At 72.0% G+C, this 106,619-nt stretch carries 126 protein-coding genes and 2 pseudogenes (1 of these 128 running past the window's edge); 87 read left to right on the forward strand and 41 right to left on the reverse strand.

The features are described from left to right. The coding region (locus ACIRJT_RS33535; protein WP_403916847.1) for a hypothetical protein at window positions 1-198 on the reverse strand (198 nt) is incomplete at its 3' end. Between ACIRJT_RS33535 and ACIRJT_RS33540 the strand changes: the two genes are divergently transcribed. Further along, window positions 197-1,495: a DUF6986 family protein gene (locus ACIRJT_RS33540; protein WP_403916849.1), complete on the forward strand. Its 1,299-nt coding sequence runs from the start codon at window positions 197-199 to the stop codon at window positions 1,493-1,495. The two genes, ACIRJT_RS33535 and ACIRJT_RS33540, sit on opposite strands and share 2 nt — an antisense overlap. Window positions 1,496-1,623: 128 nt before the next feature. Here the strand turns inward: ACIRJT_RS33540 and ACIRJT_RS33545 are convergent, their stop codons facing one another. Next, complete coding sequence (locus ACIRJT_RS33545; RefSeq protein ID WP_403916852.1) at window positions 1,624-2,172, reverse strand: CGNR zinc finger domain-containing protein; 549 nt, start codon at window positions 2,170-2,172, stop codon at window positions 1,624-1,626. Window positions 2,173-2,272: 100 nt separating this feature from the next. On the opposite strand from ACIRJT_RS33545, the gene ACIRJT_RS33550 reads away from it, so the two are divergent. Continuing rightward, window positions 2,273-3,106 (forward strand): alpha/beta fold hydrolase, encoded by an 834-nt coding sequence (locus ACIRJT_RS33550; protein ID WP_403916854.1) that lies wholly within the window; start codon window positions 2,273-2,275, stop codon window positions 3,104-3,106. Window positions 3,107-3,201: 95 nt separating this feature from the next. Here the strand turns inward: ACIRJT_RS33550 and ACIRJT_RS33555 are convergent, their stop codons facing one another. After that, complete coding sequence (locus ACIRJT_RS33555; protein ID WP_403916855.1) at window positions 3,202-4,230, reverse strand: LacI family DNA-binding transcriptional regulator; 1,029 nt, start codon at window positions 4,228-4,230, stop codon at window positions 3,202-3,204. A 207-nt stretch (window positions 4,231-4,437) separates the two neighbouring features. Between ACIRJT_RS33555 and ACIRJT_RS33560 the strand changes: the two genes are divergently transcribed. Continuing rightward, entirely contained in the window at window positions 4,438-5,385 is a 948-nt protein-coding gene (locus tag ACIRJT_RS33560) for an ROK family protein (protein ID WP_403916857.1), read from the forward strand. A gap of 218 nt (window positions 5,386-5,603) precedes the next feature. Continuing rightward, the gene (locus ACIRJT_RS33565) at window positions 5,604-6,641 is read left to right on the forward strand and encodes an NUDIX domain-containing protein (RefSeq protein ID WP_403916860.1); all 1,038 of its coding nucleotides are present in this window, start codon (window positions 5,604-5,606) and stop codon (window positions 6,639-6,641) included. Between the two features lie 43 nt (window positions 6,642-6,684). On the opposite strand, the gene ACIRJT_RS33570 is transcribed toward ACIRJT_RS33565, so the two are convergent. Then, window positions 6,685-7,371, reverse strand: coding sequence for an MBL fold metallo-hydrolase (locus ACIRJT_RS33570; RefSeq protein ID WP_403916863.1), 687 nt, complete (start codon window positions 7,369-7,371; stop codon window positions 6,685-6,687). Between the two features lie 111 nt (window positions 7,372-7,482). Then, complete coding sequence (locus ACIRJT_RS33575) at window positions 7,483-8,847, reverse strand: dipeptidase (RefSeq protein WP_097968096.1); 1,365 nt, start codon at window positions 8,845-8,847, stop codon at window positions 7,483-7,485. 195 nt (window positions 8,848-9,042) lie between these two features. Between ACIRJT_RS33575 and ACIRJT_RS33580 the strand changes: the two genes are divergently transcribed. Continuing rightward, window positions 9,043-10,257, forward strand: coding sequence for a geranylgeranyl reductase family protein (locus ACIRJT_RS33580; protein WP_403916866.1), 1,215 nt, complete (start codon window positions 9,043-9,045; stop codon window positions 10,255-10,257). A gap of 55 nt (window positions 10,258-10,312) precedes the next feature. On the opposite strand, the gene ACIRJT_RS33585 is transcribed toward ACIRJT_RS33580, so the two are convergent. After that, window positions 10,313-10,768, reverse strand: a complete 456-nt coding sequence (locus ACIRJT_RS33585; protein WP_403916868.1) for a nitroreductase family deazaflavin-dependent oxidoreductase — start codon at window positions 10,766-10,768, stop codon at window positions 10,313-10,315. A gap of 147 nt (window positions 10,769-10,915) precedes the next feature. Between ACIRJT_RS33585 and ACIRJT_RS33590 the strand changes: the two genes are divergently transcribed. The 3 genes and pseudogenes from ACIRJT_RS33590 to ACIRJT_RS33600 all read left to right on the forward strand — a co-directional run. After that, a complete protein-coding gene (locus tag ACIRJT_RS33590) occupies window positions 10,916-11,617 on the forward strand; it encodes a TetR/AcrR family transcriptional regulator (RefSeq protein WP_403916871.1) in 702 nt (233 codons plus the stop codon). A gap of 212 nt (window positions 11,618-11,829) precedes the next feature. Next, entirely contained in the window at window positions 11,830-13,020 is a 1,191-nt protein-coding gene (locus ACIRJT_RS33595; protein WP_403916874.1) for a sensor histidine kinase, read from the forward strand. Next, window positions 13,017-13,673: pseudogene (locus ACIRJT_RS33600) on the forward strand (response regulator); the annotation flags it as partial. The gene ACIRJT_RS33595 and the pseudogene ACIRJT_RS33600, both read left to right, overlap by 4 nt. A gap of 69 nt (window positions 13,674-13,742) precedes the next feature. On the opposite strand, the gene ACIRJT_RS33605 reads toward ACIRJT_RS33600, so the two are convergent. From ACIRJT_RS33605 to ACIRJT_RS33615, 3 genes are all read right to left on the reverse strand, one after another. After that, complete coding sequence (locus ACIRJT_RS33605) at window positions 13,743-14,510, reverse strand: maleylpyruvate isomerase family mycothiol-dependent enzyme (protein ID WP_403916876.1); 768 nt, start codon at window positions 14,508-14,510, stop codon at window positions 13,743-13,745. A 41-nt stretch (window positions 14,511-14,551) separates the two neighbouring features. Beyond that, entirely contained in the window at window positions 14,552-14,917 is a 366-nt protein-coding gene (locus ACIRJT_RS33610) for an SCO4225 family membrane protein (protein ID WP_403916879.1), read from the reverse strand. Window positions 14,918-15,031: 114 nt separating this feature from the next. Further along, complete coding sequence (locus ACIRJT_RS33615; RefSeq protein WP_403916881.1) at window positions 15,032-16,162, reverse strand: MFS transporter; 1,131 nt, start codon at window positions 16,160-16,162, stop codon at window positions 15,032-15,034. Between the two features lie 239 nt (window positions 16,163-16,401). Here ACIRJT_RS33615 and ACIRJT_RS33620 point away from each other — a divergent pair, with 239 nt between their 5' ends. Both ACIRJT_RS33620 and ACIRJT_RS33625 read left to right on the forward strand, forming a co-directional pair. Further along, entirely contained in the window at window positions 16,402-17,616 is a 1,215-nt protein-coding gene (locus tag ACIRJT_RS33620; RefSeq protein WP_403916883.1) for an ROK family protein, read from the forward strand. Between the two features lie 29 nt (window positions 17,617-17,645). Continuing rightward, window positions 17,646-17,798: a hypothetical protein gene (locus ACIRJT_RS33625; protein ID WP_403916885.1), complete on the forward strand. Its 153-nt coding sequence runs from the start codon at window positions 17,646-17,648 to the stop codon at window positions 17,796-17,798. Window positions 17,799-17,875: 77 nt separating this feature from the next. Here the strand turns inward: ACIRJT_RS33625 and ACIRJT_RS33630 are convergent, their stop codons facing one another. Together ACIRJT_RS33630 and ACIRJT_RS33635 are read right to left on the reverse strand one after the other, a co-directional pair. Continuing rightward, entirely contained in the window at window positions 17,876-18,394 is a 519-nt protein-coding gene (locus ACIRJT_RS33630) for an ATP-binding protein (protein ID WP_403916888.1), read from the reverse strand. Window positions 18,395-18,651: 257 nt separating this feature from the next. Then, window positions 18,652-18,969 carry a hypothetical protein gene (locus ACIRJT_RS33635; RefSeq protein WP_403916891.1) on the reverse strand — a complete coding sequence of 106 codons (318 nt, stop codon included), beginning with the start codon at window positions 18,967-18,969 and terminating at the stop codon, window positions 18,652-18,654. 235 nt (window positions 18,970-19,204) lie between these two features. Between ACIRJT_RS33635 and ACIRJT_RS33640 the strand changes: the two genes are divergently transcribed. Continuing rightward, window positions 19,205-20,338: a PLP-dependent cysteine synthase family protein gene (locus ACIRJT_RS33640; RefSeq protein WP_403916894.1), complete on the forward strand. Its 1,134-nt coding sequence runs from the start codon at window positions 19,205-19,207 to the stop codon at window positions 20,336-20,338. A gap of 21 nt (window positions 20,339-20,359) precedes the next feature. Here ACIRJT_RS33640 and ACIRJT_RS33645 read toward each other — a convergent pair whose 3' ends face one another. The 5 genes from ACIRJT_RS33645 to ACIRJT_RS33665 all read right to left on the reverse strand — a co-directional run bounded on the left by ACIRJT_RS33645 (window position 20,360) and on the right by ACIRJT_RS33665 (window position 26,116). After that, window positions 20,360-20,839, reverse strand: coding sequence for an SRPBCC family protein (locus ACIRJT_RS33645; protein WP_403916896.1), 480 nt, complete (start codon window positions 20,837-20,839; stop codon window positions 20,360-20,362). A gap of 61 nt (window positions 20,840-20,900) precedes the next feature. Continuing rightward, a complete protein-coding gene (locus ACIRJT_RS33650) occupies window positions 20,901-22,466 on the reverse strand; it encodes an SDR family oxidoreductase (RefSeq protein WP_403916899.1) in 1,566 nt (521 codons plus the stop codon). Window positions 22,467-22,568: 102 nt separating this feature from the next. Next, on the reverse strand, window positions 22,569-24,599 hold the full coding sequence (locus ACIRJT_RS33655) for a hypothetical protein (RefSeq protein WP_403916902.1): 2,031 nt from the start codon (window positions 24,597-24,599) through the stop codon (window positions 22,569-22,571). 151 nt (window positions 24,600-24,750) lie between these two features. Next, window positions 24,751-25,197: an SRPBCC family protein gene (locus ACIRJT_RS33660; protein WP_403916905.1), complete on the reverse strand. Its 447-nt coding sequence runs from the start codon at window positions 25,195-25,197 to the stop codon at window positions 24,751-24,753. A 61-nt stretch (window positions 25,198-25,258) separates the two neighbouring features. After that, window positions 25,259-26,116: a DeoR/GlpR family DNA-binding transcription regulator gene (locus ACIRJT_RS33665; RefSeq protein ID WP_403916908.1), complete on the reverse strand. Its 858-nt coding sequence runs from the start codon at window positions 26,114-26,116 to the stop codon at window positions 25,259-25,261. A 264-nt stretch (window positions 26,117-26,380) separates the two neighbouring features. Here ACIRJT_RS33665 and ACIRJT_RS33670 point away from each other — a divergent pair, with 264 nt between their 5' ends. Beyond that, window positions 26,381-28,819 (forward strand): hypothetical protein, encoded by a 2,439-nt coding sequence (locus ACIRJT_RS33670; protein ID WP_403916911.1) that lies wholly within the window; start codon window positions 26,381-26,383, stop codon window positions 28,817-28,819. Here the strand turns inward: ACIRJT_RS33670 and ACIRJT_RS33675 are convergent. From ACIRJT_RS33675 to ACIRJT_RS33710, 8 genes are all read right to left on the reverse strand, one after another. Next, window positions 28,786-31,218, reverse strand: coding sequence for a right-handed parallel beta-helix repeat-containing protein (locus tag ACIRJT_RS33675; protein ID WP_403916914.1), 2,433 nt, complete (start codon window positions 31,216-31,218; stop codon window positions 28,786-28,788). The genes ACIRJT_RS33670 and ACIRJT_RS33675 overlap by 34 nt on opposite strands. 167 nt (window positions 31,219-31,385) lie before the next feature. Further along, complete coding sequence (locus ACIRJT_RS33680; protein ID WP_403916916.1) at window positions 31,386-31,991, reverse strand: hypothetical protein; 606 nt, start codon at window positions 31,989-31,991, stop codon at window positions 31,386-31,388. A gap of 52 nt (window positions 31,992-32,043) precedes the next feature. Continuing rightward, window positions 32,044-32,871: an MOSC domain-containing protein gene (locus tag ACIRJT_RS33685; RefSeq protein WP_403916919.1), complete on the reverse strand. Its 828-nt coding sequence runs from the start codon at window positions 32,869-32,871 to the stop codon at window positions 32,044-32,046. Between the two features lie 129 nt (window positions 32,872-33,000). Continuing rightward, window positions 33,001-33,483: a DUF6643 family protein gene (locus ACIRJT_RS33690; RefSeq protein WP_403916922.1), complete on the reverse strand. Its 483-nt coding sequence runs from the start codon at window positions 33,481-33,483 to the stop codon at window positions 33,001-33,003. 339 nt (window positions 33,484-33,822) lie between these two features. Continuing rightward, on the reverse strand, window positions 33,823-35,088 hold the full coding sequence (locus tag ACIRJT_RS33695) for an MFS transporter (protein WP_403916924.1): 1,266 nt from the start codon (window positions 35,086-35,088) through the stop codon (window positions 33,823-33,825). A 107-nt stretch (window positions 35,089-35,195) separates the two neighbouring features. Beyond that, window positions 35,196-35,711, reverse strand: coding sequence for a hypothetical protein (locus tag ACIRJT_RS33700; RefSeq protein ID WP_403916927.1), 516 nt, complete (start codon window positions 35,709-35,711; stop codon window positions 35,196-35,198). A 51-nt stretch (window positions 35,712-35,762) separates the two neighbouring features. Continuing rightward, on the reverse strand, window positions 35,763-37,004 hold the full coding sequence (locus ACIRJT_RS33705; protein WP_403916929.1) for a hypothetical protein: 1,242 nt from the start codon (window positions 37,002-37,004) through the stop codon (window positions 35,763-35,765). A 133-nt stretch (window positions 37,005-37,137) separates the two neighbouring features. Next, window positions 37,138-37,293 carry a hypothetical protein gene (locus ACIRJT_RS33710; RefSeq protein ID WP_188115030.1) on the reverse strand — a complete coding sequence of 52 codons (156 nt, stop codon included), beginning with the start codon at window positions 37,291-37,293 and terminating at the stop codon, window positions 37,138-37,140. An 861-nt stretch (window positions 37,294-38,154) separates the two neighbouring features. Here ACIRJT_RS33710 and ACIRJT_RS33715 point away from each other — a divergent pair. The 7 genes from ACIRJT_RS33715 (at window position 38,155) to ACIRJT_RS33745 (ending at window position 46,018) form a co-directional block, all read left to right on the forward strand. Beyond that, complete coding sequence (locus ACIRJT_RS33715; protein ID WP_403917250.1) at window positions 38,155-39,654, forward strand: sensor histidine kinase; 1,500 nt, start codon at window positions 38,155-38,157, stop codon at window positions 39,652-39,654. After that, window positions 39,584-40,243, forward strand: a complete 660-nt coding sequence (locus tag ACIRJT_RS33720; protein ID WP_402023352.1) for a response regulator transcription factor — start codon at window positions 39,584-39,586, stop codon at window positions 40,241-40,243. The genes ACIRJT_RS33715 and ACIRJT_RS33720 overlap by 71 nt, the downstream gene beginning before the upstream one ends. 412 nt (window positions 40,244-40,655) lie before the next feature. After that, window positions 40,656-41,255 carry a carbonic anhydrase gene (locus tag ACIRJT_RS33725; protein ID WP_403916933.1) on the forward strand — a complete coding sequence of 200 codons (600 nt, stop codon included), beginning with the start codon at window positions 40,656-40,658 and terminating at the stop codon, window positions 41,253-41,255. Window positions 41,256-41,336: 81 nt separating this feature from the next. After that, the gene (locus tag ACIRJT_RS33730) at window positions 41,337-42,866 is read left to right on the forward strand and encodes a SulP family inorganic anion transporter (RefSeq protein ID WP_403916936.1); all 1,530 of its coding nucleotides are present in this window, start codon (window positions 41,337-41,339) and stop codon (window positions 42,864-42,866) included. Window positions 42,867-43,046: 180 nt separating this feature from the next. Continuing rightward, window positions 43,047-43,499 (forward strand): hypothetical protein, encoded by a 453-nt coding sequence (locus ACIRJT_RS33735; RefSeq protein WP_403916938.1) that lies wholly within the window; start codon window positions 43,047-43,049, stop codon window positions 43,497-43,499. A gap of 111 nt (window positions 43,500-43,610) precedes the next feature. Beyond that, on the forward strand, window positions 43,611-44,378 hold the full coding sequence (locus ACIRJT_RS33740) for an SDR family NAD(P)-dependent oxidoreductase (RefSeq protein ID WP_403916941.1): 768 nt from the start codon (window positions 43,611-43,613) through the stop codon (window positions 44,376-44,378). Between the two features lie 293 nt (window positions 44,379-44,671). Continuing rightward, window positions 44,672-46,018, forward strand: a complete 1,347-nt coding sequence (locus ACIRJT_RS33745) for a TerD family protein (protein ID WP_403916943.1) — start codon at window positions 44,672-44,674, stop codon at window positions 46,016-46,018. Between the two features lie 49 nt (window positions 46,019-46,067). Here the strand turns inward: ACIRJT_RS33745 and ACIRJT_RS33750 are convergent, their stop codons facing one another. After that, on the reverse strand, window positions 46,068-47,249 hold the full coding sequence (locus tag ACIRJT_RS33750; RefSeq protein ID WP_403916945.1) for a glycosyltransferase: 1,182 nt from the start codon (window positions 47,247-47,249) through the stop codon (window positions 46,068-46,070). Window positions 47,250-47,307: 58 nt separating this feature from the next. Between ACIRJT_RS33750 and ACIRJT_RS33755 the strand changes: the two genes are divergently transcribed. From ACIRJT_RS33755 to ACIRJT_RS33770, 4 genes are all read left to right on the forward strand, one after another. Further along, a complete protein-coding gene (locus ACIRJT_RS33755) occupies window positions 47,308-48,093 on the forward strand; it encodes a glutamate racemase (protein ID WP_403916948.1) in 786 nt (261 codons plus the stop codon). A gap of 98 nt (window positions 48,094-48,191) precedes the next feature. Then, window positions 48,192-48,755 carry a hypothetical protein gene (locus tag ACIRJT_RS33760; RefSeq protein WP_403916951.1) on the forward strand — a complete coding sequence of 188 codons (564 nt, stop codon included), beginning with the start codon at window positions 48,192-48,194 and terminating at the stop codon, window positions 48,753-48,755. 117 nt (window positions 48,756-48,872) lie between these two features. Then, the gene (lnt, locus tag ACIRJT_RS33765; protein ID WP_403917252.1) at window positions 48,873-50,465 is read left to right on the forward strand and encodes an apolipoprotein N-acyltransferase; all 1,593 of its coding nucleotides are present in this window, start codon (window positions 48,873-48,875) and stop codon (window positions 50,463-50,465) included. Between the two features lie 30 nt (window positions 50,466-50,495). Then, window positions 50,496-50,978, forward strand: coding sequence for an NUDIX hydrolase (locus tag ACIRJT_RS33770; RefSeq protein WP_403916953.1), 483 nt, complete (start codon window positions 50,496-50,498; stop codon window positions 50,976-50,978). Here the strand turns inward: ACIRJT_RS33770 and ACIRJT_RS33775 are convergent. Next, entirely contained in the window at window positions 50,975-53,035 is a 2,061-nt protein-coding gene (locus ACIRJT_RS33775; RefSeq protein WP_403916956.1) for a neutral/alkaline ceramidase, read from the reverse strand. The genes ACIRJT_RS33770 and ACIRJT_RS33775 overlap by 4 nt on opposite strands. 248 nt (window positions 53,036-53,283) lie before the next feature. On the opposite strand from ACIRJT_RS33775, the gene ACIRJT_RS33780 reads away from it, so the two are divergent. After that, a complete protein-coding gene (locus tag ACIRJT_RS33780) occupies window positions 53,284-54,066 on the forward strand; it encodes an SAM-dependent methyltransferase (protein WP_403916958.1) in 783 nt (260 codons plus the stop codon). A gap of 87 nt (window positions 54,067-54,153) precedes the next feature. On the opposite strand, the gene ACIRJT_RS33785 is transcribed toward ACIRJT_RS33780, so the two are convergent. The 3 genes from ACIRJT_RS33785 to ACIRJT_RS33795 all read right to left on the reverse strand — a co-directional run bounded on the left by ACIRJT_RS33785 (window position 54,154) and on the right by ACIRJT_RS33795 (window position 57,305). Then, the gene (locus ACIRJT_RS33785) at window positions 54,154-55,623 is read right to left on the reverse strand and encodes a SulP family inorganic anion transporter (RefSeq protein ID WP_403916961.1); all 1,470 of its coding nucleotides are present in this window, start codon (window positions 55,621-55,623) and stop codon (window positions 54,154-54,156) included. A 75-nt stretch (window positions 55,624-55,698) separates the two neighbouring features. Further along, the gene (locus ACIRJT_RS33790) at window positions 55,699-56,295 is read right to left on the reverse strand and encodes a carbonic anhydrase (protein ID WP_403916964.1); all 597 of its coding nucleotides are present in this window, start codon (window positions 56,293-56,295) and stop codon (window positions 55,699-55,701) included. Between the two features lie 314 nt (window positions 56,296-56,609). Further along, entirely contained in the window at window positions 56,610-57,305 is a 696-nt protein-coding gene (locus ACIRJT_RS33795; RefSeq protein WP_403916967.1) for a class I SAM-dependent methyltransferase, read from the reverse strand. Between the two features lie 152 nt (window positions 57,306-57,457). On the opposite strand from ACIRJT_RS33795, the gene ACIRJT_RS33800 reads away from it, so the two are divergent. Next, window positions 57,458-57,730, forward strand: a complete 273-nt coding sequence (locus ACIRJT_RS33800; RefSeq protein WP_403916969.1) for a hypothetical protein — start codon at window positions 57,458-57,460, stop codon at window positions 57,728-57,730. Window positions 57,731-57,781: 51 nt separating this feature from the next. On the opposite strand, the gene ACIRJT_RS33805 is transcribed toward ACIRJT_RS33800, so the two are convergent. Further along, the gene (locus ACIRJT_RS33805) at window positions 57,782-59,680 is read right to left on the reverse strand and encodes an ABC transporter ATP-binding protein (protein WP_403916972.1); all 1,899 of its coding nucleotides are present in this window, start codon (window positions 59,678-59,680) and stop codon (window positions 57,782-57,784) included. Between the two features lie 201 nt (window positions 59,681-59,881). Here ACIRJT_RS33805 and ACIRJT_RS33810 point away from each other — a divergent pair, with 201 nt between their 5' ends. Beyond that, entirely contained in the window at window positions 59,882-60,595 is a 714-nt protein-coding gene (locus tag ACIRJT_RS33810) for a ribonuclease H (RefSeq protein ID WP_403916975.1), read from the forward strand. Window positions 60,596-60,738: 143 nt separating this feature from the next. Here the strand turns inward: ACIRJT_RS33810 and ACIRJT_RS33815 are convergent, their stop codons facing one another. After that, window positions 60,739-61,149 (reverse strand): ATP-binding protein, encoded by a 411-nt coding sequence (locus tag ACIRJT_RS33815; protein ID WP_403916978.1) that lies wholly within the window; start codon window positions 61,147-61,149, stop codon window positions 60,739-60,741. Window positions 61,150-61,334: 185 nt separating this feature from the next. Here ACIRJT_RS33815 and ACIRJT_RS33820 point away from each other — a divergent pair, with 185 nt between their 5' ends. From ACIRJT_RS33820 to ACIRJT_RS33835, 4 genes are all read left to right on the forward strand, one after another. After that, window positions 61,335-62,168 (forward strand): Scr1 family TA system antitoxin-like transcriptional regulator, encoded by an 834-nt coding sequence (locus ACIRJT_RS33820; protein ID WP_403916981.1) that lies wholly within the window; start codon window positions 61,335-61,337, stop codon window positions 62,166-62,168. A 69-nt stretch (window positions 62,169-62,237) separates the two neighbouring features. Then, window positions 62,238-63,341, forward strand: coding sequence for a PP2C family protein-serine/threonine phosphatase (locus tag ACIRJT_RS33825; protein ID WP_403916984.1), 1,104 nt, complete (start codon window positions 62,238-62,240; stop codon window positions 63,339-63,341). A 141-nt stretch (window positions 63,342-63,482) separates the two neighbouring features. After that, a complete protein-coding gene (locus tag ACIRJT_RS33830) occupies window positions 63,483-63,749 on the forward strand; it encodes a WhiB family transcriptional regulator (RefSeq protein WP_403917255.1) in 267 nt (88 codons plus the stop codon). An 86-nt stretch (window positions 63,750-63,835) separates the two neighbouring features. Then, the gene (locus tag ACIRJT_RS33835) at window positions 63,836-64,192 is read left to right on the forward strand and encodes a YkvA family protein (protein WP_403916987.1); all 357 of its coding nucleotides are present in this window, start codon (window positions 63,836-63,838) and stop codon (window positions 64,190-64,192) included. A gap of 4 nt (window positions 64,193-64,196) precedes the next feature. Here the strand turns inward: ACIRJT_RS33835 and ACIRJT_RS33840 are convergent, their stop codons facing one another. Continuing rightward, the gene (locus ACIRJT_RS33840) at window positions 64,197-65,600 is read right to left on the reverse strand and encodes a DUF6777 domain-containing protein (RefSeq protein ID WP_403916990.1); all 1,404 of its coding nucleotides are present in this window, start codon (window positions 65,598-65,600) and stop codon (window positions 64,197-64,199) included. Between the two features lie 235 nt (window positions 65,601-65,835). Between ACIRJT_RS33840 and ACIRJT_RS33845 the strand changes: the two genes are divergently transcribed. Then, entirely contained in the window at window positions 65,836-67,122 is a 1,287-nt protein-coding gene (locus ACIRJT_RS33845) for a streptophobe family protein (RefSeq protein WP_403916992.1), read from the forward strand. Between the two features lie 14 nt (window positions 67,123-67,136). On the opposite strand, the gene ACIRJT_RS33850 is transcribed toward ACIRJT_RS33845, so the two are convergent. The 4 genes from ACIRJT_RS33850 to ACIRJT_RS33865 form a co-directional block, all read right to left on the reverse strand. Then, complete coding sequence (locus tag ACIRJT_RS33850; RefSeq protein WP_403916994.1) at window positions 67,137-68,156, reverse strand: serine/threonine-protein kinase; 1,020 nt, start codon at window positions 68,154-68,156, stop codon at window positions 67,137-67,139. A gap of 6 nt (window positions 68,157-68,162) precedes the next feature. Then, on the reverse strand, window positions 68,163-69,008 hold the full coding sequence (locus ACIRJT_RS33855; RefSeq protein ID WP_403916996.1) for a hypothetical protein: 846 nt from the start codon (window positions 69,006-69,008) through the stop codon (window positions 68,163-68,165). Window positions 69,009-69,017: 9 nt separating this feature from the next. Then, window positions 69,018-71,399 (reverse strand): FHA domain-containing protein, encoded by a 2,382-nt coding sequence (locus tag ACIRJT_RS33860; protein WP_403916999.1) that lies wholly within the window; start codon window positions 71,397-71,399, stop codon window positions 69,018-69,020. Between the two features lie 135 nt (window positions 71,400-71,534). Then, window positions 71,535-71,951 (reverse strand): ATP-binding protein, encoded by a 417-nt coding sequence (locus tag ACIRJT_RS33865; protein ID WP_403917002.1) that lies wholly within the window; start codon window positions 71,949-71,951, stop codon window positions 71,535-71,537. 335 nt (window positions 71,952-72,286) lie between these two features. On the opposite strand from ACIRJT_RS33865, the pseudogene ACIRJT_RS33870 reads away from it, so the two are divergent. Next, a pseudogene (locus tag ACIRJT_RS33870) lies at window positions 72,287-74,755 on the forward strand (PA14 domain-containing protein); the annotation flags it as partial. 33 nt (window positions 74,756-74,788) lie between these two features. Next, complete coding sequence (locus ACIRJT_RS33875; RefSeq protein WP_403917004.1) at window positions 74,789-76,315, forward strand: recombinase family protein; 1,527 nt, start codon at window positions 74,789-74,791, stop codon at window positions 76,313-76,315. On the opposite strand, the gene ACIRJT_RS33880 is transcribed toward ACIRJT_RS33875, so the two are convergent. Together ACIRJT_RS33880 and ACIRJT_RS33885 are read right to left on the reverse strand one after the other, a co-directional pair. Beyond that, complete coding sequence (locus ACIRJT_RS33880; RefSeq protein WP_403917007.1) at window positions 76,257-76,802, reverse strand: hypothetical protein; 546 nt, start codon at window positions 76,800-76,802, stop codon at window positions 76,257-76,259. The two genes, ACIRJT_RS33875 and ACIRJT_RS33880, sit on opposite strands and share 59 nt — an antisense overlap. A 10-nt stretch (window positions 76,803-76,812) precedes the next feature. Further along, window positions 76,813-77,274, reverse strand: a complete 462-nt coding sequence (locus tag ACIRJT_RS33885; RefSeq protein ID WP_403917010.1) for a multiprotein-bridging factor 1 family protein — start codon at window positions 77,272-77,274, stop codon at window positions 76,813-76,815. Window positions 77,275-77,508: 234 nt separating this feature from the next. Here ACIRJT_RS33885 and ACIRJT_RS33890 point away from each other — a divergent pair, with 234 nt between their 5' ends. The 37 genes from ACIRJT_RS33890 (at window position 77,509) to ACIRJT_RS34070 (ending at window position 94,399) form a co-directional block, all read left to right on the forward strand. Then, a complete protein-coding gene (locus ACIRJT_RS33890) occupies window positions 77,509-77,742 on the forward strand; it encodes a helix-turn-helix domain-containing protein (protein WP_403917013.1) in 234 nt (77 codons plus the stop codon). Beyond that, the gene (locus tag ACIRJT_RS33895) at window positions 77,739-77,918 is read left to right on the forward strand and encodes a hypothetical protein (protein WP_403917016.1); all 180 of its coding nucleotides are present in this window, start codon (window positions 77,739-77,741) and stop codon (window positions 77,916-77,918) included. Before ACIRJT_RS33890 ends, ACIRJT_RS33895 begins: the two co-directional genes overlap by 4 nt. 126 nt (window positions 77,919-78,044) lie before the next feature. Then, window positions 78,045-78,353 carry a hypothetical protein gene (locus tag ACIRJT_RS33900; protein WP_403917018.1) on the forward strand — a complete coding sequence of 103 codons (309 nt, stop codon included), beginning with the start codon at window positions 78,045-78,047 and terminating at the stop codon, window positions 78,351-78,353. Beyond that, window positions 78,350-78,928: a hypothetical protein gene (locus ACIRJT_RS33905; protein ID WP_403917021.1), complete on the forward strand. Its 579-nt coding sequence runs from the start codon at window positions 78,350-78,352 to the stop codon at window positions 78,926-78,928. Before ACIRJT_RS33900 ends, ACIRJT_RS33905 begins: the two co-directional genes overlap by 4 nt. Continuing rightward, window positions 78,925-79,305, forward strand: a complete 381-nt coding sequence (locus ACIRJT_RS33910; RefSeq protein ID WP_403917024.1) for a hypothetical protein — start codon at window positions 78,925-78,927, stop codon at window positions 79,303-79,305. The genes ACIRJT_RS33905 and ACIRJT_RS33910 overlap by 4 nt, the downstream gene beginning before the upstream one ends. Next, complete coding sequence (locus ACIRJT_RS33915) at window positions 79,298-79,639, forward strand: hypothetical protein (protein WP_403917027.1); 342 nt, start codon at window positions 79,298-79,300, stop codon at window positions 79,637-79,639. The genes ACIRJT_RS33910 and ACIRJT_RS33915 overlap by 8 nt, the downstream gene beginning before the upstream one ends. After that, complete coding sequence (locus ACIRJT_RS33920) at window positions 79,636-80,109, forward strand: hypothetical protein (protein ID WP_403917030.1); 474 nt, start codon at window positions 79,636-79,638, stop codon at window positions 80,107-80,109. The genes ACIRJT_RS33915 and ACIRJT_RS33920 overlap by 4 nt, the downstream gene beginning before the upstream one ends. Further along, window positions 80,106-80,348 carry a hypothetical protein gene (locus tag ACIRJT_RS33925; protein ID WP_403917032.1) on the forward strand — a complete coding sequence of 81 codons (243 nt, stop codon included), beginning with the start codon at window positions 80,106-80,108 and terminating at the stop codon, window positions 80,346-80,348. Before ACIRJT_RS33920 ends, ACIRJT_RS33925 begins: the two co-directional genes overlap by 4 nt. Further along, the gene (locus ACIRJT_RS33930; RefSeq protein ID WP_403917034.1) at window positions 80,348-80,614 is read left to right on the forward strand and encodes a hypothetical protein; all 267 of its coding nucleotides are present in this window, start codon (window positions 80,348-80,350) and stop codon (window positions 80,612-80,614) included. Before ACIRJT_RS33925 ends, ACIRJT_RS33930 begins: the two co-directional genes overlap by 1 nt. Further along, the gene (locus ACIRJT_RS33935; RefSeq protein ID WP_403917037.1) at window positions 80,611-80,847 is read left to right on the forward strand and encodes a hypothetical protein; all 237 of its coding nucleotides are present in this window, start codon (window positions 80,611-80,613) and stop codon (window positions 80,845-80,847) included. Before ACIRJT_RS33930 ends, ACIRJT_RS33935 begins: the two co-directional genes overlap by 4 nt. Next, window positions 80,840-81,667 (forward strand): hypothetical protein, encoded by an 828-nt coding sequence (locus ACIRJT_RS33940; RefSeq protein ID WP_403917040.1) that lies wholly within the window; start codon window positions 80,840-80,842, stop codon window positions 81,665-81,667. Before ACIRJT_RS33935 ends, ACIRJT_RS33940 begins: the two co-directional genes overlap by 8 nt. Continuing rightward, window positions 81,667-82,746, forward strand: a complete 1,080-nt coding sequence (locus tag ACIRJT_RS33945; protein ID WP_403917044.1) for a hypothetical protein — start codon at window positions 81,667-81,669, stop codon at window positions 82,744-82,746. Before ACIRJT_RS33940 ends, ACIRJT_RS33945 begins: the two co-directional genes overlap by 1 nt. Before the next feature lie 44 nt (window positions 82,747-82,790). Further along, the gene (locus ACIRJT_RS33950) at window positions 82,791-83,279 is read left to right on the forward strand and encodes a hypothetical protein (protein ID WP_403917047.1); all 489 of its coding nucleotides are present in this window, start codon (window positions 82,791-82,793) and stop codon (window positions 83,277-83,279) included. Beyond that, window positions 83,269-84,057, forward strand: a complete 789-nt coding sequence (locus ACIRJT_RS33955; RefSeq protein WP_403917050.1) for an exonuclease domain-containing protein — start codon at window positions 83,269-83,271, stop codon at window positions 84,055-84,057. Before ACIRJT_RS33950 ends, ACIRJT_RS33955 begins: the two co-directional genes overlap by 11 nt. Further along, window positions 84,054-84,476, forward strand: a complete 423-nt coding sequence (locus tag ACIRJT_RS33960; RefSeq protein ID WP_403917052.1) for a phiSA1p31-related protein — start codon at window positions 84,054-84,056, stop codon at window positions 84,474-84,476. The genes ACIRJT_RS33955 and ACIRJT_RS33960 overlap by 4 nt, the downstream gene beginning before the upstream one ends. After that, a complete protein-coding gene (locus tag ACIRJT_RS33965) occupies window positions 84,473-84,721 on the forward strand; it encodes a hypothetical protein (RefSeq protein ID WP_403917053.1) in 249 nt (82 codons plus the stop codon). The genes ACIRJT_RS33960 and ACIRJT_RS33965 overlap by 4 nt, the downstream gene beginning before the upstream one ends. Further along, window positions 84,718-85,320, forward strand: coding sequence for a hypothetical protein (locus ACIRJT_RS33970; protein ID WP_403917056.1), 603 nt, complete (start codon window positions 84,718-84,720; stop codon window positions 85,318-85,320). The genes ACIRJT_RS33965 and ACIRJT_RS33970 overlap by 4 nt, the downstream gene beginning before the upstream one ends. Further along, window positions 85,317-85,583, forward strand: coding sequence for a hypothetical protein (locus ACIRJT_RS33975; protein WP_403917059.1), 267 nt, complete (start codon window positions 85,317-85,319; stop codon window positions 85,581-85,583). Before ACIRJT_RS33970 ends, ACIRJT_RS33975 begins: the two co-directional genes overlap by 4 nt. 5 nt (window positions 85,584-85,588) lie before the next feature. Further along, window positions 85,589-86,026, forward strand: a complete 438-nt coding sequence (locus ACIRJT_RS33980; protein ID WP_403917061.1) for a hypothetical protein — start codon at window positions 85,589-85,591, stop codon at window positions 86,024-86,026. Then, entirely contained in the window at window positions 86,026-86,394 is a 369-nt protein-coding gene (locus ACIRJT_RS33985; protein ID WP_403917063.1) for a hypothetical protein, read from the forward strand. Before ACIRJT_RS33980 ends, ACIRJT_RS33985 begins: the two co-directional genes overlap by 1 nt. Window positions 86,395-86,410: 16 nt before the next feature. Beyond that, complete coding sequence (locus tag ACIRJT_RS33990) at window positions 86,411-87,220, forward strand: hypothetical protein (protein ID WP_403917065.1); 810 nt, start codon at window positions 86,411-86,413, stop codon at window positions 87,218-87,220. A gap of 2 nt (window positions 87,221-87,222) precedes the next feature. Continuing rightward, window positions 87,223-87,954 carry a hypothetical protein gene (locus tag ACIRJT_RS33995; protein WP_403917068.1) on the forward strand — a complete coding sequence of 244 codons (732 nt, stop codon included), beginning with the start codon at window positions 87,223-87,225 and terminating at the stop codon, window positions 87,952-87,954. Window positions 87,955-88,198: 244 nt separating this feature from the next. Further along, window positions 88,199-88,732 (forward strand): DUF1643 domain-containing protein, encoded by a 534-nt coding sequence (locus tag ACIRJT_RS34000; protein WP_403917070.1) that lies wholly within the window; start codon window positions 88,199-88,201, stop codon window positions 88,730-88,732. Window positions 88,733-88,818: 86 nt separating this feature from the next. After that, entirely contained in the window at window positions 88,819-89,556 is a 738-nt protein-coding gene (locus tag ACIRJT_RS34005; protein ID WP_403917073.1) for a DNA methylase, read from the forward strand. A 71-nt stretch (window positions 89,557-89,627) separates the two neighbouring features. Next, complete coding sequence (locus ACIRJT_RS34010) at window positions 89,628-89,912, forward strand: hypothetical protein (protein WP_403917076.1); 285 nt, start codon at window positions 89,628-89,630, stop codon at window positions 89,910-89,912. Beyond that, the gene (locus tag ACIRJT_RS34015) at window positions 89,909-90,625 is read left to right on the forward strand and encodes a hypothetical protein (RefSeq protein WP_403917079.1); all 717 of its coding nucleotides are present in this window, start codon (window positions 89,909-89,911) and stop codon (window positions 90,623-90,625) included. Before ACIRJT_RS34010 ends, ACIRJT_RS34015 begins: the two co-directional genes overlap by 4 nt. After that, window positions 90,622-90,762, forward strand: a complete 141-nt coding sequence (locus ACIRJT_RS34020; protein WP_403917082.1) for a hypothetical protein — start codon at window positions 90,622-90,624, stop codon at window positions 90,760-90,762. Before ACIRJT_RS34015 ends, ACIRJT_RS34020 begins: the two co-directional genes overlap by 4 nt. Then, window positions 90,759-90,992, forward strand: a complete 234-nt coding sequence (locus ACIRJT_RS34025) for a hypothetical protein (RefSeq protein WP_403917085.1) — start codon at window positions 90,759-90,761, stop codon at window positions 90,990-90,992. Before ACIRJT_RS34020 ends, ACIRJT_RS34025 begins: the two co-directional genes overlap by 4 nt. After that, complete coding sequence (locus ACIRJT_RS34030) at window positions 90,989-91,327, forward strand: hypothetical protein (protein WP_403917088.1); 339 nt, start codon at window positions 90,989-90,991, stop codon at window positions 91,325-91,327. The genes ACIRJT_RS34025 and ACIRJT_RS34030 overlap by 4 nt, the downstream gene beginning before the upstream one ends. A 25-nt stretch (window positions 91,328-91,352) precedes the next feature. Next, complete coding sequence (locus ACIRJT_RS34035; protein ID WP_403917090.1) at window positions 91,353-91,745, forward strand: hypothetical protein; 393 nt, start codon at window positions 91,353-91,355, stop codon at window positions 91,743-91,745. Between the two features lie 68 nt (window positions 91,746-91,813). Beyond that, window positions 91,814-91,945, forward strand: coding sequence for a hypothetical protein (locus ACIRJT_RS34040; RefSeq protein ID WP_403917092.1), 132 nt, complete (start codon window positions 91,814-91,816; stop codon window positions 91,943-91,945). Continuing rightward, window positions 91,942-92,166: a hypothetical protein gene (locus ACIRJT_RS34045; protein ID WP_403917095.1), complete on the forward strand. Its 225-nt coding sequence runs from the start codon at window positions 91,942-91,944 to the stop codon at window positions 92,164-92,166. The genes ACIRJT_RS34040 and ACIRJT_RS34045 overlap by 4 nt, the downstream gene beginning before the upstream one ends. Further along, window positions 92,163-92,336 (forward strand): hypothetical protein, encoded by a 174-nt coding sequence (locus ACIRJT_RS34050; protein WP_403917097.1) that lies wholly within the window; start codon window positions 92,163-92,165, stop codon window positions 92,334-92,336. Before ACIRJT_RS34045 ends, ACIRJT_RS34050 begins: the two co-directional genes overlap by 4 nt. Beyond that, window positions 92,333-92,776: a DUF6011 domain-containing protein gene (locus tag ACIRJT_RS34055; RefSeq protein WP_403917098.1), complete on the forward strand. Its 444-nt coding sequence runs from the start codon at window positions 92,333-92,335 to the stop codon at window positions 92,774-92,776. The genes ACIRJT_RS34050 and ACIRJT_RS34055 overlap by 4 nt, the downstream gene beginning before the upstream one ends. Then, window positions 92,776-92,994, forward strand: a complete 219-nt coding sequence (locus tag ACIRJT_RS34060) for a hypothetical protein (RefSeq protein WP_403917101.1) — start codon at window positions 92,776-92,778, stop codon at window positions 92,992-92,994. The genes ACIRJT_RS34055 and ACIRJT_RS34060 overlap by 1 nt, the downstream gene beginning before the upstream one ends. A gap of 5 nt (window positions 92,995-92,999) precedes the next feature. After that, window positions 93,000-93,362 (forward strand): hypothetical protein, encoded by a 363-nt coding sequence (locus ACIRJT_RS34065; RefSeq protein WP_403917103.1) that lies wholly within the window; start codon window positions 93,000-93,002, stop codon window positions 93,360-93,362. Between the two features lie 89 nt (window positions 93,363-93,451). Further along, window positions 93,452-94,399, forward strand: a complete 948-nt coding sequence (locus ACIRJT_RS34070; protein ID WP_403917106.1) for a hypothetical protein — start codon at window positions 93,452-93,454, stop codon at window positions 94,397-94,399. Between the two features lie 53 nt (window positions 94,400-94,452). Here the strand turns inward: ACIRJT_RS34070 and ACIRJT_RS34075 are convergent, their stop codons facing one another. After that, window positions 94,453-94,932, reverse strand: a complete 480-nt coding sequence (locus ACIRJT_RS34075; RefSeq protein ID WP_403917108.1) for an endonuclease domain-containing protein — start codon at window positions 94,930-94,932, stop codon at window positions 94,453-94,455. Beyond that, the gene (locus tag ACIRJT_RS34080) at window positions 94,913-95,230 is read right to left on the reverse strand and encodes a hypothetical protein (RefSeq protein ID WP_403917258.1); all 318 of its coding nucleotides are present in this window, start codon (window positions 95,228-95,230) and stop codon (window positions 94,913-94,915) included. The genes ACIRJT_RS34075 and ACIRJT_RS34080 overlap by 20 nt, the downstream gene beginning before the upstream one ends. Window positions 95,231-95,368: 138 nt before the next feature. Between ACIRJT_RS34080 and ACIRJT_RS34085 the strand changes: the two genes are divergently transcribed. The 15 genes from ACIRJT_RS34085 (at window position 95,369) to ACIRJT_RS34155 (ending at window position 104,954) form a co-directional block, all read left to right on the forward strand. Then, entirely contained in the window at window positions 95,369-95,713 is a 345-nt protein-coding gene (locus ACIRJT_RS34085; protein ID WP_403917111.1) for a hypothetical protein, read from the forward strand. Continuing rightward, on the forward strand, window positions 95,713-95,871 hold the full coding sequence (locus tag ACIRJT_RS34090) for a hypothetical protein (protein ID WP_403917114.1): 159 nt from the start codon (window positions 95,713-95,715) through the stop codon (window positions 95,869-95,871). The genes ACIRJT_RS34085 and ACIRJT_RS34090 overlap by 1 nt, the downstream gene beginning before the upstream one ends. A gap of 58 nt (window positions 95,872-95,929) precedes the next feature. Continuing rightward, on the forward strand, window positions 95,930-97,366 hold the full coding sequence (locus ACIRJT_RS34095; protein ID WP_403917116.1) for a hypothetical protein: 1,437 nt from the start codon (window positions 95,930-95,932) through the stop codon (window positions 97,364-97,366). After that, entirely contained in the window at window positions 97,363-98,034 is a 672-nt protein-coding gene (locus ACIRJT_RS34100) for a hypothetical protein (RefSeq protein ID WP_403917119.1), read from the forward strand. The genes ACIRJT_RS34095 and ACIRJT_RS34100 overlap by 4 nt, the downstream gene beginning before the upstream one ends. A gap of 13 nt (window positions 98,035-98,047) precedes the next feature. Continuing rightward, window positions 98,048-98,497, forward strand: coding sequence for a hypothetical protein (locus ACIRJT_RS34105; protein ID WP_403917122.1), 450 nt, complete (start codon window positions 98,048-98,050; stop codon window positions 98,495-98,497). Beyond that, window positions 98,494-99,372, forward strand: coding sequence for a hypothetical protein (locus ACIRJT_RS34110; RefSeq protein ID WP_403917125.1), 879 nt, complete (start codon window positions 98,494-98,496; stop codon window positions 99,370-99,372). The genes ACIRJT_RS34105 and ACIRJT_RS34110 overlap by 4 nt, the downstream gene beginning before the upstream one ends. 13 nt (window positions 99,373-99,385) lie before the next feature. Continuing rightward, window positions 99,386-99,544: a hypothetical protein gene (locus tag ACIRJT_RS34115; RefSeq protein ID WP_403917127.1), complete on the forward strand. Its 159-nt coding sequence runs from the start codon at window positions 99,386-99,388 to the stop codon at window positions 99,542-99,544. A gap of 326 nt (window positions 99,545-99,870) precedes the next feature. Then, window positions 99,871-100,236, forward strand: coding sequence for a DUF6221 family protein (locus ACIRJT_RS34120; RefSeq protein ID WP_403917130.1), 366 nt, complete (start codon window positions 99,871-99,873; stop codon window positions 100,234-100,236). Window positions 100,237-100,252: 16 nt separating this feature from the next. Continuing rightward, entirely contained in the window at window positions 100,253-100,456 is a 204-nt protein-coding gene (locus ACIRJT_RS34125) for a hypothetical protein (RefSeq protein ID WP_403917133.1), read from the forward strand. A 125-nt stretch (window positions 100,457-100,581) separates the two neighbouring features. After that, complete coding sequence (locus tag ACIRJT_RS34130) at window positions 100,582-101,160, forward strand: DUF4352 domain-containing protein (protein WP_403917136.1); 579 nt, start codon at window positions 100,582-100,584, stop codon at window positions 101,158-101,160. A gap of 624 nt (window positions 101,161-101,784) precedes the next feature. Further along, window positions 101,785-101,964 carry a hypothetical protein gene (locus ACIRJT_RS34135; RefSeq protein ID WP_403917139.1) on the forward strand — a complete coding sequence of 60 codons (180 nt, stop codon included), beginning with the start codon at window positions 101,785-101,787 and terminating at the stop codon, window positions 101,962-101,964. A gap of 256 nt (window positions 101,965-102,220) precedes the next feature. Then, a complete protein-coding gene (locus ACIRJT_RS34140) occupies window positions 102,221-102,430 on the forward strand; it encodes an HNH endonuclease (protein WP_403917141.1) in 210 nt (69 codons plus the stop codon). Window positions 102,431-102,444: 14 nt separating this feature from the next. After that, window positions 102,445-102,660 (forward strand): hypothetical protein, encoded by a 216-nt coding sequence (locus ACIRJT_RS34145; protein WP_403917143.1) that lies wholly within the window; start codon window positions 102,445-102,447, stop codon window positions 102,658-102,660. A gap of 103 nt (window positions 102,661-102,763) precedes the next feature. Next, window positions 102,764-103,234 carry a phage terminase small subunit P27 family gene (locus tag ACIRJT_RS34150; RefSeq protein ID WP_403917146.1) on the forward strand — a complete coding sequence of 157 codons (471 nt, stop codon included), beginning with the start codon at window positions 102,764-102,766 and terminating at the stop codon, window positions 103,232-103,234. Beyond that, on the forward strand, window positions 103,197-104,954 hold the full coding sequence (locus ACIRJT_RS34155; protein WP_403917148.1) for a terminase large subunit: 1,758 nt from the start codon (window positions 103,197-103,199) through the stop codon (window positions 104,952-104,954). Before ACIRJT_RS34150 ends, ACIRJT_RS34155 begins: the two co-directional genes overlap by 38 nt. On the opposite strand, the gene ACIRJT_RS34160 is transcribed toward ACIRJT_RS34155, so the two are convergent. Further along, entirely contained in the window at window positions 104,941-105,195 is a 255-nt protein-coding gene (locus ACIRJT_RS34160) for a hypothetical protein (protein ID WP_403917151.1), read from the reverse strand. The two genes, ACIRJT_RS34155 and ACIRJT_RS34160, sit on opposite strands and share 14 nt — an antisense overlap. Before the next feature lie 36 nt (window positions 105,196-105,231). Here ACIRJT_RS34160 and ACIRJT_RS34165 point away from each other — a divergent pair, with 36 nt between their 5' ends. Together ACIRJT_RS34165 and ACIRJT_RS34170 are read left to right on the forward strand one after the other, a co-directional pair. Continuing rightward, the gene (locus ACIRJT_RS34165) at window positions 105,232-105,465 is read left to right on the forward strand and encodes a hypothetical protein (RefSeq protein WP_403917153.1); all 234 of its coding nucleotides are present in this window, start codon (window positions 105,232-105,234) and stop codon (window positions 105,463-105,465) included. Beyond that, window positions 105,465-106,619, forward strand: the 5' portion of a protein-coding gene (locus ACIRJT_RS34170) for a phage portal protein (RefSeq protein WP_403917156.1). It continues 777 nt past the right edge of the window; the window shows 1,155 of its 1,932 coding nt (coding positions 1-1,155); the start codon lies at window positions 105,465-105,467; the stop codon falls past the right edge of the window. Before ACIRJT_RS34165 ends, ACIRJT_RS34170 begins: the two co-directional genes overlap by 1 nt.

Raw genomic sequence — 106,619 nt, forward strand, 5'->3', positions numbered from 1 at the left:
GCTCACCGAAGAGATCAACACCCGCAAGGGCTGACCCCCTGGCGAACACCCCGACCCGGGCCGCACGGTGAACACCACCGCGCGGCCCGAGGCCGTTCCGGGCGACCATTGACGCAGGTCGAGCGGCCTTATAACTTCACTATACGGATTGTTGATTCCGGGAAGCGGAAACAGCGAGAGCGTGGAGGGTATGGTCATGGGTCAGCAGGAGAAGGTGGCAACGAGCCTCGCCGGTGCGGTCAGCGAGGAGATCAGTGCCTCCCTCACGGCGGTCGACGCGGAACTCGCCCGCCGCTACCCGGGTGATCCCGGCACCCGCCAGCCCGTGCACACCGTCTACGTACCCGGCGACGTCTTCGAGCCCGGCACCCTGCGCTCCTGGGGCGACCAGGCGCTCGCCGCCCTCGACGAACACGCCCCCGACGCCGCGTCGTTCGCCGCCGTCCTCGGCATCCCCGAGGAGTTGGCGGGACCGGTCCACGACCGCGTACGCGCCAAGCTCGAGCGCGAGCCCGTCGAGGATCTGCGCATCGACTTCGAGGACGGCTACGGCCCCCGCCCGGACGCCGAGGAGGACGAGGCCGCCGCCCGCGCCGCCCGGCTGGTCTCGGAGGCGTACGCGAACGGCACCGCGGCCCCTTACATGGGCATCCGGATGAAGTGCATGGAGGCCGGCGTCCGTGACCGGGGTATCCGCACCACGGACGTCTTCCTCAGCGGGCTGATGGCGGCCGGCGGTCTGCCCCAAGGGCTCGTGCTGACCCTCCCGAAGGTCACCTACCCCGAGCAGGTCACCGCCTTCGTCCAGCTCCTCGAAGCCTTCGAGAAGGCGCACGGCCTCGACGCCGGACGTATCGGCTTCGAGATCCAGATCGAGACCAGCCAGTCGATCCTCGCCGCCGACGGGACCGCCGCCGTCGCCCGCATGATCGACGCCGCGCGGGGCCGGGCGACCGGACTGCACTACGGCACCTTCGACTACAGCGCCTGCGTCGGGGTCAGCGCCGCCTACCAGGCCAGCGACCACCCGGCCGCCGACCACGCCAAGGCCGTCATGCAGGTCGCCGCCGCGGGCACCGGCGTGCGCGTCTCCGACGGCTCGACCAACGTCCTGCCCGTGGGTCCGGCCGAGCGGGTCCACGAGGCCTGGCGGCTTCACTACGGCCTGACCCGCCGAGCTCTCGCCCGTGCGTACTACCAGGGCTGGGACATGCACCCCGCCCACCTGCCGACGCGCTACGCGGCCGTCTACGCCTTCTACCGGGAGGGCCTGGAGCAGGCGGCCGCCCGGCTCGCCGCCTACGTGGCCAAGGCGGGCGGTGACGTCATGGACGAGCCCGCCACCGCCAAGGCCCTCAGCGGCTACCTGCTGCGCGGCATCGACTGCGGCGCGCTGGACACCGCCGAAGTGGCGCGGCTGACCGGCCTGACCCGCGCTGACCTGGAGGCCTTCGCCTCGCCGCGTCGCGGCGACCTGACGGTCACGGCTCCGTAAGGGGCGTCGGCGGATCTCGCGCCCCGGTGGGACGGTCGTTCCCGCCGGGGCGCTCCGGCATGCCCGGCCGCCGTGGACGACCCTCCGGGGCGTGTTGTCCTCGAGGGAGGCCGGGGCCCGGCCCGTGCTCAGGCGTCCCGGCGTGCGGCCGCCCCGCCGCGGGCACGGTAGGCGCGCATCTTGTGCCGCGCGCCGCACACGTCCATGTCGCACCATAGGCCGTTGGACGACGGCGCCCGGTCGTAGAAGACCCAGCGGCACTCCGGGGCCGCGCAGGCCTTGAGGCGGGTGGCGTGACGCCCGGTCAGGCCGTGTACCAGGAGCGCTTCCAGTACCGGGCGTACGACCTCCGCCACCACCCCGCCGGAGGCCGGCCGCAGGGTGAGTGCGCCGTCGGGGCGCACGGCCGGAGCGCCCGCGACCGAGGCGATGAGCCGGTTGAGGGCGTCGACAGCCTCCGGCGACGTCCGCTCGACCAGAAAGGCCCGCACGGTCTCCCGCGCCTCCGCGAGCGAGGCCAGCTCCCCGGGAGAGGCCGACGCCGGGAAGCCGTGCGCACCGAGCCATCGCGCCGCCGTCTCCGGCCGGGCGAAGCCGTCCTCGTCGTGGAGGTGGGCTGCCGTGTTGCAGAAGTCCTCGATCGGTTCGAGCTCTGCGGGCGCAGGGTTCCGTCGCATGATCGCCACTTTACCAAGGTTACCGGCAATCAGTCATTGCTGGTAACGTCGATGATCCGGCGGGTTCCGCCCCTTCCAACCGCGCATCAGGAGGCACACCATGAACGGGAAGCTGACCAGGACGTTCGAGACTCCTGACGGGGCGGTGCGCTGGGACGTGATGGGAGAGGGGGAGCCGGTGGTCCTGCTGCACGGCACCCCGTTCTCCTCGCTCATCTGGCGCGACATCGCCCCGGCGCTCGCCCGCGATCACCGCGTCCACCTCTGGGACCTGCTCGGGTTCGGACAGTCGGAGCAGCGCGACGGGCAGGACGTCGGCCCGGCGGCGCAGGCGAAGGTGTTCGGACGGCTCCTGGAGCACTGGGGGCTGGAGCGCCCGCGCGTGATCGCCCACGACATCGGCGGGGCCGTGGCCCTGCGGGCACTGCTCCTGGACGGTGCGCGGTACGCGGACCTCACCCTGGTGGACGCGGTGGCCTGCGGGGAGTGGGGCACCGGGTTCTTCCGGCTCGCCAGGGAGAACGCGCACCTCTTCGAACAACTCCCCGGCTACGCCCACGAGGCGCTGGTCGAGAGTCATCTGCGCCACGCGACGCACACCGGCTACCGGGACGACGTCCTGTCCGCCCACGTCGATCCGTGGCGCGGCGAGCGTGGCCGGGCCGCGTACTACCGCCAGTACCGGCAGGCCGAACAGGCCGCGACCGACGATTTCCAGCATCTGCTGGGGGGCGTTCCGGTGCCGACCCGGATCATCTGGGGGCGCGAGGACCGGTTCCTGCCGGCGCCCTTCGCCGAGCGGCTGCACGCGCTGATCCCGCACTCCGAGCTGCACTGGATCGAGGGCGCGGGCCATACGGTGCAGGAGGACGCCCCGGCCCAGCTGCTGGCCCTGCTGACCCGGGACTTCCGGCCGGCCGGCCCCGGGGCCTGACCGCGCCCGCCGGGCGCCCTCCTCCAGGGGTGCGGTGCCGGCGCACGGCCACCGGGCCCTCGTGCCACGGCCCCACGGTCCGCGCCCGACAGGCCTCAGGCGGGGGGCAGTTCGCCCGAGCCGCGAGGGATGAGCGTGGTCGGCAGTTCCACCCGTGCCGTGGCGTGGTCCGCCCCGTCCAGGCGGCGGAAGAGGTGCTCGGCGGCGGTCCTGCCGACCGCCGCCGCGTCCTGCGAGATCACGGTGATGCCGAGCAGGTCGGCCAGCTCGATGTCGTCGAACCCGACCAGTGCCACCGGCCGCTCCCGCTCCGCGATCACCCGGACCGCCGTCACCGTCACCCGGTTGTTGCCCGCGAACAGGGCGGTGACCGGCTCGGGGCCCGAGAGCATCTCCTCGGCGGCGGCCCGCACCCGCTCCGGCTCGGTGGAGCCGAGGGAGACCCAGCCGTCCTCGACGGTGATGCCCGCGTCCCGCATGGCGGTGTGATAGCCGCGCAGTCGCTCGGTGACGGTGTGGATGCGCGGCTGGTCGCCGATGAACCCGATCCTGCGGTGGCCGTGCGCGATGAGGTGCGCCACGCCCTCCCGGGCCCCGCCGAAGCTGTCGGAGAGCACCATGTCGACGTCCACGTGGCCCGCCGGGCGGTCCACGAAGACCGTGGCGATGCCCGCCTTGATCTCCGGCTCCAGATAGCGGTGGTCGTCGCCCGCCGGGATCACGATCAGGCCGTCCACCCGGCGGGCGCACAGAGCCAGCACCAACTCCTGCTCCCGCTCCGGGTCCTCGGCGCTGGAACCGTTGATCAGTAGTGCGCCGTGCGCGCGGGCGACCTCCTCCACCGCTCGGCTCAGCGGACCGTAGAACGGGTCCGCCAGATCCTCCAGGACCAGTCCGATGGATGCCGTACGGCCCTTGCGCAGCACACGGGCGCTGTCGTTGCGGCGGAAGCCGAGCGCGTCGATCGCCTCCTGCACGCGGCGCTCGGTGTCGGGCGTGACGCCGGGCTCGCTGTTCACCACCCGGGAGACCGTCTTCAGGCCGACTCCGGCGCGGGCCGCCACGTCCTTCATGGTCGGCCGGTTGCCGTAGCGGGTCTCGGAATGACGGGCGGTCCGGTCCACGTGCGCTGTCCTGTCGTCGGATTACGGGCGGGGCTGCGGTGCTCCGGCCGGCGCCGAGCGGGGCCTGGTGGGGCGTCGCCGGGGTGAACGGAGGCCGTGGCGTCGAGCATAGGCCCTGGACAACGTTGTCAACAGAATGGAGACTGTGCAGACTATGGACGGAACCCGCAGGTCCCGCCCCTTCAGCGATCCGGAGAGCCCACACCGATGCATACCGACCTCGTCGCCGCGCTCGACATCGGCGGCACCAAGATCGCCGGAGCGCTGGTGGACGGCGACGGATCCCTGTCCGTACGGGCGCAGCGGCCGACGCCCGCCCGGGAGGGCGCCGAGGCGGTCATGGGCGCCGTGGACGAGGTGCTGGGCGAGCTGATGGCCTCGCCGCAGTGGGGCCGCGCCGGTTCCGTGGGCATCGGCAGCGCCGGTCCGGTGGACGCCGCCGCCGGCACGGTCAGCCCGGTCAACGTCCCCGGCTGGCGGGACTTCCCGCTGGTGGAACGGGTGCACAAGACGACGGGCGGACTGTCGGTCGCACTGGTCGGCGACGGGGTCGCGATGACGGCCGCCGAGCACTGGCTCGGCGCTGCCCGGGGCTACGACAACGCGCTGTGCCTCGTCGTGTCGACGGGCGTCGGCGGCGGCCTCGTCCTCGGCGGCACCCCGCGTCCCGGCCCCTCGGGCAACGCCGGCCACATCGGCCACATCAGCGTCGACCTGGACGGCGACCCGTGCCCCTGCGGTGCGCGCGGCTGCGTCGAGGGCATCGCCAGCGGTCCCAACATCGCCCGCCGCGCGCTGGAGAACGGCTGGCGGCCCGGCCCGGACGGCGACGCGACGGCCGCCGCGGTGGCCGTCGCCGCCCGCGCCGGAGACCCGGTCGCCATCGCCTCCTACGAGCGGGCCGCCCAGGCGCTGGCGGCCGGTATCGCCGCCACCGCCACCCTGGCCGACCTCGACATCGCGGTGGTCGGCGGGGGAGTCGCCGGGGCCGGCGACGTGCTCTTCGTGCCGCTGCGCCGCAGCCTGCGCGACTACGCCACGCTCTCCTACCTCCGGCGGCTGACCGTGGCGCCCGCCGTGATGGGCGCCGACGCGGGTCTGGTCGGCGCGGCGGCGGCAGCCATCGCGCTGCGCCAGGGAGTGTTTCGGAAGTAGCGCCGTCCGCGCGGAGCAGGCGGGAGCTTCGGAACGCGCCTCCAGGGCCTCCCGCCTCCAACCGCCTCCAGGGAGCGCCCGGTTCGTCAGGCCGGGCGCCCCCTGGGCCACGCTTCGCGGGCCGGACGGCCGCATCGGGACAATGCCGTCGCCGCCGCGGGGTTTCCGCGGCAGGGTGTTGCGGGCAAGCCACAGGGGGCTACGGAAGAGGGGGAACCGTGATCGTCTGGATCAACGGTGCGTTCAGTGCGGGCAAGACCAGCGCCGCGGGCGAACTGATCGATCTGATCCCGAACAGCACGCTGTACGACCCGGAGGTCACCGGCGCGGGGCTGCGCGGTCTGCTGCCGCAGAAGAGGCTCGCCGAGGTCACCGACTTCCAGGACCTGCCGATCTGGCGGCGGCTCGTGGTGGACACGGCGGCGGCGCTGCTCGCCGAGGTGCCAGGGGTGCTGGTGGTGCCGATGACCCTGCTGCGGCAGGAGTACCGCGACGAGATCTTCGGAGGGCTCGCCTCCCGGCGCATTCCCGTCCGGCATGTGGCGCTCTCACCTGAGGAAACGATCCTGCGCAGCCGGATCGCGGGCCGCGAGGAGTTTCCCGGCGACGAGGAGCAGTGCGAGCGGGTGCGCCGGTGGGCGTACGAGCACATCGGACCGTATCGCGACGCCCTCGACTGGATCACCGAGGATGCCCATCTGGTCGACAACAGCGCCCTCACACCCCGGGAGACCGCCGAGCGGATCGCGGACGCCGTGCGCACCGGGAACGCCGCGACGTGCCCGATCGTCCAGAGCCCGGAGCCGACCGCCGAGACGGTGGCCGCCGGGGTTCTGCTCTTCGACGAGCAGGACCGGGTGCTGCTCGTCGACCCCACGTACAAACCGGGGTGGGAGTTCCCCGGCGGTGTTGTGGAGGCGGGCGAGGCTCCCGCGCAGGCCGGGATCCGTGAGGTCGCCGAGGAGATAGGCCTGCGCCTCGACCGCGTTCCCACCCTGCTGCTCGTCGACTGGGAGTCGCCCGCCCCGCCCGGCTACGGCGGGCTGCGCTTCCTCTTCGACGGCGGCCTGTTGCGCTCCGAGGACGTCGGCCGCCTGCTCCTGCCCGGCTCCGAGCTGCGCGGCTGGCGCTTCGTCACCGAGGAGGAGGCCGCCGGGATGCTGCCGCCCACCCGGTACGAGCGGCTGCGCTGGGCCCTGCGGGCGCGCGAGCGGTCGACGGTGCTCAACCTGGAGGCAGGGGTGCCGGTGGGCTGAGCGGGGTGCCGGGCTACACGGCGGGCCTCCGCGCGGGCGGCGCTCACGCGCCGTTCGCCGCCGCCTCCATCAACGAGGCCGCGTTCTCGGTGAGCGGGTCGCCGTGACCGACGCAGACGGTACGCGGCGCGAGCGCGGCCAGTCGCCGGAACGTGGCCGCCGCTCCGGCGCGGTCCACGTTGAACACGCCGAGCATCACCTGTTCCGCGGAGGCGACGGCGTCCCCGGTGAACAGCACGCCGTGGAGCGGCAGATGGAGGGCGATGGAGCCCGCTGTGTGCCCGGGGGCGTGGACCACCCGCGCGCCGTCGCCGAACGGCAGCACCTCACCGCCGGTCACCTCGCGGTCGACCCGGGTGGGCGGGGCGTCGGGGCAGGTCAGCCCGTGCTCCCACAGCGGCAGTTCCCAGTCCAGCAGGTCCGGCTCCGCTACGGGGCGCTCGCCCCGTACCACCGGGGCGTCCAGCGTGTGGGCGATGATCTCGGCGCCGTGCCGGTCGGCCAGCTCCTGCGCGGCCCCGTAGTGGTCGCGGTGGCCGTGGGTGACGACGATGCGCCGGATCCCGGCCGGGTCGAGGCCGAGCGTGCGGACAGCGTCCTCGATCGCGGCCGCCGCATCGACGTCACCCGCGTCGATCAGGGACAGCTCCGTCCCGTCGCGCCAGAGATAGGCCTGGCCGATCCGGAAGCGGAACATGTGCAGCTGGGGAGTCACCTCGACGAGATCCATGCGGCGAACGTACGCAGGGGCGGACGTCCGCCGCACGGACCTACGCTCCGGGCGACTTCGCCGAGCGCGTAGCGGCGGTCGAGGCCGCCCCCGTGGGGCGGCCTCAGGAGGTCAGACCTTCTTCGACTCCGCGTAGTTCCGCAGGAACAGCGCCTCGGCGACCGACATCCGCTCCAGCTCCTCGGGCGACACGCTCTCGTTCACCGCGTGGATCTGCGCCTCGGGCTCGCTCAGCCCGATCAGCAGGATCTCCGCCTCCGGGTAGAGGCCCGCGAGCGTGTTGCACAGCGGGATGGAGCCGCCCATCCCGGACGACTGCATCTCCTGGCCCGGGTAGGCGTCCCGCATCGCGTCCGCCATCGCCGTGTACGCCGGGCTGGTCATGTCCGCGCGGAACGGCTGGCCCTGGCCCACCTGTTCCACCCGTACCCGCGCACCCCAGGGGGCGCGGGACTCCAGGTGGGCGGTGAGCAGCTTCGTCGCCTCGGCGGCGTCCTGGCCCGGCGGCACGCGCAGGCTGATCTGCGCCCGCGCGCTCGCCTGCACGGACGGCGTCGCGCCGACGACCGGCGGGCAGTCGATGCCGATGACGGTGACGGCGGGACGGGCCCAGATCCGGTCCGCGACCGTGCCCGTGCCGATCAGCTCCACCCCGTCCAGCACCTTGGCGTCCTGGCGGAACTCCGCCTCCGGGTACTGGAGCCCGTCCCAGTCGGCGTCGCCCGTCAGACCGTCGACCGTGGTCGTCCCGTCCTCGGCGCGCAGCGAGGCCAGCAGCTGGATCATCGCGGCCAGCGCGTCCGGGGCCGCGCCGCCGAACTGCCCCGAGTGCAGGTTCCCTTCGAGGGTGTCGAGCCGCACCCGCAGCATCGTCATCCCGCGCAGCGTCGCCGTGACCGTCGGCAGCCCGACCCGGAAGTTCCCGGTGTCGCCGATGACGATCGTGTCGGCGGCCAGCAACTCCGGGTGCGCCTCCGCGTACCGCTCCAGACCACCGGTGCCCTGCTCCTCGGAGCCCTCGGCGATCACCTTCACCGAGACCGGGACGCCGCCGTTCGCCTTGAGGGCGCGCAGCGCGAGCAGGTGCATGATGAACCCGCCCTTGCAGTCGGCCGCGCCCCGGCCGAACCAGCGGCCGTCGCGCTCGGTCAGCTCGAACGGCGGGGAGATCCACGCCGACTCGTCCAGCGGAGGCTGCACGTCGTAGTGCGCGTAGAGCAGCACGGTCGGGGCCCCGGCCGGACCGGGCAGGAACCCGTAGACCGACTGGGTGCCGTCGGGGGTGTCCAGCAGGGCGACGTCCGTGAACTCCTCGGCGCGCAGGGCATCGGCGACCCAGTTCGCCGCGCCCTCGCACTCGCTCCTCGGGAACACCGCCGGGTCCGCCACCGACTGGAACGCCACCAGCTCGGCCAGTTCCTCCCGGGCGCGGGGCATCAGCGAGGCGACGGTCTCGGGAATCGGACGGGCGGTCATGGGCACGCTCCTCGTGGGTGCGACGTTATGGGTAGGGCGCGGTGTGTACGCGACCGTGCGCGACGCTGCCTGTGCGGCGACGCATGTACGACGAAATCATGGCCGATCCTCCCACAGGAGGGTTTGGCGGGAACGCGCCGTAGGATGCCGTGAGCAGCATGGGGCCACTGGTCGGATCAGGAGCAGAAGCACATCGTGAGCAGCGAGAACGCAGACGCCGGACGTGAGCCGGAAGAGTCGTCCGTGTGGGATGTCGTCGTGGTCGGCGCCGGACCGGCCGGCGCATCGGCGGCGTACGCGGCCGCCGTGGCGGGCCGAAGAGTCCTGCTGCTGGAGAAGGCGGAACTGCCGCGCTACAAGACCTGCGGCGGGGGAATCATCGGGTTCTCACGGGACTCCCTGCCGCCGGGGTTCGAACTGCCCCTGAAGGACCGCATCCACGCGGTCACCTTCTCGCTCAACGGCAAGCTGTCGCGTACCCGCCGCTCCCGGCGCATGCTCTTCGGACTCATCAACCGCCCGGAGTTCGACGCCGGCCTGGTCGAGGAGGCGCAGAAGGCCGGGGCCGAACTGCGCACCGGGGCATCGGTGGTGCGGGTCGAGCAGCACGGCCCCGCCGTGCCCGACCGGCGGACGGTCGCCGTGGTGCTGGCCGGTGGCGAGACGGTGCTCGCGCGGGCGGTCGTCGGCGCGGACGGCAGCGCGGGCCGGATAGGAGCCCATGTCGGGGTGAAGCTCGATCAGGTCGACCTCGGCCTGGAGGCGGAGATCCCGGTCCCGGCCACCGTCGCGGAGGACTGGGCGGGCCGGGTGCTCATCGACTGGGGCCCGATGCCGGGCAGTTACGGCTGGGTGTTCCCGAAGGGGGACACCCTCACCGTGGGCGTCATCTCGGCGCGCGGCGACGGCGCGGGCACCAAGCGGTATCTGGAGGACTTCATCGCCCGCCTCGGCCTCGCCGGGTTCGAGCCGGCCGTCTCCTCGGGCCATCTCACCCGCTGCCGCAGCGACGACTCGCCGCTCTCCCGCGGCCGGGTCGTGGTCTGCGGGGACGCGGCCGGACTGCTGGAGCCGTGGACCCGCGAGGGCATTTCCTTCGCGCTGCGCTCGGGTCGGCTCGCGGGGGAGTGGGCGGTCAGGATCGCCGAGTCGCACGACGCGGTGGACGCCCGACGCCAGGCCCTCAACTACGCCTTCGCCATCAAGGCCGGTCTCGGCGTCGAGATGGGCGTCGGCCGTCGCATGCTCAAGCTGTTCGAGCGGCGTCCAGGGCTTCTGCACGCGGTGCTGACCGGCTTCCGGCCGGCGTGGAAGGCGTTCGCCGGGATCACCCGGGGGACGACGTCGCTGGCCGAGCTGGTCCGTACGCACCCGCTGGCGCAGCGGGCGCTGTCCGCGATGGATCGCTAGCGCCCCGCTCGTCGTCGACCGCGCCCCCGTCGCCCGTACGGCCACGGGGGCGCGGTCATGCCTCGGCCGTGATGCGGAAGACCGGGTGGTCCGGGCAGGCCGCCAGCAGTTCGGCGTCCGTGGACTTCGCCGTGATCCCCTGGAAGTACTGGTTGACCTCCCAGCCCCACCGCTCCAGATAAGCCCGGATGATCCGGGCCTTCTGCGCGTCGTCGGCGATCTCCACGGCGGTGAAGCCGCTCACCTTGCGCCCCAGGCGCAGCTCTCCGCCGCCCGCGACGCGCATGTTGCGCACCCACTGCGAGTGGCCCCGGGCCGAGACGAGGTACCGCTCTCCCTCGAAGGCGTGGGCGTTGACCGGGACGCGCTGCATCTGACCGCTCTTTCGCCCGCGCACCGACAGCTCGGCCGATCCCATCAGGCTGATGCCGTGTCGGGCCAGCCGGCCGACGATTCTGTTGAGGCGGTCGGCGGAGGCGCTCGCCCGGAGGTAGTAGGGCTGCTGCGACATGGGTGACTCCCGCGATGTTGGGAGAGCAGTGCTCTCGCTTGAGATCAGTGTGCACGGGCTGCGGCCTCAAAGCAAGAGCACTGCTCTCGTCATTGGCGTCCGCTCTTGTTTCTGGTCGGTGCTCCATGTGTGTGGCAGACTGATCGCATGAGCACCATCCGAGGGGCCAGGGAACGCGCCCGCATCGAAGTGACCGCGGCCATCAAGGACGAGGCCAGGAAGCAGCTCGCGGAGGAGGGCGCGGCGAAGCTCTCGCTGCGGGCCGTGTCCCGGGAGCTGGGCATGGTCTCCTCCGCGCTCTACCGCTACTTCCCCAGCCGCGACGACCTGCTCACCGCGCTCATCGTCGACGCGTTCGACGCGATCGGCGAGGTCGCGGAGCGGGCGGCGGGGGAGCGGGCCGGGGCCGTCCCGCCCGCCGAACGCTGGATCGCGGTGGCCTGTGCCGTACGGGAGTGGGGGCTCGCCCATCCTCATGAGTACGCCCTGATCTACGGTTCGCCCGTCCCCGGATACATCGCCCCGATGGACACGGTGGGGCCCGCGTCCCGGGTGGGCCTGGTCTTCATCGACATCGTCCGTGCCGCGTCCCGGGCCGAGGACCTCGCCGTGCCCTCCCTCGCCCCGGAGCTGCGTTCCGACGCGGAGCGGATGGCCGCCGAGTTCGCCCCGGACGTGCCTCCGGCCGCCGTGGCGGCCCTGGTCGCCGCCTGGGCCCAGCTGTTCGGCCTGGTCTCCTTCGAGCTGTTCGGTCAGTTCAACCGGGTCGTCGAGGCGCGCGAGCCGCTGTTCCGGCAGGCCGCCGGTGAACTCGCCCGCTCGGTGGGCCTGCCCGCGGTCAAGCCTTAGGGCCGCCCTTCCCCGGCGCCGTACTCCCCACGGAGTACGGGTGATCACCACGCACGGCGGACGCTCCCGCGCCCGTCCGCCGTCTAGCGTGGCCGCCAAGGGACGAACAACAACCGCCGGACCGGGGCGGCGGTCATTCCCGCGGCTTTCCGGGCGGCCGGCCTCCCGGAGAGCCGGGCCGGCGGGGAGGCCCGCCGGCGTGGCTGTCCGGCGTGCGTTCCCGGACGCCCGCCGGCCTGCCCTGGGCGTCGACGGCCGTGCTGCTGGTGTTCGTCGTGGTCGGCACGGGCTTCGCCGAGCACGGGCAGGACCGCCGGCCCCTGGACCTGGCCGCCCGGCTGCTGCTGTTCGTCGCGGTCGTCGTGCTGCTCTTCCGCCACCGCCGCCCCGTGGCCGCCGTGGCCACCACCTGCGCGGTGACCCTGGTCTACCTCGCGGCGGGCTATCCGTACGGGCCGGTGTTCGTCGCCGTCGCCGTCGGCTGCTTCGGCGCGATCGTCGCCGGGCACCGGAAGGCGGCCTGGTGGTCGCTGGGCGGGTTGTGGGCCGGGCACGTCCTGGTCTCCCACTGGCTGTACCGATGGCTGCCGCCGGACGGGGACGGGGCCGCACCCTGGACGCAGCAGGTCTTCATCACCGCGTGGGTCCTGGCCGTCGTGGCCGCAGCCGAACTGCTGCGGGTGCGCCGCGAGCAGTGGGCCGCCGCCCGCGCGGAGCGCGAGGCGGCGGAGCGGCGGCGGGCCGACGAGGAACGGCTGCGCACGGCCCGCGAACTCCACGACGTGCTGGCCCACTCCATCTCCGTCATCAACGTGCAGGCCGGTGTCGGACTCGCGCTGCTCGACTCCGATCCGGAACAGGCCAGGTCCGCCCTCACCGCGATCAAGGGGGCCAGCAAGGAGGCGCTCGACGAGGTACGTCAGGTGCTCGCCAACCTCCGTACGCCCGGCGACGCTCCCACCTCCCCGGCCCCCGGCCTCGACCGGCTTCCCGAGCTCGTCGAACAGGCGGCGTCCGCCGGGCTCACCGCCACCGTGGAGAGCGAGGGCGATCCGGCCGTCGTCCCGCCCGGCGCCGGCCTCGCCGCCTTCCGCATCGTCCAGGAGGCCCTGACCAACGTCGTCCGCCACTCCGGCTCCCGTACGGCCCTGGTGCGCATCGGCCAGGGCTCCGGGCGCATCCGGCTCCGCGTCGACGACGAGGGATCCGCCACCGCGGACGACGCGGGCGGCGGCGGCAACGGACTCGTCGGGATGCGGGAGCGGGCCGCCGCCCTCGGTGGCACGATCGAGGCGGGCCCGCGCCCGGACGGCGGCTTCCGGGTTCCCGTCGAACTGCCGTTCACCGCGCCGGACCGCGACCGACGCCGGACCGCACCGGAGCCCCCCGAGGAGACACCGTGATCCGTGTGACGCTCGCCGACGACCAACTCGTACGGGCGGGCTTCCGCGCCCTGCTGGGGGCACAGCCGGACATCGAGGTCGCCGGAGAGGCCGCAGACGGCGAGGAGGCGGTCCGCCTGGTGCGCGAACTGCGCCCCGACATCGTGCTGATGGACATCCGCATGCCTCGCCTGGACGGGCTGGCCGCCACCCGGCGGATCACCGGCGACCCGGACCTGAACGAGGTGAAGGTGGTCATGCTCACCACCTGCGAACTCGACGAGTACGTCTGCGAGGCCATCCGCAGCGGCGCCTCGGGCTTCCTGGTCAAGGACACCGAGCCGGACAAAATCCTGCGCGCGGTGCGGGCGGTGGTCGGCGGGGACGCGTTGCTCTCACCGAGGGTGACGCGCCGGCTGATCGCGGAGTTCGCCGCCCGCTCCAAGGAACCGACGGCCGCCCCGCTCGCCCGGCTCACCGAACGGGAGCGGGAGGTGGTGGCGCTGGTCGGCATCGGGCTGTCGAACGCGGAGATCGCCCGCAGACTGGTCGTCAGCCCGCTCACCGCGAAGACCCACGTCAGCCGCACGATGGTCAAGCTCGGAGCCCGCGACAGGGCCCAACTCGTCGTCCTCGCCTACGAATCGGGGCTGGTCCGCCCCGGCTGGCTCGGCTGGGACCAGGGTGTGTCGGGCGGATCGGGGCCGGATACACCCCGGGGCCCCTGGGGCCGGCGGCGGTCATCAGGTGACCGCGGAGTTGTCCGTCCAGATCCGGGCCACCGAGCGATCGCCGCGCAGGGTGACGGCGGTGAGCGGCAGTCGGTTCCAGAGGGTGAGGTAGAGCCCTTCCGCCGTGCCGCTCAGCTCGCAGTCGAAGCGTTCCGTGTCGGCGCCGCCGTCCCGGGTGGCCGTGGCCGCCGAACGTACGGCCTCCGGCGGGTCCTGCGAGATCCGTACCGTCCAGACCGCCTCCGTGTCCACGGCCCGCACCCTCAACGTGCGGGGCGTCCTGGAGCGGACCCGGCTCTTGGGCCGGGCGTGGAAGCCGGTGAGGAGTTCGTCGATGCCGTCGGCGGCCCGGTCCGCCGGCACCGGGGTCAGCGGTCCGCCGAGCGCCGATTCCGCGTCCACGCGGTGCACGGTCGTCTCGTTCAGCTGGCGGCGGGACCAGAACGCCAGGGGCGAGGGGGCCGGCAGGAAGGTCCAGCAGTCCAGGTCGACGGGGGCTTCCTCCAGGGACCGGACCAGATGACGATGGCCCTCGCGGAACCAGTTGAGGAGTTCGGCGCCGTCGAGCGCGGGTTCACCGCCCGCGGGCCGGTAGGCCGTATGCCCTTCAGTGACGAACGCCGCCGCCCATCGATGCACCGAGCCGGTGTGCCGCAGCAGATGGCGTATCTGCCAGCCCGGGCAGGTCGGGACCGAAGCCCCCGTTCCGGCCCGCTCGGCGGCGGCCGTGAGCAGCCGCCCTTCCTCGGACAACGACGCGATGTGCTCGGCGATCCGCATGGCGGCGATTGTGCCAGGGGGCCGCGGGAAAGGCCCCGGGGTCAGATGCCCCGCGGGTGTGCGGATCCGGCCGCTCCGGCCCTGCGCACCAGACGGACGAACCAGCCGAGGGCCAGCGACTGGACGAGGACCGAGACCACCAGACCGAGCACCAGGAACCACGCGGGCCCGCCCGCCCCGGCGCCCGCCAGGGAGCCGCCGAGGAGGAACAGGAAGATCGTCGGGGCCGCGAGGAGGAACAGCCAGACGCCGGAGAACGAGGCGTCCTCGTGGGCGACGAACAGGGTGTCCACGGCGACGAAGAGCGTCGCCGCGAGCACCAGCCCGAGGTAGATCAGGGAAGCGGGGTTGCGGAAGGTCAGCCGGACCAGGGTGTTCAGGTGCGGGTGGTCGGTCAGACGCTTCATGGTGTGCTCCCCTGCTTCTCGCTCTGCTTCTTGCTCGGTCGAGGCTTCCATCGTGCGCCGGGGGAGCGGGTCCTGCCTGAGTACGGCTACTCAATCGACCAGGTGTGCGGGCGATCAGGTGTGCGCGTCCGACGTGGCGTTGCGGGCCCCGTATCCCAGTGCGGCCGCCGCCGCGGCCAGCAGGGCCACCGTCGTCAGGGCCAGCGGCAGGGAGAACCAGTCGGCGAGGAAGCCGATCGCGGGCGGGCCGAGCAGCATCCCGCCGTAGCCGAGCGTCGACGCCGCGGCGACCCCGCTGGGACCGGCCAGTTCGCCCGCCCGTCCCACCGCGACGGGGAAGATGTTGGCGAGCCCGAGGCCGGTGACCGCGAACCCGGCCAGCGCCAGCCAGGTGGTCGGCGCCAGCGAGCCCAGCAGCATTCCGGCCGAGGCCGTCGCGCCGCCGAGGACGAGGGTGCGGGTCTGGCCGAGCCGCTCCAGCAGCATGGTCCCGGTCAGCCGCCCCGCCGTCATCGTCAGGGCGAACAGCGCGTATCCGGTGGCGGCCAGCCCGGGGTGCGCGCCCAGGTCCTGCTCCAGGTGCAGCGCGCCCCAGTCGGCGAGGGCCCCTTCCCCGTACGCCGTGCACAGGGCGATCACGCCGAAGAGCGCGACGACGCGGCGGGCCCGGGGCGACAGCCGCTGCTCGGGCGCCCGCCGTTCGACGGTCTGCGGAGCGGCGGGTGCCGGGCGGTGGCGCAGCAGGACGGGTCCGGTGAAGGCGGTGACGAGGAGACCGGTCCCGGCCAGCAGGAAGAGGTGCGTGGACGCGGCCAGGCCCCCCGCGACCAGCCCGCCGAGTCCGGCGCCGACCATGCCGCCGAGGCTGAACGCGGCGTGGAAGCTCGGCATCACGGGCCGGCGCAGTTCGGCGACCAGGTCGACGGCGGCGCTGTTCATCGCCACGTTCATCCCGCCGTACGCCGCGCCGAACACCAGCAGCACGAGACCGAGGGAGAGCGCGGAGTGGGTCTGGGCGGGCAGGGCGATGCTCAGGGGGAGCAGCACCCCGCAGACCGCGGTGACGGCGTGGCTGCCGTAACGGCGGCAGAGCCGGCCGGTGAGCATCATGGTGATGACCGCCCCGGCGGAGACGCCGAGCAGGGCGAGGCCGAGGGTGGAGGCGGAGGCTCCGGTCTGCTGCTTGATGGCCGGGATACGGACCACCCAGCCGGCGAAGAGGAACCCGTCGAGGGCGAAGAACACGGTCAGCGCGGTACGGAGGCGGGCCGACGAGGGTGGGGCGGTGTCTCCGCCAGATCCCCCCGGTAGGGCCGTCCGCAGTTTGTTTAGTTGCGGCACAAACTCAGCATAGGGGCGCTCCGGCGAGGGACGCAACACGGCTGCACGCCGTACATTCCGGGGCCCCGGCCGTGGCCGGAACAAGATCCCCGGACCTGCCCTGGGCGTCCGGGGCGCCTCCGGATCATGGGAGACTCGCCCCCATGAACGGCAAGGCGACCACCACCCGGACGAAGTTGGAGAGGGGCCGCGGTGCGCTCGGGCCCGCGCTGGAACTGGTCCACACCGGACGCGCCCCCACCCGGGCCGTGCTCACCTCCGAACTCGGCGTCACCCGCGCCACCGCCGGGGCGGTCGCCGCGGAACTGGAGGCACTCGGGCTGATCCGGGTCGACTCCAGCCCGGGGGCGGCGGCCGGATCCCAGGGTCGCCCCTCGCACCGGCTGTCCGTCCTGGAGACCGGCCCCGTCGTCCTCGCGGCCCAGGTGCACTCCGACGGCTTCCGGGCCGCGCTCGTCGGGCTCGGCGGCCGGATCGTCGCCACATCGCCGGGCTGCGTCGCGGTGATGGCCGACCCCGCACAGGTGCTCGGCGAGGTCGTGGAAGCGGGGGCGGGGCTGCTGCGCGAGAGCGGGCTGCGCTGCGTCGGGGCCGGTCTCGCGGTGCCCTCCGCGGTCGCCGAGCCGGAGGGCACCGCCCTCAATCCGCTGCACATCGCCTGGCCCGCCGGCTCCCCGGTCCGGGACATCTTCGCCGCCTGCGTACGTGAGGCGGGCATCACCGGACCCGCCTTCACCGGCAACGACGTCAACCTCACGGCGCTGGCCGAGCACCGCCACGGCGCGGGCCGCGGCGCCCAGCACCTCCTGTGCGTGGCCACCGGACACCGGGGTGTCGGCGGGGCTCTGGTGCTCGACGGTCGCCTGCACAGCGGGAGTTCGGGCCTCGCGCTGGAGGTGGGCCATCTCACCGTGAACCCCGAGGGGCGGCCCTGCCACTGCGGCGGACGCGGCTGCCTCGACGTGGAGACCGACCCGCTGGCCTTCCTCACCACCGCCCGACGCGAACCGGGCCCCGAGGAGTCCCTCCTCAAGCAGGCCGGGAACCTGCTCCGCGCGGAGTACGGCGACCCCGCCGTGCGGTACGCGGCCGAGGCGCTGATCGACCGCCTGGGGCTGGGGCTCGCCGGGCTGGTCAACATCCTCAACCCGGACCGGATCATCCTCGGCGGGCTCCACCGCGACCTGCTGGAGGCGGACCCGGAGCGGCTGCGCGCCGTCGTCGCCGACCGGAGCCTGTGGGGGCGCAGCGGCAGCGTGCCGATCCTGCCGTGCACCCTGGCCCACAACAGCCTGGTGGGCGCCGCCGAGCTGGCCTGGCAGCCGGTCCTCGACGACCCCCTCGCCGCCCTGGCCTGAGCGGCCGCCGGTTCGACGTCGGGCGGACGGTGTTCACCAACGCCGTCCCCGGCGAGTCCTCGCCGATCGGGCTGCTCGGCCGTCGTATCGCCGCGGGGGAGATCGACGAGGACGAGCGCTGGCGCCGGCTGTCCGTGCTGGACGAGCGGTTCGGCCGGGCCGCGGTCGCCGGTCGGGCGTGACCCCGTGGCCGGCCCGGAGCGCGGCGGGGCGAAGCCGCTCCGTCGCACTCCGTTCGGCCCGGCCCCTGCCCGCCCGGTCAGCCGACGACGGCCGACCGGGCGGGCATGGCCACGATGTCGTCGGGGGTGATGGTCACGGCCCCGAACGGCCCGTCGGTCATCGACCCGTAGACCGCGAGCGGTGGCAGGGTCGAGGCGCCGGTGGCCGCCGGCAGGGTGAACCAGACGGCCTTCCCGGCCGAGCCGATCGGCCGCACGCCCCAGCTCTCGCTGACGGCCGCGATCAGGGCCAGGCCCCGGCCCGACGTGGCGAACGAGTCCGCCTCGTTCACCGTGGGCAGGCGCGGGTCGTGGTCGTGGACGGAGACCGTCAGACGGTCGAGCAGCAGCTCGATGTCGACGGTGCATGACTTGTCCGGCTGCGCGTGCCGGTGAACATTGGTGAGAAGCTCGGTGACGCCCAGGGCCGCCTGGTCGATCAGAGGATCGAGATGCCAGTAGCGCAGTTGCGCCGAAATGATTCTGCGGACCTGACCGATCCGCGACGGCAGGGCCTGGAGCTCCACCGTGCAGTGCCTGCTTGGCTCGCTGATCACGGCTGCGACTCCCCGAAATAGGTCCGGAAGAAGAGAAGAGACACGAACGGGGCCGGCGGACGACTGACTGCCGAATCCGCTCTGCTCTTGTCGTGTCTGCTCGTGTCGCGCGATCCGGTCCGTGGAGCGGATCACTCTGTCACCGAGGGTGCACCTTCAGTGACATGGGTCCAGCGTGGCCCAGGCGATACGGTCCCGCAACTCGCGGCGCGGTCGGGCGGCCCGGGAACCGGACCGCCCCTGCGCCTCCCGCCCCGTCAGCCCCGGCGGCCGCGGGCGCTGCGCAGCGTCTCCAGGAAACGCCGCAACGGAGCAGCCCCGTCGCGTCTGCGGCTGCGCTGCCCCATCGTCAACCGGTAGCGCACCCCGTTCACCCGGGCGATGACGGAATCCGCCGCGATGAACCACCACTTGCGGGCGCTGACCGAGCCCAGCGGGGCGCTGTCGATCTCCCGCCCGTTGCTCGTGAGCAGGGACAGTCGCCCGTCCTTCACCACCACCTGACCAGCCCTGGTCAGCGATCTGGTGAACCGCTCGATCCTGACCCCCGACGCACTGAACTCGACGTCCGCCATGGCGGATTCGCCCCCCTTCGACACCACTCCCTGCTGTGCAGTGTGCCCCGGCGCGGGCCGGACCGCCAGAGGGCCCGGAAGCACGACGGGCCCTCGCCCGCACCGCCCGTCGTCGCCGCCCCCGCAGGCGGCGGTCAAAGGCAGTGCTATGGACCATCAAAGTGACCGTTTGCGCAGGTGGGGTGCATATCGTGGAGGCGCGAGCATCGGATCGAGGACCAACAGGAGCAGGCCCATGGACACCAGTGAGCACGCAGCCGGGCACGGGGCCAGGGCGACCGTGGACATCGACCGCAGCGACCCGGAGTACCGGGCCTGGCTGAAGGAGGCCGTCCGCAAGGTCCAGGCCGACGCGAACCGTTCCGCCGACACCCACCTCCTGCGCTTCCCGCTGCCCGAGCCGTGGGGCATCGACCTCTACCTCAAGGACGAGTCGACGCATCCCACCGGCAGCCTCAAGCACCGCCTGGCCCGCTCGCTCTTCCTGTACGGGCTCTGCAACGGCTGGATCCGGCCCGACAAGCCGGTCATCGAGGCGTCCAGCGGCTCGACCGCCGTGTCGGAGGCGTACTTCGCCAAGCTGATCGGCGTTCCGTTCATCGCCGTGATGCCGCGCACCACCAGCCCGGAGAAGACCCGCCTCATCGAATTCCACGGCGGACGGTGCCACTTCGTGGACGACTCGCGCACCATGTACGAACAGTCCGCCGCTCTCGCCGCCGAGACCGGCGGGCACTACATGGACCAGTTCACCTACGCGGAGCGCGCCACCGACTGGCGCGGCAACAACAACATCGCGGAGTCGATCTACCAGCAGCTGCGCCTGGAGCGTTATCCGGAGCCCGCCTGGATCGTCGCCACCGCCGGGACCGGCGGCACTTCGGCGACCATCGCCCGCTACGTCCACTACCTCCAGCACGACACCCGCATCTGCGTGCCCGACCCGGAGAACTCCTGCTTCTTCGACGGCTGGACCAACCACGACCCGCTCGCCACGAGCGAGCGCGGCTCGCGCATCGAGGGCATCGGCCGCCCGCGCATGGAGCCCAGCTTCGTGCCCGGCGCCATCGACCGCATGATGAAGGTGCCCGACGCCGCCAGCGTCGCCGCCGTCCGCGCCCTGGAGCGCGCCATCGGCCGCAAGGCGGGCGGGTCCACGGGCACCGGGCTGTGGAGCGCGTTCAAGCTGATCGCCGAGATGGTGGAGCGGGGCGAGCAGGGCAGCGTCGTCACGCTGCTGTGCGATCCGGGCGACCGCTACCTGGACAAGTACTACTCCGACTCGTGGCTGGAGGAGCAGGGCCTGGACATCGCCCCGTACACCGCCGCCATCGACGACTTCCTCACCACCGGAAGCTGGCCCTGCTGAGGCCTGCTCCGGCCTCGCCGTTCAGGGCGTCGTCGCCGCCAGCCGCGCGTCCAGGCGGCGCACGGCGTCCCGGAAGGACCGGCCCATCCCCGCCCGCGCGAGGCTCAGCACCAGACGGAACAGCCCCGTCCCGTCGGCCGCGAAGGTCCACTGCACCCGGGTGCCGGAGCCCTCGGGAGTGAGCCGCCACTCCTCCAACAGGGCCCGGAGACCCGGGGCGTTGGACTGGTCGGCCCGGTAGGCGTAGCACGCGTCCGGTTCGGCGGCCACGATCGTCTCGCGGAACCTGATCCCGCCCCGCAGCCGCACCTCGCGGCCCGCGCCCGCGTCGGTGGGCGTGGCGGAGGTGACGGCGGTGAACCAGGACGGCCAGGACGCGACATCCTCGGCGAGCGCGTGGTACACCACGTCCACCGACGCGGACACCTCGGCGGCGAACACCAGACGTATCGGCGCGGAATCGGTGAACTCCCGTCCCACGGTACGGAGTCGGCGTGCCATCGCGTGCACCTCCCGGCAGTCTCAGGCGTGTGGAGCCGGGCACACGATAGCGGTCGTCCCTTCAGTTGTCCGTACCACTGTCGGCCATCGACGCACGCCGCTTCTCCTCGGCCGCGGCCGCCTCGGCGATGTTGCGCGCCATCCCGCCGAACACCACCGAGTGGAAGGGCCACACACTCCACCAGTACGCGTGGCCGAACAGCCCGCGCGGATGGAACAGGGCGCGCTGCCCGTACACCGTCCGGCCCCGGTCGTCGCGGCGCACCGACAGCTCCAGCCAGGCCAGGCCCGGCACCCGCATCTCGGCACGCAGCCGCAGCAGTTCGCCCGGCAGGATCTCCTCCACCCGCCAGAAGTCCAGCGAGTCGCCCACCCGCAGATGCTGGGCGTCGCGGCGGCCGCGCCGCAGCCCCACCCCGCCGACGAGCCGGTCGAGCCAGCCGCGCACCGCCCAGGCCAGCGGGAAGGAGTACCAGCCGTTCTCCCCGCCGATGCCCTCGATCACCCGCCACAGCGCGTCCGGCCCGACCGGCACGGTCAGCTCCCGGTCGTCGCGGTAGAGGCTGCCGCCCGCCCAGTCCGGGTCGGTGGGCAGCGGGTCGCTCGGCGCGCCGGGCACCGAGGCGTTGGACCAGCGGGTGTCGACCCGCGCCTCCTGGATCCGCTTGAGGGCCAGGCGCAACGCCCGGTCGAAGCCGATGGGCCCGTCCGGCGGATCGGGGACGTACTCCTTGATGTCGTGCTCCCGGCACACCACCTCGTGGCGCAGCGATTCCGTGAGCGGCCGGGCGATGGAGCTGGGCACCGGGGTGACCAGACCGACCCAGCGGCTGGAGAGCGTCGGGGTGAGCACCGGCACCGGCAGGATCAGCCGCCGCCGCAGCCCCGCCACCCTGGCGTAGCTCTGCATCATGTCCCGGTACGACATGACGTCCGGGCCCCCGATGTCGAAGGCCCGGTTCACGTCCGCGGGCAGCTTCGCGCACCCCACCAGATACCGGACGACGTCCCGTACGGCCACCGGCTGGATCCGGGTCCGCACCCAGCTCGGGGTGATCATCAGCGGCAGCCGCTCGGTGAGATACCGCAGCATCTCGAACGAGGCCGACCCCGAGCCGATGACGATCGCCGCGCGCAGTACCGCCGTCGGCACCTTGGAAGCCAGCAGGATGTGGCCCACCTCGGCCCGCGAACGCAGATGCGGCGACAGGTCCTTCTCCGGCACTCCCGCCGGAGTCAGCCCGCCCAGGTACACGATCCGGCGCACCCCCGCCGCCCGCGCCTGCTCTCCGAAGGTTCTGGCCGCCTCGCGGTCGGTCCTCTCGAAGTCCGAACCGGTGCCGAGCGCGTGCACCAGGTAGTACGCCACATCGACGCCCCGCATCGCCTCCGCCAGGGAGTCGGCGTCGGTGACATCGCCGCGCACCACCTCGACCCGGTCGGCCCAGGGGTAGTCACGCAGCTTCTGCGGCGTTCTGGCCAGCGCGCGCACGCGGTACCCGGCATCGAGCAGCGCCGGTACCAGTCGGCCGCCGATGTAACCGGTGGCCCCGGTCACCAGGCAGAGCGGAGCGGAGTCGTCGGGGCGTCCTGTGCTGTCGCCGGGGCCGTGCTCAAGATCCGTCACCTGTCCCAGTGTGGCACCGGACGGCTTGCGGGACCGGTCGAGAGACTCCGTACGGCGGCTTCGTGACCGTCGGTACGGTGACGGCCCGGCCCTCGCACCGGCTCAGCGCACCGCGGTGAGCGTTTCGCCGCCGCGCAGCGACGCCGTCAGCTCCACCTCGGCGTCACGGGGCGCCCGCACCGAGAGCGTCGGCCCGCCCGCCGCTCCCCGCACGGCCCCGGTCGCCTCGATCCGGCTCACCGCCCGGCTCCCCGCCGCCAGGACGTACCACCGGCCGGAGGCCGCCTTCCAGTGGGTGCCCGCCAGGACGTGCTGCCCGAACCTGCCGCACAGGGCCGTGTCGTCGCGGTCGGCGACCACCGCGGCCGGGGCCGTGGGCGAGCCGGCGGGCCCGAGGAACTGCACCAGCACCCGGCCGGGACCCCGCCAGGTGTCGGCCCGGGTGCACAGCCAGCCGGCCGACGCACCGCCCTCGGGCAGCTTCTGCTCGGCGAAGGCCCAGTTGTTGACCGCCCGCACGCCGGAACCCGACAGGGTCCGCAGGGAGCACGCCGTCCGCGCCCAGGCGAGCAGCGCCTCGGTGCCCGTCGCCTCGCGCGGCTGCCGGGCCGGCGCGCCCCGGCCGGGCTTCGGGGTGTACGTCAGATGCGCGGGCGCCAGGTCGCCCAGATCCGTCACCAGGAAGGCGTGCTTCTCCACGATCTTCCCGGACGAACGCAGCTGGAGCACCGGCCAGGAGTCGCACGCGCCGCCCGCGGCGGGCCGGGGCACCGGGGCGGTGACCCCGTCCCGCCCGACCTCCAGCGGCTGCCCGGGGGTGTTCGGCGCGAGCAGGTCCCGGGTGGTGGACCCGGCGATCCAGGGGGCGAGCAGGAACCGCGCGCTGTCGCCCGTACGGCTGACGACGACGGCCGCACCCGTCGTCACGTCCGCGTCGTCCGTCCGGGCGAAGTCGAGCGCGGCCCCGCCGGACCCGGACAGCGGCTCCGCGTACCGCACCACCCGGACCCCGCCGTCGTGGAACAGCACCACGGCCGCCCCGTCCACCTCGCCCGCGAACAGCAGCCGGGGCGGCTGCGCGGGCGGGACCGCGACCGTGCCCGGCGTGGTGGACACCCGGACCGTGCCCGGCGGCCCCGACCAGGCCCGCAGCGCCCGGCCCAGCAGCTCGCCGTCGTCCGTGCGCCCGCCCCGGGCGGGCCAGGCGGTGAAGTCGACGCGCGAGGTGTCCGCCCACCGCTCCGCCGATGTCCGCAACAGCCCTGCCGGATCGAGCGCCGGGGCCGCGACGCCCGCCGGGTTCCGGTCGTCGCCCGTGGGCCGCGTCCCCGCGTCGACGGCGACCGCCAGGCCTCCCGCCACCACGCACAGCGCCGCCGCCACCGCCACCGCCCGCGCCCGGTGCCTGCGCCGCAGCAGGTCGCTCGGGCGGGTCTGGACCGTGCACGGGTCGAACTCGCCCGACCTGAGCATCGCTTGTGCCTCGGCCCGGTCCGGCCTCCCCAGCCGGGCAGCCCGGCGCACCGCGTCCGCCGGATCCGCCACCGCGGCCCCGGCCAGCAGCTCCCGCGCCGCGGGCTCCTCCAGCCCCTCCAGCAACTGCAGGGCGAACGCCGCCCGGACCGCCCCGGGCACCGTGGACAGGGCCCGGTCCAGGGCCAGTTCGTCGACGCCGCCCGCCCGGGGGAAGAGCCGCAGCCCCCACACCACCGGTGCGGCCGGACGCAGCGCGGCCGGAGCCGGCAGCCTTCCGGGCCACCAGCGGGGCCGCCGCTCGTAGGCCAGCGCCGTCCGCAGCACCCGCAGCCGCATCCACCCGTACGCCGTGCCCGAGGGGGCCCGGTCCGGTCCGACGCCCTCCGGCGCGCTCTCCACCTCCACCGGAGTACCGGGCCGGCGGGACTGGCCGGGAACGCGCGGGCTCCGCGCGCGGAGCCCGGCGGCGGGCAGGGCCCGCTGGACGACGGCGTGCGCGGCCAGGACCCGGCGGTGCCGCCCGAGCGCCGGCGGCAGGACGACGTAGGCGAGCCGCACCAGACGGGGATAGTGCTCCACGAGGGCGGCCTCGGCCTGCTGTACGCCCGTGCGGTCGGGGTGTGCGTCGGTCTGCTGCTGCGGTTGATGGATCGGCATGAAATGGGTGCCTTCCGGGGCCGTGGCGGGGATGTCATACCGACAAACGAGTCAATCGTGTGACGGTCACATCACCCGTACCGAATCGGCCACCCGGTCGTTGGCGATCTTCGCGGAGAAGTCGAGGTGCGCCTGCTCCTCCCCGGCGGTCCTACCGGTCGCCGGGGGAGGAGAGCAGGGCGTCCAGGACCTTGCCGAACATCCGCCGTCCGGAGGAGGCGAGCAGCGGATCACCCCACCGGGGCACCAGCCGCACCCGCAGTTCCTCGACCCAGACCACATGGGAACCGGAATCCGTGGGAAGCACGTCGATCGAGGCCCGGCCCAGCACCACCGACCCCCGCTTCTCCAGTCGGCAGACCCCGGCCCGGCCCCCGGCGGGCGGCGTCCACCGCACCACTTCCATCGGATCGTCGAACGCCAGCGGGCCCAGCCCCGTGCGCGCCACGAAGACCGTCCCCAGCTGTGAGGGAAGCCCGGTCGGGACCGAGATCGCGGTCAGCGGCACCTGCGCGGCGTGCCGTTCCCAGTCGGTCACCCGGCGCCAGGCCTCGGCTGCGGGGAGAGGGGAGAAGCGCTCGATCCGGAATACGGCCACTTCACGATCCTATGGGGTGTCCGGCGGACCCGCCGAGTCGAACGGAGCCCGAGGGCCCGGCTCAGCCCCCGGCGGGCGGAGCCCCATCGGCCTCGGCGGGGGCGTCGCCCGCCACCAGCAGGCCCGGCAGATGCTCCTCGATCTCCGCGCGCGTCCGCGGAGCCAGGCCCGCGTCCGTGACGAACGCGTCGACCTCCTCCAGCGTGGCGAAGGAACTCAGGCCCACCGTGCCCCACTTGGTGTGATCGGCCACGACCACGATCCGGCGCGCCGCCCGGACGAACCGGCGGTTGGTCTCCGCCTCCGCGAGATTGGGCGTCGAGAGCCCGGCCTCGGCCGAGATCCCGTGCACGCCGAGGAACAGCACATCGAAGTGGAGGGAGTCGATCGCCCGGTCCGCGACCGGCCCGACCAGCGAGTCCGAGGGCGTGCGCACCCCGCCCGTCAGCACCACCGTCGCCGCCCCGGGCCGTGCGCCGCGCCCCCCGGCCGGACGCTGCGCGTCATGGAACACGTCGGCCACCCGCACCGAGTTGGTCACCACCGTCAGATCCGGCACGTCCAGCAGGTGCCGGGCCAGCGCGAAGGTGGTCGTCCCGCCCGAGAGCGCGATCGCGCTGCCGGGCACCGCCAACGCCGCCGCCGCCCGCGCGATGTCCTCCTTGGCGCTCAGCTCCAGCGCCGACTTGGCCTCGAACCCGGGCTCGTGCGTACTCGCCTCGACGACCGGGACCGCGCCGCCGTGGACCTTCTCGATGACGCCCTGGCGGGCCAGCGCGTCCAGATCCCGGCGGATCGTCATGTCGGAGACGTTCAGCTTCCGGGTCAGCTCGTTGACCCGGACCCCACCACGCCTGCGCACCTCGTCGAGGATCAGCGCACGTCGCTGCTCCGCGAGCAGGTTCTGATTCTCGCTCAACGCCGGGTCCGGTCCTTCCCTCTGCCGTACGGTCCGCAGCGGCCTGCGCGACACGCTCATCCTGCCACGCAGGCATGTCCGGCGTATCACCTGGGGAGATTCCGTGAGACCGCTTCACGCACCCGCCCCGCGCCCGGAATCCTGAGGACCTCGCGGCCGGCGGGCCACCACGCCCGGAGCCCACGGCGTCCCGGCCCCGCACCGCCCGCTCCTGTGCACGTCTTCGTCGGCCGCGAGGCCGGCGCGCCCGAGAGAGAGTTCCCCTTGGCTCCTGCCGCCCCGTCCCCGTCCCCACCTTCCTCCCCGTCTCCCCAGCACACCGGGACCGCATTGGAACTGCTCGTCCACGGCGTCGGCGGCGCCACCCCGCAGGAGATGCTGGGCGACCCCCGCACCGTCCGGGTCACCGGGGACGAGACCGCGGCCGTGTACCGGCGCACCGAGGACGCCCAAGGGGAGAAGCACCCCGAGCGCTACCGGGACGAGCCCGTCGCCGAGGCGTACTGCTGGTCCGGCCTCACCTCCGGCAACGGTTCCCGCGCCCTGTGGCTGCTGCTCCTGCCGTTCATGGTGGTCAACCTCGCCCACTGGATGCGCCCCACCGCCACCGGCCGCTCCCGTGCGGTCCGGCTGTACGGCGTGCTGGTGCGGCTCATCGCGCTCAGCCTCACCGTGCTGCTCACCGCGGCCGCCTGCGAGGTCGCCCTGGACCTCCTGGCCTGGCAGTGCGCGGGAGCCGAAGCCTGCGCCGAACGCCGGTCCTGGCTCGGCTTCCTGTCGGCCCAGCAGGGCGGCTGGTGGTCCCAGCCCGGCCGCCGCCTCGCCCTGGCCGCCGTCGTGCCCGCGGCCCTGGTGGGACTCCTGTGGTACCTGTCCAACCGGACCTGGAGCGCGTACGAATCCCAACGCCCCCTGGACGAAGGGGACGTCGATGCCCACGACCCCGAAGGGGCCTACGAGGCCCACGGCCCCGACGCATCCGATCCGGACACGGACGGGGCCCCGCGCCCGCCCGCCCCGGTCCGCCCCGCGCTCGGCAGGCCCGGCTTCTGGTACGGCCGCCGCATCGTCGCCCGGCTCCGCGCCGCCCACACGGCGGCCGGGTTCCTGACCGTCGCCGCGGCCGTCGCCGGCGCCGCCGCCCGGCACGACCGGAGCGACGACGGCCCGGTGCCCCGGTTGCTCGGCGCGGCCGTCGAGGGCGGCATCGTCCTGTGCGCGCTCGTCGTCATCGCGGTCGTCTGCCGCCGGGGCCGCAGCGAACGGACCCGCGACACCAAGCTGGACGCGGCCCTCATCACCTATCTGCCCGGCTCCGCGCTCGTCCTGCTCGCCCTCGCCGTCGGGTACGCCTCCTGGTCGCGCCCGGACTGGCGGTCCTCGGGCAGCCTGCCCGGCGAGACCGCCTTCCGCCTCCTCGCCCTCGGCCAGGGCGTCCTCGTCGTCGTCCTCGCCCTGGTCGCCCGGAGCCTCTACCGGCGAACCCCCGAACCGCGCACCATCCTCCACGGACTCGGCGGCCCCGCCGTCGCGATGCTCGCCTGCGCCCTCGGCGGCGTGATGACGGGCGGGGTGGCCCAGCGCGTCGCCGACTGGCTCGACGGGCCCGGGAGCCCGGGCATGGGCCACGAAAGCGACATCGCCGGGCCACCGGTCCTGCTCAGCTGGCAGGCCTCCGTCATCCCGGTGCTCCTGCTGCTCCTGCTCGTCCCGGTGCTGGTGCTGATCGTCCGCACCGCGCGCACCGCCCGCCGCCTCGGCCCGGTCATCGAGGCGGAGTACGCCCCCGAACCGCCCGACGAGGGCCGCACCCGCCGCATCGCCCGGATCCGCGCGACCGCCGCCCTCACCGACTCCGCGCCCTGGATCGTCGGCGTGGTCTCCGGGGCCACCCTGCTGCTCGGGGCAGGCGCGATCGTCGGCTCCTGGCGCAGTGACGAGGTGCCGGGCCGGGCCGCCGACGGCAGCTGGCCGCTCATCGAATCGTTCGCCGAGGCCGCGCAGTCGACCGGCTCCTGGCTGATCGGCTTCGGCTTCGTCCTGTTCGTCGCCGGCGGCCGCCGCGCCTACAAGGACGCCTCGGCCCGCCGCACCATCGGCATCCTCTGGGACGTGGGCACCTTCTGGCCGCGCGCCGCCCACCCCTTCGCGCCCCCGTGCTACGCCGAGCGCGCGGTCCCCGACCTCGCCTCCCGGATGTCCGCGTGGACGGCGACCACGCCCCGGGGCCGGCTCGTCATCTCGGGCCACTCGCAGGGCAGCGTGCTCGCCGCGTCCGCCGTCTGGCAACTGCCCGACGCGACCCGCCGACGGGTCGCGCTGCTCACCTACGGCTCGCCCCTGGAGCGGCTGTACGGGCGGTGGTTCCCGGCCTACTTCGGTCCCGAGCCGCTGCTCGGGCTGCACCGTTCGGTGCACTGCTGGCGCAATCTGTGGCGGGCCACGGACCCGATCGGCGGCCCCGTCCGCATCTGCGCCGACCCCGACCCGGGCGTCGACCGGGGCCCCTTGAAAGACCCGTTGGCCTACGGACGGACCGCGAAGCTCCCACTTCCCGAACCGATCCTCGGGCACTCCGACTACCAGGCCGACCCGGTCTTCGCCGAGGCGCGGGCCGCCCTCATCGACGAACTGGGGCCGCTGGTGCCCCGGCAGGCGGAGGCGGGCCTTCAGAAGGGCAGCTCGGGGAGGTCCTCCGGGTAGAGCAGGGTCAGGTCGTCCGTGCTCGTCTCGGCGAGCTGGGCGACCCGGCCCGCGTGCCGCTCCACCATGGACTCGAAGGTCTGGCGGGCGGTGCGGCCGTTGCCGAAGGCGGGGCCCTTGGGCAGCTCCGTGAAGTACTTGAGCAACGCCTCCCCGGTGCCCTCCGCCAGGCTGTACTCGTGCTCCTCGGCCTGCTGCTCGACGATCCGCAGCAGCTCCTCGGGGAGGTAGTCATCGAAGGTGATGGTCCGCGAGAACCGCGAGGCCACCCCGGGGTTGACGGTGAGGAACCGCTCCATCTCGTGGGTGTAGCCCGCGACGATCACGACCACCGCGTCCCGGTGGTCCTCCATCAGCTTCACCAGCGTGTCGATGGCCTCCCGCCCGAAGTCCCGCCCGGAGTCCTCGGGAGAGAGAGCGTACGCCTCGTCGACGAACAGCACCCCGCCGCGCGCCCGGTCGAACGCCTCCTGGGTCCGGATCGCCGTCGAGCCGATGTGCTCCCCGACCAGGTCAACCCGGGACACCTCGACCAGGTGGCCGCGCTCCAGCACACCGAGCGAGGCCAGGATCTCCCCGTACAGCCGGGCGACCGTGGTCTTGCCCGTACCGGGGGAGCCGGTGAAGACGAGGTGCCGGCGGACGGACGCGGCCTTGAGACCGGCCTCCTGGCGGCGGCGGCCCACCTCGATCATGTCGGTGAGCGCCCGCACCTCGCGCTTGACGCTGTCCAGGCCCACCAGCGCGTCCAGCTCGCCGAGGACCGCCGAGGAGTCCCGGGCCGGCTCCACCGGGGCCACCGGCTCAGGAGCGGGCTCGACCGCGCGCTGCCCGGGCAGCGCGCCCAGCAGACCGGGCGTCGACCGGGTCTCCGTCAGCACCGCGGGCGGCGGCGGGGCCGAAGCCGTACGCAGACCGCTCTCGTCGCTCGTGCAGTTCTCGGCGACCGGCCCGGTCGCGGCGCCGTGGTCGCCCTCGGGGAACTCGTAACCGCCCCGGGCGCACCGCTCGGTACGGCAGCGGGTGAGGGTGGTGCGGCAGCCCTCCATGATGTGGAAGCCGTAGCCCTCGCTGCCCGTCACCCGGCAGCTGTCGAAGGTGCCCCGGCCCTCGGCCGAGACGTAGAACCCCGCCTCGGCCGGGGAGGTGACCGTGCAGCGCTCGATGGTGGGGTCCGCGCCCTTGGTGACGATGACACCGGTCTGCGCCGCGTCGATGGTGCAGTTGTTCAGCGTGCCGCCGCTGCCGTGGTCGCGGAACCAGGCGCCCGTGGACGCCTCCCGGATCCGGCAGTCGTCCAGCTGGGCGGTGGCCCCGTCGCTCACGGAGACGGCGGTGTTGCGGATCTGGGAGAGGTCGCTGTCCACGACGTCGGCGCGCGACCCCCGGTCGAGGACGAACAGCGCGTCGGGCACGTCGTGCACCCGGCAGGCGTCCAGTATCACCGTCGCGCCGTCGCTGACCCAGACCGCCGGGTAGTCGCCCGTACTGTCGTGGATCTCGCACTGGTTGGCGTCCACCCGGGTCCCCGGGTCCCAGACCGAGAGTCCGTTGCGGCCGAAGCGGCGGACCGTGGAGCGGGTCAGCGTGAGCACCGAACGCGACCGCAGGTCGACGGCGTTCTCCGGGATGTCGTGGATGTCGCAGTCGGCGAGCGTGAGCACCGCGTCGGTGTCCAGCGTGACGCCGTCCGCCGAGGTGCGGTGCACGGTGCAGTCGGTCAGGTGGGCCGAGCCGCGCGCGGTGACCTGGATGCCGCTGCCCTTGATCTCGTACACCTCGCAGCCGAACGCCTCCAGACCGCTGCCCTCGCCGGTGACGCCGATGCCCGCCCCGGACGCGTGGTGGATCCGGCAGCGGTCCAGGCGCGGATGCCCGCCGTCGCGGACCGAGACCCCGGACTGGCCCGAGGAGACGACCTCGCACTCCTCGAACACGCCGCCCGCACCGTCCAGCACGGCGATGCCGACCCCGGCCGGATTGTCGACCGTGCAGCGCCGCACGGTGGGCCGGGCCGCGCCGCGCACCTCGATGCCCGCGGCGGACCGTGTCACGATCCGCAGGTCCGTCAGCTCCGCGGTGCCGTCCTCGACCAGCAGCGCCGGGGCCGCCGAGTCCTGGCCCTCGACATGGAGGTCCTGGATGACCGCGGAGGCGCGCACGGTCAGCGGTACGCCGTCGGCCGGGGCGATCCGCACGGAACCGACCGAACCCTCGGGGCCGCGCAGGGTCACCGCGCGATGGACGACGAGATTCTCCCGATAGGTCCCGGGCGCGACGGTGAGGACGTCGCCGTCGGCTGCCGCCTCCAGTGCCGCGGAGAGGGAGGCGTACTCGCCCGTGCGGCGGCGCCATCGCGATGTGCCGGTGTGCGTCACCTGGACCGTGCCCTGTGCCATGGCGTTGCTGTGCCCCCACCTCGTGCTGTGCGATGCCTCGGTTCAGTCCGTCGCCGGGGAGGCGGACGGGGTCGGACCACCGTAGCGCGCGTGAGGGGCGGGAGTTGACGAGTCCGCCCCGTCGAGCGATGTCGCCCGCCGTCGCCTCCGGCCGGGGGAGGCCGTGGTCAGCCGCCCGTTCCCGCCCTGCCCCAGTCCGGGCCCGCCTCGGCCCACTCCCGGTCCAGCCGTGCGTACCGCCGCCGCTCCATGCGTCCCACGGCCAGTCGGCGGCCCGCCTCGACGCAGCCGGCGGCGAGCAGGAACGTGCCGATGCCGGCCAGCACCGCGTGGGTCCGGGCGGTGTGCCCGTCCATCGGCGGCGGCACCGGGCTGCCCGCCGCGTCCGTCCAGATCCGCACCGGGGACCCCGGGCCGCCCGGCCGCGACGCGGTGGCCACCTTCCCGGTGCGCGGACTGCCGTCCGGGGCCTCCCAGGACGCCACCACCCAGATGCGCGCGGCCCGTTCGACGCCGCCCTCGGGATCACCGGCGAACCGTTTTGGCCCCGCCGGACCCACCACGACCGCGTCGACGGGGTGACGCTCCTCGTGCTGGGCCCGTACCGACCGCTGGAGGGCGGCGTCGGCGACCGTCCCGCCCGCCCAGCCCGCGGCCGGGGCCCCGATCAGGAGGAGCAGCAGGGCCCCGAGCGCCACCCGGGCCTCGCGTCGATCGGTGGCACGGCGCAGCGGACTGCCCCGCCCGCGCAACAGTGCCCACAGCACCCACACGCCCGCGCCCCCTGCTTCTTCTGCCGATCTGCCGATCTGCCGATCTGTCGTTCTATCGATCGAGGATCCGGACGGGATCCCCGACCCGGATCACTCCCGTCCCCTCGGGGATCAGATTCTGGCCGAAGACCAACTGCTTGCCGAACCTGCGGTGGCGGGCCAGCGTGAGCAGCGGCTCCCTGCCCCGCTCGGCGGTGCGCTGGTCGGTCGTCGTCATCACACAGCGGCCGCAGGGCTTGGCCACCGTGAAGGCGACCTCGCCGATGGCGATCCGCCGCCAGTCGTCCTCCGCCCATGCCTCCGTCTCCCCGATCACCACGTTGGGCCGGAAACGGTCCATCGGCAGCGGGCCCTCCCCGGGCCGGTCGCCCGTGGCGATCAGGGCGTTGAGCGCGTCGAGCGACGCGGTGGTGGTCACCAGCAGCGGGTAGCCGTCGGCGAGGGAGACCATGTCCCCGGGCCGGGCGAAGAGCGGGTCGACGGGCCTGCGGTGCGACGGCTCGTCGAGATGCACGAGCCGGACCTCCGTACCGAGCACCGCGCTCAGCCAGTCATGGGCGTCGCCCGGCGCCTCCTCCACCACCACGGTGTCCCGGTGCAGCTCCACCGTGAGCATGCGCCCGGCCTCCGGCCCCTCGACGCGCCGGGACGGAAATCCCGGCGCGGACAGGAGCACGCCGCCGCCCGGCAGCGGCTCGGCCGCGATCCGCGCCATGAACGGCTGCTGACGCTGTGTGACGGCCCTGGACGCCTTGTCGACCAGCATCCAGCGACGGTCGCCGTCGAGTCCCCATGGCTCGACGGCGACCATGTCGCAGGCGCGGGCGGCAAGCGACTTGACCGGATAGACGTGGGCGGAACGGAGCACGGGAAAGCTCATGCGTCCATCCTGCCAGCAACCCCTGACCCCGTACGCGCGGCTTTCAGGGCGCCCGCGACACCCTTATGTCCTGGATGCGGCTGATGCCCGGTGCGTCCCCCGGCGCACCTCGACGCACGGAGCCGCGGTTCAGTACCCCCGGCTCTGGTACGGCCGGTTGTACGGGTCCTCGTACGGCGACTGCGCCGGAGCGGGCCGCGGCGAGGCCGGGCGCATCGACTCGTACCCGGTGGTGGGCGCGGGCCGCGGCGGCTGGGGCTGCTGCGGATAACCGCGGACCGCCGAGGGCTGCTGCGGGATGTACGGCGCGGGCGCGTGCTGCAGTTGGGCGGGCTGCATCGGCGCGTGCTGTGCCGGAGCCTGCTGGTACTGCGGCGTCGGCTGCTGCTGCGGGTAGCCGTAGCCGGTCTGCTGCGACGGGGCCGCGGGCAGGGCGGGCAGCGCCGACGGCAGGGCCGGCAGGTAGCTGTTGCCGGTGTCATAGGCGGCCGGAACCCGGATGGGGGCGATCTGAGGGGTTCCCCGCTCCGCGACCAAGGAGTCGTAGATCGGAGTGTCGGGGAACGACGCGGCGTAGTAGCCGCCGCCGAAGGTGGAGCGGGGGGACGTCATGCCACCTAAGTTAAGCCCACGATGTGCCGTATGGGGAGCCCCCATCTTTGGGTTATCCGTTTTACGCTGGTTCTGTGCGCCGGGCCCGCCGAAACACCGTTAAAGCTTTCGTTAACAGCAGGGACCTTTCCGCTGGTGGGCGACGGCTTCGGCACGCGCTCCCGACCGTGAAGGGGGAACGGCGTCGACGCATGCGGGAGACGGGCGAATAGCGTTTGTGCAAAGCGCGATGCGCTCGGTTCGATGTCGCGGAGATCGTCCGCCGGCCCGAAAGGCCCGGCCTTCCATCGGCCCTGCCTCGGGCCTCCCTCCGTTCCCGTACACCATGTGGCACTGCCCTCACTCGCACCGCCCCCACCCGCCCGGTCCGGTGGGACCGGCCGTGCGCGATGCGCGGCGCGGGAACCGGCCGGCCAGCGGCAGCACCAACAGGGCCGCCAGCCCGCCCATCAGGGCCAGTGCCGGGTAGCCGTCCCGCGCGACGACCGGACCCGACGCCAGGCTTCCGACCGCTCCGGCGACCGCGAGCCCCATATCCACCAGGCCCTGGGTGGTGGAGCGCCGGTCCGGGGGCAGTGCGTCGGTGACGATCGCGGTGCCGCTGATCAGCCCGAAGTTCCAGCCCAGGCCGAGGAGTACGAGAGCGGCGCCGAGCGCGGGCGTCGAGTCCGCGGGTGACAGGGCGGCCAGTGCCCCTGCCGCCAGCAGCAGCGGTCCGGACGCGCAGGCGACCCATCGTCTGCCGATCCGGTCGACGAGCAGCCCGGTGAACGGGGAGGGCAGGAACATCGCCCCGACGTGCAGGGAGATCACGAGCCCCGCGGCCTGGGCCGAATGACCGTGCGCCAGCATGTGCACCGGTGTCATCGTCATGATCCCGATCATCACGACCTGGGCCAGGACCATGACCGCGGCGCCCACGGCGACATCGTGACGCCCGGCGGGAGCGGCGGCCCCGGCACGGGGCCCGCCCGTACCCGTGTCACCCTCCTCGCCGGTGTCCGCGCCCCGGTCCTGGGCACCCCTGGCGGCCAGTTCCTGGGCGAGCCGGAGCGGATCGGGCCGTAGCAGGCAGGCGAGGACGACCGCGGTGGCGGCGAACGCCGCGGCCGCCAGCAGGAAGGGGCCGGCGAGACGGGGCACTCCCCAGGCGTGCGCGACCTCGCCGGCCGGCGTCACCAGCACGGGCCCGGCCACCGCGCCGAGGGTGGTGGCGAAGAGCACCGCGCTCACGGCCCGTCCGCGCCGGGCGGGGGAAGCCAGATCCGCTCCGGCGTAGCGCGCCATGAGGCCGGTCGCCGTACCCATCCCGTACACCACGAGGGCCGGGAAGAGCAGTGCCACGCTTCCGGTGGCGGCGGCCACCACCACGCCGACGCTGCCGAGCGCCCCGGTCGCGTAGCCCAGCGCCAGTCCGGGACGACGGCCCCTGCGGGTGCAGAGCCGGCCGATGCCGAGCGCGCCGACTGCGGCCCCGGCGGTGAAGAGCGCGCTCGGGACTCCCGCGAGTCCGGTGGAGCCGAGCATCTCCTCGGCGAGCAGGGCCCCGACGGTTATCCCCGCCGTGAGGCCGGCGCCACTCATGACCTGGGCCAGTACCAGCACGGCCAGAATGCGCCGCTGTTCCGGAATCTCACCCGCGGCAACCGGATGTCTGTTGCGAGTCGACAAGGGGGAGCTTCCGATCGTCATACGGGCGAAGGGGGTTCTGCTCAGGCAACGGCCATCGGTTTCAGATCAGCGATGTCCGTGAGGGAAATGCCCATCTGCTCATGGAGGAAACGCACCATGGTCCAGTGCGGCAGTGCACCTTCGTCGAACGGCCCGAATTCTCGGCAGTACAGAGGAATCCAGCGCAATGCCTCTTCCAGTGCCTGCTCGCGCCCGGGCTCCTCCTGATAGTCCTCGTAAGCGATGCTGCGGTGGTTGATGAAGAACCGCCCGGGAAGTCGCTCTTCGCACAGCACGCGGTATTCGCGGGTCTGCAGGATGAGGTAGTGCCATATCTCGTCGATGTCCTGTTCGACGGGCAGGAAGAGCCCGCTGAGCCGGTCCGGGTACCGGGAGACGAGGTAGAGGTACCGCAGGCATTCCGTGACCTGACGCTCCACGAATTCCCGGGGTGCGTCAGGTGCCTTGTCGCAGAAATACCGCAACACCTCGGTGTGCAGCGCGTTCCCGAGAAGACGCTTCAGGTCGTCGGCGGAGCGTGTCTGTCCGCTGGTCATGGCACTCCGATTTCTGAGAGGGGGGAGGAGGAGGACGGAGACGGCGGCGCGTCAGACGCCGTCCACGGCGAGCCAGGAGTACTTGCCGGAGCGGCCGATGGGGATATGGGTGCGGTGCTCGATCCGGCAGTTCCGTCCGGTCAGTTCGCCGATGCCCTGCCGCAACGCGGTGGCCTCGGCGGCTCCGAGAGGTTCGTCGGTGAACGTCGTGTACAACAGGGTGGCGTCGGCGTCGCCTTGGAGGCGCAGTTGGTGCAGGAAGATCCGGGGGGAAGCGTTCGCGATATGCCGGTCGAGGTCGCCCTGGGCGACCGGGCCGTTCGGTGTGCTCAGCAATTCCTTCTGGCGGCCGCAGAACTGGGTGATCGCCGCGGGGTCGGGCGAGCCGTCCAGCGTGCGCACACAATCGCCCGACCGATAGCGGACGAGCGGCATGTGGGGATTGCGCACACTGGTGACGATGAGCTGGTGGATCGTGCTTCCGGGGGCCACCGGCAGGAGCTCGACGCTCATCCCTGCCAGGTGGGGCCAGTACCGGCCCTCCCGGTCGCTGTAGTAGAGGTAGCCCAACTCCGTACTGCCGAAGAGGTCGATGACCGGGCAGGCGAAGCGCTGGTGCAGGAACCGCCTGACGTTCAGCGGGGTGTACTCGTAGGCGTGGATGATGCTGGCCGGCGCGGGGAACGCGCCCAGCAGGCCCCAGGCCTCCGCCTTTCGTACCAGGTGCGCCAAGTGGTAGCCGGAGCAGTCGAGGTGGTACTGGCCCTGTGGGTGTGTGCTCCGTGCCAGGTCGATCTCGCGGAGCATCCGCAGTACGTCCTTGCGGACCCACTGCGCCGGATCCAGCCGCAGGTTGAGGTAGCAGGTGCGCTCGTCGAGCCAGCGGTCGGCCAGGATGGGTATGCCCCTGTGCTCCACGCCGCGTCGGGCGGCGTTGACCCGCGCCACGTGTTCCGTGGCGAGCACCGTGGTCAGGGAGACGCGGCGGCAGCCCGACTCCCAGGTCCCGCCGATGTCCGGGTGGTTCCGCCACAACTCGTAGTACGAGTGCAGCAGGAAGTACGGAGGCCGGATGATCTGCATCCGGGCGTGGTTGGTGCCGGTGGACAGCACGAACTCCGCCTCGCCGGTCTCCAGCGCCGTCGCCAGCCGGGGCGTCATCCAGTTGTCGGGGAACCCGCGAGCGATCTCCGGCTTGTCGAGCAGGGGGAAGTGGCCCTTCGCCAGGGACTCCTGATAGATAGGTATGTCGCGAATATGCTCGATGACATCGCTGGTCGGCTGGCCCTTCATTAATTCCTTCTCATGTTTCGCATAGCCGAAGTGACCTCGGCCATGAGGGAGACGGAGTCGGGTCGCCCGGGAACATGCTGCGGTGGGGGGAGGAGGTTCTTGCAGAGCTGATCCCGGGCGCCCCCGTGGTCGATCAGGAGATACAGCCGGCCTTCGGTGCGGCGCTGATGCAGCCGTTCTTGGGTGCGGCGCTGATGCAACCGTTCTTCGCGGCCTGCTGGGCCGAGTTGGCGGCGAGCCAATTCTGCCAGACGTTGTCCTGGGCCATCTTCTTGATCAGGTGTTCCATGAGGTCCTCCGGTGATAGTGCGGAAGGTACTCCCTGAGGCGGGCCGACGGTGAATGGATTTCGCCTCGGCCTGCCCGCTGAATGTAAAAGGGAGGTTGAGCAACTGTCAATGAACGGCAATGTCGAACTATTGGAAGCAGCCCCGGAGGGACCGGTTTGGCGTGATTCCGTTGCTCGGGATACGCGTCGGCGCCGGCCCGGGTCGCGGCTCGCGCACCCGGCCGCGTCGTCCGCGGAGCCCCTGATGGAAGCGGGTGGACCGGCGTGTTCGGGGGGTGCCGGTGCGGTGCCGGACACGGCGGCGGGTTCCGAAGATGAGAATGCTCTCCTCATGTCCGTGCACGTGACCCCGCGAAGGCAGACTGGTCCGATGCTGTGGCGTGGGGTGGGGTCGGTACTGGCAGGATGTGGAGCAGGGACACTGGTGTTACTGGTCGTATGGATATGGCCCGGGCAGAATGTGCCGCCCTCCATGGGGCCCGTCGTCGTCGTGCCCTTCCTGCACGGGCCGACGCCTTCGGCCACCGTCCCGCCCGACCCCGGCCGTCCCGCCGTGACACCGACACCTTCCCCCGCCTCGCCCGGTCCGTCCGGCACCTGCCCGGGCGGCCGGGCCGTGTCGCCCCCGCCACCGCCCGAATCCGACGACAAGGGCACCGACTCCCGTAACGTCCCCGGGACCGGTGGCGCTGAGGGGATAGCACGGACTACCAGTGACGACGAGAAGGCCTCACGTGTTCCCAGGGGTGGCTTGGGCGATGCGGACGACGCGGAGGATGAAGAGGACGAGAGCGACGACAAGGACGAGGAAGCGTCAACTGGCCGCAATCGGGGGGATACGGACGACGAGTGGGACGACTGATGCTCAGGCGCTCGACCAGCGCCCGGTCCCGGATCGTCGGTTGGATGCTCATGCTTCTCAGCGCTGCCCTGGCCGTGCCCACCTTCGGGATCACGATCGTCTGGCAGGCCGAGCTGGACCGGCAGGTCGACGCGCAACTCCTTTCCGAGGCCGACAAGCTACGCGCGTTCGCCCGCACCTCACGCGACCCGTACACCGGTGAGCGCTTCACCACGGGCGCCTCGCTGCTGACGGCGTTCATGGCGGTCCACCGGCCCGAGCACAACGCCACCTTCTTCAGCGTCGTGAACGGACGGGCCGACCGACGCAGCCCCGGCATGGTCCCGGCCCGCCTGGACCGTGACCCGGAGGTCGTGGCCCTGATGGCGCGGACGGCCGACACCCGTATCCGTACGCTGGACTCCCCGGCCGGCGCGGTCCGTTACGGTGTCGTCCCGGTACAGATGGCGGGCGACCACAACGACACCCGGCTCGTCCTGGTGACCTTCCGGGACCGGGAGCTGCGGCAGGAACGCCACATGGCGCGACTGCTGCTGGCCTCGGGAAGCTTCGCCCTGGTGGTCGCGGGACTGGCGAGCTGGCTGGTCGCGGGCCGGGTGCTGGCCCCGATCCGGCTGGTCAGGCAGACGGCCGAGCGGATCAGCGAGACGGACCTCACCCAGCGGCTGCCGGTGCGGGGCAGCGACGACGTGGCGGAACTGGCCGAGACGTTCAACCACATGCTCGACCGCCTGTCGGGCGCCTTCACCGCGCAACGCCAGTTCCTGGACGAGGTGGCCCACGAACTGCGGACCCCCATCACGGTCCTGCGCGGACATCTGGAGCTGATGGACGAGGACCCCGACAGCCGGCGCGGCCAGACCAGGGCCCTGCTCTTCGACGAACTCGACCGGATGCGAAGGATCGTGGAGGACCTGCTCCTCCTCGCCCGGGCCGAGCGCCCCGACTTCCTCACCCTCGGCCAGGCCAGTCTGACCGACCTGGTGGTCGACACGGCCGCCAAGGCCCAGGCGCTGGGGCGCAGGCGCTGGACGGTGGCCGAGGTCGCCGACGTCAGCGTGCACCTGGACGAACAGCGGGTCACCCAGGCACTGATGCAGCTCGCTGCCAACGCGGTCGGCCACACCGGAGAAGGGGACGCCATCGAGATCGGGTCACGCCTGTGGCGCGGCCGGGCACTGCTGTGGGTGGCGGACACCGGGCCCGGCGTGGCCCCGGAGGACCGCGAACGGATCTTCCAGTGCTTCTACCAGGGGGGCACCGCGGTACCCGGCCGGGCCGCTCCCGGCATCGGACTCGGACTCGCGCTGGTCCGCGAGATCGCCCAGGCACACGACGGTGTCGCCCACGTCGAGGAGGCCCCAGGGGGCGGCGCGAGATTCGTCATCGACCTTCCCGCACTGCACCCCACGACGGAAGGAACCTATGGTGAGCAGGATCTTGATAGCCGAGGACGAGGAAAGAATTGCCGCCTTCGTCGAAAAAGGCCTGCGCCGTAGCGGGTACGTCACCCGGGTCGTCGCCGACGGCGTCTCCGCCTACGAGCACGCCCGCGGCCGGGACTTCGACCTCCTGATCCTCGACCTCGGCCTGCCCGGCGACGACGGGCTGACGGTGCTGCGCAAGCTGCGGAAGGCTCGCATCGCCCTGCCCGTCGTCATCCTCACCGCGCGCGACAGCGTGAGCGACATCGTGGCCGGGCTGGAGAGCGGCGCCGACGACTACATGGTCAAACCCTTCGCCTTCGACGAGTTACTGGCCCGCGTACGGCTGCGTCTGCGCCGTGAGGAGCCGCCGGAGAACTTTCTGCTGCGGGTGGGCGATCTGATCCTCGACCTGCGCACCCGCCGGGCGCAGGTGGGTGAGCGCGTCTCCGACCTGTCCGCCCGTGAGTTCGCCCTCGCCGAGATCCTGATGCGCAACCCCGACCGGGTGCTGTCCCGGGAGCAGCTGCTCAGCCAGGTATGGGGGTTCGACTACGACCCGGGCTCGAACATCGTCGACGTCTACATCCGCTATCTGCGGCGCAAGATCGGCGCCGACCGGGTCCAGACCGTGCGGGGCGTCGGCTACCGGCTCCGGGCCTGACCACCGGGGCGGGCGGCTTCGGAGGGCGGCGTACACACACTGCCCCACCGGGGCGGGCGGCTTGGGTGGGGCGGCGTAGGCACACCGCCGTACCCGATGAGAACAGTCTCACCGCCGTCTCACCGCCACCTCATCGCCCGCCCCGAGAATCCTCGTTACGGGTCATCGGTGACGCGAGGCCCGTGAGCGGCGCAGACGGTCGCCGCGGCCCCGCCCGGGAACAGGGCGCCGCCGCCACACCGGACCAGCAGACACGGAGGCGAACCCCCCGCCTGCCCTGCGACGCGAGCACCCGCACCTGACCCACGTGGTACCCGGTCCACCCGTGTGCCGCGCAAGCCCGGTCGTGGGCGGGGTGAGAACCCGCCCCGCGTGAAGAGCCCCACGCCGCTTCCGTATGGAGGACACTCCTGTGCGACAACTCATCGACCACGCCCGCACCTTCCGCTCCCGCTGCGGTGGAGTGGGCCGTGATCTCCAGAGCTTCGAGGGCGGCCAGAAGCCCTCCGCCATGTTCATCACCTGCTCCGACTCCCGGGTGGTCCCCACCCTGCTGACCGACTCCGGCCCCGGCGAGCTCTTCGAGATGCGTACGGCCGGAAACATCGTCCCGCCCTACGATCCGGACGCGCCCACCAGCGAGATGGCGACGATCGAGTATGCCGTCTGCGTGCTGGAGGTGTCCGACATCATCCTCTGCGGGCACTCCCACTGCGGCGCCGTGGGAGCCCTCGCCAGGGGCGACGACCTGCGGACCCTGCCGGCGGTACGCGGATGGCTCGGCAGATGCGCCCCGACGGGCGGTCCACAGGATCCCGACGAGTTCGGCCCCGACTGCGAACAGCCCGTACAGCGCCATGCGGTCGCGCAACTGGACGCGTTGCGCGACTACCCGTGCGTGAGCCGGGCCGTCCGCGAGGGCCGACTCGGTCTGCACGCCTGGTACTACGAGGTCCACACCGGCGCCGTGCAGGCCCACCGGCCCTCCACCGGAACCTTCTCCTCCCTGTGACAGCGACCCACCGGTGAACAGGCGGGCCGCTCCCGCCGCCACCTGCTGTCTCCCCCCACTCCCCTAGGAGCTGAAGCTCTCATGTCGTCTCCACTCCGGTTACGCCCGGACGTCGTGTCCCGCGACATCCTCGCCTCGATCGTGGTGTTCCTCGTCGCCGTGCCCCTGTGCGTCGGCATCGCGGTCGCCTCCGGCGTCCCCGCCGAACTGGGCCTGGTCACCGGCATCGTCGGCGGCCTGATCGCCGGCGCGATGCCGGGCAGTTCGCTCCAGGTCAGCGGCCCGGCCGCCGGGCTCACCGTCCTGGTGTACGAGGCGGTCACCACCCACGGCGTCGCGGCGCTCGGCGTCCTCGTCCTGTCCACCGGTCTCCTCCAGGTCGGACTCGGCCTGATCGGCTTCGGCCGGTGGTTCCGCGCCATATCGACCGCAGTCGTGCACGGCATGCTCGCCGGCATCGGTCTCGTCCTGATCGGCAGCCAGCTCTACGCCATGGCCGGGGCCAGCGCCCCGGGGAACGGCCTCGACAACCTGGCCGGGCTGCCGGAGCTGTTCACGCAGATCACCGGATCCGCGGCGATCTCCTCCACCGCGATCGGCGTCGGCACCATCGTCGTGCTGATCCTCTGGAAGCGGCTTCCCGGACGCCTGCCCCAGATGCTCCCCGGGCCGCTGGTGGCCGTGGGGCTGGCCACCGCGGCGGTGGCGGTGTTCGACCTGCCCGTCGCCCCCATCAAGGTCCAGGGGCTGATCGACTCACTGCGACTGACGGGCCTGGACGACTTCGGTCTCCTGGCCGACGTCAGCCTCCTGGGCGTCATCCTCGCCTTCACGCTCATCGCCTCGGCCGAATCCCTCTTCAGCGCCGCGGCCGTGGACCGGATGCACGACGGGCCGCGCACGCAGTACAACAAGGAACTCATCGCCCAGGGAACGGGCAACACCATCTGCGGCCTCGTCGGCGCACTGCCCATGACCGCCGTCATCGTGCGCAGTGCAGCCAACGTGCAGGCAGGTGCACTCACCAAGGGCTCCCGCATCATGCATGGAGCGTGGCTGCTGCTGTTCGCGGCCCTGTTTCCCGCCGTACTCGGCCTGATCCCCGTGGCCGCCCTCGCCGGGATCCTCGTCCACGCCGGCGCCAAGCTCATCCCCGTCGCGACCATCCGCCCGCTCTGGCGTGAACACCGGGGCGAGGCCGTGGTCCTGGTGGTGACCGCGCTGGCGATCGTCTTCACGGACATGTTCATGGGTGTGCTGCTCGGCATCGGGCTGGCCGTGATCAAGACGGCCTGGGAGACCTCCGCCGTCCGCCTCGACATCGACGAGCAGGACGACCGCACCACGGTCTCCCTCAGCGGCAGCGCCACCTTCCTGCGCCTGCCCCTGATCCTCGACACCCTGGAGGCCCTGCCGAAGGACCGGCCGGTGGAGCTCGACCTCTCCCGGCTGCGCCACGTGGACCACGCCTGCCGCACCGCCCTGGAGGCGTGGAGCGCGCACAGCGGCGCCGTCCAGGGCTCCGTCCCGGCGACGCAGGACACACCCCGCGAGGCCGCCCTCGCGGGCGCCGCTCCGGACCGTGATGGCCCTCCGCGCACCACGCCCTAGGTGTATTGATCACGAGCGCGTCGCCGGCACGGGCCGCGCTTGACCATGGCGAAGACCTCCGTGCGGTGAAGGTGTCGAATCCTCACCGCACGGAGGTCTTCGTGTCCCGAACCCCACCCGCACTCGCACTCGCGGGAAAAGGAGATGCTGTCACCTGACCTGCACAGGCAGGATCGATCCATGTCGACCGATGTCAGCGGAATGGTCGAATGCCGACCGGGGGCCCGCATATGGGGCCCCGACGACGAGGACTCCGTGTGGGAGGTCGGCATCGATCTCTTCCTCCTCAACAGGGGCAACGCCTACGACGGCCTGGCCTGCCTCTTCGGAGTCCGGAATTCCTTCGGCTTCCGTCCCCTGGCGGAAGATCGTGGTTTCCCGGACGACGCCTCGGATGGGCTACGAGGTGTGTTCGCCGGCTACGGCGGCCCCGACGATGTGTACGGGACCACCTGGCTGACCTGGGCCGAGGTGGACACCACGGACTGGCGGCAGACCGACGCCTCAGGCACAAGAACCCGCGCGTCAGCCGCAGGGATAGACACCGACTGGGGCCGAGTCTGGAGCGTCATGCGCATCCTCGGCGAAGTCCACGGAGCCGAGAACGTACGCCTTGTCGTCTGGTTCCACTGAATGTCTGTCCGGGATCGCTGATACAGCGTTGAGCCGACCACCGCCGGTGCCCGGCCGGCCCGGACCGGCCCGGAGGTCGGGAGGAAGAGCCCGCGTCTAGCATGCCCGACTATGATCGATCCAGGACTCTCGCAGAAGACCATTCTGGTCACCGGCGGTGCGACCAACATCGGTGCAGCCATCTCGCGGGCCTTCGCCGAACAAGGCGCACGCGTCGTCGTCCACTACGCACCCGGCGAGACATCCGCAGGACCTCACGGACTCACGGCAACCGATCCCCATGCCTTCGTCTCGTCTCTCCCTGACGCGATCGGCATCGCCGAGGACTTCCTCACACCCGGGGCCGCGGTCAGGCTGATGGACACGGTGGAGAATCAAGTCGGCCCCGTGGACGTACTGATCAACAATGCCGCGCTGGCCAACGAGGCGGATACCTTCGGCGCCATCGACGAGACCGGCATGGAGCAGACCCTCCGGGTCAACACCATGGCTCCCGCCCTGCTCATCGCAGAACTGTCCAGGCGCCTCCCCGAGAACGCTCCGGCCAACTCTGCCCAGGTCGTCAACATCTCCACCGACGCCGCCCGAGGCTTCCCCAACCAGGTTTCCTACGGGATGTCGAAAGCAGCGCTCGAATCCCTGACCAGGGGCGCCGCAGTCGACCTCGGGCCCCGAATCCGCGTCAACGCCGTTGCCCCAGGACCGATCCAGACCGGCTGGATGGACGACGAACTCATCAGCAAGGTCGTTCCCAGCATTCCCATGCGGCGGGTCGGAGATCCGGCCGACATCGCGGACGCCTGCGTCTTCCTCGCCTCGCACCAGGCCCGGTGGATCACCGGCCAGGTCATCCAGGTAGCAGGCGGGCACTGGCTCTAGGACCACTGCTGCCACGACGGTCTGTCACAGCAGCTCCTCCCCACGGCCCCCGGCCGACTACGGAGACGTCCACGGGGCGACTCGTCGCATCTCGATCCAGCCACGATCGATGAGAGTGAGCAAGGTTCCTGCCGGCCACTACCGTCGTCACGACCGACGACGGGGTACGACTCTCCAACACGCCCCGGCGCGGACTGCCGGGGCCTCGTCCGCCCCGGCCGCGGGCGCTCGAAGGCTTTCCCGCCACCGGCCGTTAGGTTGTGGGGGAAAGCCTGCGGGCAGCCGGATTCGTGATGGGGGCGAGCATGACCATGCACAAGGGAACCAACGTTGCGGTGCCGGCCGGCGCCGTGCGCGTCGAACTGGGCCGGCAGACCGCACCGGGCGCTCCGGACGTCGACGCCTCGGCTCTCCTGCTGGTGGCGGGCAAGGTCCGCAGCGACGCGGACTTCGTCTTCTACAACCAGCCGGCCCACGCGTCCGGCGCGGTCCGGCACGAGGGCAAGCGGACCGCATCCGACCGTGTCACCGACACCCTTGTCGTGGACTTCGGCAAGGTCGAGCCCGTGATCGAGCGCATCGTCGTCGCCGCCTCGGCGGACGGCGGGACCTTCGGCCGGGTGAGCGGACTGTACGTGCGGGTCACCGACGAGGCGAGCGGCGCGGAGCTGGCCCGCTTCGACAGCACGGACGCCACGGTCGAGACCGCCTTCATCCTCGGCGAGCTGTACCGGCGACAGGGTGCCTGGAAGTTCCGCGCGGTCGGACAGGGCTACAGCACCGGCCTCGAAGGCCTGGCGACCGACTTCGGCATCTCCGTGGACGAACCGCACCAGGCCCCGCCCGCCGCACCCGTCCCGCCCGCCCCACAGGCCCAGGCGGCCCCGTCGAGGCCCAGCCCCGCTGCCCCGGCCCCCTCACCGCCCGCCCCGCCCGCCGCACCCGTCCCGCCGCCGCTCCCCGCGCCTGTCGCCCCCGTGGCCCCTCCCGCCGCAGCGCCCGTACGGCTGACCAAGGTCACGCTGACGAAGAGCGCGCCGTCCGTCTCGCTCGCCAAACAGGGCGGCACCTCCGGCGCGCTGCGCGTCAACCTCAACTGGGAAGTGCGCAAACAGTTCAAGGGCTGGGGAGCCAAAATCGGCCGGGCCGTCGCCATGCACGCCGATCTCGACCTCGACCTCTGCGCACTGTACGAACTCGCCGACGGCCGGAAGGGAGTCGTGCAGTCCCTCGGGAACGCGTTCGGCTCACTGAACAGGCCGCCCTTCATCCATCTCGACGGCGACGACCGCACCGGCGCGCTCTCCAGCGGCGAGAACATGACCATCAACCTCGACCACAAGGACCTGCTGCGGCGCGTACTGATCTTCGTCACCATCTACGAGGGCGCCCGGAGCTTCGCCGATCTCCACGCCACGGTCACCCTCCAGCCGCAGAACGGCGCGGCCATCGACTTCTCCCTCGACGAGTGCACCGTGCCCTCCACCGTCTGCGCCCTGGCCCTGATCACCAACGACGGCGGCGACCTCACCGTGCAGCGCGAGGCCCGTTATCTGGTCCCGGACCGGGGCGTGAGCCCGCAGCGGACCATCGACGCGGCCTATGGCTGGGGAATGAACTGGACACCCGGCCGCAAGTGACCCGCCCCGACCGCGCCCGCCCGGACCGCCCGCCCGCCTCCTGGCGGCGTCACCGCTCGGGCGCGGCCTCCGGGCGCGCGTACGTACGTCCCTTCCAGGCCGCGCCCCGCCCCCGGTAGTGCTGCACCGCCGAGTCCACCGTCATCAGCAGGTACAGCACCGCCGTCAGCGGCAGCAGCGGGCCCAGCCACAGCGACTGGCGGTAGTACGCCAGCATCGGCAGATACGTCGCCGTCATCACCGCCCACGCCGCGCCGCCCGCCCAGGCCGCCGCCCCGTCACCCGTGAGCAGCCCCACCGCCAGCGTCGCGGGCGGCGCCACATAGACGAGCAGCAGCCCCGGGACCGTCCCCGCCAGCAGCAGCGGACTGTGCCGCAGTTGGGCGTACGCGCTGCGCGCGACCATCCGCCACAGATCCGCCAGCCGCGGATACGGCCGCACGCTGTCCACCCGGTCCGCGAGCCCCAGCCAGATCCGGCCGCCGCTGCGCCGTACCTCCCGCGCCAGCGACACGTCGTCGATCACCGCCTGCCGGATCGAGTCCGGGATCCGCGCCCGCTCGGCGGCCCCGGTGCGCAGCAGGACGCAGCCTCCCGCCGCGGCAGCCGTCCGCGACCGGGCCCGGTTCACCCGGCGGAACGGGTAGAGCTGCCCGAAGAAGTAGACGAACGCCGGCACCACCAGACGTTCCCAGACGCTCTCCACCCGCAGCCGCGCCATCTGCGACACGAGGTCGAAGCCGCCCTCACCCCCGGAGCCGGCCGCGGCCACCAGATCGCGCAGGCTGTCCGGCTCGTGCGCGATGTCCGCGTCGGTCAGCAGCAGGAAGTCCGGCTTGTCCCGCCGGGCCACCGCGATTCCGTGCCGCAGGGCCCAGAGCTTGCCCGTCCAGCCCTCCTCCGGCTCCCCGGGCGTCACCACGGTCAGCGGGAACCCGCCGTGCCGGGCCGCCAGGTCCCGGGCCAACTGCCCGGTGCCGTCGCTGCTGCAGTCGTCGACGAGGATGATCCGGACGTCCCCCGGATAGTCCTGGACCAGCAGTGACGGCAGGCTCACCGGCAGCATCTCCGCCTCGTCGCGGGCCGGCACCACCACCGCCACCGACGGCCAGCGCGCCGGGTCGGTGCGCCGGGGGAGCCGCTGGTCCGTCCGCCAGTAGAAGCCCTGCCCCAGCAGCAGCCACACCCACGCGATCAGTGAACCCACGGCGATCCAGGCAACGGCGCTCATCCGCCGAAGTCTGCCCCACTGAGCCCGGTCCGCAAGGGCTGTCGGCTAGGGTGACCGGGTGAAGATCGCGCTCATGGACTCCGGAATCGGCCTGCTGGCGGCAGCGGCCGCGGTACGCCGCCTGCGGCCCGACGCCGAACTCGTCCTCTCCTCGGACCCCGGCTCCATGCCCTGGGGGCCCCGCACCCCCGAGGACATCACCGCGCTCGCCCTGGACGTCGCCCGCGCCGCTGCCGCCCACCGGCCGGACGCGCTGATCGTCGCCTGCAACACCGCCTCCGTCCACGCCCTGCCGGCGCTCCGCGCCGAACTGGAGCCCGCGCTGCCGGTCATCGGCACGGTCCCCGCGATCAAGCCGGCCGCGGCGGGCGGCGGCTCCGTCGCCATCTGGGCCACCCCGGCCACCACCGGCAGCCCCTACCAGCGCGGGCTGATCGGTGAATTCGGCGGGACCGCGGACGTCACCGAGGTCCCGTGCCCCGGGCTCGCCGACGCCTTGGAGCACGGCGACGAGGGCGGGATCGACCGGGCCGTCGCGGCGGCCGCCGCCCTCACCCCGGCCGACGTGCGGGCCGTCGTCCTCGGCTGCACCCACTACGAGCTGGTCGCGGCCCGAATCCGCGAGGCCGTGCAGCGCCCCGGCCGCCCGCCGCTCGCCCTGCACGGGTCCGCCGGAGCGGTCGCGGCCCAGGCGCTGCGCCGGATCGGAGCGGATCCCGCCCCGACGGCCGAGCCCTCCGGCACGCTCACCGTGCTCCGGGCAGGCCGGCCCACCGTCCTCCCGGAGGCCGCGCTCACCTACGCCGAGGGCCGGATGCTGGCCGTCGCGGCACCCGTCCGCTGAACCGGCCCGCCGGGAGCGCCCGGTCCGCCGGGAGCGGGTAGCCCGATCGGCCCCCGCAGCCCCGGCCGGGAGCCCGGAACGCGGCTACGCTGCTGAACATGACGGACCTCCCCGAGAGTGCGAGCCACGGGTCGAGCCAGGTGCCGCCCACGGAGTGGAACGGCCGCGCCACCAACCGCATCCAGTGGCTGCTGGCCCTCGCGGGCGCGGGCTGTGTGGCCCTCGGCATCGAGCTGGCCGTCGACGGCGCCTGGACCTCGGGCATCGCCCCGCTGCTCATGTCGGTGATCGGCTGCCTCGCCGCCGGGCTGCTGATCCTCTTCGGAACGCTCGCCTTCGTCCATGTGGCCGTCAAGGTCGACGGGGACAGCCTGGAGGTGCGTTGCGGCCACGCCGGCCTGCCGCGCCGCCGGATCCTCCTCAGCCATGTGACCGGAGCGGAATTCGTCCCCCGGATCAATCCGCGCCACTGGGGCGGCTGGGGCTACCGCTGGCGTCCCGAACAGGGCACCGCCGTCGTGGTCCGCAAGGGTGAGGGCATGCTCCTGCGCCTCGGCGACGGCCGCACCTTCACCGTCACGGTCGACGACGCGGAGGCGGCCGTACGGTTCATCCGGCAACGCCTGCACCTGCCGGCCTCCGGGAAACGACCGGGCGACTGACCGGGCCGCCCGCCGCCGCCCGCGAGGCGCCACGGAGCAGCCCGCGTCCCTGCCCCACGCAGGTCAACGCCGCCGCTCACAGCCGCCCACCGTAGACTCCGGCGGGTGAGCGCCACCATGACTCCCGTCGACGACCCGCCGCCCGCCCCAGCCTCCCCGGCCGCCGGACTGCTGCCGCGGCTCCTCCGCCCGGGCGCCGCCGCGCTGTCCGGGCTGCTGCTCTACGCGAGCTTCCCGCCCCGACCCCTGTGGTGGCTCGTGCTGCCAGGATTCGCGCTGCTGGGATGGGTGCTGCACGGGCGCCGGCTCCGGGCCGCCTTCGGCCTCGGTCTCCTGTCGGGCCTCGGCTTCATGCTTCCGCTGCTGCGCTGGACCGGTGAGGACGTCGGCCCGGTGCCGTGGCTGGCCCTGGCCGCCGCGGAGGCGCTCTTCATCGCGGTCGGGTGCCTCGGCATCGCCGCGGTGACCCGGCTCGCCTACTGGCCCGTGTGGGCGGCCGCGGTCTGGACGCTGGACGAGGCGGTCCGCGCCCGGATCCCGTTCAACGGCTTCCCCTGGGGCAAGATCGCCTTCGGCCAGTCCGAGAGCGTCTTCCTGCCGCTCGCCGCGCTCGGCGGCACCCCGCTGCTCTCCTTCGCCGTCGTGCTGTGCGGCTTCGGGCTCTACGAGGCCGTGCGACAGCTCGTCGTGTACCGCAGGACCGGGAAGGTCCCGCGTGCGGCCGTCGTCGGCGCCGCCGTGAGCGTCCTCGTGCCGGTCGCCGGGGCCCTCGCCGCGCTGCCCCTGGTCGACGACTCGGCGGAGAACGGCACGGCCACCGTCGCCGCGATCCAGGGCAACGTGCCGCGCCTGGGCCTCGACTTCAACGCCCAGCGCCGCGCCGTCCTCGACAACCACGCCCGGCGCACCGCGCAGCTGGCCGAGGACGTGAAGGCGGGCAAGGAGAAGCAGCCCGACTTCGTGCTCTGGCCGGAGAACTCCTCCGACCTCGACCCCTACCTCAACGCGGATGCCCGCCAGGTCATCGACGACGCCGTCAAGGCGATCGGCGCTCCCACGGTCGTCGGCTCGGTAGTCGAGAAGGGCCCCGACAGCCTCCGCAACACCTTGATCGAATGGGACCCCGACCGTGGCCCCGTCGACACCTACGACAAGCGGCACATCCAGCCGTTCGGCGAGTACATGCCGATGCGCACCGTCGCCCGCTTCTTCAGCGAGGACGTCGACCGGGTGCAGCGCGAGTTCGTCCCCGGCACCGAGGTCGGCGTCTTCGACCTCGCGGGGACGAAGGTGGGGCTCGTGACCTGTTACGAGGCGGCCTTCGACGACGCCGTACGCGACACCGTCACCCACGGCGGCCAGATGATCGCCGTGCCCAGCAACAACGCGACGTTCGGCCGCAGCGAGATGACCTACCAGCAGCTGGCCATGTCCCAGGTGCGGGCCGTCGAGCACGGGCGGGCCGTCGTCGTCCCCGTCACCAGCGGGGTCAGCGCGGTGATCCGCCCGGACGGCACGATCGTCGAGAAGAGCGGGATGTTCACCCCCGACGCCCTCGTCGACGACGTCCCGCTGCGCTCCTCGCTCACCCCGGCGACCCGGATGGGCCCGCTGCCCGAGGGCGTCATCGCACTGCTGGCCCTGGCGGGCCTGGGCTGGGTGAGCGTCTCGGCGTTCCGGGCCCGCCGGAGCCGGGGGACCGGGCAGTAGCACCTGATCCGGCCACGTAGGCTCGGATCCATGGCTACTCCCGACTTCATCCGTGACATCCGTGCCACCGCCGGGCACCAGCTGCTCCTGCTGCCCGGCGTGACGGCCATCGTCCTCGACGACGAGGGCCGCGTGCTGCTCGGTCGGCGCGCGGACACCGGGAAGTGGGCGGTCATCGGCGGGATCTCCGAGCCGGGGGAGGAGCCTGCGGCGACGGCGGAGCGCGAGGTGCTGGAGGAGACCGGCGTGCACTGCGTGGCCGAGCGGGTGGTGCTCACGCAGGCGCTCGATCCCGTGCGGTACGACAACGGTGACATCTGCCAGTACCTCGACGTCACCTTCCGCTGCCGGGCGACCGGCGGCGAGGCGCGGGTCAACGACGACGAGTCGCTGGAGGTGGGCTGGTTCCCGCTGGACGGGCTCCCGCCGCTCGGCGAGTTCGCCCTGTTCCGGATCAAGCAGGCCCTCACCGAGGGCCCCGCCTGGTTCCAGCCCACCCCACGCACCCTCTAGTCGACGGTGAAGGTCCCGGTCGTTCCGGTGAACGGTGTGATCTTCCCGAGCAGGCTCCTGGCGTCCCCGTGGTGCACGATCCGGTACGTGCCGGGTGCCGTGTCCGGCGCGATGTCCCAGGTGATCGTGGCCTTCGAGGAGCCGGTCAGACCGTTCAGCCGCGTCCAGCGGTAGGTGGTCTCCCAGTCGCCGTCGTCCAGCACCCGCTGCCACGTGCCGTTCTCCAGCCGTTGCACCTCGAGGAAGGTGGAGCCCCGGCGGACGTTGTTCTTCGGGTGCCCGGTGGCGAACTCGACGGTCGCGGTGGCGCCTCGCGCGTACGAGGCATCCGGGGACTTCAGGACGCCGCCGAACGCCTTGCCGGCGGGCGGGTTGTCGTACACGACCCCCGTCTGGAAGGTGAACTGCCGGCCCGACTCGTCCGGCGGCGTCGCGCCCCGCTCCAGGGTGGTGCCCTCGCGCAGTGAGTCCGCGATCCGGGCGTACTCCTGCTGGTAGGCGGGCAGGGTGTAGCGGCCGTACAACGTGGAGCCGCCCTCGTAGTTCTGGGTGTCGTACTCCTCCGGAGTCGTCACGTACTGGCTGTAGGCGTTGGCGTACCCCTGGAGCAGGACGCGGTCCAGCGGGACGCCCAGCCGCTCGGCCACCGTGCGGCGTACGCGGAGGCCGGAGGTGATCGTGAACTCGCCCGGGGCGGCCACCAGGTGCAGCTCGCCGATCTTCATGATCTGGAGCGGGAGGCGCTTCGGGGTGACCGGGTGGACGTTGCTCAGCAGGCCCGTGGGGATCAGGCTCGCCTTGGGGTACTGGCAGGTCGCGAGCCAGGACGGGGTGTCGATGCGCAGCGCGTCGATGATGCCCGCGACCGGGGTGCGCGTGCCCTCCTCGAAGCCGGGGATCGCGGGACCGTCCTCGACGCTGCCCGCGAGCGTGGACGCGCCCACGACGGCGGGGCAGGTGCGGTGCTCCTTGCCGTCCGGGGTGTACTCCGGGCGTACGGTCACCTTCTCCATGTCGACGTAGGCGAGCCGGGAGTCGACGCCCCCGGAGACGGGTCGTGTGTCGGCGTAGATCTCGCGGGCCTTGTCGAGCTGGCGCTCGCCGATGACGCGGGTGTTCTCGAACTCGTCCTCGGTGGGCCCGGATCCCGGCTTCAGGTTGAGGTTCGGCGACATGTCGCCGGCGTTGGTGTTGGGGAAGGCCGCGACGAACCCGGGGGTGTCGTCGAGGTAGCGCACGCCCTCGTGGTCGTGCTCCCAGGCATAGGCGGCGTAGCCCTTGTTGTCCGGGCTGATGAGCGTGTTCTTGTTGGTGATCGAGGTGTTGTGGGTGGCGAACCAGCTGATCGCGCCCGCGTCCTTGCCGCCCTGCTTGAAGCGGAGAACGGTCATCGCCGGGTCGATCGCGTCGGGGAAGGCCGCCCGGTCGGCCGCCGGGTTGCGGTCGAAGGCCTCGCGGGAGCGGTTGACGCTGGCGTTGGCGAGGGTGCCCGTGCCCAGGCTCATCGTGCCGGGCTTCAGGTCCTCGTGGGCCTTCGCGACGGAGCCCGTTATGCCGTCGACGACCGCCCGGTAGGTCTCCTTCTGGAAGCCGAGGACGGAGAGGTTGTAGGCGACGTGGTGGGAGTAGCCGCCGGGCCCCGAGTGGGTGTGGGTGGCCGACAGCAGGACGTTCTCCTCGTCGTACAGGTCTCCGTAACGCTCCTTCAGACGGGCGATGACCCCCTGCTGGACGGACTGGAAGATCATCGCTAGGTCGGCGTTGACGTACACCACGCGCTTGCCGCTCGACCGGTCGACGACGACGAAGGCGCGCGACCTCTGCCGCTGGTGGATGCCCGACGTCTTCTGGTCGAAGCTGGAGTACCCCATCATCCCGGTCTCGGCGGCCTCGCCCGTGACATCGGAGATGCCGCGCCCGACGAGGTAGTCCGCGTCGGCGGCGGTGTTCGACGCCGACGCGGGGGAGGGGGCGCCGAGGGTGACCGCCCCGAGGACGGCCGCGAGCACCGCGACGGGGAGCCTGCGCCGGGAGCGAGGGGCGGCGGCGGGGGGCATGGGACCTCCTGGGGCGGGAGACGGGGTTTGCCCGGACCCCGTCGGCGGCTCGCCGACGTGGAGGGGCCGGGGCAGTGCCCCGACCGTAGAGGAGTGTGTCCTGCGTCGCATAGATGCCTACCGGCCAGTAAAAAGGGTGCGCCGTCACCGCCGCGTGCCGCCCGACGCCGGGGTACGGTCACCACCAGGGCCCTGACCGGCGGCAACGCGGTCAACAGCCCTGTACGGACAGTGAGTAGAGGAGAGACATGAGCGTCGACAACGATGATTTCCGCCGCCGGATCCGGTCCGACATCCCCCACTCCGCGCGCGTCTGGAACGCATGGCTGGGCGGCAAGGACCACTACCCGGTGGACCGGGAGCTGGCCGACGTGGTGAGCACGGCCTACCCGCAGATGGTCGACATCGCCCGTGCCTCACGGGCCTTCCAGATCCGCGCGATCCACCACCTGGCCTCGGCGGGGGTACGCCAGTTCCTGGACGTCGGGACCGGGCTTCCGGTGGCGAACAGCACGCACGAGGTGGCGCAGAGCATCGCGCCCGAGTCGCGGATCGTCTACGTGGACAACGACCCCATCGTCCTGGCCCACGCCGAGGCGCTCCTGACCAGCGCCCCGGAGGGCCGCACGGCCTACGTGGACGCCGATCTGTCCGACACGGACGCGGTCGTGGACGAGGCGGCCAAGACGCTCGACCTGTCCGAACCCGTCGCCGTCCTCCTGCTCTCGACCCTGGGGCACCTCGTTCCGGCCGAGGGCATCGAGGTCGTCCAGCGGTACCTCGCCAGGATGCCCTCGGGAAGCTACCTGGTGCTCTGCGACACCGTGACGACACCTCAGACGCTGGCCGCCCAGGAGGCGTACGCGTCGGGCGACAACCCGCCCTACCTCGTCCGGAAGCCGGAGGAGATCACCGACTGCGCCAAGGGTCTGGAGCTGGTCGAGCCGGGGTTCGTCTCGATCGACCGCTGGCGGCCCGAGGAGGACGCGGTGTCGGTCGACCAGTGGGGGCTCGTCGCCCGCAAGCCGTAACGGCGGGACGCCCCCAAGGTCGCCGGGTGCTTCACGTGAGGCACCCGGCGACCTGCCGTTGCTCGGGGTCGCTGCCCCGGCCCGCGTCTACCGGCGGATCGTCACCGGCTCGATCTCCGCGTTGTTGTGCCGGCGCGCCCAGTTCTCCAGGGCGACCCGGCAGGCGTGGTCGAGGTGGCGCAGGCCGGTCAGGTCCAGCTCTATCGGCTGGTCCTGCGGGAGCTTCTCCAACTGCTCCAGGATGCGGGGCAGTCGCAGGAAGGTGGCGTTCCCGGTGAGGGTCACCACGACCCGGCCGCCGGTGAGCCGGCGGGTGGTGAGCTGGACGTGCGAGGTCTCCCAGGCCGACTTGACCACCGCCAGCAGCAGACCGAGCACGACCCCCTCGAAGAGGTTGGTCACGACGATGGCGATCGCGGTGACCGCCAGCAGCACGGCCTCCCCGCGGTGTTCGCGCCACAGAGGGCCGAACTCCTTGACGGGCACCAGCTTGCACCCGGCATGGACGAGGATTCCGGCCAGCGCGGCCAGCGGGATGACTCCGACGGCGGCGGGCAGCAGCGCGGCGAAGATCAGCAGCCACAGGCCGTGGGCGATCCGGGAGAGCGCGGTGGTCGCTCCGGCCTGGACGTTGGTGGCGCTGCGGACGATGACCGCCGTCATCGGCAGCGCGCCGAGCGCCCCGCAGATGGTGTTGCCGACGCCCTGGGCCACCAACTCCTTGTCGTAGTCGGTGCGGGGCCCGTCGTGCATCCGGTCGACGGCCGCCGCACTGAACAGACTCTCGGCCGAGGCGATGAGGGCGAAGGCCAGGACGGTACCGATGACCGCCACATCGGCGAGCCGGGAGAACTCCGCCCCGCCGGGCAGATCGATGGCGTTCAGCAGCCCGTTGACGTCGGCCACCGCCGGCCGCAGCCCGGCCAGCGAGGCGACGGCGGTGGCCAGCGCGACCGCGGCGAGGGGCGCCGGGACGAGGCGTACCTTCGACGGGAGCTTCGGCCACAGCAGCAGCACGGCGACGGTTGCGGCGCCGAGACCGAAGGCGGTGAGTGCCTCCTGGTTCGTGATGATCTCGACGGCGAGACCGGGGAGTCCGGCCAGCTTGGCCAGACCGCTGCCCGGTTGTTCGGTGTCGGCCATGGCGTACACCTGGCCCAGCACGATGATCAGGCCGATACCGCCGAGCATGCCCTGCACCACGGAGACGGAGATGGCGCGGAACCAGCGGCCGAAGCGCGCCAGGCCCAGCACCACCTGGAGCAGTCCGGCGGCCAGCACGATCGGGCCGAGCGTGCCGAGGCCGAATTCCTTGACCGCCTCGTAGACGAGCACGGTGAGCCCTGCGGCCGGTCCACTGACCTGGAGCTTGCTGCCCGGCAGGAAGCCGACGACCAGCCCGCCGACGATGCCGGTGACCAGGCCCAGTTCGGCCGGCACCCCGGAGGCGACGGCGACGCCGACGCACAGGGGGAGCGCGACCAGGAAGACGACGAGTGACGCCAGTAGGTCACGGCGTACGACGTGGGGGTTCTTGAGTTCCTTCGCGGAAATCACGATGGGTTTCCCTTGTGGGTACGGTCGCGCCCGGCCGCGGGGCCGAGCGCGCGAGCGTGGGGGGAGGGAAAACCGTCAAAGGCGGGCGAACTCGGTCCCGCGCTCCGGTCGGTGAACGCTGACGGAGCCGGTGTGCACTTCGTAGTACCAGGCGTGCAGGCCGAGGGTGCCCTCGGCGAGCCGCTCGCGCACCGCGGGGTAGCCCCGCAGGGTGTTGAGCTGGGCGAGGGCGTGGGCCTGGATCGCGAGAGGGAGGTCGTCGGGGTCGGCCGCCGGGTCCCTGCCGTCCGTGGAGTGCTCCAGCCAGTGGCGGACGGCGGGCATGGCGGAGAGGTCGTCGCCGCGGAACACGGCACCCACGGCGCCGCAGTGGGAGTGCCCGCACACGATGATGTCGCGCACCTGGAGCGCGCTCAGGGCGTACTCGATGGTCGCGGCCTCACCCGTGGGCCGGTCCTGGGCCGGATAGGACGGGACGATGTTGCCCGCGGTGCGGAGTTCGAAGAGCTGACCCGGGCGGGCGCCGGTGATCAGTGAGGGGACGACGCGCGAGTCCGAGCACGTGACGAAGAGTGCTTCGGGGGTCTGGCCGTCCGCGAGATGCTCGAAATGCTTTGCGTTCGCGGCGACGTGCTCGGTGAATGTCCGGGCGTGTTCTACGAGGGACTGCATGGTGGCCTGCCTCCTGCATCCGGCGCTGCCGGGGAGCGGTGTGGTCGGGTCATATTGACGAATGCTCTGTTTGTAACCGGATGAATGTTCGGAATGGTGAGGGTGCCTCACCTTGAGGTTTGCCGGGTGGCGGTCGCGGTGAAGCCCACTCCGGTCGCTCCTTGCGGATACGACTACAGCCGAGCATAACGACCAGAACTTTGCTATCGCATTACCTTCTCGTGAAGGAACGCAAATGCGCCACCCATGTCATTCATTCGGCTTGTTCTTTGTGATAGCCAAGGGTGGGGATACCGCGAGGCAGGGCTGCGCCGTCAGATGCGGCGGCCGTGCAGGAAGAGGTGCGGTTCGGGTGCGCCGGCCGGGTGGTCCGGGGTGAACAGCGCGCTGTGCTCCCACTCCACGGCGACCCCCGCCCGCGTGATCAGGGCGGTGAACTCCTCGGCGCCGAAGCTGGAGACCCGGACCGGCTGCCCCATGAACACCGCGTCGACGCCCGCGGCGTCCACCGGCACCGTCGCGGCGACCAGCAGTCCGCCGGGCCGCAGCGACCGCGCGAGCCGCTCCAGCAGTTCGCGCTGCTCCCCGCGCTCCATCTGCAGGAGCGAGAAGTACACGCAGACCGCGTCGAACCCGCCCTCGGGCAGGGAGAGATCGCGGACGTCCGCACACCGGAACTCCGCCTCCGGCACCTGCCGGGCCGCCAGCGCGGTCATCACCGGCGACACATCGACGCCGAGCACCCGGTGCCCCGCGTCCGCCAGGGTCCGCGCCGTGGGCCGGCCCGTCCCGCTGCCCACGTCCAGCACCCGGCTCCCCGGGGCCAGGTCCGCCAGCAGCCGCCCCAGCGACTCGCGATGGGCGGCCGAACCGGCGAAGGCCTGTTCGTACTCCGCTCCCAGCGCGTCGAACACCGCCGCGGCCGGACGCCCGCGCTCGCCGTCCGCGTCCGGAAGCCCCTGGCCGCCGCGGGGCTGCCCGCTGTCACCGAGTCCCTGGCTGTCACCCATCGAGGCGATCCTTCCGTGGTGCGGCGGCCCGGCCGGGAACCGCGTTCCCGGCCGCTGGGAGCGTCCCCCGGCGTGCGCCTGAGTATGCCGGTCCCGCACCGCTGAGTACGTTCCCCGATGTTCCGGTTCCCGGTCCGCTGTTCGATGGGCGCATGACCTCCGAAGCGCCGCGCCGCCCCCGCATCCAGCACGTCACCACCGCCGGCTCCGCCCTGGCCGTCACGCTGCTCCCGTTGGTGGTCGGCGTGCTCCTGGCCAAGACCATGGCGGCGGATCCGATGACCTCGGTGAACGCGCTCGTCACCAACGGCGCGCACCGTCCGCGGGTTTCGCCCAAGGAGTGGCGCCGGTGCGGCGGCCACGCGCTGCGCCGGCTGCGGACCGCCGACCGGGCGGCCTCCCCCGTCGGCACGGGCACGTGCTGACGCCGCCCGGCCGATGAGGTCCGGCCGGACGGCGTGGCGACGGGCGCCGGGTCAGCGGACCGGCTGGACCGGCCTCTTTTCGTCGGACGACGGCCGTTCGAACTGGGTGCGGTACAGCTCCTCGTACCTCCCGCCGGCCGCGAGCAGTTCGGTGTGCGTGCCGTTCTCGACGACCCGGCCCGCCTCCACGACCAGGATCCGGTCGGCGGCCCGCACGGTCGAGAGCCGATGCGCGATCACCAGGGCGGTCCGGCCCGTCAGCGCTTCGGCCAGCGCCTCCTGGACGGCGGCCTCCGAGGTGGAGTCGAGGTGCGCCGTCGCCTCGTCGAGGATCACGACCCGCTGACGGGCCAGCAGCAGCCGGGCGATGGTGAGGCGCTGGCGCTCCCCGCCGGAGAGCCGGTAGCCGCGCTCGCCCACCACCGTGTCGAGCCCGTCCGGCAGCGAGGCGATCAGACCGTCCAGCCGGGAGCGGCGCAGGGCGTCCCAGACATCGTCCTCGGAGGCGTCGGGCCGGGCGAGCAGCAGGTTGGCCCGCACCGACTCGTGGAAGAGGTGTCCGTCCTGGGTGACCATGCCGAGCGTGTCCCGGATCGAGTCCGCGCTCAGATCGCGTACGTCGACACCGTTCAGCCGGACGGAACCGGCGTCCGTGTCGTACAGCCGGGGCAGCAGCTGAGCGATCGTCGACTTGCCCGCCCCGGAGGAGCCCACCAGGGCGATCATCTGGCCCGGTTCGGCACGGAAGGAGACGTCGTGCAGAACCGTCGTGCCGCCCCGGTCGTCGAGCGTGGCGACCTCCTCCAGCGAGGCGAGGGAGACCTTCTCGGCGGAGGGGTAGCCGAAGGACACCTTGTCGAACTCCACGGAGACCGGGCCCTCCGGCACCGGTCGGGCGCCCGGCTTCTCCTCGATCAGCGGCTTCAGGTCCAGGATCTCGTAGACCCGCTCGAAGCTGACGAGCGCGCTCATCACCTCGACCCGGGCCCCGGCCAGCGCGGTGAGCGGCGCGTACAGCCGGGTCAGCAGCAGAGCCAGTGCCACGACGGCCCCCGGCTCCAGGCTGCCGCGCAGGGCGTAGTAGCCGCCGAGCCCGTAGACCAGGGCCAGTGCCAGGGCGGAGACCAGGGTGAGGGCGGTGATGAACGCCGACTGGACCATGGCCGTACGGATGCCGATGTCACGCACCCGGGCGGCGCGGGCGGCGAATTCGGCCGACTCGTCGGAGGGGCGCCCGAAGAGCTTGACCAGCGTGGCGCCGGGGGCGGAGAACCGCTCGGTCATCTGGGTGCCCATCGCGGCGTTGTGGTCGGCCTCCTCCCGCTGGAGTCCCGCCATCCGGGCCCCCATCCGGCGGGCCGGCACGACGAACACCGGGAGCAGCACCAGCGAGAGCAGCGTGATCTGCCAGGAGATCGTGAGCATCACCGCGAGCGTCAGCAGCAGGGTGACGACGTTGGAGACGACGCCGGAGAGCGTATCGCTGAAGGCCCGCTGCGCGCCGATCACATCGTTGTTGAGCCGGCTGACCAGGGCGCCGGTCCGGGTCCGCGTGAAGAAGGCCACCGGCATCTTCTGCACATGGTCGAAGACGGCGGTGCGCAGGTCCAGGATCAGACTCTCGCCCAGCGTCGCCGACAGCCAGCGGGTGAGCAGGCCGAGCCCGGCCTCGACGAGGGCGATCAGCGCGATGAGCAGGGCGAGCCGGGTGACCGTCCCGGTGTCCGCGCCGTTCACGATCGCGTCGACGACCTTGCCGGCCAGCAGCGGGGTGGCCACCGCGAGCAGCGCGGTCAGGACGCTCAGCAGCAGGAAACGGTAGATCCGCCGACGGTGGGGGCGGGCGAAGACCATGATGCGGCGTAAGGCCCTCCGGGAGAAGGGTCGATGGTTCTGCTGGGCGTTCATCGCACTGTGCATCGAATGCCACGCCGTGACTTCCATGTCCATGGGGCGCTCCGAATTCTGATGGCCCCCGGGTCCCCCGACGGCCTGTGGCTCCTGCGGGCCGTGCGGCCCTGGATTCGTTCGGAATGCTATGACCTCAAGTTCGCTTGAGGTCAAGCGCGGTGGGGCGGGGTGCCGCGGTGCGCCCCGGTAGCGATCGTTCGGCCGGTCGGAACGGTCATGAGGGGCTGGCATGATCAAGGGATGAACGAGTGCATCATCGCCGCGTGTGACGGGGCGTCGAAGGGAAATCCGGGTCCGGCCGCCTGGGCGTGGGTCGTCGCCGACGCGCAGGGGAGCCCCGTGCGCTGGGAGGCCGGTCCGCTCGGCACCGCGACGAACAACGTCGCCGAGCTCACCGCGCTGGCGGAGCTGCTGGAGTCCACCGGTCCGGCGGTGCGCCTCGAGGTGCGGATGGACTCGCAGTACGCCATGAATGCCGTGACCAAGTGGCTGCCGGGCTGGAAGCGCAACGGCTGGAAGACCTCCGGCGGCAAGCCCGTCGCCAACCGCGAGCTGGTCACCCGCATCGACGCCCTGCTCGCCGAGCGCTCGGTGACGTTCCGCTATGTGCCCGCGCACCAGGTGAACGGCGACCCGCTCAACGCGATCGCCGACCAGGCGGCCAGCGAGGCGGCCGTGGCCCAGTGCCCGGCCGGCACGGCGCACGGCGCCACGGCTCTGCCGGTACCCGCGCCCGCGCGGTCCACGAAGGGGCGGTCGGAGTCGACCGGGGCGTCGGGAGGCGCGAAGGGGCGGAGCGCGGCGGGCGCGTCCGGGGGCGGGCGGTCCACCGGCACGATCTCGGCGCGCTTCGCGGGCCGGTGCCACTGCGGAAAGCCGTACGCGGCCAAGGAGCCGATCGCGAAGAACCCGAACGGCTGGGGCCACCCGCAGTGCCGTACCGCTCCGGCCTGATCGCACGAGGACCGGGGCATCGGGAAAGAGCGGCCGGAGGAAACGCCGGAGGGCGGCCCGGTCGGTCGCGGAGGCGTCGCGGGAACGCCGCGGAGGCGTCGCGGGTGTGCTGCGGATTCACCGCAGGTGTGTCGCGGTGAGACTCAGACGTCGGCCCAGACCAGGCGGCCCGCCAGTGCGGCGCGTGTGCCCCAGCGGTCCGCCAGGGCGTCGACGAGCAGAAGACCCCTGCCGTCCTCCGTCAGGCTGTCGAGCATGTCGTCGTCCGCGTGGCCGCTCGTCGCCGGCGCTCCGGCGGCGGGCAGGCCTGCCGAGTCGCCAGGGGAGGCCGGCGCCGGAATCCGGGCCCGGCCGCGATTCCACACGCAGATGCGCACGCCGTCCGCGGAGCGCAGGAGCCGACAGCGGATCCTCCGTGTGCTGGTGTGCTGCACGGCGTTGGTGACCAGCTCGGTCACTATCAGAGCCGCCGCCTCGATCCGTTCGGCCGGTTCGCCCCAGGCCCGCATGGCCTCCTGGACCCGGTGCCGGGCCTCCGGGACACCCCCGGGCAATCGGGGAACCCACCAGCTGTGTGCGCCTCGGACACCTCCGGCACCTCGGACACCTCCGTCATCGGGAGCACGCTCCGCGCAACTGACTATTTCCGACATGTATGCACTCTCGACGCAAAACGCATACTTTGCAAGCGACAGAGTGCCATGCTCCGCCCCGGGGCCCGATGAGGAAGGTTCTGCGCATGCGAGCCCGTTCAGGTCCCACCGTGGAGCACCGCGTTCTCGCGGTCCGCCTCCGTATGCTGCGGGAACGCGCGGGAATCAGCCTTCGGGCCGCTGCCGACGCACTGGACGTCCACCCCGCCACCGTCCGGCGCATCGAACGCGCCGAGACCGGACTCGACGCCCGGCAGGTCGGCGAACTGCTGCGCTGCTACGGCGTTCCGCCCGCCGTGGCCGAGCCCATCATGGCCGGGCTCGGAGCCGCGAACCTGCCCGGCTGGTGGCACCGGTGGCGGGACGCGATGGACGGCTGGCAGCAGGACGTCATCGGAGTGGAGTCCTCGGCGAGCCTCGTGCGGACCTGGCATCCGGCGCTGGTGCCCGAACTGCTGCGCACCCCCGCCTACGCCGCCGCGCTCCACCGTACGCAGTACCCCGAGGACAGCCCCGCCCGCCGGGAACGCCGCGTCGAGCTGCTGCGCGAGCGCCGCCGCCGCATGTACGAGCGCGGTGCCGCGCTGTGGGCCCTGTTCCCGGCAGCGGCCCTCCACACGCGGGTCGGCGACCGGGAGACCATGGACGGGCAGCGGGCCGCGCTGGCCGAGGCGATGCGGGAGCAGCACGTCACCGTCCAGGTGGTGCCCATGGATCACCCGCCGCACCCCCTGACCGGCGTGCCGCCCCTGCACATCCTCCGGGTGCCCGCACCCGAGATCGGGGACCAGGCGGTGCTGGAGACCCCGGGTGTGCGGGTCGACGTCATCGACGACCCCGAGGCCGTGATGGCCCACCGCATCCGGCTGGACGCCGCGTGCGCCGCCGCACCCGGCCCCGGGACCCCGCTGCCGGAGTGATCCGCGGGCCCGGCACGCCCGGCCGCCGCCCGGGATGCGGCGGGCCGCGACGCCGTACAGCGTGGGGGAGTGGTGCAGCTGCGCAGGGCCAAGTGGATCCCGTTGGGGGTCGTCGTGCTGGCCGTCGTGCTGGATCTGGCGACCCCTGCGGGTGTGACCTCCGCGCCCCTGCTGATGGCGGCTCCCGTCGCCGCGGCACCGCTGCTGACCCTGCGCGGGATCATCGCGATCGGCGTCCTCGCGATGGCGGTCCACGCCGCCCTCGCGAGGTACGACGGCACGTTCGGCTGGCAGCGGGGCGTCGCCAACCAGCTCACCCTTCTGGCCGTATCCGTGCTGGCCGTCCTCATCCACCGCGCCCTGGAGGGCGGGGACGCCCGGACCCGCCGCGCGCGCCATATCGCCGCCGTGGCCCAGAGCGCCGTCCTGCCCAGGCCCCCTTCGCACCTCGGCGAGCTCAGGATCGCCGCCCGGTACGTGCCCGCCGAGAACGAGGCCATGATCGGCGGTGACCTCTACGTCGTCCAGGACACCCCGCACGGGGTGCGGGTGATGGTCGGGGACGTGCGCGGGAAGGGCCTGGGCGGGGTCAGTGCGGTCTGCGCGGACCTGGGGGCCTTCCGGTACGCGGCGGACGAGGCGGAGGACCTGCCCGGTCTCGTGGCCGCGCTGGAGCGGGCCCTCCTGCGCGAGGGCGGCCGGCGTGGCGGCCAGGAGCAGGACGAGGGGTTCACCACCGCGCTCATCGCCGAGTTCGCCGAAGACCTCGAAGCCGTACGCGTCGTCAACCGGGGGCATCCGCCGCCGGTGCTGCTCGACGCCGAGGGCCGGGCCACCGTCCTCGGCCCGTCCGAGGAGGCGCCCCCGCTCGGCATGAGCGCCCTGGGGCCCTGGTCCTGCCCGGTCGACACCTTCCCGTTCCCGCCCGGCGCCACCCTCGTCTGCTACACGGACGGTGTCACCGAGGCCCGCGACGCGTCCGGGGTCTTCTACGATGCGTCCGTCCGGCTGCCCCTCCTCGTGCACCACCGCGCGCTGATCGGCGACCCGGCCACACCCGCGCAGATCCTCCACCTGCTGATCGAGGACGTGGGGCATCACACCGGCGGCCGGATCCAGGACGATCAGGCGCTCCTCGCCCTGCACCGCCCGCGGGCCCGCCCGCACGCTTGAGAGCCGCTCCGCGCGGCGGCGTTCCGGCACGGCCCGTCCGGTACGGGTTTGAGGCGCCGATCGGCGGTCACCCGCACGGAAGACACGTACGGCAAGCGACGTACGACGCATCGACATCAGGAGTGAGCGGAGTTGAGCAGCATGGAGAACTGGCGCCTGCACGCCGCCTGCCGCGAGGAGGACCCGGACCTGTTCTTCCCGATCGGGAGCACGGGCCCCGCCGTCGTCCAGACCGAGGAGGCCAAGGCCGTCTGCCGGACCTGCCCCGTACAGGCCGCCTGCCTGGAGTGGGCCCTGGAGAACAAGCAGGACTCCGGCATCTGGGGCGGCCTCTCCGAGAACGAGCGGCGCGCCCTGAAGCGCCGCGGCCGCAGGAGGGCGGAGGCCAGGGGCCGCGGCACGGCCTGACCCGCACCGCGGTACTCCCCGGCCCCGAACGGTCATCCCACCGCCACGGGTTCGTCGTACGGGGAGGAATGGGTACACGATGAGCCATGGACACCACCACTGTTTGGCTCGTTCTCGGCGCCGTGGCCGCACTGATCATGCTGGCCTCGGCCGTCGTGCTTCTCGTGCGCGTCCTCAAGGCCAGGAAGCTGCTGGTCGACGCCGGGATCCCGCTGCGCAGCAAGGCGCTGGTCTGGGCGGCCGTCGTCTACACCGTTTCACCGGTCGACCTGCTGCCCGACCCCGTCTACCTGGACGACATCGGCTTCCTGCTGCTGGCGCTGCGCTCGCTGCACGCCGCCGCCGCGTCGGCCGCGCCGGGGGTGGCGAAGGGGGCCGGAGCCACGCAGGGGATTTTGAAGCCGGAGAGGCCGACGAAGCCCCGGCCGGACGCCGTGCGTTAGATCCTCAGGCGGTGTGCGGCACCGTCGCCCGGGAGCCGGCCCACTGCTCCTGCTGCTGTTCCTGGTTCCGGGGCAGGGGTCCCGACTGGGTGTCGGGCTGCTGCTCCTGAGGCTGCTGCGGTTCCTCCGGCGGTGCGGGCTCGGTGTCGGGTTCGGGCTGGGGCGGGTCGTCCGGGGGCGCGGGCTCGGTGTCGGGCTCCGGCTCGGGCGCGGTGTCCTGCTCCGGGTTCGGCTCGCGGTCGTTCGGAGGCGTGGGGTCGGGCTTTTGCGGGGGCGGGTCGTCACCCGGGGGCGTCACTTCACCCGGGGTCGAGGGACAGGAACGGTTCGGGTCGTCGTCGGACCCCGGCGGGCAGTTCTCGGGCGGATCCGTCTTCTTGTCCTTGCCACCGGTGCCTCCCGCCGGACGTGTGAACCAGTCGCCACTGTCCGGATCGACCATCGTGAACTCGTCCACCGGCTTGGACGACGGGTCCACCACGACCACCTCCGACGCCCGGTATCCGGGCCAGGCCTTCCCCGTCTGCTTCGGAGTGTCCTCCTGGGCGACGGGCGGAAGCAACGGGTTCCCGCAGGCGCAGCGCACCCGGGGCACGCCCCGGTCGTCGACGAGGACCGCCGTACCCGCCTGGAGCACCGCCTGGTAGGCGTTGGCCTCGCCGTCCTGGTAGCCGTGGTTGGTGACGCGGGTGTCCATGCGCAGCGTCACGGGGGTGAGCCCCCGCAGATAGCCGGGGACGGCGGACGGCTCGATGTCCTGGGCCGAGGCGAACGCCCGGTTCTTGTCCGGAGCCGCTCGCAACACCTTGATCTGCTGCTCCACATCGCAGCTGGCGACCTTGCGGGTGCCCCCGTAAAGACCCGGGGCCGCGCCGTCCACGCCACGCGTCACCTGCGTTCCGGTCCTCGACGGGCTCGGTGCGACGGACGGGCTGGCGGTGCCGGGCTCGGGCTCGCTCTCGCGGGCCGTGGAATCCGTGAACGGGTCCGGTCCGGATTCGCCCGCCGGCTGGAGGAACACCTCGCCGCCCGCCTTCGACCCGCCGTCGTCGGGCCGGGTCAGGACGACGACCAGCACCACCGCGGCGACCACGGCCGTCACGATCGCCGCGATCCGGGGCACCGATCGCCACCAGGGGCGGTCCGGCCCGGGGCCGGGTGCGGCGCCCGAGCCGCTGCCCGGGTCGCCGGGGCCGCCGGAACCCCCGGAGCCGCCCGCATCGCCGCCGCCCGAACCTCCCGAGCCGCCCGGACCTCCCGATCCGGGAGGTCCGTCGTGATCGCCGCCGCTGGGCGGCGGGCCGGACACGGTGGGAGGGGGCGGTGTGGGGCCGGCGTCCGAGGGGCCCGAGAGCGGGCCGGACGGCGGTCCTGTGGGGCGGCCGGATGGCGGCGGTCGGACACTCACGGGCTCTGCTCCCCGATGTCGGTACCCGCCCGGACCGTCCCAGCCCGGTCCCGTTTCCGTACCGGGCACACCAGTGGGCAATCCAGGGCATTTCGCATCATTGTCTGTCCCGTCCCAGTGGCTCCCGCAAGCGGAGGGAGGGACCGGTTCTCCGGGTAGCGGATTCTCCGGGTCGGTTCTCCGGGGACCGGTTCTCCGGGGAGCGGAGCGTTCGGTCCCTGCCTAGCGTGAGGGCGTGAACGTCCGGGTGAGTAACGACGAGAACAGCTCACGCTCCCCCCACGGCTGGCGCGACGCGCTCCTGGCGGTCCTCACCGGCGTGCTGGCCATGGTGGTGACCGCCGCCCTGGGCCTGTGGGCCGCCGGAGCCGCCGGGCTGCCCGGTGGCGCCTTCCCGGCCGTCGTCGCCGCGGTGGTGCTGATGGCGGCGGGCGGCTCCGTGGGGCTCTCCGGGGACGCCGGTTCCCTGGTGGGGACGCAGGCCGACCTTTCGGTCCTGCCGCTCTCGGTGACCCTGGTGGGCGCGCTTCTGGTCGCCCGGGGATTCCTCCGCCCGCTCCACCACCGGGCCGTCGCCGGAGGCCGCGAACTGGCCGGCTGGGCGGGCCGCGTCGCCGCTCTGTGGATCCTCGCGCTGATCGTCCTCGCGCTGATCGCCCGGCACACCTTCACCCTCTCGGCCGAGGACCTCACGGGCAGCGGGGCCGGGGACCTCCTCGGCGAGGACCCGAAGGTCGGATTCCGGGCGGAGATCCCCCTCACCCTGGTCTTCGGGCTGCTGTGGCCGGCCGGTGTCCTCGTGCTGGCCCTGCTCGTCTCGCGCCGCGCCCCGCTCCCGGCCCGGCTGCTGCGCTTCCAGGAGGCGGTGCGCCCGGCGGCGTACGCCATGGTGGCGCTGCTCCTCGGGTCCGTCGCGCTCGGCGTCGTCGCCGGAATCGTCGTGATGATCACGCGCGGGCACCCCGCCGAGACCGCCGCGGTGCTCCTCCTCGGGCTGCCCAACCTGGTCTGGCTCGCGCTCACCATCGGGCTCGGCGCGTCCTGGGAGGGCAAGGTGGACGGCCCCTTCGGGCTGCCCGTGCCCCAGGTGCTCGACTCCGTCCTGCGCACCCCCGACCTCTCCACCCTGAACCTGAGCACCCTCGCCGAACAGGACGGGCGCGTGCGCTGGCTCGTGGTCGTCGTCGCCGCGCTGGTGCTCGCCGCCGCCTTCCTCATGGCGGCCCGGTCGCCCGCCGGCACCCGGCTGTGGCAGCACGCGGTCCATATGGCGGTGGCGCTCACCCTGACCGTGCTGCTCATCTGCCTCACCGCCCGGATCTCCGCTCACTACGGGCTGTCCCTGCTGGGCCTCGGGGACCTGGGCGGCGGACTCGGCGGGGAGGTGTCGCTGAGCCCGAAGCTGTGGACGGCGCTCGGGTTCGCGGTGGTGTGGGGCCTGGTCACCGGCTTGGTCGGCGGCCTCGCCGCCTCCCGGGTGCACCGGCGCGGCGAGGTCCCCGACGCGGGGCCCGGCGCCTGAGCCGATGCCGCTCCTCAGACCCGGCCGGGGCCCGGGAACACCGGTTCGGCCCAGCGCGGCGGCGCGGGCGGCGGTTCGGGCGCGGCCGACCAGGATCCGGCCGGCGCGTCCACCCGGGTCCGCGCGTGCTCGCCGGGCCGGAGGCCCGCCGCCGCGGCCCGCAGCGCGGCGACGAACCGCAAACAGGTCTCGTAACGGTCCTCCGGGGACTTCGCGAGCGCCTTCGCCAGTACGCCGTCGACGGCTTCGGGAAGACCGGGTCGCAGCGCGCTGGGCGGGGCGGGCGGGTCGTACTGGTGGGCCCACAGCAGCGCCATGTCGTCGTCCCGCTGGAAGGGGGGCGTACCGGTCAGGGTCTCCTGGACGACGCAGGCGAGGCTGTACACGTCGCACCGCCCGTCCACGGGCCGCCCGGAGATCTGTTCCGGCGCCACGTAGTCGAGGGTGCCGACGAACTGGCCGACCGTGGTGAACCCGGTCAGCGACAGCGATTTCTTCGTCAGCCCGAAGTCCGTGAGGTACACGTGCTCCGGATGGTCGCTGTCGGTGCCCGCCGCCACCAGGATGTTGCCGGGCTTCACGTCCCGGTGCACCAGGTCGTGGTCGTGGGCCGCGTCGAGCGCGGAGGCGACCTGCGCGGCGATCCGGACCGCGGCGGTCAGGTCCAGCGGCCCGCGCCGGTCGATCAGGACCCGCAGATCGGCGCCCGCGACGAAACGCATGGCGATGTAGAGCAGCCCTTCTGTCTCACCCGCCTCGAACACCGGCACGATGTGCGGGTGGTCGATCGCGGCCGCCACACGTGACTCGTGCGTGAACCGCTGCCGGAAGGTGTCGTTGCGGGCCAGCTCCGGGGCGAGCAGTTTCAGCGCGACGATCCGGTCCAGCCGCAGGTCCTTGGCGCGGTAGACGACCGCCATGCCGCCGCGGCCGATCTCGGCCTCCACCAGGTAGCTCGCGATCCGCTTGCCGACGAGATCGTCCTCGCGCCCGGTGGGCAGCCCGGCGTCGTGCGACGGAGGCGGCGGCGTCACCGGCCGTCACCGCCCCGCGTTCCCCGACGCCCCGCCGCCGGGCGGTTCGTCGGGCCCGGTGGCGGTGATCGCCCGGGTGGGTTCGGGTGCGTCCGGGGTCACGACGCGGGTGGGCTCGGGGCCGTCCGGGCGGATCACTCGGTCGGGCTCGGGCTCGTCGGCGGTGACCACGCGGGTGGGCTCGGGCTCGTTGCCGACGACGACGCGGGTGGGGTGGGGGCCCTCCGGCGCGACCACGCGGGTCGGCTCCGGCCCCGGCTTCTCACCGGCCGTCGTCCGCGGGCGCTCCGGAGCGCGGGCCGACGCCGGGGCCTGAGCCGGGGGCGGGCCCGGGGCCTCCGCCTCCCCGGACGCCGGGCCCGCTGCTCCCGGGCTCGCCTGAGCCGCGTACGTACTCAGCCGTGTCCCGTCGCAGAAGACCCACCGCTCGTGCTCGGCGTCGTAGAGCCACACCGACTCCCCGTCCACCACCATCCCCACCCGCAGCCCGCGCGTCCGCTGCCGGAAGCCCTCCCCGTCGCTGCGGCCCTCGGCCAGGTCCTGGGCAGCGCGGCGGTACCGGGTCAGCGACTCCTCCGCCCTCGCCAGCAGCGGTCGTGGATCCGCGGTGCGCGCGAGCGGCTGCCCGGCGGCCGGAGGCGTCAGCGGCACGGAGACGAGGAGTCGTCCGTCGACCCAGGCGGACCAGCCGTTGGAGCAGGCGACGTAAGCCCAGTCCCCGCGCCGGTCGCGCAACTGCACCGGCAGCAGGGCGTCCAGGGGGTCGGTGGGCCGGGCGACGTCAGGAGACTCCCACGCCGACAGACCGTCCGGCGGGACGACGTGCGTGGGGCGGAATTCCGGGGTCGCCATGGAACCGCCTCACTTCCGCATGACCGCGGGCTCGTGCCGCCTCAGCAGTTTCGCGACCACGTATCCGAAGACGAGCGAGAGAACGACCATCATGCCCATGTTGAGGATCCAGACCCCCGCCGAGTGTCCGAAGAGCGGATCGGAGGTCAGGTCGCCCGGCACGGTCCGCGCCAGATCGATCGTTCCGGCCATCGCCCCGAGCGCCCACCGCGACGGCACCAGCCACGACAACTGCTCCACGCCGGGCACCCCGTTCAGCTTGAGCAGTGCGCCGCAGAAGACGACCTGGACGATGGCGAGGAGGACCAGCAACGGCATCGTCACCTCCTCCTTGCGCACCAGCGCGGAGACCAGGAGGCCGAGCATCATGGCGGTGAAGGACAACAGGGCCACGGCCAGCGTGATCTCCACCAGCGGTGGCAGGAACACCCCCTCGCCGCCCGGTGCGTTGAGGTCGACGCCCACGAGCCCCACCAGGGTCAGGGCCACGGCCTGGAGGACGGTGATGGCCCCGAGGACCACGATCTTCGACATCAGATACGCGGATCTGGACAGTCCGACGGCGCGTTCCCGCTGGTAGATCACCCGTTCCTTGACCAATTCCCGCACCGCGTTGGCCGCTCCGGTCAGCACGCCGCCCACGCACAGGATCAGCAGGGCGTTCATCGCCGTCTCCTGGGTGAGCCGACTGCCCGCCAGGGCGCGGGCCATCGCCCCCATGACGAAGGGCAGCGCGATCATGATGATCAGGAAGGTCCGGTCGGCGCTCAGCGCGGAGGCGTACCGGCGCACCAGCGTGTGCAGTTGCGCACCCCAGTTACGGGTCTTCGGCGGCGGGGCGACCAGCGCTCCGGGCGCGGCGGGCGGCAGCTGCGGCTGCGCCGAGGCATTGACGATGTACTGCCGGTGGAAGGGCGAGTCGGCGTACGTCGCCGCCCAGTCGCGGTCGCGGTCGTTCTCGAACGCCTCGAACGCCTCCGGCCACTCCTCGAACCCGAAGAAGGCGAGGGCGTCCTCAGGAGGACCGTAATAGGCGATGCGCCCACCGGGTGCGAGGACGAGCAGCCGGTCGCATACCTCCAGACTCAGCACGCTGTGCGTGACGACGATGACGGTACGGCCGTCGTCGGCCAGTCCGCGCAGCATGTGCATGACCGAGCGGTCCATACCGGGGTCGAGACCCGAGGTCGGCTCGTCGAGGAAGAGCAGCGAAGGCTTGGTCAGCAGCTCCAGGGCCACGCTGACCCGCTTGCGCTGGCCACCGGAGAGCGAGTGGATCGGCTGGTCGGCGCGCTCCTCCAGGCCGAGTTCCCGGATCACCTCGGCGACCCGCGCCTGCCGCTCGGCCTTCGCGGTGTCCTGCGGGAAGCGCAGCTCGGCGGCGTAACCGAGGGCCTTACGCACGGTCAGCTGCGCGTGCAGGATGTCGTCCTGCGGGACGAGGCCGATGCGCTGGCGCAGCTCGGCGAAGTCCCGGTAGAGGTCACGGCCGTCGTAGAGCACCGTGCCGCTGTCGGCCGGGCGCTGGCCGGTGAGCGCGTTGAGCAGCGTGGACTTCCCCGCACCGCTGGGTCCCACCACGCCGAGCAGGCACTTCTCGCCGACGGGGAAGGAGACCCGGTCCAGCAGGGTCTTGCCGCCCTTGCCCTCCCGGCCGACCGTCACCTCCAGATCCTGGACGTCCAGCGAGACCTCACCGGTGTCCACGAACTCCTGGAGGGCGTCGCCGACCAGGCAGAACGCCGAGTGGCCGATGCCGACGATGTCACCGGGGCCGACGGGCCCGCGGGTGACCGGCTGACCGTTGAGGAAGGTCCCGTTGTGGCTGCCGAGGTCGACGATCTCGTAGGCGCCTTCGGCCGCCGCCCGCAGTTCGGCGTGGTGGCGGGAGACCACCAGGTCGTCGATGACGAGGTCGTTGCCGGCGTCGCGGCCGATCCGCACGGTCTTCGCGGGCAGCGGCCGCACCGTCGTCGGCTGTCGGAACGTGCCGGTCGCCGCGGGCATCGACACGGCCGACGGCCGGTCAGCGGAGGAGGAGAGGGAAGGAGCGGCGGCGGGTGCGGGAGGTTCACGGCCCAGGAGGACGGCGCGCGGCCCGTCGCTCGGATTGCCGAAGCGGATCTCGCTGCCCGCGCCGACGTCCGTGGCGCGGATGCGCCGACCGCCGGTGTACGTGCCGTTGGTGCTGTCCTCGTCCTCGATCGTCCAGTGACCGGCCTCGGGATGCAGGATCGCGTGGTGCCAGGAGACCCGGATGTCGTCGATGACCACATCGCTCTCGGGGTCGCGCCCGACGTGGTAGTCCCGGCTCGGACTCATCACCGTGGAGCCCAGATCGGTCTCCAGAACGAGTTCGGGCGCAGTCGGCGTCACAGGCCGCTCTCCCATGCCTGAATTCTATCGATACGTAACGATCGGCGCCCACCGCAGGGAATCGGGCTTGCCGCGCCGGGGCATCGGGGCTGCTGTCGCCAGGGCAGGGGGAGCCGCTGCCGCCGGGGCTTCGGAGCTGGAGTGGGTCGTTCAGCGCGGCACGGTGGCGAGGATGACCTTCCCGCCTCCCGCCGCCTCGCGCACCCGTACCTCCTGGGCCAGTCGCTGGATCATCGGCCAGCCGAAACCGCCGCTCAGGCCGGTCAGATCGGGCGTCCGGTCCTGCGGGTGCGCCGGACTCGGGTCGGTGACCCGGACATGGACGCCCCTGCGGTCCGCGGTCAGCCACAGCGCGGTTACGGCCCCCGCGTGCAGGACGGCGTTGGTGACCAGCTCCGACACGAGGATCAGGAGGTTCTGCACCGTGTGCGAGGCCGGCGCGGGGTGCAGCCGGGCGACGAAGGTACTGACCGCGTCCCGCGCGTCGGCGGCCTTCTCCGGCCGGCAGACGAAGTCGGTACGGGTCTCGCCGTCCGGAGATAGCGTCATCAGAATGCGGTCGTCCATGGTTTCCACCCCGTCGCGTGAGCTTCCTGGCTGAAATCCGGGTACCCCCGAAACGGCGTTCCATGGAAAACGGCCTGGACGAAGCACGCGAAGCGCGCGGAATGCGCGCGACGAGCCGTCGCGCGGCAGGGGCCCTGCCGGGGTGCGCTCGGTGGATCGGCGACCCCGGCCGACGCGTGGGGGCGCCGTGGCCGACCGACGGCGACCAGATTTCTATCGTTGAAAATTCTGTGTGCACGACCGTTGTGCAGTGTTTGGTGTTGTGGCTCAATGTTCGACTATGTGCAGTGCCTCGCTGGTTCGAGGCACCCCGGCTCTTCGACGAGGATGACGCCTTGAGACGACAACACCCGCGCTCCCGCACCCTGTTCAGGGTTCTGACCTGCGCTGCGGCGCTGCTCATACCGGTCGGTGCCACCCTGGTCCCGACCGCGGCCGCCGCGCCTGCCGCACCCGCCGGAGCCACCGCTCCCGCCGAGGCCACGGCGAAGGCCTTCACGGCGGACGACCCGGTCACCGATGTCCACGGGCTGAAGGGCGAGTACTTCAGCATGTCCGCCCCGGGGGCCCGTGACTTCGCCGAACTCGGCGCCACCTCCCTGGACCCCGAGATCGACTTCCCCGGTCTCACCGGCGCGTTCGAATCGGCAACGGGCAAGTCCGAGCACACGACGGCCCGTTGGACGGGGCAGTTGGAAGCCCCCGAGACCGGGGAGTACACCTTCTCCGCCATCGGCGACAACGGCTTCCGGCTCTTCCTCGACGGAAACGTTGTCATCGACCACTGGGAGCCCGACTGGGACAAGGAGCAGCACAGCGCCCCGATCACCCTGAAGGCCGGGGAGAAGCACGACTTCAAGCTGGAGATGTTCCAGGACGTCGGTGGCGCCAGCATGTTCCTGCGCTGGGGGAGCGACACCCTGGAGAAGCAGATCGTGCCCGAGTCGGCGTTCACTCCGCCCGCCGACTTCGAGGTCTATCCGGTCGCTCTGAGCGTCGCGGAGAACGGCAAGCGCCTCCAGGCCACCTTCAGGGACCGGGTCTCGGACTACCGGAAGGTGAAGGAGCACCTCAAGATCGAGGTCGACACCTCCCCGATGCCGGTGAAGTCGGTGAACCGGGCCTCGAACGACCCGAGGGCACTGATCATCGACCTCGCCGCGCCGGTCCAGAAGGGCCAGCGGGTCAAGGTCGTCTACGACGGTCGGGGCGGGCTGAAGTCGGGGACCGGGACCGTCCCGGAGATCGGCCGCACCGCCAAGAACCTCTCCACGCACCGCCTCACCACCACCTGGGGCGACAAGCTGGACGAGAACCACCCGCTGCCCGAATACCCCCGGCCGCAGCAGGTCCGCGACCAGTGGAAGAACCTCAACGGACCCTGGGAGTTCGCCGGGGCCGCCGAGGGCGAGCAGCCGGTCTTCGGCAAGAAGCTCGACGAGAAGATCATCGTGCCGTTCCCGGTCGAGTCCCAGCTCTCCGGCCTGGAGCGCGACGAGGACCACATGTTCTACCGCAAGCTCGTCACCGTGCCGAAGAACTGGTCGATCGGCAAGGGCGGCAAGGGAGGCAACGGAGGCAACGGCGCGTCCGGCGAGGGCAAGCGGTTGAAGCTCAACTTCGACGCCGTCGACTACCGGTCCACCGTCTGGGTGAACGGCACTAAGGTCGCCGAACACACCGGCGGCTACACCGGGTTCACCGCCGACATCACCGACGCGCTTCTGGGCAGCGGCCCCCAGGAGATCGTGGTCGCCGTCACCGACGAGACCGGCCCGAACCAGCCCAAGGGCAAGCAGTCCACCAACCCCGGCGGCATCGTCTACACCCCGACCTCCGGCATCTGGCAGACCGTGTGGATGGAGCCGGTCGCCCCGGCCGCCATCGACTCGCTGACCACCACGCCGGACATCGAAACCGGCCGCCTCGCGGTCACCGTCAACTCCGCCCAGGCCTCCGCCGACGCCCGGATCACCGCCGTCGCCCGCGACCGCAAGGGCAAGGTCGTCGGTACGGTCACCGGCCCGGCCAACCGCGAGCTCAGCCTCAAGCTCAAGAACCAGCGCCTCTGGTCGCCGGACGACCCCTACCTGTACGACCTCGACGTCTCCCTCGCGGACGGCCGCTCCAGGGACGGCGTCGAGAGCTACTTCGGGATGCGCCAGCTGAAGATCGACAAGGTGGGCGGTTACCAGAAGCTCGTCCTCAACGGGAAGCCCTTCTTCTCCCTCGCCATGCTCGACCAGGGCTTCTGGCCCGACGGGCTGTACACCCAGCCCAGCGACGCCGCCCTCACCTTCGACCTGAAGGCCCAGAAGGACCTCGGTTTCAACGCCGTACGCAAGCACATCAAGGTCGAGTCGCCGCGCTGGTACTACCACGCCGACCGGCTCGGACTGCTCGTGTGGCAGGACTTCGTCAACGCCGACATCGACAACGAGACCGGCAAGAACGCCTTCCTCACCCAGGGGAAGGAGATGATGAAGCAGTTCCACAACTACCCCTCGATCAGCGGCTGGATCGTCTTCAACGAGGGCTGGGGCGAGTGGGACCGCACCGAGACCGGCAAGATCGCCGAGGACGTCAAGGCGCTGGATCCGTCCCGCGTGGTCAACGCACACAGCGGGGTCAACTGCTGTGCTTCCAAGGGTGATTCCGGCAAGGGCGAGATCATCGACCACCACGACTACGTGAACAACGACCCGGCCTTCCCGGACGACCGACGCGCCGCGATGGACGGCGAGCACGGCGGCTTCACGCTCCGCACCCCGGGGCACATGTGGCCCGGAGCCCCTGCGAACCTTGGCTAGACATGTGGGTAGACGTAGGCTCTGCACATGCCGATCGCACCCGAGCATCTCGCCCTGATCTACACAGGCCCGTTCGACGCGTACCTCTACGGCCGAGCGAGCCGCGATCCCAAGAAGAAGGGGCGCAGCGTCGGTTCGCAGCTGAGTGAGGGCCGCGGCCTCTGCACCGAGCAGGGGTGGCCGATCAAGCGCGAGTTCCGCGACATCGACCGATCTGCCTCGCGCTACGCCAAGCGGGGCCGCGAAGAGTTCGAGGAGATGATCGCGGGTATCGAGGCCGGTGAGTGCCGGATCCTCGTCGCCTGGGAGGCGTCCCGCTACTACCGCGATCTCGACGTCTACATCAGGCTACGTAACGTCTGCGCGGCAAACGGTGTGCTGCTCTGCTACAACGGCACCGTCTACGACCTGTCGAAGCGCGCCGACCGCAAAGCCACCGCGCAGGACGCGCTGCAGGCAGAGGACGAGGCAGAGGGCATCCGGGAGCGGAACCTTCGGACGGCCCGACTCAACGCCGCGGCAGGCATTCCGCAGGGGAAGCTGCTGTGGGGATACGCCCGCCGGTACGACCCGGACACAGGCGAGCTAGCCGAACAGTACGTGCACCCGAAGCAGGGGCCTGTCGTCCGGGACATCTTCGAGCGCGTCGCAGCGGGACAGTCGGAATACTCGATCGTGCGGCATCTCCGTACGAAGGGCGAGCGACTCCCAGGGCAGCGCTGGGAGCAGCACCATCTGAAGAACATGCTCAACAACATCGGGTACAAGGGCCGCAGGTCCCACCACGGGCAGGACGTGGGCAAGTCGAGCTGGCCGGCCATCGTCGATGACGAACTCTTTGACGCGGTGCAGCAGATCCTCAACGATCCGGAGCGCCGGGTGAGGAAAATGTGGGCTGCTGTGCACCTGCAGTCGGGCATTGCCGAGTGCGGGCACTGCGAGATGTTCCCGCAGTTGCGCATCATCAACAGCCGTGGGATCCCCTCGTACCAGTGCCCCGAGGCCTTCGATGTCTCGATGGCCGAGGAGAAGATGGACGCCTACGTGGAAGAGGCGGTCGTGACATACCTGGAGTCGAAGGCCGCGGCCGCCGCGTTCGCGTCGTCCGACGACCAGAAGCGCACTGCCGCCGCGCGGTTGCGGGCGCAGCAGCTACAGAGCCAGCTCGATGAGGCGCGGGTGCTGGCGGGGAAGTTCAGCGCGACGGGCCGGCCGCTGTTGTCGGTGGTGTCGCTCGCGGCACTGGAGGAGTCGCTGACGCCACAGATCGAGGAGGCGCGTCGGGATGCTGAGACGTTCAACGTGCCGCCGGTGCTGCGCGGGCTGATCGGTCAGCCGGATGTGAATGCGGTGTGGCAGGAGATGACGATCGAGCAGCGTCGTGCCGTGCTGCGCGCGGTTGTGAACATCCGTCTGATGAAGGCGCGGGCTCCGGGTGTCCGCCGGATTGAGCCGGGGCGGATCCAGTTGACGTTCTACGGCGAGGAGGGGTTCGTCAGTGGTGGGCGCCGCGCTGAGGTTCCTCCGCAGCGCGCTGCCGAACCTCAGGGGTAGGAAAGCCGATGATGCGGGCGTACGCGGTCGGCGCGCTGGGGTCGAAGTGCCCGTCGCGGTAGAGCTGCACGGTGGCCTCCATCGTCTTGCAGACGAGCTCAGCGCGCTGCTCTTCGAACCGTTCGTTCATCGCTGCCCGTTCGGCGGCCAGGCGGGCCGTGAGCTGTTCCCGCTCGACTATGGCGTCGCGCCGGAGTCTGCCGCGCTCGACTTCGAGGGCGGCCTGCGCTGCGAGGTAGCGCATGTGCTCGGTGTCCTTCTCGCGGGTGGCGTCGCTGAGGCGCTGCCGTTCGGCGGTGGTGTTGGTGACCCACCGGCGGATGAGGACGAGGGCTATGAGGGTGAGCGCCGTCATGGTGAAGATGGCGCCGCCGACGGTTCGTTCGAGGTTCTCGGTGATGATGCCGTACAGCACGATGGATAGGCCCGCGCTCGTGATGAGCGCGGCGCCTGCCGCGGTGGCCCGGGATCCAGTTTTCGAGTTCATGTAGCCCCCGTTACATCTGTGCTGCTTTGCCCCCGTGTCCGTTGCCGGGCTCGGGCTGATCTTCCTGCTGGTGCTCTTCTAGACGCTTGAGCCGCTCGTAAGTTGCAAAGAACATCTCCCGGCCGACCGGGTCACTCAGGCCAAGGCCATCTGCAGCCTCCGCCGGGGAGATAGACGGCGAGCCTACCTGTGACGGGCTGGTTTCGGACAGTGGCTGTAGTGACTCATGGGGAATGCCCATTTCGGCGAGCATGTCGAGGAGCTCGACCCCTACGGTTTCGGCCAGGGCGGGGAAAAAATTGAGCTCCGGGATTGCCTGCCCCTTGAGCATGCGGGAGACGCTGCTCTCGGACATGCCGGCGTCTCGGGCGAGTCTTGCGTTGGATCCGTGGCCGGTGTAGCCGGCGCGTTGGGCAGCTGGGGCAACGAGTGCTGCGAATCGTTGCGCGCGTGTGGGGGTGGCGTCTGTCATGGCCCGGACTCTACTTCCCTAGCTAGGGAGTATCCAGAAAATCCCTACCTTGCAAGGGTGAGTGTTAGGCCACCCTCACCATGTCTCCCAGCTGGGAACCTGGAACGAACAAGCGTTCGCATGCGAATTAACACCCCCTTAAGGCCAACCCTCCCTTGCTAGGGAGGGAAGGTTGTGGCAGAATCTCCCTCGTAAGGGAGAAACACCCTCCTAGCTGCATCGAAGGGGTGAGCCATGTACCGCCTGCGTATCCAGCGTCTGCGGGAGATCGCAGCCCAGCACGGAGACACCAGCCCGGCCGCGATCGCACGGACCACCGGAATCGCAGAGTCCTCGGTGTACCGGATCCTCTCCGGTGCCTCGCAGCCTGACCTGATTTCGGCCCTGCGTATCGCCACCGCGTACGACACCACGGTCGAGGAGCTCATGGAGCTGGTCAGCGCCGAGGCCGACAAGGTCCCGGCATGACCCGCGAGGAGCGTCGGCAGATCCTCGGCGACAGCGTGATCGAGGAGATCCACGCCCGCGTTGCCGAAGCGCCGGCCGCACCCGCCGAACTGATCGACATCCTCCGGCGAGTCCTGACTCACCCGGCCGGCCGTCCCGCCGTCGCCGAGGCGATCGAGCAGCAGACCGCCGCGTAACGCACTTCGGGGCCGCTCCGACTTCCCGGCCCGAGCGACCCCGGACGTCCAACCCCACACAGAGAAAGTGAGGCCGACGCCATGAGCGTTCAGCCTATCGAACCTCCCCCTCCTGACTTCTACGCCGTGACGAGTGATAACCGTCTCGCCGTGCAGACGGTGCTCGACAGCACCGGCCTGCCCGCGCCGACGATGGTGGCCCGTGCGGACGCCGTGCACGTCACGCTCGCCGACCCGGACGACCTCGCCCGGTGGATGTACGCCCTGGGCGGGGAGATCCGTCGGGGTGTGGAGATCAGCGGTGCGTCGCTGTGGACGCTGCACACCGAGACGCCTGTGCGGTTGAACGGGACCAGCGTGCGGGTCCTGGTGCATGTGCCGGTGGTGTCCGGTGAGGACGTGCTCGCGGAGTTGCGTTCGGCGGTGGCTCTGTGAGCGCCTCGAAGCGTGACGCGCTGACCGCTGCGGTTGCACTGCTGGGCGCGCTACCGATGCCGGTGGGCACCGGGCCCGCCCCGATGACGCCGGATCGTGAGCAGGAGATCCGTACCCGCGAGCAGGCGGCGACGCCGGGCCCGTGGGAGAGCGACGGAGCGGAGATCTACGGGACGCTCGGCGGCGTCCTGATGGTCGATCTGTGGGTCGGCGAGACGCTCGACGTCGAGGACCAGGAGCGCTCCAACGCGGACGCCGCGTTCATGGCGGACGCGCGGTCGGCGGTGCCGGAGTTGCTGGCCGAGGTGGACCGGCTGCGGGCGGAAATCGCCGAGTTGGAGGCGGCGCGGACCACAGCCGCCGCCGAGGTGACCCGCTCGTACTGGCTGGAGCACCGTCGCCCCGGCGACACGACGTGGCAGCGGAACACCCCCGGCATCGGGGCCAACTGGTCCTGGCAGTCCCGGGAGAAGGCCGACCAGCGGCTGACCGAGGCCCGCGACCGGTGGCCCGACTTCGAGCACCAGCTGATCGAGACGACGACCACCGTCACCTCGAAGGCGGCGACGCCGTGACGATCACCGACCCGTTCACCTCCCCCGGCCACCACCGGCCCACCCCCTCCCCCGCCGCCGTCGCCCTCACCATCCAGTGCCGCAAGGCGAAGACCCTCGCCGACACCGCCCCCGCCCGCTTCGAGCGCATGCCCGCCCCGGTCACTACCACGGCCGCCGGCGGCGAGGTCCAGCTCGTTGTCCGCCCCACCTGCCTCGCGGACTGGGCCCGGTGGACCGCCGAACTCGGGTGCCGAGACACGCGCCGGATGACGAACACCGGTGTCGCGATGGTCTGCCGGTTCGAGCTCGACGGTGTCCGCGCCCGACTGATCGGCGTGGGTGTGCCCGCGCTGCTGGCCGCCGCGTACGGCCCGAAAGGAACCTCCCGTGTCTAACGAACAGAAGCCCGTGACCGGGCCCATCCCGATCTACGTCCGCACCATCCCGACCGGGGTCGTCCTCGACCTGGAGGCGCTGACCCGCCTCGTCATCGGCGACGTCATCAACGAGCTGCTGCACGCCGAGGACACCACGGCGTGGGACCTGCTGCACGAGGCCGCCGAGCCGGTCGGCGAGGGGCAGTTTCCCGGTGAGTTGCTGGAGCAGCGCCTCGTTGAGCGCGCGTCGTCGCGTGTGCCGTTGTACGGTCCGGCGGCGCTGGAGCTGATGTTGAAGCTGAGCAAGGCTGTGGCTCCGCGTCTGGATTCGTGGCAGCGGGGTGCGGCATGAAGCTGACGCACCGCGATGAGTGGCGGGTCATGGTCACCATCAAGCCTCGTATTCCCGCTGACCTCGGGTTCATCGGCGTCGCCTCGATCGCTGAGTTCGTCGCCCCGACGGCACCGATCACGGTCGCTGTGCTCCCGCGCCGTCTCGGCAACTTCGGGTTCATCTCGATGAGCGACCGGATGGCGAGCAGCGACGTCGAGGCCGATTACCGGGCCCGGTGCGAGGAGATCGCTACCGAGCTGCGCCGTCTGCCGCACGTCGAGGAGACGTCGGTGTCGTGCACCGAGACGCACACGTGCTCGCTCTGCGGGCTGCGGTGGGAGGTGCTGACCGTCGACGAGGCGGCCGACGACTCGACGAACCAGGACGAGCACAGCGTCGAGGGCGAACCGGTGTGCTGCTGCGAGGCCATCGACGAGTTCCGTACCGAGCGCGGCATCCCCGCCCTGCAGCGGGACGGTGTGGCATGAGGACGCCGACGCAGGCCCGCCTGCGACTCCTCCGGGACCTCGTCCGCGACTACCAGGGCGACATCAAGACCGGCATGGTCCAGAAGCACTACGTCGCCAAACTCGGCCCCGGCGACTGGCGCGGCAAAGCGCGTCAGGACCTGGACCAGCTCGTCAGCGAGGGCCTGCTGATCCTCGACGACCGCGACCCCGACAAGCGGGTATTCCGCCTCAACCACGCCCACACGGGCGGTGCGTGATGGCACGGCGACTGCGGCGCCGCCCGCCCGCCAACCACGCCCAGCGCGCCGAGTGGATGCGCACCCACCCCTTCGAGTGGCTGGAGGTCTCGACCTACCCGGCCACGTACAGCGCGCACACCATCGCTCGCGGGATCAGGACCGGCGACCGGATCGAGTTCGCCCGGCACTACGGGCCGGCGGGCGCGTTCGAGACACGCACCACGTCCACGGAGGACGGCACAACGGTGCACGCCCGGTTCATTGGAGAGGCGGTCAACGGATGAGCGTCGACACCAGCGCCCTGCACTCCCCGCTGCACGACTCGTCCACCAACTGGACGCCATCCCTCGACGTGGCCCTCGCTCTGGCCCGCCAGGCTCTCGCCGAGCAGGCGACGGCGAACGTCCACGACAAGGACGAGATGATCGCCGCCGCCGTGACCCTGGAGATGCGCCTTCGTGCTCTCGTCGCTGCCTTGGACGCGGAGAACGGGCGCTGCGAGGTGTCCGGTGCCTGATCCTCGCCACGCCGTGGCGACCGAGCGGGGTCGCTACTACCGCGACCCCGCTGGGGGGCCTGACCTCATCAGCGTCACGAACGCCCTCTCGTCCATCGCGAAGCCTGCTCTGCTCCCGTGGGCGGCCGGGCGTGCGGCCGACGCGGTGATCGCCGCGCCGATCGTCGTCGCCCGCCGGGCCCGGTCCGAACCGGCCGCGCTGCGCCGGGAGCTCGTCGCCGCGCACCGCGTCTACACCGACGAAGCCCGGAACCTTGGTACCCGTGTCCACGAGCGGGCCGTTGCCCTGGTCCTCGACGCCCCGTACCCGGCCGATCCGGAGGTCGAGCCGTACGCCGTGCAGCTCGCGGCCTGGTTCAGGCTGTGGCGGGTTGATTTCGCTCGGGACATCGAGGCGATCGAGGCGACCGTGCTGCACCGCCGCTACGGGTATGCCGGGACCGGTGACTTGTGGGTGTGGTTGCCGACCGGTCCGCACGGGCGGCGTCAGCTCTGGTTGATCGACTACAAGACGTCCGCGAAGAAGCCGGACACCGTCGTGTACGACGAGCAGCCGCTCCAGCTCGCCGCGCTGCGGCACGCCCCGGTGCTGCTGCTTCCCGACGACACCGACTCCCCGGCGCTCGCGGTGCGTCGTACGGGCCTGCTGAACCTGCGGGCCCGGTCGCGCCGGCTGATCGAAGTGCCGTCCGGTCGCGTCCAGTTCCGGGCGTTCCTCGCGGCGACGCGCACCGCCCGCTATCTCCACAACGCGCCGAGCGCGTACGACACGATCCTGCCGCCGTGGGCGCCGGGATCCCCTGACCGAAAGGCAGCCTGATGGGTAGCCGAATCCTGACGATGAAGCGGCAGGCCGCCGAGCTCGGGCGGATCCGCACCGGATACAGCCGGCCGAACCCGGACGCCTCGAAGGGCCCGATCCCGGTCAAGTCCAAGACATTCGTGCTCACCTCGCACTCGCGGGACTACGTGGCCGCGGCGGCCGAGTTGTACGGCGGGAAGGTCGAGCAGTGGACCCCGCAACGGCAGAGCGTCGCACAGTGGCGGGTCATCACCGAGGCGCGCGAGCTCGGCGCGATCCTCCCGGCCGGCGACGTCCTGAACCAGGCGAACGAGATGTGGACCGGCGGCGGCTGCGAGCGTCGCTGCGACGGCATCAACGAGTCGATCAGCCGGAAGCCGTGTATCTGCCTCGCGAAGTACGGCGAGGACTGGCACACGCGCCCGCCGACGCAGGTGTGCCGGCCGACCTCGCGTATCGGTGTGTTCCTGCCGGACCTGCCCGACCTCGGGGTGTGGCGGCTGGACACGAAGTCGTACTACGCGGCCGACGCGCTCGCCGGGGGCTTGGACACGGTGCTGCAGGCGACGGGCGGCAAGGGCCTGTTGCCGGTCCGGATGTGGATCGAGCAGCGGACCGCGGTGCGGAATGGGAAGACGAAGCAGTTCCAGGTCGTCATGCTCGTGCCCGCGCTGCCGAAGCTGCGGCACGCGCTCAGCGGACCGATCTCGACGGCGGCCGCGCTCGACCCGGCGTCGCTGGACCGCCCGGCGATCGAGGCGGCTCCGGTCGTGTTGCCGGACTACGCGGCCGAGGCTCGGCTGTGCGAGACGGTCGAGGACGCCCGCGCGGTGTGGCACCGGGCGAACCGTGCAGGGCACGTCGACCCGAAGGGGACCGACACCCTGTCGCAGGAGTTGATCCGGATCGCGGACGACATCGCGAAGGGTGTCGACACCCAGACCGGTGAGGACCACGGGGACAACGAGCAGGGCCCGGACGATGAGGGTGTCTACGACGGCGAGGTCGTCGAGGACGGCGGCCAGGACAACGAGCCGCCTGCCGCGTACCCGCCCGCCGAGTGGCCGGCCGCTGCGGTTCCGGGCGGTGGCCGCTGATGAAGCCTCGAACGATTCCCGCAGGAGCTCGGCACGGCCGCCTGGTGACGACCTCCGAGCGCAGGCCTGGCGAGCCCCGGGTTCAGTGCGTATGCGACTGCGGCAAGCCCCATTCGGTCCTGCTGCAGATGTGGGGCAGGACGCAATCCTGCGGATGCCTTCGCACCGAGCAGCTCGTCGCCCGCAGCACCACGCACGGCCACTCGGGCAGCTCCGTCTACATGACGTGGGGCGACATGGTGAATCGCTGCACGAACGCTACCCATAAGCGGTGGGCTGACTACGGCGGCCGTGGCATCACCGTCTGCGAACGCTGGCGCAAGTTCGACAACTTCCTCGCGGACATGGGCGAGCGGCCCGAGGGCATGACGCTCGACCGGATCGACAACGACCGCGGGTACGAGCTCGGCAACTGCCGGTGGGTCTCCCAGTCGGAGCAGAACCGTAACCGGCGGCCGGCTGCCTACGCGGGCAGCGCGCACGACGCCAAGACAGGGCGGTTCGTGTCGAAGGCGGTGCCCGATGTGGCATAAGACGCGCCTCGCGGCTTTTGATCTTGAGACATCGGGCGTCGATGTCGAGGAGGACCGCATCGTCACCGCCGCCGTGATCGGCCTCGGCGGCAACGCCCCCACTGAGCAGCACGAGTGGATCGCCGACCCCGGGATTGAGATTCCCGCCGAGGCGACCGCCGTGCACCACATCACGACCGAGTACGCCCGCGAGCACGGCGAGCAGGCGCACGTCGTCGTCGACCAGATCGCCGAGGAGCTCGTCGCGCAGATCGCTGGCGGGGCGACGGTCGTCGGGCACAACGTCCCGTACGACCTGACCCTGCTGGACCGCGAGTGCCGCCGGTACGAGCTGCCGACCCTGCACGGCCGGCTCGGCGACGTGCCGCTGCACGTCCTCGACACCAGGGTGCTCGACCAGTACGGGCTGCCGTTCCGCAAGCGCCCGTCGGAGACGCAGGGCGCCCGGCAGCTCGTCACGCTCGCGCAGGTCTACGAACTGGAGTGGACCGAGTCGGAGGCGCACGGCTGCGCGTACGACGCCCTGATGTCGGCGCGGATCGTGTACAGGATCGGCCAGCTCGCGCACATGCGGCGGATCGACTGGCCGGAGCGCATCAAGTTCCACCGCAAGGCGCAGCTCCACCACCTCGGTGGGCTGACCGTGGCCGATCTTCACGCCGCCCAGATCGAGTGGGCCGCTCAGCAGGCCGCCGGGCTGCAGGAGCACTTCCGCAAGACCGACCCGAACGCCGTCGTCGACGGGGCGTGGCCGCTGCGCCCGCTGGAGGCATCATGAGCATCGAACTGATCAATCTGGAACGGATGCTGCTCCTCGTCGGCATCGAGATCGACGGGACCATCACGGTCCACTCGCGGGGCCTGTGCGACACCCGGGCCGCCGCCGCGCTGCGGGACGTCGCCGACCGGCTGGAGGCGGGCGCCACGCCGTGCCCGTGCACCCCCGCCGCGCTGCGGCCGGCGGCGGTCGGCCGGGGCTGGTTCTCCTCGGACCTGATGTGGGTCGACAGCACGGGCCGAGCTTGGGACCTGCGGGAGTCGTACCGGTCGGCCGGCGGTCTGCTGTGGCACTGGACCGGCCGGGTCAACGAGCACGGGGTGCCGGTGATGAGCACCGGGACCGGCTCCGACGTGCAGTCCCTCGACGTGGTGCGTGCCCTGTACGCCCCGCTCGTGGTGGCGGGTGGTCGGGGATGAGCGCCGAGTTCCTGCCGTGGGCCGGTGCCGTGCTGGTCGCGGGCGGCGCCGCGGTGACGTGGGCCGCGCGCCTGGCCCCGTCCGCCGGGGCGAAGAACACGGCCCGGTTCTCGGAGCTGGTGCCCGGTGGCCGCTTCCTCGTGTGCGGAGGCGTGGGCTGCGGAGAGGTGCTCCTGCACATCCCGGTCGGTAACGGCCGGTGGGAGTGCACGCGCTGCTCGACGGTGACGGGCGGTGGGTCATGACGATCCCCGGACTGATCGCCCCCGGCGCGCTGGCCCCGACCGCGGTGGCCCCGGTGGGGCTGCGGGTCATCGGGCTCGACCTGTCGCTCACCTCGACCGGGGTGTGCCTGCCGGACGGCAGCACGTTCCGGATCCGGACCCGGGCGAAGGACGGCGACCGGCGCCTGCTCACGATCCGCACGGCAATCCGGGCCGCGCTCGTAGACCACCGTCCGGACGTCGCGGTGATCGAGGACCTCCCGAAGCACGCCATGGCGGCCGGGATCACCGCGCACGTCCACGGAGTCGTGAAGTGCGAACTCCTCGACGCCGGGGTGCCGTACGGGCTCGTCGTCCCCGCGACGCTCAAGAGCTACGCGGCGGACCACGGGCAGGCCGACAAGGCGCGCATGGCCGCCGCCGCGTACCTCGCGGCCGGCGTCGAGTTCGCCGACGACACGGGCGGCGACATGTGCGACGCCTGGTGGCTGCGCGCCGCGGGGCACGAGGCGCTCGGCGCCCCGCTCTTCGCGATGCCGCAGGCGCAGCGCGACCGGCTCACGAAGGTGAAGTGGCCGGCCGAGATCCTGCAGCGCTACTCGGTCGGCAGCTCGCGATGAGCGGGTTCGGGCCGACGATCGGCCACCCGGCACCAGGCCCCGGCCTGCGGGTGAGGTTCGACGGCTCGAAGTCCATGGCCTCCGCCGACTGGGCGTGCGTGTGCGGCGCCCCGTCCGAAGACGCCATCGGCCACGACGCGGTGCAGCAACTCGTGCTGCGGGCCGAGCGCCACCGCCGCGATACCTGCCCCGACGAGGACGTACGACAGGCGGCCGCGATGCGCGATCACCGCCGGAAGAACCCCAGCAAGAGAAGGAAGTGACGATCATGCCGAAGCTGCACAAGGACGCCGAGGTAGAGCTCAAGCTCGACGGCGCGGCGGCCCCGCTGCAGGCGAGCACCACCCAGCCGCAGCGCCGCGGGCTGTTCGAGTACCCGGGCACGTCGGTGTTCGCGGTGGTCGAGCTGACCAGCAAGGCGTACACCGGGCACGCCGACGGGGAGGACAAGGACCCGCAGGTGAAGATCCGGGTCACGCTCGCTGAGGTCGCGCAGGACGACCACCAGGCGCAGATGGTCGCCGAGGTCATGCGGGCCATGTACCGGCAGCGGAAGATGAACGGCACCCTCGACGAGATCGGCCCCGGGTCCCGGGACGTCGAGGGTGCGGTGTCCGAGGCGCTCGGGAACATGCCGACCGAGACCGAGTTCGAGATGCACGAGGCGGCCAAGCGGTCCCGGACCGCGCGGGTCGAGCAGTACTGATGGGCAGGCCCCCGGCCGCCGCCGGCAGCGGGGCGCGGCGTGCGCGCTGCCCCCGCTGCGGGTTCCCGGTGCTCCGGCAGCTCGTCGGCCGCCGTGCGGCGCTCGACGTGACCGCCGACGCCGGGGAGCTGTCCTCGGCGGCGGCCGAGGCCCTGCGTCACCCGAACCGCCTGCACTGGTGCCTGCGGCAGACGCGGGACGGCCCGGACATGCGGTGGGCGGACTGCCGCCGCCGGCCGGACCCGTGCCCGTACCCGCACGTGATCGACCACGAGTGCACGGGGCCGCCGCTGGCCCCCGCCCGCCCCGTGTCCCGGGGCCGGGCCCGATCCACCGTCCCCGTTTCTGACGGGCAACTCACGCTCTGAGCACAGGAGAACCCCGATGTATTTCGCTGTGGATGATGGGGCACACAGCCACCCGAAGATCATGCAGGCGACGAACGCCGCGATCGGTCTGTGGGTGCGCGTCGGGTCGTACGTGGCGCAGCACCTGACCGACGGGCATGTGCCCGGTGTCGTCGCGAAGGCGTACGGCACCCCGTCGCAGGCCCGCAAGCTGGTCGAGGTCGAGTTGTGGCACGCCCACGGGCACGCCTGCTCTCGCTGCCCGCAGCCCCGGCCGGGCGACTACTTCATGCACGACTACCGGGAGTCCGGGAACCTCGCCCGATCCGATGTGAAGGAGCGGCGGGCGAAGGACGCGGAGAAGAAGCGCCGCCAGCGCGCGGGGGGCAGCCCGACGCCGCCCCCGCCGCCGGGGCAGATGCCGTTCGACGAGGAGCCGCCGCCGGGCGACGAGGACGCCCCGCCGGAAGACGCACCCCGGCCGGCGCGCCGTACCGCGCCCGCCATGGCCGGGATTCCCGCCGAGTGGGAGCCGTCCCGGGACGACGTGCACGCCGCGAACACCGCCCGTACGGACACCGGTAGGGCGCCGCTGACCGCCGACCAGGTCGACGCACTCACGAAGAAGTTCGTCCGTCGGATGACGGAGGAGCGGCGCACCGCCGCCGAGTGGGGCGGCCGGTGGCGGCAGTGGGCCGAAACCGAGCGCCCCGACCAGGCACAGCAGGGCGGCGTCGTCGTCCACCTGCCCGCCGGGCGCACCGCCGCAGGGCAGTCGACCGCCGATCAGCGGTCCGCCGCCGCTTTCGATCTTGCAGCACAGCTTCGAGCCGAAGGGAACCAGTGATCATGGACAGGGGAGACGCCGCCGAACTCCTCGGCTACTGCGCCGCATTCGACAACCGCACCGTCGGGAAGGTCGACGCCGTCGCGTGGGCCGCGTCCCTGCACGACGTGCCGCTCGACGACGACACCACCGCCGCGGTCGCCCGCTACTACGGCACCGCCCCCGAGCGGGCCGGGGACCGGCTGTGGATCCAGCCGCACCACGTGCGGGCCGGGCGGCTCGCGATCCGTCAGGAACGGCTCGGGACGACGCTGCCCGCATACGAGATTCCCACCGAGGTGGAGACCGGGGCCGAGTTCGTGATCCGCCGCCGCGCCCAGCTCGACGCCGTCGCCGCCGGGCGTTCGGTCGGGGTGCCGGTGGGCCGGCTCGCCGGAGACCCGGCACCGGGGTTCGTGAAGGAACTCGCCCGCCGCTTCGGGGATGAGGCCGTGGGCCGGGTGGTTCCGGACCTCGACGACGAAACCCCGGAGGCCGACCCGGTGGTCGCCGAGGTGCGCCGCCCCGGCCCGCTCGGTGTGGAGTGCCCGACCTGTAAGGCGCCGATCGGCCGCCCGTGCCGCGTAGGTGAACCCGGCGGCGGGCGCCGCCCGCGTGAGCTGCGTACCGCGCACATGCCCCGGCAGCGCGTCGCGAACGGCGAGCCCGCCGAGGTCGAGACGGCGGAGGAGACCGAGCGGCGCCGGGCGTACTACCTGGACCACCTGGCGCGGCGGGCGGGTGAGGCGTCGTGACGTACCCGCGTACCCCTAGGTCCCGGATCCCGGCCGCCGCCGCCGCGATCATCGCCGCCGTCATCGAGGACAACCCGCACGCGGGCCCGGACACGGTGGCCCGCCTGGCGGTGCTGGAGCTGTCCCGGGAGGGCTGGCACTGGCACCTCGGCCACTCGGTGATGTGCGCACCACCCGCGCAGGCTGCGGCGCCTCTGGCCGCCGTTCCGCACCCCACCTCTCTCGCCTCATGAAAGAGCCGACCATGACCGATCTGATCACTCCCGGTGCGCGGCCGATCCAGCACCGCACCGCCGAACTGTCCCGATGCGGCCGCTACCGGTACCGCCTGACCCGCGAGTGGGACGATGCCCGGCCGCCGGCCACGTTCGTCATGCTGAACCCGTCGACCGCCGATGCGGACGAGGACGACCCGACGGTGCGCCGCTGCCTGGGGTTCGCCCGGCAGTTGGGGTGCGGGTCGCTGGTCGTCGTGAACCTGTACGCGTGGCGGGCGACGAACCCCGCTGATCTGCCTGCCGACGAGGCGTTGCGGACGGGCCCGGACAGCGACGGGTGGCTGTCGCAGTCGGCGCTCGACGCCCTGGATTCGGACGGCCCGCTGATCGCGGCGTGGGGGACGCGGGCGACGCCGCGGCGGGTGTCGGATGTGCTATCGCTGCCGGGGATGGGCCGGATGACGGCTCTGGCGGTGACGCGGGCCGGGCACCCGGGGCATCCGCTGTACCTCCCGAACGGGCTCCGGCCGGTGCCGTGGCGGCTGGACGGCGCCCGGTGACCGCCGCCCTGACCCAGGCCCGCGCCCTCCTCGACCAACCCCCAACCACGCCCGTCCCCGGGCAACTCGACCTCCGGAGCACCCACATGGACCCCACCCTGGCCGCCAACTCGACCCCCGCTGTGCGCGTACTCGACCTGTACTCCTGCTCCGGCGGCGCGGCATGGGGCTACAACCTCGCCGGAATGGACGTGGCCCGCGGGGTCGACATCGTCCACCGCCCCCGCTACCCGTTCCCGTTCACGCTGGACGACGCGATCCAGTGCCTGCTCGCCCACGGGCGGGACTTCGACTTCATCCACGCCAGCCCGCCGTGCCAAAGCGAGTGCTCGCTGACCGTGGGCACCAACCGGTCCCGTAAGTGGGGCGCCGGCAGCGACCACATCGACTTGGTGGGGCCGACCCGGCGGGCGCTGGACGAGATCGGTGTCCCGTACGTCATCGAGCAGCCCATCGGCAAGGCCAAGATCCGGAAGGACATCACCCTGTGCGGGGAGATGTTCGGCCTCGGGGTCATCCGCCACCGGGACTTCGAGCTCGGATTCTGGGAGGCCCCGCAGCCCGCCCACATTCCGCACCGGGGCCGAGTGCGCGGGTGGCGACACGGCCAGTACCACGACGGCCCGTACGTCGCCGTGTACGGCGAGGGCGGGGGCAAGGGGACGGTCCGCGAGTGGCAGGACGCCATGGGCATCCACTGGACCGACGTGCGCAAGGAGCTGGCCGAGGCGATCCCGCCGGCGTACGCGCAGTACATCGGCGAGCAGTTCCTCGTGCAGGCCCGGGCCCAGGGCGCCGCCCAACTGGCCAGCACCGCCCCGTGACCACGCAGTGCGCCCGCCGGGTCGTAGCCGGCGGGCGCCCCACCACCGTACCGACCACCTTGGAGCCGTTGATGCCCACCACCCCTGACCGCCCTACTGCGCTCGTGACGGTCCACTACGCCGCCGTCGAACTCGACAACGGGGAGAACATCCGCGCCCTGGCCGTCGGCGAGTACCTCGAACTGGCCGAGCCCACCGCCGGGATGACCCCCGGGACGTGGCAGGTCGTCGCCTGGCAGGGCGACCCGGTGTTCCCCGACGAGGCGGTGATGCGCCCGGTGTCGACCGCCGAGGTGCTGGAGCTGCGCCGGGCCGCGTCCGAGAAGCTCGCCGCGATCACCGGAGGCAACCGATGACCACCACTCCCACCCCTGACCGCCCCGCCGACCAGTCGCAGGCCGTTCTTCGTCTGCTGGAGGACGCCGAGGGGTACCTGTCCGCGCTGCACGGTGCTGTCGGCCGCCACGACCACATCGGCGCCGATCTGACGTGCGGCGGCTGCGCCCTGCGAGACCGGCTCACGCCTGCCCTGGCGGTGGCCCGGCAGCTCCTCGGCACCACGACGTGCGGCTGCCCGCACCCGGCCGACGAGCACAGCGTCTACGGGTGCGCCGAGGACTGCGCCTGCGAGTGGATGCCGCCGAAGACCCCCGCCGCCGCCCCGCCCGCGCCTGCCGACCGGGCCGCCGAGGCAAAGGCGGCAACGACCATCACGCGCCTGCGGGCCGTAATCGCCGAGTTGAACCGTCGACTTGACTGCCTCCGAGGGGACCTGCGGGACATGGAGACCTGCGTGAGGGAGCAGGGCGCCGAGTTCGAGCGGATCCGCCGTCTGGCCGACGACGCTGCCGCCGGGGTGCAGCCGCCCACCACCAGCGAGGCGGACAGCGTGCGCGACCGGATCGAGGACGCCCTCGTGCGGATGGACGCCATGGTCTGGCTCGGATGCCGGCGAGGAGACCGGGACCACGACGAACCGATCGGCGTGACGACCCTGGCGGCACGCCTGGCCGAAGCCGTCGCCGCCCCGCCCGCTGCCCCTGCCGCGCCCGAGGAGCGGGCCCGATGAGCGACCACGGATACACCGGCATCAGCCTCGCCGGGCGCTGGGAATGCGGCACCTGCGGGGCATCGGGAGACGGCTGGTGGAACGAGGACGACGGCTTCGTCATGGACGAGGACCACGAGTGCGAGGAGACCCAGTGACCGCCCGCCCGATCGGCGTCGAGGTGTCCTGCGACGGGCCCACCGGCCGCGACGACTGCCCGCACAGCGCCGCCATCCCCGCCGCGTTCGCGTCCCGCACCGCCCGGCAGGTCCGGGCCGACGGCCGCGCCGACGGGTGGACCACCCGCCGTACACCCGGCCAGCTCCTCGACCTCTGCCCCAACTGCCGCCACGACCGCACCCGAGCGCCCGAGGAGCCCACACGATGACCACGCCCAAGGCCGTCGTCACGGCCACCGAGTACGAGGTGTCGATCCTCCCCGAGGACGACATCAACCGGCCCGTCTTCACGATCACCGTCCAGTACCGGGGCGACGGCCGGTGGGCCGTCACCCGCAACGGGTCCTGCCTCGGAGCCGACGGCGAGTGGGAGTTCGGGATCAAGGAGTACGACCGGGGCGACGTCTGGCTGGACGACCACCGCTTCTGCCTCGACGACGCGCTGCGCCTCGCCCGCGAGGCCGCCCCGCACATCCTCTGCAACGGCCACACCGCGCTCGACGCCTACCGCCGCACCACCACCCCCGCCCCTGCTGCCGGGTGATCCCGGCCCACCCACGGAGACCCACATGACCGACACCGAACGCGAACTCGTCGATGCCCTGCACGCCATCGCGAAGGCCGCCATCACCGTGAAGCCCACGCTCGCGACCCCGTACCCCGACGCGCCGCAGTGGTCCCCGTGGACCCGGTGGATGGAGAAGCCCGCCCGCACGGGCTACAACCTCGCCGTCCTCACCCGCCGCCGCCTCGGCCTCGGAGCACGCCCGCCTGAGTGGCAGAGCAACGCTGCCACCCGCCTCTACGACGCCGCCCGCGCGCAGGCCGACCAGACCGTCGGCCACGCCGAGCACTGCGAGTGGCACACCAACGACGGCAGCTACTGCTCCTGCACGCTGTGGCCCGCCGCGTGCTCCGGAGTCGACGCGGCCCTCGAAGCCATGGACACCCCCGCTGCCTGACTGCCTGTCTGCTGTGTGGCCGCCCCACCACAGGGGCGGCCACCCCTGATCCGGAAGGACCACCCGCCATGACCGACTGGTACGACACCAACACCACCTCCCCCGACGGCCTCACCGACGAGGAGTACCGCGACTGGGTCGCCGACAACGTCAGCACCGACGTCGCCGAGGACTACTGGTACGGAGAGGGGGCCCGGTGACCACCCAGCCCCTGGACGCGCTCGCCCTCCCTCTGCTGCTCCTCGCCGCCTCCCTCATCCTCATTGCGCTCCTCTCCAGCGCCAGCCGCGCCGAGCGACGGCGCACAGCCCGCCGTGCGGAGCAGCGGGCGCGAGCCGGCACAGCAGACCAAGACGCCGCCGCGCTCGCCGAAGCCGCCGTCCGCAACGGCTGGACCAACCCGGAAGGGAACCCGCGATGACCGGACCGACCCGCCTCCCGCACGGCTACCACGCCCGCGACCCCCGCGTAATCGTCATCAGCACCACCGACGAACACCCCGTCCTCGACGAAGAGCCCCCGCCCGCACCCCGGCCGAACCGTGCCGCCCGCCGCGCCGCCGCCCGCGCCCTGCGAAGGAACAACCGATGAGTCTCCCGAACGGCTACTACGCCGCGATCGACCCCGCCGCCCCGGACACCGTCACCTACTGGCGCTCTCGCGGAGGCATCGTCTCCGTCTGGCCCAAGAACGCACGGTACGGCCCTGCACGCCCCCTCAAGCGTGATGCGCCGTCCGACCGCGACGAGTTGATCGCCTGGCTGGAGAAGTGGAACGCCGGATACGTCAAGTGGCTGCAGGCCGTGCACGCCGTGATCGACCAGGACCCGGCCGCCGCCCGCCGAAAGTTTGCCGAGCTGTCGACGCGCTGCTGCGTCTGCGGACGTCCACTGCGCGACGACCGTTCGAAGGTGCTCGGCGTCGGGCCGGACTGCCGCGAGGGGTTGAGCGAGGACATGCTCGCGCAGCTCGTGACCCCTGCGATCGCAGCCGCGCACGCAGCCCGTCTCGCGGCTGCCGAGGGGGTGTGATGTTCACCTTCGACCCGGACGACCTCGACGAGGACGAGCTCACCGACGAGCAGATAGCCGCGTTCTTCGACCGCGAGCACACTCCCGTCGAGCTCCTGCTGCTCGCCGGGTACGCCCGGCCCGCGACCACCGCACCCCGCCAACTCGACGCGTACCGGGGGCTGGAAACCCTGCCCGCCCTCGACGACTACCAGCAGACCGGAAGCGAGGCCCCATGAACACCGTGCAGATTCAGGGAGACGAAGGGGCGTGGGTCGAAATCGGCACCCTGGCCGACGACGGGATCGTGCTCGACAAGCCTGGCACGGTCGAGGTGGGCGACATGAAGACGCTCGCCCTGGTCCCGGTGAGCGTCGAGATCGTCGTCGACCTTGAAGCCCTGATGGCGGCATGGCGCGCTGCGGCCGAGGCGTACGTACGGACCTTCGCGCCGGTCGCCGCCGCCATGGTCAAGACGATGCACGCCGCCGTGCAGGCAGCCCGTGATGCGGACGCCTATGCCCTGGCCCCGCCCCCGCCCGGCCGCCGCCGGGACCGCCCGGCGTGGCAATCCCCGTACGGACCGCCCACCCGCCACCGCCGCTAAGAACGACGACGGGGCGCCCCCATCCGGCCAGATGTCCGGGGCGCCCCAACGCGGTGTGATCACCCTACGCACCACAGGAGACCACCGCCATGAACAACACCACCGCCCGCACCACCACCGCCCGCACCACCACCGAAAACATCCAGCACGTGATCAACCACTGGGACCACCTCCGCGACGCCCTCGACACCAACGACGGCCCCGGCACCAACTGGCCCCCGAACCGCCCCGGCACCACCTACCTCCAGGCCCTCGACACCCAGGACGCCGCCGACGTCACCGTCGAGCAGCAGATCGCCGCGGCGCTCGCGCACGCCCTCGACCACCCGCAGCAGCTCGTGACCGTCCGGCACCACACGGGGCAGCTCTACTACGAGTGCGCCCACTGCGACCACGTCGGCGAAGGGCTCCCGCACCCCGTCCGGGAGGACCGCGACCCGGCGCAGCTCGGCGAACGTCCGGTCCCGATCCGACTGCACATCACGGACGCATCCCGGGCGATCGAGGTAGCCCTCTTCAACCTCGCCGACCGGATCGCCGACCGCACCGCTACCGGCCGCGACGCCTGGTACGGGCCCGACCCCGCCAACCGCACCGTGCCCGCCGCCGCCCGGTGGCTCCTCGGCCGGCTCGAAGCGGGGCCGTGCTGCCCGACGCACTACGCCGAGCAGGCCACGATCGCCGAGTACGCCCGCACTGCTGCAGACCGGATCGACCGGGTTCTCGGCACGGGCCGGGTGTCCCGGGTGCTGCCGGGGATGCCGTGCCCGTGGTGCGCCGGGGAGTTGGTCATTCACACGGAGGCCGGGACGGTGCTGGCCGTGACGTGCGCGACAGGGCTCGTCGACTGCAACGCCCCGGCGGCGTTCGATGTGGACCGGCGGGCGAGGGTGTGGTCGACGCCGGAGCAGTTGGCCGGGTTGCAGCGGGCGGTTGATGCTGCTGAGCGGGCGCGGGCCGGGGAGGAGGAGCGGGCGAAGCGGGCGGATGCGCGGCGCCGGCAGCGGGCGGCGGTCCGGGAGCAGCGCGCGGCGTAGGCCCTGGCATGGCGAAGCCCCCGACCCTCGGCCGGGGGCTTTGCCGCGCGGTGCTACAGGATCTCAATGTTGTGCGGTCCGAAGCGGTAGTTCAGCAACGTCCACGAGCATGGTGAGCCGCCGTACTTCGCTACGTGCCTCCATCTGCGCTCCGTTCGTTGCCATCGTCGTCGGCCGAGCACGCAGATGCGGCTTCCCATCGGTGGCTCAGGTGCCGTTCCGGGCGCAACGCCCAACCGCCTGAGTTCCTGTCGCCACCACGGGTCCGCGAGATACGCCGCTGCCCAACTGGGCGCGGAATCCCTCGGAAGCGCGGTGTTGTAGTTGGAACACAGCAGTCCGCGGACAGCCCACTGACCTACGGCCGCATCGTGATCGATGACGAGGAAGCCGTGCTTCGTCTGGGTGGGCTGGACCCTGCAGACCTGACAACGGTGAGCAGCACGTCGGACGAGGTCGTCGTACTGAGCGCAGGTGAGTTGGTACGAGCGGTGGTTGCATGGCCGGGCATGGTCAGTTGTCTGGCCTGTCATCGGTTGTCTCCGGAGCCTCGGTGCGCCCCGTTCTTGGGGCTCTGTCGGGCCCGCGGCCTCGCCGCTTGCTGCGAGTCGCCATGTAGGTGACGAGCAGCTCGTAGGGAAGGGTGCGCGCACCTGCAACCGTGGCGTAATCGTCTACCGATACTGGCCATTCAGGGTCCGTACGCGCCAGCTTCCGCAAACCTTCCGGCGTCATGCTCCTGACGATCCCCTCGGCCGCAAGACGCTCGGCTGCCTGCGCAAACGTCAACATCGTGCGCTGCTCCTCCCCTCGCGACGCGTTCTCGGGCATGCCTCATCCTCTCTTAATAGTTGCGTCCGACGCAACTATTCACTACGGTCGTACTCGCCAACAGAACGGCCCCGGCCGGCGCTCGCAACGCCATTGGCCGGGGCCAGCCAACCGCCTGATGCAACCAGGAGGATGACCATGCGCGATCGTATCTGGGCCAGCACGCCCCCGTCCCACCCCCCGCGTACCGGCATGACCAGCGTTGTGCTGCAGATCCCCGTCCCTCCGAGCCTCGCCGCGCAGCTCCTCACCGCCGCCGCCGACCACCTCACCAAGACGAAGCCGGACGTCGAGCTCACCCTTGCCGCATGGGGCCGCGCCCTGGCCCTGGCCGACGCCCGGGTCCTCTCGGGCTACCCGCAGGCCGTCGCCCAGCACGCCGGGCGCCGCGCCATGACCGCCCTGCGCCCCGAGATGTGGGCCGGTGCCCGCACCCGCGGCGAGTGGGCGCTGTGCCTGCGGAAGATCGCGGGGTCTGTGTGATGGCCGACGAGCAGCAGCCCACCGAGGCCGAGCGCGTCGCCGCACTGCACCGTGATGCCGACGCCGACTACGCCGGGCGCGCCGCCCGCGAGGCCGAGGCCCGCAACGCACTGGCTCTCGCCCGCGCGCACGGCAACGCCGCCGCCACCGCCCGCTGAACCACCCCGGCCGGGCGCACCACCGCGCCCGGCCGGCCCACGCTCCCGGAGGAGCACCGTGCCCACTCACCCGCTCATCACCTGGGCGGTCGACCACCCCTGGCCGGCCGCCGGCATCATCACGGCCGCCCTCGCCGCCCTCGGCGCCACCCTGTGGGCCACCATCCGCACCGCCCGCGTCATCAACTGGCCGCCCGTGCCCGTCCTCGTCGCCGGGGCCGGGGCGCTCGTGTGCACCGCCTACAGCGGCGACACGTCCTGGAGGTTCGCCGGGGAGCGCCTCGGCATGGTCGACAGCACCGAGCGCGCCCTGATGTTCGGGGCCGGGGAGCTCGCGCTCCTGGCCTGCGCCGTCATGGCCCGTGCGAACAAGGCCGCCACCGCCACGGAGGCGACTGCCGGTTCGGCCGGAGTCCCGGGTGTCCTCGTCTGGGTCATCACCGGCGTCCAGGTCATCCCCTGCTACGCCACGTCCGGCATCGTCGGCGGCACCGTCCGCGCCGTGATCGGCCCGGTCCTCGCCGGGCTGCTCTGGCATCTCGCCATGGGCCTGGAGATCCGCGTCGCCCGCCCCGAGGCCCTGTCCACCGGGCTACCCGCGGTCATCGGCCGGGAGGTACGCGAGCGCCTGCTATCCCGGCTCGGCCTCGCGACCCGGGACCGTACCGCGGAGCAGATCACCCGCGACCGGGCCACCGCCCGCGCCGTGCACCTCGCCGCGGTCCTGGAGCTGCGGCCCGGCGGGTGGCTGTCCGGGTACCGGCGGCGCCGCCTCGCCGCCGCAGTCGCCCGCTCCGGGGCCGGCACGAACGGCGAGCAGCGCCACCGGCTGCTGCAGCAGCTCGCCGCCCGGCGTACCTCGGGCCAGCTCGCGACCGTACCCCTGGCCTCACCGTGGGCGGGTACCCCTGTACCCGGTGAGGCGTACCCGCGTACCCCGCTGGGTGTCACCGGGGCGCAGCTCCGCGCCATGGATCCGCTCGCCGTGGTCCACCTCGTCCGCACCGCGCACCCCGGGGCTACCCCGGCTGAGGTCGCCGCGCTGTGCACGGAGTACGGGGTACCCGTCTCGGAGACACAGGTACGCATCGCACTCCGCGCGGGCAACTCCCTCACCGCTGCTACCCCTCCGGCGCTGGTCAGGCCCGTACCCGACCCGGCCCCCGTGGTACCCGACGGGGTCCGGCTGCTGCCCGTCACCTGCCGCCCCGCCGTACCCCGCCCGGTCCCGGCGGTCGCCGCCGCCCGTACCCGTACCCGCCCGGTCGTCACCGCCGAGTACGTACCCGAGTACCCCGTACCCGACCCCGGCGACGTACCCGACGAGGACGTACTCGAGGGCGACCTCGACGTACCCGACCCCGACCCGCTCATCGAGCAGGCCCGCGTCGAGTACGGCACCGACGTACCCGGCGTCCGCGCCCTCAAGGCCCGTTACGGCGTCGGCCAGGCCCGCGCCCAGCGCATCCGCGATGCCCTCGGAGGCACCCCGTGAATGACCAGAATCCTGACGGCGAGAACCGCGTCAAGGCGTGGCTCCGGGACCGGATCGACGGCCCGGTCGTCGAGCCCGAGCCGGAACCCGAGCCCCTCATGAAGATCCGCTACGTCCCCCCGCCTCCGGCCAGTCCGCCGGCCCCGGCCGAGCCGGACGCCCAGGCGACCGCGGACGAGGAGGACGACGAGCCGGAAGAGGAGACCAAGCGCCCGTGGTGGCAGCTCCCTCCCGGACCGTTCGGCCACCGCGCGCCCGCCCCGGAACCTGCCCCCGTCGAGCAGCAACTCGCCCCCGGTTTCTACGTCACCGTGGCCCAGCCCGCCCCGGCTGCACCCCCGCCGTGGCTGGCCCCCGACCTGGCCGCCGAACGCGCTGCCGAGCGGCTCCACCGGCGCCGAATCTGGCTCGCCTACCACGCGGGCGCGGCCGGAGCCGGGTGGGCGTTCGGCCTCGTCGGCATGATGCGCGACCTCCTCACCGACGCCGGGCCCGCCGCCGCCGGCGTCGGCGTCGCCATGGGCCTGGTGACGTACGTCGTCGCCTCCTACCTGCCCGGCCTCCCGTACATGCCCCCCGCGCTCCGGCCCGTCCTCGTCTGGGCCGCCCGCATCCCGGTCTGCTCCGCCGCGCTCGCCCTCGCCCTGCACGCCCCCGGCACCCTCTAAGGACCCCCTGACCATGCAGTTCATCGCAGCACCCAGCAGCGGCGGCGCCGTCCTCGGCACCCTCGGCGGCGGCGGGATCGCCCTCGCCCTGACCGCGCTCCTGATCCTCGGAGTCCAGGGGAAAGGCCGCATCAAGTTCGGGGCCGGGAAAGCGGGCGTCGTGGCCTTCCTCGCCGGAACCTCGTACGTCGCGGCCGGGAAGATCTGGGAGAACGCCGAGAAGGTCGTCGCCCAGGGCCTCACCGGGTTCGGCGTCGGCTCCGACGGCCCGTTCGGCAACGTCGGGATCGGCGCGGTCGCCCTCCTCCTCCTGATCATCATGCTCGCCGCGCCCCTCAACGCCGGACGCGCCGCGGTCGTCGCGCTGATCGCCGCGTTCGTGTGGCCGGCCACCGGCGACGGCACGATCTGGGCCATCCCCGGGCAGCTCGCCGCGGCCGCCCTCATGTCCTTCGGAGGGTGACCGTGGACGCCTGGATCAGGTTCTGGACCGCGGTGTGGGTCGGCTGGATCGCCCTCAGCGGCCGCGCCATCGACCTCGTGTTCTGCACCACCCCGGCCAAGCCGCCCGCGCCCTCGAAGAAGCCCGAGGGCGCAGCGGAGCAGCCCGAAGAACACGCCGAGAAGCCTGCCGAGGAGGCGGGGGAGAGGGGCGCGAAAACCCCTCCGGAGAAGGCGGAAAAGAGGAAGACGACCCCGACGAAGGGGTCACCCGCACTGCGCATCCTCTGCATCGTCCTCGCCGTCGGCTTCGCGTACGGCCTGCCCTGGACCACCCGCATCGTGATCGCGGCCGCCGCCGCATGGACCGTCACCGCCATTGCCCTCGGCTTGATCGCCACCAGGAAGCCCCGGGAGGAGCAGCCCGCCAAGGGCGGGAGCAGCGACCAGGAGCAGCCCGAGAAGGAGGCCCCGGAGCCCGAGCAACACCCCTCCGAACTGCTCCCGCTCGCCTACGTCGCGGTCCTGCTCTCCGAGGCATACACGGAGGGGGCCGGGGTGCACCTCGCCCACCTCGCCGAGCGCCTCTCCCGCACCCCCCTGATGGGTCTCCCCGCGACCCCCTGGAAGACGGCCCATGTCCGCGCCCTCCTCACCCGGCACGGGGTGCGCGTCCGGCCCGGCGTACGGGTGCCCCCCACGGGCGGCAGGGAGGGGGTCCACCGTGACGACTTCCCTCCCCTCCCCCCAACCCCTTCCGGCCCCCCTGTTGTTGCCGGTGTTGTCGCAGGTCAGCCCAACAACAACAACGTCGGCAACGCCCCTTCTCGCCCCTTCCGGATCACCGACGACCCGGACAACCCCGCCCGCCACCACGTCCACCACACCACCCCCTGACGGAGGGAGCCCCATGGCGAAGAAGAAGAGCTGCGAGAGCTGCGGCACGAAGAGCGACGCGGTCGAGACTATGCCCGACCCGATGACGACCGCCCTCTACCCGGAGGCCACCGACCACGACGAGATGACGCTCTGCCCGCCCTGCGCGACCGCGCGGTTCGAGGAGAGCTGACAACCACGTACTCCGGGGCGGCCGACTCACTGCCAGGCGACCGGCCGCCCCGGGCCCCATCCCACTCACGAGACAGGACCACGATCATGACACTCCTCGCCCGCCGTGCCGCGCTGAGCTTCGAGCAGCAGCCTCTGCCGTACTGCCCCCGCTGCGGCGGCCACTACCCCGCCCACACGCACTGACCCGCCCCCGCTGTCACACACGAGCAGTACGCTGCTCCTTGCACGCCGGGTAGCGCCCGGCCAGAAGCCCCCGCCGACCCGTACCGGCGGGGGCTTCGCCATGCCCGGCCAACGGGCCTTCGTGGCGGGCAGAATGGGCGCATGGACGACCTCGTGCAGTTCCTCCGCGACCGCCTCACCGACGACGCTCAGGCCGCGCGCCGTGCAGGCGACAGCTTCAGGCAGATCGGTGAGACCGGTGTCATCGTTGCCACGGACGGCGACCGCGCAGAAGAGTGCGCCTCTGCCAACTGGTCCGGTATCGCCGAGCACATCGTGCGCCACGACCCGGCCCGCGTCCTCGCCGAGATCGACGCGAAGCGCTCCGTGCTGGACCTCGCAGAGCGCGCCCGCGACTACCACGAGACGTTCGTGAACGGCTTCGCGGCCGCCCTGGAGAACACGCTGCGCCTGTACGCCCTGCCGTACGCCGACCACCCCGACTACCGCCCGGAGTGGCGGCCGTAGCACTGAAGGCGACACCATGTTCGGTCTCACCCGCCGCTGCCCCTTCCACGACGCCCCCTCGGCACGCCGCATTGCGCAACTCGAAGCCGAGCTGGGCATTGACGCCGACGCCATGCTCAAGTACCCGGCTGCGGCCTCCGACTTCGTCGAGTCACACGCTGACCCGGACCTGATCGACTGCGGCAGGCGACGCTGCCGAGAGCGCAGAGAAGGATTGTGAGCGCCCAGGGCTACGTTTCACGGTGGTCGCGCGCAACAGCCCGAACACAATCCCCGCAAACCCCACACACCACCGACACCAGCACGCCATGATGACCCCTCACGAACCGCACACAGGGGGCCACCATGCGCCGCACCACCGCCATCGCCGCCGTCCTCGCCGCAGGGCTTTTCCTCACCGCCACCGCCTGCACCGACGACGACATCACCACCGCACCCAGCAAGACCGGCGCCGCCGAGAAGACCACCGCCGAGCCCGCGGCCGAGGACGAGCCGACGGAGGCCAGCGTCGCGAAGGTCGGCGACACCATCACCCTCAAGGGCCAGGAAGACGGCGAGCAGGTCGACGCCACCCTGAAGAAGCTCGTCGACCCCGCCCAGCCCAAGGACGAGTTCTTCGCCCCCGAGGACGGCAACCGCTGGATCGCCGCACAGTTCGAGCTGACCAACACCGGCACCAAGCCGTACGCCGACAGCCCGGCGAACGGCGCGCAGGTCGCCGACGCCGACGGACAGCGATTCGGGACGACGTTCGCAGACACCACGGCCGGCCCGTCGATGACATCCGACGCGAAGGTCCCGCCGGGCGAGAAGGTCCTCGGATGGGTCACCTTCGAGGTACCGAAGGCGTCCAAGATCGTGACGGTGCAGTTCGGGCTCAACAGCGGATTCGCCGAGCAGACCGGGCAGTGGAAGGTCTCCTGACCCCCTCCAGTGTCACGATAAGGTCACGATTCCGGGGTGGTTGAGTGCCCCGATCGGCCCCAGAACGGCCCTGAAATCCCCCGGCAGGGCCCCGGAAGCCCCCGAGTGTCCCTACCTCGGGGGCTTCCTCATGCCCTCCCGGAGGCTCCGCCGACGGTCGCTCCGAGGGCGATCGGGATGCGTTTCGCGTGCGATTCGACGACGAATTGAACGACAAACAAAACGCAAACAAACTTCTTTCACGCCTCAAACTAAGTATTCTAATCCGCATCGTCGCAGCTCAGCGCGAGATGTCCCCCGGGGACTCCCCGGTGACTCGCGCGCGCGTGGTCCCTACCCTTCCCTACCCAACTACCTAGATGGGGCTGATGTAGAGAGAGCTACTGCAGGTAGTTGGCGCATGCACGCACAAGCGGCTCTCTCTGCCCACCACCACCCCGCTTGACTTCGACAGTCGACCTGTCGCAAGATTGGCCGCAGTTCACCGTGCCCAGAAACCACACCGGGAACAGAAGCCGCCCCGCCAACCAGCGGGGCATCGCCATTTCCGGACCCCGAAGGCCCCGCCACGCACACCGCGTACGGGGCCTTCCCCATGCCCGAACCGCGACCCGGGAGCAGACCATGCCCAGGAAAACCCGATCGCCTGCGCAGAAGCTCGCCCGCAAGCTCCAGGCAGACACCGGCAAGCCCTACACCGCGTGCCTGGCCGAGGCAGAACGGCAGCTCGCGCAGAACGGCAAGCCGGACTTCGTCGACCAGCACGCCAACCCGGACATCATCGAGACCACCCCCGGCCCCTGACCCACCCCGGGACACCACACCCCCCGGGGTACACCCGGGGTCACCCGAAGAGGGGGCGAGGATGCCCACCGCCCCACCATCCCGATGCACCGACCCCGAATGCCACAAGCTCGCCACCAAGGGATCACGCTGCGACGATCACCAGCCCATCCCATGGCGAGGCAGGGACGACAAAGCCAGCAGGTACGGCATCAGCTCGGGACAGTGGCGCAAGCTCAAGCGCCTCACACACAACCGTGATCACGGCTGCTGCTACATGTGCGGAGCCGAACAGCCCGACCCCGAGCAGTACGACGAGGACAACCCGACCACGTGGCCGCACGACCTCGACCACATCATCCCGATCTTCGAGGGCGGCTCGGCCACGTCCCTGGACAACCTGGGGCTCGCCTGCCAGACCTGCCACGAGACCAAGAGCAAGGCAGAAGCGCTCAGGGCCAACGCACGACGCCACACAGCCCGCTGACAAGGGACCGCGACATGCCCAAGACCATCAAGCACACCGCAGCCGACAAGACCCTGACCCTCAACGAGCTCGGCGCGTTCGTCCAAGACGCCCTGCGCTCAGGCGCAGACGGCACCGAACGCGTCCAGGCCAACATCACCTTCGGCGGCAAGCTCAAGGACATCACCGTGGCCCTCACCTCCCCCGAGACGGCCGAACAGGACGCCCCGGGCTTCGTTCCGGAGGGGTAGGGGAGTCGAAATCACCAGGTCAAATCCCTGGGGACCCGCCGCGGTTAACTCGGAGCGTGCACGCTCAGCCCCCTGACCCCCCTCGGAGGGAGGTGACCGGTCCATGGCGTCACCGAAGAAGCGGCCGGCCGGGCTGAAGCTCATCGAGGGCCGTTCCCCGGGGCGCGACTCAGGGGGCCGGAAGGTCACCGAGCCGCCCGCGTTCAAGCGGCTGCCGCCGGAGGCCCCGGAGTGGTTGCCAGCCGAGGCCCGTGCGGAGTGGGACCGGATCGTGCCGGAGCTCGCGCGCCTGGACCTGCTGAAGCCCGTGGACCGCAGCGCGTTGACGGCGTACTGCCTGACGTGGGACCGGCTGGTACGGGCGCAGCAGGAGATGGAGGCCGACGGCTCAGTGCTGTCGACGAACAGCCAGGGGCGGGTGCGGCACCCGGCGGTTGCCGTGATCGAGGCGGCGTCGAAGGAGTTGCGGGCGTGGGCAGGTGAGTTCGGGTTGACGCCGTCCGCTGAGGCGAAGGTCAGCCGGCAGGGGGACGACGATGGGGACGAAGCGAACCCGTTCGCAGGCTCCGGCTGACGCTCCGGCGTACCTCGACGAGGAGCTGCTCGCCCGGCTACGGCTGTCGCCCGAGGTGGCGTGGTACCTCGTCGAGCGTGGGATCCCGCTGCCGGACTGCCCGCCGAAGTTCATCACCCCCAGCCCCGGTGAGGCGCCGGGCGCGGTGTTCGATCCGGCTCGGGTGGACCGGGTGTTGCGGTCGTTCCATCTGCTGCGGCACACGCAGGGGAAGTGGGCGGGGAAGCCCCTGGACCCGGACCCGTGGCAGGTGGCGTACATCCTCGCGCCGGTGTTCGGGTGGGTGCGGTGGGACGATGAGGCGGACGGCTACGTCCGGATCGTGCGGAAGCTGTACGTGGACGTGCCGCGCCGTAACGGGAAGACGACGCTGTCGGGCGGCATCGCGGTCTATCTGATGGCGGCGGACGGTGAGCCGGGCGCGCAGGTGTACGCGGCGGCGACGTCGGAGAAGCAGGCCCGGTTCACGTTTGACCCGATCCGGCAGATCGCTGAGCGGGCTCCGGCGTTGAAGGGCAACGTTCGGGCGTTCACGAAGAAGATCACGCACCCGGCGTCGGGCTCGTACTTCACCGTCGTCTCGTCGGTGGCCGAGGCGATGCACGGGGCGAACGTGCACGGCGGCATCATCGACGAGCTGCACGTCCACAAGAGCCCGGACCTGGTCGAGACGATCGAGACGGGTACAGGGTCGCGCCGTCAGCCGCTGGTCGCGACGATCACGACGGCGGACGACGGTAAGCAGGAGTCGATCTACGACCGGAAGCGGCAGTACATCGAGCAGCTCGCCCGGCGTGCGTTGCACGACCCGGACACCTACGGCGTGATCTGGGGTGCGGACGCGGACGACGATCCGTTCGCCGAGGCGACGATGCGGAAGGCGAACCCCGGCTACGGGGTCAGCCCGAGTGCCGCGTACCTGCGGGGCGCGGCGGCCGAGGCGCAGCAGTCGCCGGCGGACCTGTCGAAGTATCTGCGCTTGCACCTGGGGATCCGGACGAAGCAGGCGACGCGGTTCCTGCGGATGGAGGACTGGGACGCTAACGCTGGCATGGTCGACGAGCAGCAGCTCGCCGGCCGGGACTGCTGGGGTGGCCTCGACCTCGCGAGCACGAGCGACCTGTGCGCCCTGTGCTGGCTGTTCCCGAACGACGACGACGGGACGCTCGACGCGGTGTGGCGGTTCTGGACGCCGGAGGACAACCTCAAGGCGCTGGACAAGCGGACCGCGGGCGCGGCCTCTCGGTGGGTGCGCGAGGGCTGGCTCGTTGCGACCCCGGGGAACGTCGCGGACTACGACTTCATCCGGGAGCAGATCCGCCGGGACCGGGACCTGTTCCGGGTGCGGTCGCTGGGGTATGACCCGTGGAACGCGTCGCAGTTGACGAACGACCTGAACAGCGAGCGGGCGCCGCTGGTCAAGGTGAGGCAGGGGTTCCTGACGATGTCGCCGTCGCTGAAGGCGATTCAGCGGCTGGTGTTGCAGGGGACGCCGGAGGCTCCGGCGCTGCGGCACGGCGGGCATCCGGTGGTCCGGTGGTGCGTCGACAACCTCGCGGTGGCGATGGACCCGGCGGGCAACGTGAAGCCGGACAAAGCGTCGAGCGGAGACAAGATCGACGGGGTCAGTGCGTTGGCGACGGCTATGTCGGAGGTCATCGCCCGTCCGCCGCGGCGGAAGTCCCGGTACGCGGACGAGGACGAAATCATGGTCGTCTGAGGGTGCCCCGGGCGATCTGCTGGAGCGTCTGGTTCTGGGCTGCGGTCAGCGCCTGCTCGTCGAGCACGAGGATCTTCCCCGGCGGGCAGGCGGCACTGGCTATGACCTCGAAGGTCCCGGCCACGCCCATCGATTCGACCAGTGCGCGCACCTTGTCGACCGTGTCCGGCTCGCAGATCAGGGTGCGCTTGGCGTCGTTCATGACCTGCGTGGCGAAGCGCAGTTCGTCCCAGAAGTCCATGCCGCCACGGTAGCGGCCACCCCATAGGAGGTCGTCGTGTTCGGTTGGTTCCCGTGGCGGCGTACAGCGGTCCGTAGGCGCGTCGTCGTGAACCTCACCGACAAGGCGTTCGACGCGGTGCTGTGGGCGAAGCGCGGGCCGCTGCTCGTGCTCCGCGACGTCGAACTGCTGGAGGCCGGGCGGCAGCCGCAGCCAGTCGACGGCGAGGTCGTCGTCGAGCGGTCGAAGGTCGAGTTCATCCAGGTGCTTGCGGCGAAGGGCGGTGGGTGATGGCGTTCGTCGTCTCCTCCGGCAACCTCGCGACGACCGGGGCCGGGGTCACGCAGGGGTGGGCTGCGCCGCGACTGGCGGCGGCGCCGTGGGAGTACGCGACGATCTGGCGGCGGCAGCCGCAGGTCCGGACGGTGATCGGGTTCCTCGCGCGGAACGTGGCGCAACTCGGGATCCATACGTTCCGGCGGCTGTCGGACACGGACCGGGAGCGGCTGCACTCCCACGCGATGGCGCAGCTCCTGAGCGAGCCGCTGCCGGGCATGACGCAGTACCGGTTCGTCGAGCGCATGGTGTCGGACATTGCGCTGTACGACCGGTGGACCGGGATCAAGATCAAGCACAACGGCAAGTTGCGCATTCTTCCGGTGCCGCCGTCGCTGATCCATGCGCACGGCGGGAACTGGATCGCCCCGGAGTTCTTCGAGACGGCGGGCGGCCGGCAGTTCGGGCCCGACGAGGTGGTCTACATCCACGGCTACTCGCCGGGTGACCTCGTTGGCGGCGAGTCGCCGATCGAGGCGTTGCGCGAGCTGCTCCTCGAAGCGCACGAGAGCGCGCGGAACCGGGCGCAGATGTGGAAGGGCGGGGCCCGCATCACGGGTGTCCTCGTCCGGCCGGAGGACGCCCCGGACTGGAACGCCAATGAGAAGCGCCGGTTCCGGGAGATGTGGCGCAGCTTCACCGATGGGGGCGGCGCCGAGGGTGGAACACCGATCCTCGAAGACGGCATGGAGTACAAGCCGGTCGGGTTCAACCCGGAGCAGGCGCAGTACATCGAGTCGAGGAAGTTGACCCGCGAGGAGGTGTCGGCGGCGTACTATATTCCGCCGCCGCTGATCGGGATCCTCGACCACGCCACGTACTCCAACATCCGCGAGCAGCACAGCCACCTGTATCAGGACACGTTGGGTGCCTGGTTCGCGATGCTGGAGCAGGAGCTCGTCGCGCAGGTGCTGCCCGACCTTGAAGACAACGCGGGCGTGTACGTCGAGTTCAACATCGCCGCGAAGATGAAGGGCAGCTTCGAGGAGCAGGCCGCAGCGGCGTCGACCGCAACGGGCGGCCCGTGGATGACCCGCAACGAGATCCGGGCCAGGAACAACCTGCCTGCGGTCGAGGGCGGCGACGAGCTGATCGTGCCCATGAACGTC

It is taken from the genome of Streptomyces sp. NPDC102283, from assembly GCF_044766265.1.
Taxonomy (GTDB): Bacteria; Actinomycetota; Actinomycetes; order Streptomycetales; family Streptomycetaceae; genus Streptomyces.

What these genes read in the sequence shown, in the direction of transcription:
- ACIRJT_RS33540 (WP_403916849.1), top strand. Translation starts at nt 197, where the DNA reads ATGGGTCAGCAGGAGAAGGTGGCAACGAGCCTCGCCGGTGCGGTCAGC.
- ACIRJT_RS33545 (WP_403916852.1), bottom strand. Translation starts at nt 2,172, where the DNA reads ATGCGACGGAACCCTGCGCCCGCAGAGCTCGAACCGATCGAGGACTTC.
- ACIRJT_RS33550 (WP_403916854.1), top strand. Translation starts at nt 2,273, where the DNA reads ATGAACGGGAAGCTGACCAGGACGTTCGAGACTCCTGACGGGGCGGTG.
- ACIRJT_RS33560 (WP_403916857.1), top strand. Translation starts at nt 4,438, where the DNA reads ATGCATACCGACCTCGTCGCCGCGCTCGACATCGGCGGCACCAAGATC.
- ACIRJT_RS33570 (WP_403916863.1), bottom strand. Translation starts at nt 7,371, where the DNA reads ATGGATCTCGTCGAGGTGACTCCCCAGCTGCACATGTTCCGCTTCCGG.
- ACIRJT_RS33575 (WP_097968096.1), bottom strand. Translation starts at nt 8,847, where the DNA reads ATGACCGCCCGTCCGATTCCCGAGACCGTCGCCTCGCTGATGCCCCGC.
- ACIRJT_RS33585 (WP_403916868.1), bottom strand. Translation starts at nt 10,768, where the DNA reads ATGTCGCAGCAGCCCTACTACCTCCGGGCGAGCGCCTCCGCCGACCGC.
- ACIRJT_RS33590 (WP_403916871.1), top strand. Translation starts at nt 10,916, where the DNA reads ATGAGCACCATCCGAGGGGCCAGGGAACGCGCCCGCATCGAAGTGACC.
- ACIRJT_RS33605 (WP_403916876.1), bottom strand. Translation starts at nt 14,510, where the DNA reads ATGCGGATCGCCGAGCACATCGCGTCGTTGTCCGAGGAAGGGCGGCTG.
- ACIRJT_RS33610 (WP_403916879.1), bottom strand. Translation starts at nt 14,917, where the DNA reads ATGAAGCGTCTGACCGACCACCCGCACCTGAACACCCTGGTCCGGCTG.
- ACIRJT_RS33620 (WP_403916883.1), top strand. Translation starts at nt 16,402, where the DNA reads ATGAACGGCAAGGCGACCACCACCCGGACGAAGTTGGAGAGGGGCCGC.
- ACIRJT_RS33635 (WP_403916891.1), bottom strand. Translation starts at nt 18,969, where the DNA reads ATGGCGGACGTCGAGTTCAGTGCGTCGGGGGTCAGGATCGAGCGGTTC.
- ACIRJT_RS33640 (WP_403916894.1), top strand. Translation starts at nt 19,205, where the DNA reads ATGGACACCAGTGAGCACGCAGCCGGGCACGGGGCCAGGGCGACCGTG.
- ACIRJT_RS33645 (WP_403916896.1), bottom strand. Translation starts at nt 20,839, where the DNA reads ATGGCACGCCGACTCCGTACCGTGGGACGGGAGTTCACCGATTCCGCG.
- ACIRJT_RS33655 (WP_403916902.1), bottom strand. Translation starts at nt 24,599, where the DNA reads ATGCCGATCCATCAACCGCAGCAGCAGACCGACGCACACCCCGACCGC.
- ACIRJT_RS33675 (WP_403916914.1), bottom strand. Translation starts at nt 31,218, where the DNA reads ATGGCACAGGGCACGGTCCAGGTGACGCACACCGGCACATCGCGATGG.
- ACIRJT_RS33685 (WP_403916919.1), bottom strand. Translation starts at nt 32,871, where the DNA reads ATGAGCTTTCCCGTGCTCCGTTCCGCCCACGTCTATCCGGTCAAGTCG.
- ACIRJT_RS33690 (WP_403916922.1), bottom strand. Translation starts at nt 33,483, where the DNA reads ATGACGTCCCCCCGCTCCACCTTCGGCGGCGGCTACTACGCCGCGTCG.
- ACIRJT_RS33700 (WP_403916927.1), bottom strand. Translation starts at nt 35,711, where the DNA reads ATGACCAGCGGACAGACACGCTCCGCCGACGACCTGAAGCGTCTTCTC.
- ACIRJT_RS33705 (WP_403916929.1), bottom strand. Translation starts at nt 37,004, where the DNA reads ATGAAGGGCCAGCCGACCAGCGATGTCATCGAGCATATTCGCGACATA.
- ACIRJT_RS33710 (WP_188115030.1), bottom strand. Translation starts at nt 37,293, where the DNA reads ATGGAACACCTGATCAAGAAGATGGCCCAGGACAACGTCTGGCAGAAT.
- ACIRJT_RS33715 (WP_403917250.1), top strand. Translation starts at nt 38,155, where the DNA reads ATGCTCAGGCGCTCGACCAGCGCCCGGTCCCGGATCGTCGGTTGGATG.
- ACIRJT_RS33730 (WP_403916936.1), top strand. Translation starts at nt 41,337, where the DNA reads ATGTCGTCTCCACTCCGGTTACGCCCGGACGTCGTGTCCCGCGACATC.
- ACIRJT_RS33735 (WP_403916938.1), top strand. Translation starts at nt 43,047, where the DNA reads ATGTCGACCGATGTCAGCGGAATGGTCGAATGCCGACCGGGGGCCCGC.
- ACIRJT_RS33740 (WP_403916941.1), top strand. Translation starts at nt 43,611, where the DNA reads ATGATCGATCCAGGACTCTCGCAGAAGACCATTCTGGTCACCGGCGGT.
- ACIRJT_RS33745 (WP_403916943.1), top strand. Translation starts at nt 44,672, where the DNA reads ATGGGGGCGAGCATGACCATGCACAAGGGAACCAACGTTGCGGTGCCG.
- ACIRJT_RS33750 (WP_403916945.1), bottom strand. Translation starts at nt 47,249, where the DNA reads ATGAGCGCCGTTGCCTGGATCGCCGTGGGTTCACTGATCGCGTGGGTG.
- ACIRJT_RS33760 (WP_403916951.1), top strand. Translation starts at nt 48,192, where the DNA reads ATGACGGACCTCCCCGAGAGTGCGAGCCACGGGTCGAGCCAGGTGCCG.
- lnt (WP_403917252.1), top strand. Translation starts at nt 48,873, where the DNA reads ATGACTCCCGTCGACGACCCGCCGCCCGCCCCAGCCTCCCCGGCCGCC.
- ACIRJT_RS33770 (WP_403916953.1), top strand. Translation starts at nt 50,496, where the DNA reads ATGGCTACTCCCGACTTCATCCGTGACATCCGTGCCACCGCCGGGCAC.
- ACIRJT_RS33775 (WP_403916956.1), bottom strand. Translation starts at nt 53,035, where the DNA reads ATGCCCCCCGCCGCCGCCCCTCGCTCCCGGCGCAGGCTCCCCGTCGCG.
- ACIRJT_RS33780 (WP_403916958.1), top strand. Translation starts at nt 53,284, where the DNA reads ATGAGCGTCGACAACGATGATTTCCGCCGCCGGATCCGGTCCGACATC.
- ACIRJT_RS33790 (WP_403916964.1), bottom strand. Translation starts at nt 56,295, where the DNA reads ATGCAGTCCCTCGTAGAACACGCCCGGACATTCACCGAGCACGTCGCC.
- ACIRJT_RS33795 (WP_403916967.1), bottom strand. Translation starts at nt 57,305, where the DNA reads ATGGGTGACAGCCAGGGACTCGGTGACAGCGGGCAGCCCCGCGGCGGC.
- ACIRJT_RS33800 (WP_403916969.1), top strand. Translation starts at nt 57,458, where the DNA reads ATGACCTCCGAAGCGCCGCGCCGCCCCCGCATCCAGCACGTCACCACC.
- ACIRJT_RS33805 (WP_403916972.1), bottom strand. Translation starts at nt 59,680, where the DNA reads ATGGACATGGAAGTCACGGCGTGGCATTCGATGCACAGTGCGATGAAC.
- ACIRJT_RS33810 (WP_403916975.1), top strand. Translation starts at nt 59,882, where the DNA reads ATGAACGAGTGCATCATCGCCGCGTGTGACGGGGCGTCGAAGGGAAAT.
- ACIRJT_RS33820 (WP_403916981.1), top strand. Translation starts at nt 61,335, where the DNA reads ATGCGAGCCCGTTCAGGTCCCACCGTGGAGCACCGCGTTCTCGCGGTC.
- ACIRJT_RS33830 (WP_403917255.1), top strand. Translation starts at nt 63,483, where the DNA reads ATGGAGAACTGGCGCCTGCACGCCGCCTGCCGCGAGGAGGACCCGGAC.
- ACIRJT_RS33835 (WP_403916987.1), top strand. Translation starts at nt 63,836, where the DNA reads ATGGACACCACCACTGTTTGGCTCGTTCTCGGCGCCGTGGCCGCACTG.
- ACIRJT_RS33855 (WP_403916996.1), bottom strand. Translation starts at nt 69,008, where the DNA reads ATGGCGACCCCGGAATTCCGCCCCACGCACGTCGTCCCGCCGGACGGT.
- ACIRJT_RS33860 (WP_403916999.1), bottom strand. Translation starts at nt 71,399, where the DNA reads ATGGGAGAGCGGCCTGTGACGCCGACTGCGCCCGAACTCGTTCTGGAG.
- ACIRJT_RS33865 (WP_403917002.1), bottom strand. Translation starts at nt 71,951, where the DNA reads ATGGACGACCGCATTCTGATGACGCTATCTCCGGACGGCGAGACCCGT.
- ACIRJT_RS33875 (WP_403917004.1), top strand. Translation starts at nt 74,789, where the DNA reads ATGCCGATCGCACCCGAGCATCTCGCCCTGATCTACACAGGCCCGTTC.
- ACIRJT_RS33880 (WP_403917007.1), bottom strand. Translation starts at nt 76,802, where the DNA reads ATGAACTCGAAAACTGGATCCCGGGCCACCGCGGCAGGCGCCGCGCTC.
- ACIRJT_RS33885 (WP_403917010.1), bottom strand. Translation starts at nt 77,274, where the DNA reads ATGACAGACGCCACCCCCACACGCGCGCAACGATTCGCAGCACTCGTT.
- ACIRJT_RS33890 (WP_403917013.1), top strand. Translation starts at nt 77,509, where the DNA reads ATGTACCGCCTGCGTATCCAGCGTCTGCGGGAGATCGCAGCCCAGCAC.
- ACIRJT_RS33895 (WP_403917016.1), top strand. Translation starts at nt 77,739, where the DNA reads ATGACCCGCGAGGAGCGTCGGCAGATCCTCGGCGACAGCGTGATCGAG.
- ACIRJT_RS33920 (WP_403917030.1), top strand. Translation starts at nt 79,636, where the DNA reads ATGAAGCTGACGCACCGCGATGAGTGGCGGGTCATGGTCACCATCAAG.
- ACIRJT_RS33925 (WP_403917032.1), top strand. Translation starts at nt 80,106, where the DNA reads ATGAGGACGCCGACGCAGGCCCGCCTGCGACTCCTCCGGGACCTCGTC.
- ACIRJT_RS33930 (WP_403917034.1), top strand. Translation starts at nt 80,348, where the DNA reads ATGGCACGGCGACTGCGGCGCCGCCCGCCCGCCAACCACGCCCAGCGC.
- ACIRJT_RS33935 (WP_403917037.1), top strand. Translation starts at nt 80,611, where the DNA reads ATGAGCGTCGACACCAGCGCCCTGCACTCCCCGCTGCACGACTCGTCC.
- ACIRJT_RS33945 (WP_403917044.1), top strand. Translation starts at nt 81,667, where the DNA reads ATGGGTAGCCGAATCCTGACGATGAAGCGGCAGGCCGCCGAGCTCGGG.
- ACIRJT_RS33955 (WP_403917050.1), top strand. Translation starts at nt 83,269, where the DNA reads ATGTGGCATAAGACGCGCCTCGCGGCTTTTGATCTTGAGACATCGGGC.
- ACIRJT_RS33960 (WP_403917052.1), top strand. Translation starts at nt 84,054, where the DNA reads ATGAGCATCGAACTGATCAATCTGGAACGGATGCTGCTCCTCGTCGGC.
- ACIRJT_RS33965 (WP_403917053.1), top strand. Translation starts at nt 84,473, where the DNA reads ATGAGCGCCGAGTTCCTGCCGTGGGCCGGTGCCGTGCTGGTCGCGGGC.
- ACIRJT_RS33970 (WP_403917056.1), top strand. Translation starts at nt 84,718, where the DNA reads ATGACGATCCCCGGACTGATCGCCCCCGGCGCGCTGGCCCCGACCGCG.
- ACIRJT_RS33975 (WP_403917059.1), top strand. Translation starts at nt 85,317, where the DNA reads ATGAGCGGGTTCGGGCCGACGATCGGCCACCCGGCACCAGGCCCCGGC.
- ACIRJT_RS33980 (WP_403917061.1), top strand. Translation starts at nt 85,589, where the DNA reads ATGCCGAAGCTGCACAAGGACGCCGAGGTAGAGCTCAAGCTCGACGGC.
- ACIRJT_RS33985 (WP_403917063.1), top strand. Translation starts at nt 86,026, where the DNA reads ATGGGCAGGCCCCCGGCCGCCGCCGGCAGCGGGGCGCGGCGTGCGCGC.
- ACIRJT_RS33990 (WP_403917065.1), top strand. Translation starts at nt 86,411, where the DNA reads ATGTATTTCGCTGTGGATGATGGGGCACACAGCCACCCGAAGATCATG.
- ACIRJT_RS33995 (WP_403917068.1), top strand. Translation starts at nt 87,223, where the DNA reads ATGGACAGGGGAGACGCCGCCGAACTCCTCGGCTACTGCGCCGCATTC.
- ACIRJT_RS34000 (WP_403917070.1), top strand. Translation starts at nt 88,199, where the DNA reads ATGACCGATCTGATCACTCCCGGTGCGCGGCCGATCCAGCACCGCACC.
- ACIRJT_RS34005 (WP_403917073.1), top strand. Translation starts at nt 88,819, where the DNA reads ATGGACCCCACCCTGGCCGCCAACTCGACCCCCGCTGTGCGCGTACTC.
- ACIRJT_RS34010 (WP_403917076.1), top strand. Translation starts at nt 89,628, where the DNA reads ATGCCCACCACCCCTGACCGCCCTACTGCGCTCGTGACGGTCCACTAC.
- ACIRJT_RS34015 (WP_403917079.1), top strand. Translation starts at nt 89,909, where the DNA reads ATGACCACCACTCCCACCCCTGACCGCCCCGCCGACCAGTCGCAGGCC.
- ACIRJT_RS34020 (WP_403917082.1), top strand. Translation starts at nt 90,622, where the DNA reads ATGAGCGACCACGGATACACCGGCATCAGCCTCGCCGGGCGCTGGGAA.
- ACIRJT_RS34030 (WP_403917088.1), top strand. Translation starts at nt 90,989, where the DNA reads ATGACCACGCCCAAGGCCGTCGTCACGGCCACCGAGTACGAGGTGTCG.
- ACIRJT_RS34035 (WP_403917090.1), top strand. Translation starts at nt 91,353, where the DNA reads ATGACCGACACCGAACGCGAACTCGTCGATGCCCTGCACGCCATCGCG.
- ACIRJT_RS34040 (WP_403917092.1), top strand. Translation starts at nt 91,814, where the DNA reads ATGACCGACTGGTACGACACCAACACCACCTCCCCCGACGGCCTCACC.
- ACIRJT_RS34050 (WP_403917097.1), top strand. Translation starts at nt 92,163, where the DNA reads ATGACCGGACCGACCCGCCTCCCGCACGGCTACCACGCCCGCGACCCC.
- ACIRJT_RS34055 (WP_403917098.1), top strand. Translation starts at nt 92,333, where the DNA reads ATGAGTCTCCCGAACGGCTACTACGCCGCGATCGACCCCGCCGCCCCG.
- ACIRJT_RS34060 (WP_403917101.1), top strand. Translation starts at nt 92,776, where the DNA reads ATGTTCACCTTCGACCCGGACGACCTCGACGAGGACGAGCTCACCGAC.
- ACIRJT_RS34070 (WP_403917106.1), top strand. Translation starts at nt 93,452, where the DNA reads ATGAACAACACCACCGCCCGCACCACCACCGCCCGCACCACCACCGAA.
- ACIRJT_RS34075 (WP_403917108.1), bottom strand. Translation starts at nt 94,932, where the DNA reads ATGACAGGCCAGACAACTGACCATGCCCGGCCATGCAACCACCGCTCG.
- ACIRJT_RS34080 (WP_403917258.1), bottom strand. Translation starts at nt 95,230, where the DNA reads ATGCCCGAGAACGCGTCGCGAGGGGAGGAGCAGCGCACGATGTTGACG.
- ACIRJT_RS34085 (WP_403917111.1), top strand. Translation starts at nt 95,369, where the DNA reads ATGCGCGATCGTATCTGGGCCAGCACGCCCCCGTCCCACCCCCCGCGT.
- ACIRJT_RS34090 (WP_403917114.1), top strand. Translation starts at nt 95,713, where the DNA reads ATGGCCGACGAGCAGCAGCCCACCGAGGCCGAGCGCGTCGCCGCACTG.
- ACIRJT_RS34105 (WP_403917122.1), top strand. Translation starts at nt 98,048, where the DNA reads ATGCAGTTCATCGCAGCACCCAGCAGCGGCGGCGCCGTCCTCGGCACC.
- ACIRJT_RS34115 (WP_403917127.1), top strand. Translation starts at nt 99,386, where the DNA reads ATGGCGAAGAAGAAGAGCTGCGAGAGCTGCGGCACGAAGAGCGACGCG.
- ACIRJT_RS34120 (WP_403917130.1), top strand. Translation starts at nt 99,871, where the DNA reads ATGGACGACCTCGTGCAGTTCCTCCGCGACCGCCTCACCGACGACGCT.
- ACIRJT_RS34125 (WP_403917133.1), top strand. Translation starts at nt 100,253, where the DNA reads ATGTTCGGTCTCACCCGCCGCTGCCCCTTCCACGACGCCCCCTCGGCA.
- ACIRJT_RS34130 (WP_403917136.1), top strand. Translation starts at nt 100,582, where the DNA reads ATGCGCCGCACCACCGCCATCGCCGCCGTCCTCGCCGCAGGGCTTTTC.
- ACIRJT_RS34135 (WP_403917139.1), top strand. Translation starts at nt 101,785, where the DNA reads ATGCCCAGGAAAACCCGATCGCCTGCGCAGAAGCTCGCCCGCAAGCTC.
- ACIRJT_RS34140 (WP_403917141.1), top strand. Translation starts at nt 102,221, where the DNA reads ATGTGCGGAGCCGAACAGCCCGACCCCGAGCAGTACGACGAGGACAAC.
- ACIRJT_RS34145 (WP_403917143.1), top strand. Translation starts at nt 102,445, where the DNA reads ATGCCCAAGACCATCAAGCACACCGCAGCCGACAAGACCCTGACCCTC.
- ACIRJT_RS34150 (WP_403917146.1), top strand. Translation starts at nt 102,764, where the DNA reads ATGGCGTCACCGAAGAAGCGGCCGGCCGGGCTGAAGCTCATCGAGGGC.
- ACIRJT_RS34155 (WP_403917148.1), top strand. Translation starts at nt 103,197, where the DNA reads ATGGGGACGAAGCGAACCCGTTCGCAGGCTCCGGCTGACGCTCCGGCG.
- ACIRJT_RS34160 (WP_403917151.1), bottom strand. Translation starts at nt 105,195, where the DNA reads ATGGACTTCTGGGACGAACTGCGCTTCGCCACGCAGGTCATGAACGAC.